We start from the raw sequence: 88,249 nt of genomic DNA, 5'->3' as shown, positions 1-88,249 counted from the left end.
CCATCCAAAAGCTGAATGATGATCTTTTTTAATTAGAGGCAAAACACTAAAAGAAAAGCAGACGCCTGAACGGCATAAGACGAGCGGCATTAAAAGGCCGATTTTGCCTTTTAATGGCGATTGGCTTATGACCGAAGGTGTCAGTCCGGAGCTGGACAATACCCGCTGCTCCCGCAGGAGTCTCGCACCTTACGCTCCAATCGACCTGACTGAACAATAGGGTGCCGTAAAAAACTTAAAAAAACAACAATCTTTTAGATAAGAGCCAAATTAAAAGAATTGAAAACCTTCCATTTAAAATGTAACGTACTTCTCGTTCCTGAGGAACCTGTGTAAAGATAGACTTATTTCTTGCATAAGCTGAGCAGTAGACTTTAGTTTACTGCTTTTTTATTGCTGAGAAAATTCCGTCTCCAATTTATGCCCATAGAAAAAGGAAGTGGAATATGGTATAGTTATATGATGAGGATTTCGAAGTATATATATAGGAAGGAAAGAAATAATGAAAACTTCTGTTAAGGATGAAGTACAATCCAGAAGAACGTTTGCAATTATTTCCCACCCAGATGCCGGTAAAACGACGCTCACTGAAAAGCTTCTGCTTTTTGGAGGAGCCATTCGGGATGCGGGTACCGTCAAGGCGCGTAAAACGGGAAAATATGCTACAAGTGACTGGATGGAAATAGAAAAGCAGCGTGGGATCTCCGTAACCTCCAGTGTTATGCAGTTTGATTACGAAGGATTCCGCGTAAATATATTAGATACTCCTGGTCACCAGGATTTCAGTGAAGACACCTATCGTACACTAACAGCTGTGGATAGTGCAGTGATGATTGTCGATTCTGCTAAAGGTATCGAGGATCAGACCATTAAACTGTTTAAAGTCTGCCGCATGCGCGGTATTCCTATTTTTACGTTTATTAATAAAATGGATAGACAGGGTAAGCCACCTTTGGATCTGCTTGCCGAGCTTGAGGAAGTTCTTGGCATTGAATCATATCCTATGAACTGGCCGATTGGTATGGGTAAAGATTTCATGGGGATCTATGATCGGTACTTCAACCGGGTTGAGCTCTTCAAGGATGAATCTGATAATCCGTACATTCCATTAAATGAGGATGGAGAGCTTGAAGCAGGCCATGAGCTGGCGGATTCTCAATTATATGAGCAGACACTAGAGGAAATCATGCTTCTTTCCGAGGCAGGAAATGAATTTTCTGAGGAACGGATCGCAAATGGAACACTGACTCCAGTTTTCTTTGGCAGTGCTCTAACTGCTTTTGGTGTACAGACATTCCTTGATACGTACCTAAAATTTGCACCGGAGCCTCAGCCTAGGAATTCAACGTCTGGAGAAATCAATCCTGTTAGTGAAGATTTCTCAGGCTTCATCTTTAAAATCCAGGCGAACATGAATCCTAAGCACCGTGACAGAATTGCGTTTCTTCGTATATGTTCCGGCCAGTTTGAGCGGGGAATGACTGTATTCCAGAGCCGGACAGGAAAGCAGATTAATCTGTCACAGTCCACTCAGTTCCTTGCAGATGACCGGAATACGGTAAACGAAGCTGTCAGCGGAGACATCATCGGCCTTTACGACACAGGCAACTATCAAATTGGAGATACCATAACTACAAGTAAAGATATGTTCCAATTTGAAAGACTGCCTCAATTTACTCCTGAAATGTTTGTAAGGGTAACTGCGAAGAACGTGATGAAGCAGAAGCACTTCCACAAAGGTATTCAGCAGCTGGTTCAGGAAGGTGCCATCCAGCTGTTTAAAACCGTCCGTATGGAAGAATATCTGCTTGGCGCCGTAGGCCAGCTTCAATTTGAAGTATTTGAACACCGCATGAAGAATGAATATAATGTGGATGTACTGATGGAGCGTGTTGGGACAAAAGTGGTCCGCTGGGTTGAAGACGATAAAGTTGACGAAAACCTGTCTAATTCCAGAAGCCTGCTCGTAAAAGACCGCTTTGACAAATATGTTTTCTTATTTGAAAATGAATTTGCACTAAGATGGTTTACAGATAAGAACCCGGATATTATATTGTATAATCCTATGGATATGAAGTGATAATTGAAAAGGAGCAGAGACCTGGCCGGTCTCTGCTCTTTTTTGGCTTTACTTATAAGGGTGCTTTAATTAAGCACGGAATCGGGCTTCTTCGAAATAGTAATATCAAATACTGCCAAGCCATTGACTGCGAATGTCAGCGAAAATAAAAATTCATTGACAAAATTCGCAAACTGTATTAATTTATATTTATGCTTTAACGCTTAAAAGCGTTTAAGTGTGTTGGTATAATTCCGTTAGCAGCAAGCTAGTAGTGAAATTGCGGGCAGCAGGCAGAGACCGAATGGATGCTGAAAATTCGGGCAGCAATTTCAATGAAGTACATCTGCAGGGAAAACGGAGACTTTAAAGTGGGTAAACAGTTGTTTATCAAATAGGGTGGTACCGCGGAGCTTCTTCGTCCCTATATGCAGACGATGGGCTTTTTTATTTCGCCTAAAAATTTATGACTGCACGAGAAAGGGAGATTACCATGCTGGCAGAACAGTCTATATTAAAGCTTTCATTCAAGGAAGCGTGTCTCATTTTAATCATTATTTTAGCTGTTATCAGTTTTGGGATAATTGGTTTAAAAATGACTCCTCATTTGCCGATTATTGCAGCTGTAATAGTTTTACTCTTATACGGAAAGCTCAAAGGCATCCGATTTAGTGAATTGGAAAAAGCGATGGCTCAAGGGGCTTTCTCTGCTATCGGCGCCATTTATATTTTCATATTTATCGGTATTCTCATCAGCAGCTGGATGCTGAGTGGAACGATACCCACTATTATGTACTTTGGTTTTAAGTTCTTAAACGGCTCTGCATTTTATGCCATTGCGTTCTTGATTGCCTCCTTGGTGGGGCTTTGCATTGGGAGCTCCTTCACGACCTCGGCAACTATAGGTGTAGCATTCATCGGGATGGCAGGTGCAATGGATCTTTCCATTGCCATCACAGCAGGTGCTATCGTATCAGGGGCCTATCTCGGGGATAAAATGTCGCCTCTTTCTGATACGTGTAACCTTGCATCAGAAACTGTTGGGGTAAATTTGTTTGAACACGTACGGAATATGCTTTGGACTACAGTCCCGGGATTCATCATTTCATTCGGAGTTTACTATTGGCTGTCCCCGAAGATGAATGCTGGCGGGGTAAATGAAATAGAAACCTTTCTAAGCTCCCTGCAAAAGGAGACGAACATCAGCTTTTTCAGCTTGATTCCTTTTTTTGTTGTAGCTTTAATGGCTCTCAAAAAAGAGCCAGCTGTGCCAACTCTTTCAGCGGGTATAGTTTCAAGCTTAATCATCGCTTTCAGTGTTGACTCTTCTGTAACTCTAGGATCAGCAGGACAGGTTTTATATTCGGGCTTCAAGCTGGAAAGTGGAATAAAGGAGCTTGATTCCATCCTGTCACGCGGCGGCATTGAGAGTATGATGTTTTCCATCTCATTGGTCCTCTTGGCGCTTGGAATGGGCGGTTTATTATTTAAGTTAGGGATTATACCTTCCTTATTGGAAAAAGCAGCCGAAAAGCTTATTGGCGCTGGCCGGCTCATAATGGCAACAGTCTTTACAAGCATTGGTGTTAATGTTCTGATTGGGGAGCAATACTTATCCATCCTGCTGCCCGGGAAAACGTTCCAGTCCAGCTATGAGAAGACAGGCTTGACTAAAAAAACATTGGCTCGGGCATTGGAAGACGGCGGCACGGTTGTAAACCCGCTTATTCCATGGGGGGTGTCCGGAGTGTTTTTAACACAGGTGCTGGGTGTGTCCACCATGGACTATGCTCCGTTTGCCTTCTTCTGCCTGCTGTGTCCGCTGCTTTCCATCTTGAGCGGGTTCTCTGGAATAGGAATTTCGTTTAGAAAGCCAGAGCCAGCCATACCAGGTAAGGTGCTGATGAGTAAATAAATAGCGGACAGCGTGCTGCGCGGAGTGCTAGGGTGTTTTTAAGCCTTAGTGCAAAAGGAATGAATAAAACATATCACATAACGGAAGCTGAGCCATATACTGTAACTAGTTTCATTCCATATGACAGCTGCCTGCTTGAATCGGAATCTTAATTATCGGCGGACAATGGCAGCGGTCAAAGCTTTTTTTCCAAAAAACCTCTGTAAAAATTCCAGAGAGTGGAAGGGTTCCAAATCACTTCAACTGGAATGGCCGATTTGGTTACAGCCAGGCACTTGCTGGATTAAAGGATCAGGAGGAAAAACTGATCCTGCTCTGCAGGCTGGAACCGATGTATGGGGGGGTATTCAAAACCTAGGTAAAACAGCAAATATTAAATTTCGGTTCGGTTAAATGTTTGCGAAAATTCTGTTTTATGATATAATGAAAGCAACTAAAAGAATATGTTAACTTCTCAAAGGGGAGTAGCGTTAGGGTAACACCTAAAACAAAGTCGTCATTTCGTGGATTTTTTCCACCGGCTTTGTTGACATGAATGTATGTTTAGCAAGACCTTTGCCACTGGCAGAGGTCTTTTTATATGTTTCCATATTTTGGACCGAAGCTAGTGTCAAGGCAGAGGCAAAATAATACTATTGGAGGTAGGAATATGGAAGCATCTGTATTACTGGAGTATGGCTGGGTATTATTAGTACTAATTGGTTTGGAAGGAATTCTGGCGGCAGATAATGCAGTGGTAATGGCTGTCATGGTAAAACATCTTCCTAAGGAACAGCAGAAAAAGGCGTTGTTTTATGGCCTGTTGGGAGCATTTGTTTTCAGATTTGCAAGTTTATTCTTGATTTCGGTTCTAGCAGACGTATGGCAGGTGCAGGCAATAGGAGCTCTTTATCTATTATTTATAGCGTTTAGTCATTTGTATAAGAAATTTGCGGGCGTAGAACAGGTAGCCCATAAACCAAAAGAAAAGAAAACATCGTTTTGGATGACTGTCTTAAAAGTGGAATTAGCCGATATAGCATTTGCTATAGATTCTATGCTTGCAGCGGTCGCACTTGCGGTGACCCTGCCAAAAACGGGATGGTTCTCAATCGGCGGAGTGGACGGCGGGCAGTTCACCGTTATGTTTTTAGGAGGTGTGATCGGTCTAGTCATTATGAGATTTGCAGCTAATTATTTTGTAAAGCTGCTGCAAACAAGGCCATCACTGGAGACGGCTGCCTTTATCATTGTTGGATGGGTTGGGGTGAAGCTTGCTGTATTTACACTGGCGCATCCGAAAATTGGCATTCTTGATCACCATTTTCCTGAATCAGCTCCATGGAAGTTTACATTCTGGGGAGTGTTGATTGGAATTATAGTCGTAGGTTTCTTGTTTTCCAAAAAAGAGGGTGACCAGGCAAAAGAGGCAGAAAATCATTAGCAGTGAAGGAGAAGGCTCTGAAATGGGGCCTTCTTTTTGTATACACAAATTCTTGAAATGTAAAATATTCTGATAGGGCAGAGCAGATGCCTCAGTGACGACTTAGAAGACGAATTCCTGCCGGTTTTTTTCCTAATACTGCTGTTGATAAATATGGTATGATAACTTGAATTGAAGGTGTTTAACCACAGTTTTTTTACAGCTGCCCTTATGAGTGGGTATCTGTTTCAAGAAGGGGAATTTATGCAAATAGAAGAATTTAAAGAATTGGTCGAAGGAAGTCTGCTTCCCAATATAGACCTTATAGCGGACAGCCCGTTTGATCCCATCATCGTCCGTAATGACAGTACTTCCTGGAAACTTCTCGGAAACGGTAATTATGCCGCAGTATTTGTACATCATTCTAAGCCGGAATGGGTTGTCAAAGTGTATGGAAGAAATCATGAAGAATTGAAGAAGGAAATACAGGTTTACCAAAAGCTTGGCCACCATCCTTCTTATTCATTTTTATATGGATATGGAAAAAACTATCTGATCCTTAAAAGGATAGAAGGAATTACTTTATTTAATGCTCTTATACAAGGAGTCCCAATCCCTGTTACAGTGATCAAGGATATTGACAGGGCTCTTAGGGATGCCAAAGCAAAAGGGCTTAACCCATACGATGTCCATGGGAAAAATGTAGCGATGAGCGGCGGAAGAGGATATATTGTTGATATTTCTGATTTCTATAAAACTGGATATTGCAGCAAGTGGGATGATCTAAAAAAGGCATATTATCGCATTTATAAACCATTAATCTTAAAATTGCACCCCCCTTTTCCGTTTGTTATCGTTGATTCAATCCGGAAAGGCTATAGATTCTACAAAAAAGTGAAACGTAAAAGGTATTGTTAGAGTACAGATTTCATTATAAAAAAAGGCTGTTTTCCCAAACTTTGTTGTTATTGGGTAAGGAAGTGATTTCCACTTCAGGATGCTCGCGGACCTTAGGGGCGGGCGCTGAGCCTCCTCGGCTTCGCCTGTGGGGTCTCACCTGTCCCGCTGCTCCCGCACAGAAAAGCGGAAAGCGGTGCCTGCCCAACATATAAATATTAAAAAATCAGTGTTAATCCCAATAGATATAAAGTTGCAAACAAAGAGGCAGGCAGAGACCCGACAAGCATAAGACGAGCCGGCTGTGGGGGGTGCTTTTCTCCCCATAGACGGATTGGCTTATGACTCGAGGGTCTCAGCTTGCAGCTGGATCAAGGAGTCTCGCACCTTACGTTCCAATCAACCTGTTTAACAATAGGGTTTGTTCACAGAACTTATTAAAAAACAACAATCTTATAGAAAAGAGCATAAAAAAACAAGCTGCCTGCAGATATACAGGCAGCTTGTTTTTATTGGTCCGTTCTGACTTCGGTCAATCTTGATGAGGATTCTTTCCTTTGGTGAAGGCCTTTTCCATAGAAGAAGCATACCAGGAGTATAATCCAGATCGGCCCTACGATCAAAGCAACACGTGTATCTGGGAAGTAAGCCATCAATCCGATTACGACAATCAGAAAAGCAAGCGAAATATATGTACTGAAAGGATATAATGGCATTCTATATTCAATCTTGCTAAGTTCCTCTGGACTTAGTGTTTTTCGGAATTTCATCTGCGAAATGAGAATGGTTCCCCAGGTCCATATAGCACCAAATGTAGCGATGCTGGTGACCCATGTAAATACCTGTTCAGGCACCAAATAGTTTAAGCAGACACCGATCAGCAGCGCTCCCGCGGAAACAAGAACGGCTGTCTTGGGAACACCGTTTTTATTGACGCCCCCATAGCTTTTAGGGGCTTCGCCTTGCTGGGCAAGATTAAACAGCATGCGCCCCGTACTGAATATTCCGCTATTGCACGATGAAAGAGCAGCTGTCAGTACAACAAAGTTGATAATGCCCGCAGCTCCGGGTATCCCGATTTTTTCAAATGTCAGCACAAATGGGCTGCCTTGTTCACCGATTTTATCCCATGGGTAAATCGACATGATCACTGTTAACGATCCAACGTAGAATATCAATATTCTCCAGAATACAGAATCAATGGCACGTGAAAGTGATTTTTTAGGATTCTTTACTTCACCGGCTGTTACACCAATCATTTCTACACCCAAATAGGCGAACATGACCATCTGCAGGGACATCAGCACCCCAGAAACTCCGTTTGGAAAGAATCCGCCATGTGCAGTAAGATTGCTCAATCCTGTCGCCACACCGCCGTTTCCTAATCCGAAGATAATCATGCCGGCCCCGACAATAATCATTAGTACGATGGTTACGATTTTAATGAGTGCAAACCAAAATTCCAATTCTCCATAAGCCTTTACAGCCAGGAAATTTACTGCAGTCATGATTACTAATGCTGCCAATGCCCAGATCCACCGTGGAGTGCCTGGGAACCAGAATTCCATATATATTCCTACTGCTGTAATTTCGGCCATACATGTGACAACCCATAAAAACCAATAATTCCAGCCTGTAATATACCCTGCAAGCGGGCCTATATAATTATTCGCATACCGGCTGAAAGAACCAGCAACCGGATTTTTGATAGCCATTTCTCCAAGCGCTCTCATTATGAAGAAAATGATCAAACCGCCTATAGCATAGGCAAATAAGATCCCGGGACCCGCAAGCTCAATTGCAGAAGCCGAACCCAGGAATAATCCCACCCCTATGGCTGCGCCCAGTGACATTAAGGCAATATGCCTTTCCTCCAGACCCCTCTGTAATCCATTGTTGTTATTGCTCATAACTTTCTCCTCTCGCTGTTTCTTCTTTTTTTCATAAGAAATTATTTTGAAATAAATAAAGTAAACGCTTACAACGAAATATTATCAAACAAATAACTTTCCTGTCTATTAATATTTTATAGTTGAATAATATATATTGATAGTTTTTTTGTAAAGTAATTACTTGTAATGAGATGGACAATCAAGAAAGAAGGTGCAAAAATGGAATTTTTATTTCAGCACCCCCAAAAAGTAATCATTCTGTTCGAATACTATTTTAAAGAAAGATACCAGGAGGTGCGATAAATTGCACATGATTGATATAGATCAGCTGCTGGAAGCAACAAATGCAGATCTTGAGACAAAAGACTTGAATGTATATACGATAGATATAGATACTTTGCTGGAAAAAACTTTAGACTGGTAAGTAGGTTTCTCTTCAAGGATGGAGAGGAACCTATTTTTTTGTACAAATCTAAAAACATCCTAAATAAAAAAGGCTCTTTTCTAAAAGATTGTTGTTTTTTAATGGTTCGGTGAACCAATCCTATTGTTAAACAGGTTGATTGGAACGTAAGGTGCGAGACTCCTGCGGGAGCAGCGGGACAGGTGAGACCCTACAGGCGAAGCCGAGGCTCACCGACCGCCCCGCGGAAAGCAAGCATCCTCACGTTCCAATCAACTCCCCTGGTTCAATAACAAGAAAGTTTACGAAAACAGCCAGAAAAAAAGAGCAGGAATTTTTTTTGCAGTAACCCCCTTAAATAAACAAAAAGCTCCGAATTGATTTTGTGAACGTTCAAAATACATAGAAAAATTATGGGGTGTTTGAGATTGCAGAAAAAATCAGCTAAAAATGTAAGGAATACACAAAAGCTGGCCAAAGCAGCATTAGCGCTTGTCCTAACTAGTTCAATAGGGTTATCAGGAACTCTTGTTCATGCGGATGAGAAGAATGGGCAATCGAGAGAATTCGAAACGGTAGATTTGCAGAAAATCAATGCAAATCATGTGGCTGAAACTGAAAATGTTCAACAAAAGGACGAAGAGACTGGTTTACTTCCAGGAGATTTTTTCTACTTCACAAAAATAGCATTAGAGAAAATCAAGCTGGCATTAACCGTAAATAATGAAAAAGAAGCAGAACTTTTATCACGATATGCGGCTAAAAGACTGGCAGAGGCAGAAGCATTATTTGCAGAAGGAGAGCAGGCAAAAGCAATTAAAACGATAAAAAAAGCTATTGAGGATATGGAAAACTCGGACGAACTTATAGATAAAGAAAAGGATGCAGTTCAAGTTAAACCCGAAGAAAAGACTGAGAATAAAGCAGGCACTGCGGATGCGGAAAAAATGGAAACAAAAGTTGATCAAACAACGGGCTCTTACAAAGAATCCGAAACGCTTCCCCAAAATATTATTGCGTTAAAAGCAGCCTTGGACAAAGTTGAAAATCCAACTGCTAAGGCAGCACTTCAGAAAAATATCGATAAAACATATGACCGCTTGGCGGAAAAATTAAAGAAGCTGGAAGCAGTGAACAAAAAGACTGAAAAGAAGGAAACAGAAGGCCAGCAGGATGTGGCGGCTGCGAAAACGGCAGGAACAGCGATGGAGCCTGTTACACAGTCAGAGAAAACTACACCAGCTGCACCAGTTCCCCAAGTCCAAACAGTAGATAAAGAAAAGTTGGCTATTAAACCTTCTAAACCTGTAAAACCAACAAAAACAGCTAAGCCTGCTGCACCGGTAAAAGCCAAATCAAACGTTAATACGGCTAAGCAGCAAGTAAAAGTTGAAGCCAAAGCAGTAAAAGCAGAGTTCAAAGCAAAACAAAAAGCTGCCAGACAAGAATACAAACAATTGAAACAAGAATTAAAGCAGAAACAGAAGGCAGTCAAACAAACAGCTCCTAAACACATAAAAGAAAACAAGGGCCAGGGAAAACAAAAGTAATAGACTCTTACTGATTGTTTCGAAAAGATAGTCCTAAAAGGACTATCTTTTCATTCTGCCTATCCTTAGAATGTAATATTGTACTCTATGATATAATGTTCGGTGTAGGATGGGGGTGTGAGACTGATGCTAAGTTTATTATTTACAGCATTTAAGAGAAAGCGTTCTTTAGACGAGACTATTTCTAGAATTCAAGAGGGAGACCAGTCCCTGCGCAATGAGTTAATCGAGAGCTTTAAGCCGTTTATTGCTAAAACAGTTTCGTCTGTATGCAAACGGTACATTAACCAATCTGATGATGAATTTAGCATTGGTCTTATAGCATTCAATGAAGCAATTGAAAAATACAGCCCGGAAAAAGGACGTTCCCTGCTTGCATTTGCAGACACATTGATCAAGAGGAGAATCATAGACTATCTAAGGAGTCAGTCTAAAGAGCGGCACCTGGTTGTTGATCTTTCCAGTAACGATGAAAAAGAGGAACGAGAGCATTATCTGGAGACGGAAAAATCTTTGAACGAATATCATCTTAAGCAAGAGGCTGAAAAAAGAAGAGATGAAATTATTCGATTCCGTGAAGAATTAAATGAGTATGATGTCGATTTTGCTGATTTAGCTTCAGTGAGCCCTAAGCACACAGATGCTAGAAAATCCGCCATCGCCATTGCGGAACAAATCGCTTCTGATCCTGAATTAACAGCTCTACTAAAAGAGAAAAAGCGGCTGCCAATCAAGCAGCTTGAAGATATCGTTTCGGTCAGCAGAAAAACACTTGAACGGAACAGGAAATATATCATTTCAATAACGCTCATTTTGTCAGGAGATTATGTGTTTATGAAAGATTATATCAAAGGGGTGCTGGAGGAATGATGAAGGGCATTATTTTAGATGTCGGCAGTGACTTTATAACATTGTTAACCCCTGATGGCCAATATTTAAAAGCCCAAAAGCAGCAGAAGGAATATTTTATCGGGGAAGAGCTTTCCTTTATTCCTGCTGAAAGCATGGACGGATTGAAAAAGCAAAAAGTAATGCCCGGATTTTTTGGCAGGAATTCAGTACTTCTTACTGCTGCAGCTGCCTTTTTGCTTATTCTGAGCATACTGCCAATGTTTTTTTCAGAAAAAGCCTCAGCTTATATGACCATTGATATCAATCCCAGCCTTGAGCTTGGACTAAACGACAAGCTACAAGTTATAGATATTCAGGGTCTGAATGAAGAGGGCAACAGGATATTAAAAAAGATTACGGATTGGAAAAAGGAAAGTGTGGGGCGGGTAACCAATAAAATTATAAATGAAAGCAAAAAAACAGGGTACCTCGCATTACAAAAGGAAATTGTGGTATCAACCGTGATCATGAAAGATAATAAGCGCGAAATGGACAGCAAGCTGGATAAAGCATTGAATGCCGCGCAAATAAGAGAGCATAACCCCGGCACCCAGATCACCATGGTAAAAGCGTCTCCGGCAGACCGGGAAAAGGCTGTTAAAAAGGGCATTTCAACAGGGAAATATGTAAAAGCTCAAGAAAAGAAATACAAAAAATCAGATTCTAAAAAGACCATTAAATCTCATGATCAAAAAGATAAAAACGTGGAATCTAAAAAGCTTATTAAACCAGCACCTGTAAAAAAACAGAATAAACAGCTGCCTGACAAACCGAAACAAAAAAATTCAAATCTGCCTGGCTGGGATACACAAAGCAAAAAACCGGTATCAAAAAGTACGTTAACTCCTTCGAAGGGTAAGAAACCTATACATCCGGCAAGTTCCCAGCGGCCAGCAAAAGGCAAGGTTGTAAAGGATGCCAAGAAGCAGGGACAAGCCAGCCCTAAAAAAAGTCAGAATGATTCCAGCCGAAATGATTCAGCTGAAAAGAAGAGCAAAAAGAAAATACAGCATTCGAACAGAAAGAGGGAAACACCAACCCTCGCTAGTGCTAAAAAAAAACAAATGCAAAAGGAAGTTAAACGAAATAAACAGGCTGGCGGGAACCCCAGTAATTCTGTGGTGAAAAAACAAAAGGAAAGCAAGACTTCTAAAAATAAAAATCATTAATTTAGAAAAACTCCCTATGCCTGCAGCATCAGGGAGTTTTTTAGATATACAGCTAAAATCGCTCAAGTTTAATAAAAACCTGACATTTATATGGAAGTCCATGTATATTCAGTTTTTTTACAGATCACCGCGAAGCTGGGATTGTGCCTGTGCAACAAGACGTTTTGTGATTTCTCCACCAACAGATCCGTTACCACGTGACACGGTTTCAGCACCTAGCTGTACACCAAATTCTTGTGCGATTTCATATTTATACTGGTCTAAAAATTGTTCAACACCAGGTACTAGCAAAGAGTTTCTACTTGGCATGGTTTTACCTCCATTAAAAAGCATCAGAGAAAAGCTCTCTGTACATATAGTATTGACAAGAGTGGACTAATTATTTAGTTTAGCTTGCCATTCTGCTGGCGAAATTACCTTTTATTTGATTGACAGACATGCACCCCAACATACGGAGTATGATTCTTATTTTGATTCAGATACTAGGTTTATAAAGGAAAATGTTTTAGATGCAGACCATTAAAACAATATTTAGGTGATGAATGAAATCAGTGGAAAAAGACTTAGAACTGGAAGTGATTTAAGTCAATTGTCCCACTGTATCGCCTCTAATAACAGGTCGGCAATATGTACAGCTCTGACCCGTTCAGACATTCCTTCTCTTTCGATGCCAAGCTTCATCTGGAGAAGGCATCCGGGATTGGCCGTGACTACTGTATCTGCGGAAGAAGCTTTAGTATGTTTCATTTTAGTGTCCAATATTTTCATGGACATGGCAGGTTCTACGATGTTATAAATGCCTGCCGATCCGCAGCAGCTTCCCGCATCCTTCATTTCACGATAAGTAATTCCACTTATATGGCTTAGTAGAAGTCTTGGTGCCTGAGCTGTATCCATTACATTTTTCAAATGACATGAATCCTGATATGTCACAATCTGTGGAGTGAGCTGGAATTCAGTTCTTTGATGAAAATTCAATTCCACCAAAATCTCTGAGAGATCTTTTATTTTATCAGAGAACTGTCTTGCACGCTCCGCCCACAGGGGTTCGTTGGATAATAAATGATTATAATCTATTAGGTAGGCCCCGCATCCGCCAGCATTTGTGATGATATAATCCACGGCTAAATCTTCAAAAGCCTGAATATTTCTTTTTGCTAGGTCTATTGATCCTTGTTTTTCGCCGCTATGGCCATGTAAAGCGCCGCAGCAGGACTGATTCTTGGGAATAACAATTTCACATCCAGCTAGCTGCAGTAACTTTAGTGTAGAATTATTCGTTTCAAGAAACAAAGTATCCATCAAGCACCCACTGAAGAAGCCGACGCGTGCGGTCTTTTTCCCAATAGGCTGAAGAGACTCAGGCCGGTTGTTCATGTCCCTTTTGGAAGGGACGGGCGGCAGAATCGTTTCCATAGAGGCGAGATGGCCAGGAAACAGTTTCATAAATCCTACTTTACGAACGATTGTCTGCAGACCGGATTTCTGATAAAAACCCAATAGCCCGGCTGCTGACCGCATTCGGTCCTGATGTGGGAATAAGCCTTGAAAGATCGTTCTGCGAACGGCTTGTTCCGGCAATGAAGTGCGTTTGTTCTGCTGGATAATATCGCGGGCATCTTCCAGAAGATGTCCATAGCTTACACCGGCAGGGCATACAGGTTCACACGCTCTACAGCCCAGGCACAAGCTTAGGGACCGGTCAACATCAGCATCCCATTCAATCATTCCGTCTCTGACCGCCTTCATCAAAGCTATCCGGCCCCGGGGAGACTGTGCCTCATCATAGCCGGAGGCAATATATGTGGGGCAGGAGGGAAGGCAGAAGCCGCATCTCATACAGTTTAGCAGTTCATTTTCGTCCAGCCTTTCCCTAAATCCTGCCTGAATGGCCAGTTTCTCATCGATTGCACTCAATTTGATATCACCACACGTTTTCTGGATTCTTTAGCAAATATTTTTCCAGGGTTCATAATGTTATGAGGATCGAAGGAATGCTTGATTGCTTTCATGGCCTCAATCCCAGCGGAGCCAAGCTTTAACTCCAGATATGGTGCCTTCATTTCACCGACTCCATGCTCTCCGGTTATGGTTCCTCCAAGTGCTACGGCTTTTTCAAAAATCTCAGCAAAGGCTTGTTCAACCCGTTCGATCTCCTCTGAATTTCTTGAATCTGTCGGGCATGTGGGGTGGAGGTTGCCATCCCCAGCGTGGCCAAATGTACATATCTTTACCTTGTATTTATCCGCTATCTCATTAATCGCTTTTACCATGTTCGCAATCTCAGACCGGGGAACGGTTGCATCTTCCAGGATGGTTGTTGGTTTCAGCCGCGCGAGAGCGGACAAGGCCGCTCGGCGGGCTGTCATCAGCGCTTCGGCTTCAGAGTCATTACCAGCTGTTTGTACTGAGACAGCCTCGTTCTGTCTGCATATTTCTGCTATCTTTAGCATATGCTTCTCCACCAGCTCCGGGGAGCCGTCCTGCTCAATTAGTAATACAGCCTTTACATTGGTAGGAAGACCGACTCTCGCAAATTCCTCAACTGCTTCCAATGTGGGCTGATCCAGAAATTCAAGGGTGGCAGGAATAATTTTATGTGCAATAATGTTTGATACCGTTTGTGCAGCAGCTTCAAGATTTTGATAAAGAGCAAGCATGGTTTTCTTTGTTTCAGGCATTGGTATTAATTTCAAAGTAGCTTCGGTAATGATTCCAAGGGTGCCTTCAGATCCGACAAAAAGCCTGGTCAGATCATAGCCCGCAACATCCTTAGCCAATTTCCCGCCAGTACGGATGATATCTCCATTTGGAAGAACGATTTCGAGTGCCATTACATAATCCCGGGTGACACCGTATTTCAGTCCTCTTAAACCACCGGAATTTTCATTGATATTTCCGCCGATGGTTGAAATCTTCATGGAACTGGGATCAGGGGGATAAAAGAGGCTTTTTTGTTCTACCGCACGAATTAAGTCCTGAGTTATTACACCCGGCTGTACAGTTGCCGTAAGATTTTCCTCGTCAATTTCCAGGACTTGATTCATATGCTTAAACAATAGGACAATTCCGCCTTGCGTCGGACATGTTCCTGCACATAGATTGGTTCCTGAACCTCTTGGCACAACAGGGATTTTATATTCATAGCAGATTTTTAGAATGCCTGCTATTTCGGCGGTATTCCTCGGACTCACTACGGCATCAGGCAGGGCTTGGAATTGAGGAGTGGCGTCATAGGAATAGACAAGGCAGCCCGCTTTTGAATCATCAAAATTCTCATGCCCTACAACAGAAGTAATTCTTTTTTTGATTTCAGTTGACAGCATAAACATCCTCCGTTAAAGCATTCATTTACTCAATTATACAAAATATTCTTGAGTTTGAAGTGATTTTATACAAAAAAACATATAATTAATGAAATTATATTTCAACCTTACGTCCAGATTTTAGCAAGAATAGCAAAGAGGCATTTCGAGTCATCATAAGATAAGGAGGGATTTGAATGCCAAAACGAAAAGCGGAATACGATGCAGCAGTTAAAACGAGCAAAACCCCAAAGAAAAACCTTGAGGAAACAGAGTTTTCAACCGAATACGCCCATGGAGAGAATCCTATGAAGGGCGCAAACCGAAATTCAAAACAGGGCAGAAAGGGCAGAGCATAGTGGAAAAGCATATCCGTTACCAAAAAAAAACCGACTTATCAGGTATAAGGGAAGAGTTCGGAACGGAACTGACAGGTGACATGAATGCTTCAAAATTATATGAAACACTCCAAGTCGCCCATGATAAGGGTGAAGATAAACGGGAAAACCGGAATGATTAAAGGAATTTGAAACGCATTTTCTAGGATTGCAGCGTAATTTAGCGATATACAGAAAGGCTTTTTGGGCTTGTCCCGGCAGCCTTTTCTGTATAACATTGGTTTAACTTTAGGCTCTTCTCTAAAAGATTGTTGTTTTTTTATAAGTACTGGTGGACCTGCCCAATGTTAAACAGGTTGATTGGAACGTAAGGTGCGAGACTCCATGATCCAGCTACAAGCTGAGACCCTCGAGTCATAAGCCAATCCGTCTATGGGGAGAAAAGCACTCCCCACAGCCGGCTCGTCTTATGCTTGGCTAAAGCACGAAGCACAGGATGTGCGAGCCAGGCGTGGCCACAGGACGTGGCGTTCGAGCGTGGTAAGCTGCGACTAAGCTTCTGTCTTCGCTTTCGCTCGCCAGTCAGCAAGTCTTCTTTATCGGGTCTCGGCCTGCCACTTTGTTTACAAATTTATATCTATTGGGATTAACACTGAGCTTTTAATATTTATATGTTGGGCAGGCACCGCTTTCCGCTTTTCTGTGCGGGAGCAGCAGGACAGGTGAGACCCCACAGGCGAAGCCGAGGAGGCTCAGCGCCCGCCCCGCGGAAAGCGAGCATCCTCACGTTCCAATCAGCCCCCTTGTTCAATAACAACCAAGTTTACTACAACAGCCTAACTTTAAGTATTATGAATCGAGAGCCAGCACAGTGTAAAAAGATTTTACAGCAGAGTAATCCATCCTTATTAAAAGATGGGTACATTTCAAGCAAGGGAGAGCAGCCATTCCGGAAGCCGGCAGTTTGATTGTAATAGTACTGACAGGAGGTAAAAGAAGATGAACCTTTTTATGAATATCCTGTTCCTGATGCAAGTGTCAGCATGTTTTATTATGGTACTCATTTATTCTTTTTTGCCGTCAGATTCCAAGAAGGGTTGACCTAGGTCTAATTTTATACAATGTGGCTTAGCAAAGGTACTCTGATAATATATGTACCGTAATACAGCCTTTCCGGTATGTTTAGGTAATGTCACCTGGAGGGGCGGGGCGCTATAAATAAAATTTGCTTTCTCTTAAAACTTTGATATTTAGGAAGTCAATTACAGATTTCACTTTTTAGGAATAAACTTGGTTGTCAGAATTTTGGAGGCCTATGCTGGATTAAAAGAACCCCCTTGAAAAATCAAGAGGGTTGGCTGTTTCTTATTAACTTGCATTTTCCTCTAAACCTTGTTCGGATAGAGTGAAAAGTCTTGCTCCTTCACCGGATGGCTGGAAATACGTAATTAATATGGTTGTGGATTCTATCCCGGTATGGAGATCCAATGAAACTCTTTCGATCATCGTATGCTTATGAAGGTCTTTCTCGCTTAGTGATAACTGAACAAAGTCATTACCCAGCAGTTTAGGATTGTCAGCAATTGCCTTATAGATGGAAGAGCGGTCTTCTTTTGAGAGGCTGGTTTCCCACCAAGGCTTTCTTGGCTTGTACTTGTGGCTGGCTAAATAGTCATACTTCATAAGGCTTTCGATTACATCATGATTTATATTTTCTTTGGAATGTAGAAATTCAGCAAGTCTCCTGAACAAATCCTCCAGCTGGTGACCGATGCGTGACCAGCCTTTACTTTCCCAGAACTCCCCGAATTCTTGAAAGAAATCGAAAGGCGAAGGAAAAGCGTGTGACACTAGATATTCAACGGTATGATCCATCCGATGATCATTCCAGTATTTTTCAAGCACATCTTCCACTTGTTTTATCCGGACGATATCATCGAAGCTTAGAATATTGTTACCGAGAATCTCGTACGGCGATTGATCCATGAAAATGTAGCCGTGCTTTTCTGCACTTAGCCTTAGTCCTGTTCCTCTCAACATTTTCAAGAAACCAAGCTGCAATTCTTCAGGTCTCAATGCAAAAACATCATTAAAGGTCTTTTTAAACGTGTTATAATCCTCTTCCGGCAGCCCTGCAATTAAGTCAAGGTGCTGATCGATTTTCCTGCCATCTCTCACCATGTTGACCGTGCGGGTCAGCTTTTCCCAATTCTGCTTTCTCATGACCAATTCATTGGTCGGATCATTGGTGGACTGAACACCAATCTCAAACCTGAACAAACCTTTAGGTGCGTTTTGGTTAAGGAACTCAATAACTTCCGGCCGCATAATATCGCCAGTTATTTCAAATTGGAATACCGTTCCAGGCAGATGCTCATCGATTAAAAACTGGAACATTTCAAGCGCATAGCTCCGGCTGATATTAAAGGTCCGGTCAACAAACTTAATGGTCTTTGCTCCGTTTTTCATTAAATATCTGATATCATCCTTGATTTTTTCCCTGTCAAAATACCGTACTCCTACTTCTATGGAAGACAGGCAGAACTGGCAGCTGAACGGACAGCCCCGGCTTGTTTCTACATAGACAACCCTTTTTGCTAAATGGGGCACGTCTTCCTCGAATCGGAAGGGGGATGGCAGTTCCCGAAGATCCAGCTTGGATGCCTGCGGCTGAATCTTGTTTTTTTCAGCAGCACGATAGGCAATACCGGGGACTGTAGAATAATCCTTCTTTCCATGCAGTTCTTGAAGCAGTTTTTTAAACGTAGCTTCCCCTTCTCCTATCACAATAAAATCTGCTTCTGGAATCCTATCCAGCCACTCATTTGTGTCATACGTTACTTCAGGGCCGCCCAAAATGATGATAAGCTCCGGTTTAATTTTCTTTAAAATAGAAATTACCTTTATAGTTTCTTCGATATTCCATATATAACAACTGAAGCCAATAATGTCGGGATCTTTATTATACAAATCAGAAACGATATTAATAGTAGGATCTTTGATTGTATACTCACAAATATCAACCTTGAACTCGGGCGCCGCATAAGCTTTTAAGTAGCGGATGGAAAGACTCGTGTGTATATATTTTGCATTTAAAGTAGTACAAATAATATTCATGTGCGCTGCGCTGTATAAAAACGCATGACACTCCTCTCAAATATAATAGATAAACTAACTTCTAATTATACCATCTTAGGAAAAGGTCTATACCTAATCATTAAAATATTTTTTTATCTTTGACTATGTTAAATAGTTGATTTTATGTTGGTTCGAGCGAATCCTGCGGAAAAAAATAGTGCCCTTACAAAGCAATCCACAGGATAGCCGAAAAAAGGTGAGGCTGCCAACACTTTCAGCTAAACGCCGGAAAACGCATTGATTCCAGTGTTAAGGTTAAACTTTTAAAAAGGAGAACTGTCTTTTTCCGGATGCCCGAGGGAAAAAGGCAGGAAGATGGAGTGGCTACAGAATGATAAAAAAGTATGTAAACATCCCACTTATCATTTAAGCAATGACTCTCATCCTATTACGGTACTTTTCCGGCAGAATGATAGCCTTTATCCCGAAAGATGAACTCAGAGAGATTGGAAAATAGTGGATACAGTCTATGGGGTCAGCGATATTCTGAAGAAGGTATTAAAAAGCTGGGAAGCAAGGGGAATGAGGCTGTAAAGATCGATGAGAGCTTAAGAAAAGTCCTTCATTCAATAATGAAGACCCTTTTTCAGCTTGAGAGCTCAAGAAAAGTCCTTCATTCGGGTAATGAAGACCCTTTTTCAGCTTGAGAGCTCAAGAAAAGTCCTTCATTCAGGTAATGAAGACCCTTTTTCAACTTGAGAGCTCAAGAAAAGTCCTTCATTCAAGTAATGAAGACCTTTTTTTAGCTTGAGAGCTTAATAAAAGTCCTTCATTCAGGAAATGAAGACCCTTTTTCAGCTTGAGAGCTCAAGAAAAGTCCTTCATTCAGGAAATGAAGACCCTTTTTCAGCTTGAGAGCTTAATAAAAGTCCTTCATTCAGGAAATGAAGACCCTTTTTCAGCTTGAGAGCTCAAGAAAAGTCCTTCATTCAGGTAATAAAGCACCCTTATCAACTTAAGGAGCTGCTGGACCTGAGGAAAGAAACCTTTTATAAAGGAACCTTAAGAATTGAAGACTTTCTAACAGATATCATGGAAATCGTTAGGCAAATAAATCATATAGGGAAATTCAGGTGAGCGGTGAAGGACATGATTTCTGGGTTGACCCTGAAAGTGGATTTACAAGGGATGAGCAAGATTCGTTAATTAAATTCCTGCTCTCAATCACCAGGCCTAAGGAATGAGTTAAATTACTGATATGGACATAAGTAAAAAAGCGTCTTAAAGGTATAAGACGCTTTACTCTATTATTGCTGGATTGATTTTCTCAGCTGGTTTTTAAATAACTGAAGGTATATTTTTATCTTGATGGTAAGCTGTTTAAGTCTGGTTGTTTTTAATTCAATTACTGGCTGTGCCATGGAAGCGATGAAATCACTGGAAAGCATGATAGTCAGGATCAGGGAGATTCCGGCAAGCATGATGAAGTTCTCAGTATCGGTAAACAGGCTGTGAACTTCGCTCGCTTTGAAAAACTTGATGAAAAAGCCGTGCAGCAGGTATACATAGAGAGTTTGTTTTCCCCAGTTTGTGAAAAAATACTTTTTATTGGGAACAAACGAGAAGAAGCTGAGCACCATCATCAAGCTGAGACCGTATAATCCGAGTCTCTTAAACATGGAGAAGATGCTGGTTTCTTCGAGCTGGGCATAAGGCTTTGAACCGAGCAGCCATTTATAGTCCATGTCCTTGTTGACATAAAACCAGATAAATACTGCGGTAAAAGTGAGTGCAGATATAATTCTTGCACGATTGGTCATGAGTTTCCTTATATCCTCTTTTCCCAGGTGGTATCCAAGTAAAAATATGGGGAAGAACACCATTGTTCTGGATAAGCTTAAGAAATTAGAAATTTCATTGATATATCCCGCGGCAAGTGCAATCCCTAATGCTGCACCAAGGCCAGTCCAGCGGTTAAGCTTGGCGAATAAGGGAAGCATCAGATTCCAGCAGAATAAACTGATTAAGAACCATAGCGCCCATTGCGGATCCAGGAGATTAAAAGTAATTTCCGCTTTGTTATATAAATAATAGTAATAGACCGTATATATGATCTGGAAAAACAGATAGGGCAGAATTAATTTTTTCGCGAGTTTTCCGGCATAGCCTTTTTCATAGATACCTTTTGCAAAAAATCCGGATACTAAAATAAATCCGGGCATGTGGAACGTATAGATGACTTTATAAATGGTGTAGATGATTTCATTTTGTTCTATATAAGTCCGCAGCAGATGACCAAACACTACAAAGACCATTAAAATGAATTTAGCGTTATCGAAGAAGTAATCGCGCTGTTTCATAGCTTCCTCCAAGTTAGGGTTTTTGGAATTTTTCTTTTTTCTATACCCGCAATAAAATGAAAAAAACGTTAGATTAAAATTTGGCAGGTATTTTCTAAATGCGTCCTAAAACTATATTCTCCTATCTTTTAGCTGTTTTTTAAAGGAGTCTATCGAAATTAGTTACAATTTCCTGTTTTTCAGTAAATCTATAGGATTTTTGTAAAACGATGTAGAACTAGTACATTTAGAGTGTTAAGTATATTTACCAGGGGTCCTGCTACTTCGATTTTTTGGAGGTGTTTTTTTATGTCCGATACTCTTCAGACAGACGCTCTACAAGAATGTCAATCTGAACTAAGTTCGTTAAGACAACAGATTAAAATGTATTATGACTTTTTTGGCGTCATTTCTGATGCTCTTATAATAGTAAATAAAGAAAATAAAATCGTGTATGCGAATAATCTTGCATGCAGTCTGCTTAAGCTGCGGGAGAAAGAACTGTATCATCTTTTTCTTGATAAATTTCTCCAGCTGGTTCCAAAAGAAATACTAGATTATCAGACTAATATGCTTTATAAAGATGGGGTATTTTCAGATGAATGGACGATCAAGCTTGCTGATGGCACAATAAAATATGTAGAATATGTGGCCACACTTGATCAGCTTGAGGAAAAGCGGATTTATCGGATTAAGGATATAACCTCTCTGAAAAGAAAAGAACAAGAACGGAATGTTTCCGTCCAGATGTTTGCGGATCTGCTGAATCTAGCTGTAGATAATATCGTCATCTATAATAAAGAGGGAATAATCGTGGATGTGAATCCTTCTTTTTGCCGTACCGTAGGGGTGTCAAAAGAACATGTAGCCGGTAAGAATATTGATGAGTTTGTGTCTCCCCGTTATATGGAACAATGGCTTGAAGGAAAAGCTAAAGTGGATCAAGAGGGCTCAGTAAAAGGGGAAGTTGTGTTTACTCACAGCAAGGGGTATACACATTATGAATATACAACAAGCACGAATATGCTTAATGGACTGTATATGAGCATTATGAGGGATGTAACCGAAAAACTGATTATAGAAAATCAATTAAAGAAAAGTGAAAGGAATTTCACCGAGCTGTTTGAACAGACACTGGACGCGATTGTGTTTTGGAACAAGGAAGGAGAAATTATCCATGTTAACCAATCGGCGGCTAAAATCTTTGAAACTGACAAAAAGGATTTAATAGGTCTAAGACTAACGGATTTTGTGCTTACGAAGGATGCCCGGTATTATTACCTGGTAAATGAACTGTATGAAAATAAGGCGATCAGGGCCGAGATGTTCTTTCTGATGCCAAATGGACAGCGGAAGCTATTGGAATTTACTTCGAGGATGCATGACGAGGATCATCACATTATCACGATCTTCCGGAATGTCAGCGAAAAGTATCAAATGGAACTGCAGCTGCGCAAAAGCGAGCAGAAGTTCAGAAAGGTATTCGAGGATTCCATCGACGGGCTGATCCTGTGGGACAGTTCCGGTAATATTGCTGATATTAATGAATCAGGCATGAAGATTTTGGGGATACCGCGAAAATTATCCACCCATACTGTGTATGATTTAATTAATCTCGATCCTGAGAATGCCAGGAATTTTGAGGATTATTTGAAAGAGCTAGATCAAAATGAATTCAGCAGTTCGATCATTCCGATACATTTAAAGACGGAACGGTTAAGCATGTAGAATTTTCAACACGAATCAATACGGGGCTCAGCCTAACTTTGTTCAGGGATGTCACGGAGCGGCTTGAAATGCAGGAGCAGCTCAGAAAATCCGATACACTGAATGTTGTAGGGGAGCTTGCTGCTGGCATTGCCCATGAAATCAGGAATCCCATGACTGCGCTGAAGGGCTTTATCCAGCTGCTTGAAGGCAGCATACAGGAGGATTTTTCTACTTACTTCCGGGTGATCACTTCGGAGCTGCAAAGAATAGAAACCATTATTACTGAATTTCTCGTCCTGGCGAAACCGCAGGCAGTGAAGTTTCTACAGAAGGACATTAATGTTATTTTAAAGGATACAATTGAGCTGTTAACAGCTCAGTCTCTCATGCAGAATATCCAATTTGAGACAGATTATAATAGTGGGATCGAAAATATCTATTGTGAAGGCAATCAATTAAAACAGGTTTTTATAAATATTATAAAAAATGCTATAGAAGTGATGCCGGCGGGCGGTACAATCAAGGTCAAAACGGATCGGTATAAGGATAAGTTTGTCGGCATTTCGATCAGCGACCAGGGACAGGGCATTCCGGAAGAGAAAATAAAAAAGCTTGGAGAACCTTTTTACACGACAAAAGAAAGAGGTACCGGTCTTGGACTTATGGTAAGCTATAAAATTATTGAAGAACATAAGGGTTGGATAGATGTTGAAAGCAAGGTGGGGTCAGGTACGACCTTCCACATCTTCCTCCCGCTGGATGGACGCCGGGAAGGGAGCCTATAGAAGTGTATTACTGGAGATCATATCATCACCCGTTAATCGGTGATCTATATTTATTAGGAACAGAGTCGGAGTTATTGGGGATTTTTCTTGGCGAAGAGCTTTTTAATAAAGCGAGCCATAAATTTTCGCCTGAATGTAAAAAGGACTTGAGCCTGTTTGAACAGGTATGTGCTGACCTGGACCGTTTTTTCATAGGCGAGGATATACGGTTTGATGTACCCTTGCAGATTGAAGGTACTGCCTTCCAAAAAGAAGTGTGGGAATTTATGCGGACCATACCTTATGGTGAAACGAGGTCCTACAGCGAGGCGGCCCTGGCCATTGGAAGACCTAAAGCTGTCCGGGCGGTAGGGCAGGCCAGCCGGGTAAATCCGTTCCCAATCATCATCCCGTGCCACCGGATCATCGGGAAGAATGGAACTTTGACCGGTTATGCAGGCAGTAAGACAGATTTAAAGAAAAATCTTTTAGATCTTGAAGGGGAAGCTCCCTTTAAATGAAGGCTAAGAAGCCTGCACCGCTTTCCGCTTTTCTATTTAGGGAGACCCTGCAGTCGTATTATATAGAGGAGACTTGCAGACCGCCCGCTTAAAGCGGTGATTTTGGCGGGAATCATCAGACTAATTATAAGAGCTTACATGGAAAAAACGGTCTACACGAATATCCAAAGGATTCAGTGTAAACCGTTTTTTTTTAATGTGCAATATATTTACCGATATTCTCTTTATAATCAGGATAGATGATTCCCTTTTCTGTAATGATGGCTGTTATTAATTCATTCGGGGTTACATCGAAAGCCGGATTGAAAACGGCAACATCTTCAGGAGCAACTCTGATGCCTCCAACGTGAGTGATTTCTTCTGCATTCCTTTCCTCGATTGGAATATGATCTCCCGAATCCAATGTTAAATCAAAGGTGCTTGATGGAGCGGCCACGTAAAAGGGAATTCCAAAATGCTTGGCCAGAACCGCAAGGCCGAATGTACCGATTTTATTGGCCGTGTCCCCATTAGCAGCAATACGGTCAGCCCCGACAATGATGGCGTTAACCCCTTTTGTTCTTATGGTGTGTGCTGCCATGCTGTCGGTGATTAATGTTACATCCACGCCTGCCTCCATTAATTCCCAAGCTGTCAGTCTTGATCCCTGAAGTACAGGCCGGGTTTCACAGGCAAACACCTTTAGATGAATATTTTTTTCAATGGATAAATGAAAGGGAGCCAAGGCAGTGCCATAACGGGCCGTTGCGATTCCGCCTGCATTGCAGATGGTCATTACCCGGCTGCCGGGCTTGAATAAGGAAAGCCCGTACTCGCCGATCTGGCGGCAGGTCTCTTCATCTTCTAAATAGATTTTTAATGCCTCATGGACAAGATCTGTTTTAGCCTCGTTCACTGTAGTCGACCCAGATAGGGCAGATTCCATCCTATTTAGCGCCCAGAACAGGTTTACAGCGGTGGGTCTTGAAGAAGCGAGATATGTGATCGCCTCTTTTACCTTAGCTGCAAAGGAGGGAAAGAATTCATCTTCTAAGGCATTTGCAGCCAGGGCAACACCAAATGCAGCTGTGATCCCGATAGCAGGAGCACCTCTCACTTTTAGGGTGACGATACTGTCAAACACATCCTCAAGTGTATGGAGTTCCAAAAATTCAGTTTTTAAAGGAAGTTCCTGCTGATTTAAAATCGTAATGTGTGATTCATTCCATTGTATGGAATACGGAATTGTCGTTACTTTTTGCATGATGTCTCTCCTTAAGACAAGCTGGCTGCAAGTAATGAATCTTTAACAATCGTTTCTAATGATTCAATTCTTGCTTCCTGCTGTCTGTTGATGATTAATGCTCTGCCAAGCTGAAGAGCAGTCCTCTTTGCATGGATACGTTCAGCTTCATGCGCAATGCTGTCTAAGTCTTTCACATGGGCAAGTCCGATGGTCCGCCTGATTAATTCACATCCGGCAAAACCAAGAGAATCAGTAAAAGTTTTTTCAAGGATATATTCCAAATACCCTTGCGTCTTACAATAGACCTCTTTGCCCTCTTCCTTCCATAGTCTGGAAAATTCATCTTCGAAGGTTTCCCAAACCTCTTTAAGATGCGCATATATGTTTTCCCTTGAGCTGCCTTTTCTTGATATCACCTGGAATATCAAATTAGCAAGATATTGACCTAAATCAAAACCAGCCGGACCATAAAAAGCGAATTCAGGATCAATAACCTTTGTTTCTTCTGCACTGGCAAATATGCTTCCGGTATGAAGATCTCCGTGCAGAAGGACCTCTTGTTCGGTCATGAAGCTTTTCTTAAGCTTAGCTGCTTCAAGCTTCAGTTTTTCATCAGCCCATAAAGTTTCTGCGTCTTGACGAAGCGCGCTTTCAAAATCATTTGTTTCCGCATCAAAAAAGGGATCTGAAAAAACAAGGTCTTCTGTGATTTTGCACAATTCCGGATTTGTAAACTGCTTCGCAAAATCTTTCTTTTTGCCTGGCTCGAGAAAAAAGTCCGATGTATAGAAAAACGTTTTGGCTAGATATTGGCCGATATGTTTGGACAATAGAGGATATTCTTCTTCTTCAATAAGGCCAGTCCTGGCTATTTTTAAGTGAGAAAGATCCTCCATCACCGTGATAGCCAGCTGTTCATCTGAATAGTAAACCTTTGGTACCAATTCCGGGCAGAAGCTTCCAAAAATCTTTAAGGCATTCGCTTCTATAACAGCACGCTTCAATGTCAATGGCCAGCTTTCGCCTACAACCTTAGCGTATGGCAGGGCCTGCTTGATAATGATCCCTTTCCCAGTCCCAGCATCTACAATGTGGAATACATAATTTAAGTTGCCGTCACCAATTTCACTGCAGGTGAGGGCGCTGTTTTCCGGAAATAATCCTAATCTATTCACAAGGGCAATCGCAGTACTTGAATTTAACGGTTCGTATATTTGCTGAATCTTTTCTCCCATGTTTAACTACCTCCTGGATATAGTGCAGGTCCAGGATGACCTGCCATTCTAATAGGCTTGGACTCTGGAACCTCACAAAATGAAAAACTATAACGCAGAAACATAGAAAAGCCTCTTTCTCACAAGAAAGAGGCTGGAAGATTGGCTTCGCACCTCTTATCTGTCAGAAAATAATTTCTGCAGGAATTAGCACCGTGCCTTAAGAGTAACAGGCGAATAAATCGCCCCATTTCACAATGGTATTACGGTCGGTTGCTGGGCTTCATCGGGCCTAATCCCTCAGCCTGCTCTTGATAAGAGTTATTAAAATTGATTTTTCAGTTATTGCTCGTTGTGAATCATACCAATTTTGAAAATATTTTGTCAACCCGATTTATAAAAAAAGATGATTTATTTGTAAAATTCAGTCCTTCGATCCTGAAACACTGGAATGAGCTTTCGCACTTCCTCCACTTTGTCTAAAAGAATTTCACCCATTAGAATTTCCTCATGTTCTCCGGCTTCTGACCCCACGGGTCAATGATCAGGGAATGGCCGGCAAATTCATTACTGGGATCCGAACCGGACCGGTTGACTCCCACTACATATGCTTGATTCTCAATAGCCCGGCTGACTAACAGGCTTCTCCAATGAGCAAGTCTGGGTTTTGGCCATTCCGCAGTGACAAAAATGACTTTTGCCCCTTTTGAGGTATGAGTGCGGATCCATTCCGGGAACCGGATATCGTAGCAGATAAATCCTGCACAAAGCTCATTGTCTAATGTGAAGAATCCATCTTTATTTCCGGGCTGGAGAAAATGGTGCTCATCCATCAGCTGAAATAAGTGGAGCTTGTCATATTGCTTTACCTCTTCGCCATTTTTATCGATGATTAAAAGAGTGTTAAACACGCCGCTGTCCGTTTTATTCGCTACGGAACCTCCAATGATATGAAACCCATGGGTTTTTGCGCATTTTTTTAAAAAAGCAAGTGTTTCCCCGGCATGCGGATCTGCAATTTCATCAAGCCTGGTTAAATCATAACCAGTTGTCCATAGCTCGGGCAGAATGACAATGTCCGGGGAATCTTGGGCAGTTTTCTCTAACAGTGTCTGCGCTTTCTTATAATTTGCCTCAGGCTTACCAAATGATATATCCATCTGAATACAAGCTATTTTCCATTTCATTTCCTACACCTCTATCTTAATCTGCAAATTTTACAGTTTATCTTTACTTTCTAACTTTAACGATATATCATTTGTGATTAGATTTTCAAGAAATTTCAGAGAAGGTGAATTTTATGATTCAATTTGAAAAGTCCGAATTGTTAAAAGCACTTCCTAAACAATTTTTTGCTTCACTGGTAGAAAAAGTAGGGGCAATTACAGCGGAAGGACATGACGTGATTAATTTAGGCCAGGGAAATCCCGATCAGCCTACGCCAAAACATATCGTACAGAAACTTCAGGAGGCTGCTGAAAACCCTGTAAACCATAAATATTCACCATTCAAAGGCTATTCATACCTGAAAGAAGCAGCCGCAGCCTATTACAAGCGGGAACATGGAGTAGATATCGATCCAAAAACAGAAGTGGCCATTCTTTTTGGGGGGAAGGCCGGGCTTGTAGAATTGCCGCAATGCCTTCTTAACCCAGGCGATTCTATTCTTGTGCCAGATCCCGGCTATCCGGATTATTGGTCTGGAGTTGCAATGGCAGGAGCTAAAATGGATTATATGCCTCTGCTGGAAGAAAACGATTTTCTTCCAGATTACAAGTCGCTTTCGGAGGATGTTTTAGAAAAAGCCAAGTTAATGTTTTTGAATTATCCAAATAATCCTACAGGAGCGGTTGCTACTCAGGAATTTTTTGATGAAACGATCCGCTTGGCCAAGAAGCATTCGATTTGTGTGGTCCATGATTTTGCCTATGGGGCAATTGGATTTGAGGGGAGACCGGTAAGCTTTTTACAGTCTGATGGGGCCAAGGATGTAGGAATCGAGATTTATACTCTTTCAAAAACGTATAACATGGCAGGCTGGAGGGTAGGCTTCGCTGTCGGCAACCCAAGCGTGATTGAGGCGATTGAGCTTATACAGGACCATATGTATGTAAGCCTGTTTCCTGCTGTACAGGAAGCGGCAGCAGCAGCGCTCCTTGAGTCTCAGGATTGTGTAGAACAGCTGGTCGATACCTATGAATCGCGAAGAAGGGTATTAATTGACGGGCTTAATGAAATTGGCTGGGAAGTTACAGCCCCGAAAGGTTCCTTTTTTGCATGGCTGAAGGTTCCCCAAGGGTATACCTCTGAAGCGTTTGCGGATTATCTCCTCGAGCATGCGCATGTCGCTGTAGCACCAGGCATTGGGTTTGGCACATATGGGGAAGGCTATGTGCGGACAGGACTGCTGACTACAGAGGAAAGGCTCCGTGAAGCAGTGGACCGGATTAACCAATTAAATCTTTTTAAATAAGGTTGAGGGAACTATGGATGCATGGTTAACCGAGCCGTCCTCGAGTTTCTCGAAAACTCGAACAATTCTCAGTTTATAAAAATTTCAATTGACATCATCAAGAATAACTGGCATAATCCTAATTAATTTGATTCAAACTTTTAAATTATGTAATTGTTAAAATACAAATATGCATATTCTTATTGTGAGCAGGTGGAGGGGACTAGCCCTATGAAGCCCGGCAACCGACCGTAATTCCATTGTGAAATGGGGCGATAATTTTCGCCGGAATGACATTCCTTAAGGCACGGTGCTAAATCTGGCAGCTAAAAAGCTGAGAGATAAGAAGATGGTGTCTGCCAAGCCTCTTCTTATGAAGAGGCTTATTTGTATGCTGGTATTGTAAAGTCCATGTTGATTTCCTCACGGGGTGAACGGTACGAAATACGCGGGATTGCCTTTTTAGAAAAAGCAGGTCAAGGGAGAACCTACAGGCGCTAACGCCGGAAGCTCCCAAAAACTGCCATTGTAAGGCGAGTGTTGCAGAAAAAAACCAACAGGCAAGTTAACAGAGCTTTTATGCAAGGTTTAAGGAGAGATTTTTGAATGGGTGAAGTAATCGCTGCATATTTGGTGCATGATGCCAAAGGGAATTTTGAAAAGAAAGCAGAAGGCATAGCCTTAGGCTTAACTGTAGGGACCTGGACAGATATGCCAGTTCTTGAGCAGGAGCAGCTAAGAAAGCATAAAGGCAGAGTCGTTTCCATTGAAGCTCTGGAAGATTCAGAGAAAACGAATCTCTATTTCGGTAAAAAAATGGGCCGTGCCCTGATAAAAATAGCATATCCAGCTTTGAATTTTTCGAGTGATTTTCCTGCGGTCCTGACCACGATCTTTGGAAAATTATCGCTCGATGGAGAAATAAAGCTTGTAGATCTTGAGCTGAAGGGGGAGCTGAGAACTGCATTCCCTGGTCCGCGCTTTGGGATAGACGGAATCCGCGGCCAGTTAGATGTGTATAACCGGCCTCTTGTTATGAGCATCTTTAAAGGAGTGCTAGGGAGGAATCTTGAGTTTCTTGAACACCAGCTGAAAGAGCAGGCATTGGGTGGAGTGGATGTCATAAAAGATGATGAAATTCTTTTCGATAATCCATTAACTCCATTTGACGAAAGAATTAAGCTGAGCCGGAAGATATTAAAGGCAGTATATGAGGAGACCGGCCACAGAACGCTTTATGCGGTGAATCTATCAGGAAGAACGTTTGATTTATTAGAAAAAGCAAAACGGGCGGCTGAAGCTGGTGCCGATGCATTGCTATTCAATGTCCATTCCTATGGACTGGATGTTCTCCAGGGTTTAAGAGAACATGTTGACTTGCCGATCATGGCCCATCCCGCTTTCAGCGGGGGATTGACTGCTTCTTCCTTCTATGGGGTGTCAAATGCCCTGCTTCTAGGAAAATTAGTGCGCTATGCTGGTGCAGATTTCTCATTATTCCCTTCACCATATGGGAATGTGGCCATTCCAAGGGAGGAAGCTCTAGCTATTGGTGAAAATTTGACTGGTCACGAGACGGAATGGAAAACAAGTTTTCCTGTACCTTCTGCAGGGATTCACCCTGGCATGGTGCCTGATTTAGTGGCGGACTTTGGTATGGAAAGTATCATCAACGCCGGTGGAGGGGTCCATGGTCATCCAGACGGTGCCAGAGGCGGAGGCAAAGCATTCCGCCAGGCTGTCGATGCTGTGCTTCAAGGCAGGGATCTTGAGAGTTATGCCAGAGAACACAGTGAACTAGAGAAAGCTCTTCAGCTCTGGGGAGGTGCACCTTCGGGATCAAAATGAAGCCAATAATCTTTTGTGACTTTGACGGAACCATAACAGATTCAGATAACATCATAGCACTCATGAAAGCATACGGACCTCAAGGATGGGATCGTCTGAAGGAACAGGTGCTTCAAAAAGAAATCAGTATTTCAGAAGGCGTAGGAAAGATGTTCTCTCTTTTAGAGAGCGGACTGAAACAGGATATCATCGACTTTGTGGTCAGGGAAGCAAAGATACGGCCTGGATTCAAAGAGTTTGTCGACTTCACGAAGGAACAGCAGATACCCTTTTACGTAGTGAGCGGAGGAATCGACTTCTTTGTCGAGCCAATGTTAAAGAAGTATGTCTCCATGGAGTCAGTGTATTGCAATCATGGAAATTTCAACGGTGAATTTATACAGATTGAATGGCCTCATTCTTGTGATGAGCACTGTGAGAACGGATGTGGCTGCTGCAAACCTTCAATAATGAGAAAACTTGCAGATGACTCCAATTTTCAAATTGTAATTGGGGATTCCATTACCGATCTAGAAGCAGCAAAAAAAGCAGATCTTGTTTTAGCAAGGGATTTCCTAATAGAAAAGTGTAAAGAAGAAGGCATTCCTTATCAGCCCTTTACAACATTTTATGATTGCATAAACATTCTTAAAAAAGAGCTGGGGGTTATGGTCTGATGGATTATAAAGAAAAGTGGGAGGAACTGGCTGATATTAAGGATGAACTGGCTGCAAGGGACTGGTTTATGGGTACAAGCGGAAATCTTTCGATACGTGTATCGAAGGACCGCTTCCTCGTAACAGCAAGCGGCAAGGACAAAAGAAAAAGAACCAGTGAAGACTTCCTGCTTGTTGACGAAAATGGCCAGGCTGCAGAAGAAACCGGCTTAAAGCCATCTGCTGAAACTCTTCTTCATACAGCCATATATAACCGTACATCGGCAGGCTGCATTCTGCATGTACATACAGCCGAAAATAACGTTATTTCGGAGCTATACGGAGACAGAGGAGAAATCATTTTTAGAGGACAGGAGCTCATTAAGGCTTTTGGCAAATGGGAAGAAGATGCTGAGTTGAAAATGCCGATCATTTATAACCATGCCCATATCCCCAAGCTGGCTGAGGAATTTTCTCAGCATATTGAAGGGAATGCGGGCGCTGTCTTGATCAGAAACCATGGTATTACAGTCTGGGGAAAGTCCGGTTTTGAAGCGAAAAAACTTCTCGAAGCATCAGAATTTCTGTTCCGCTACGAGCTGCTGCTTCACCAAAGCCGTGCTGCCCATACTTTACATCAAAATATAAAACTCACAAATTAGGAGGAATTAAAATGGCAACAATTACGATTCATGGATCAAACGAGCAAATTGAAAACCGCGAAAGTGTTATTGAATTTCTAGACAACCAGCGTGTCATTTATGAAGAATGGGATATTAATAAACTTCCCGAAAACCTAAGAGAGAAGTTTGCTCTAAGCGATGATGAAAAAAATCAAATCCTTGAAAGCTTTAAAGAAGAAATAGCTGATATTTCAGCGCGCCGCGGCTACCAGGCTCAGGATGTCATTTCTTTGTCTGATTCCACACCAAACCTTGACCAGCTTTTGACTAACTTCAAGCAGGAGCACCATCACTCTGACGACGAAGTACGCTTCATTGTAAGCGGACATGGAATTTTTGCAATCGAAGGCACAGACGGCGTCTGGTTCGACGTGAACTTAAATCCTGGAGACCTAATAAGTGTCCCTGTTAATACCCGCCACTATTTCACCCTGCAGGAGGACCGCAAAGTAGTGGCCGTCAGAATCTTCGTAACAAGCGAAGGCTGGGTACCAATTTACGACAAAGAGCAGCTGCAGGCATAAAAGGTGGAGAACGGTGCCTTTCAATAAAGAAGTTGATATTAAGAACCATGAGCCTCTAAATTCTTAAAAAGAAGAGATAAGGGGAAAGGCAGACACCTGAAAGGCATAAGAAAAGCGGTGATAAAAGGCCGGTTTTGCCTTTTACCAGCGATTGGCTTATGACCGAAGGTGTCAGTTCGGAGCTGGATTACATAAAAAGCGGAGAACGGTGCCTTTTGTGTAAAGGCTCTTATTTCGCACAATGAGGTCTGGTGCGTATTTTCGGTTTTAAATAATAATTCTGCAGACCAAAAAAGGGATGGCCGGACAGGTCATCCCCTTAGTTTGTGAGGAAAATTAGTTTCATACATGATAGGGAAACTGTTTCTTTTCTTATTAAGACAGTTTGATGACCTGAACAAGTTAAATATTGTATTCCTCTTCCTGTTGAACCATAATGCTTCCGCACGACTGAAAAAGGGGAGGTTGTGGCCGTTTTTACAGGAAAACCGCTAGTTTTGGTGGCAAATCTATATATTGGTTACTTTTTTTATAAACTCAGCTCCTCAGCTCCTAGAAATATGACCAATTGGAAGAGGTTTTTACTAAATGTAAAGGAAGCAGCATCTTTCAGCATGGTTTATGCTTAACTATATGGGAAATATGCTTATGTTCGGAAAGTTTATGCTTATGTTTTTGGGTTTTATGCTTATGTTTTCAACATTTATGCTTATCTTTGTTTACCCAATGCTTATGTATCATTCTATATGCTTATTCAGATGGCCTTATGCTTAACGTGATGGCTTTATGCTTAGTCGAGAAGGCCTTATGCTTAACGTGATGGCTTTATGCTTAGTCGAGAAGGCCTTATGCTTAACGTGATGGCTTTATGCTAGTCGAGAAGGCCTTATGCTTAACGTGATGGCTTTATGCTTAGTCGAGAAGGTCTTATGCTTAACGTGATGGCTTTATGCTTATTCAGATGGTCTTATGCTTAACAAGAGGCTTTAAACATGTCAGAAAGACTGATGCTTATCGAGTCCCCCTTATGCTCATCCACCTGCCTTTAAGTTTCGTTCGATGTATACGCTGATGATCTGGAAGTGATACTCACCGAAAAAACGCCGTTTAAAGCGGAACAGTGAATACGGCCGCCTCGTCTTTATATACAGCCTAAAGGTATGGCGAGTACAGTCCATTTCTCTTAAGTGTGAGCAAAAAAAATAGGGTGCAGACCCGCTTGATGTGCCCGTACCCTTAATTTCCGCCGACCTTCTCCTTAATTCCGCTGTGCTACAAACAAATCCGCTGTAGAAGATTTAATTCCGCCGTCACTAACATTTTTTCCGCTATTAATTTTATTTATCCGCCATTTTCCAATCCTGGAATGTATGAATGTCATGGTCGACCTGGCTGAGAATGAATCCGAGTACCGCGGCGTCATCGAGAATGCCAAATCCCAGCAAAAAGTCAGGGACAAAATCAAGTGGGGATACAAAATAGATGACAGCAATTAGAATCATCAATAAAGAGCGATAAGGGATGTTTCGATACCTTCCGCCCGCCCAAGCCTTGATCATTTCAAACAGAAGCTGAAGCCTTGGCCAAATACCTTTTAAGGAATTCTCATTTTTCACCGCTTTTTTAGCGGCTTTGGAGATTAATCCTTTACTGCTCTTTTTATTATGGATATATCGCTCTGCGGCCGTACTGAACAAACGGCTTGCTATGGTGGTGAATAGCCATCTTCTTAGCATCTCTGCACCTCTTTTTTTCGTAGTTTACCACTGTAGAAAAATATCAAACACTGGCGGAAAGAGAGAGGGGCGAAATGTCGAAACTTCGGTGTAAGCATGGCCTTTTTTGCCATTATTTGGCTTGTTTTGTCTAGTATTGCGATACTATTTACATCCTCTTAATAAACTGTAATAATGCTATAGTATTATATTAAAAATTAGGAGGATGCAGGTTAATCATGAACTCTTATACGTTGCAAAAGATGCAGAATGATATCCAGCTGAAGAGAAGTGAGATGATGAAATCTGCAAGAGAGAACGGATTAACTCATGAACTAACAATCGAAAACAGCCAGGAATTAGATGAGCTGATCAATGAATATCTTTCTATGGAGCATATCGAGAAAAAAGAGGTAAGGCTGTCCATTCAGAATATGGTCGTAATCATTCCACAATGTTTTTCTAATATAAGAGTAATTTAAACAAGTGTATAAAAGAAAAACAATGTGGCTGGGAAGAAGTACCCGTCTACAGTCCTATGTTAAAAATAGCAATTCCATATAGATGACCGAACAAAAAAACCTTGCTGGTACAGCAAGGCTTTTTTTAGTAATTCCGTTATATATGAAGCAAAAGGAGCATAAACAAAATTCCTATGATGAACGCATAAGTCGAAGTGGTCTCGTTTCCATCCCCATGGCTCTCCGGAATCAATTCTTTATATATGATGAATAGCATGGCTCCTGATGCAAATGCCAATCCGTACGGTACCAGATTTTCAATAACCGAAGTAAGACTGTAGCCGATGAGCGAGGTAACAATTTCAATAGCACCTGTGAGGGTGGCAATAATAAAGGCTTTAAATCTGCCTATTTTTTGGTTAACGAGGAATAATGCCACCAGCAGGCCTTCCGGAGCATTCTGAAGCCCGATGGCTAGAGCAATCAGATTTCCAGTGCCCTCAATATTAGAAGCATAGCTGACGCCGACTGACAGTCCCTCAGGAATATTATGCAGTGTGATTGCTGAGATGATCAGCAGGGCTTTTTCGTCAAATTCTATTCCGCTTTTGGAGTGCTGAAGATCAATGTGTGGTATATTTTTCTCCAGAAGGGTCAATGTACCTACTCCCAATAACATACCTATTGATAAAGCTAATAGACCCCCGGATTCCATAGACTGCGGAATTAAGCCGAACATACAGGCAGCCATCATGATTCCTGCCGTTAAAGCCAGAATCACATCCCTCCATCTATGTGTAATCGAACCGGGCAGGAACAGAATTAAAAGGGCGCCAAGCCCTGTAGACATTGCTGATAACACACTTCCTAAAAGTACTTGAGTCATAGCCTTCTCCTTAAGTAATCAGTTTCGTGAATATGTAAATGACGTTAATTAGAACCTATTTTTATTAATTACTGTTATGATAATTTGGAATAACATAAAGCTATAAGTATTTTATCCTAATAACGGCTGAAGTGATAGTTTGAATTGATGGTAACACATTACCCTATTCTAAACGAGTTAGACGTGCTGCTGGAAAAATTTTAACAAAAGTACTTTTAATTTTATTGAATTTTCAAACAAGGTCTGATTAAAATAAGGATTACAATGAAAGTAATGTGTGGTGATAGAATGAAAATTGATGAAACGGACCGCAATATTCTCAGCCTGCTGACTAACAATGGGAGAATGTCATATGCGGATATCGGTAAAGAGCTGAACCTTTCCCGGGTGGCTGTACGTGAGCGGGTCCACCGGATGGAAGAGACGGGAGTAATAGAAAAATTCAGCGTAGTTATTAATTCAGAGGCAGTTGGACAAAAGGTCTCCGCCTTCTTTGAGGTCGATTGTGAACCCGCTTTTCTGGTTTCTGTTGCTGAAAGCCTGGCCAATAATCCAAGTGTAGCAAGCTGCTACCAGATGACTGGGCCAAGTACTTTACATATGCATGTTCTTGTTGAGGATTTTGCCTCTCTTGAAAAGTTTATCAATAACGAACTTTATGCTGTGGAAGGCATAAGCCGGGTGGAAAGCCAGATTATGCTGAGAAGATTCAAAAGCCGTACCGGATTAAAATTGTAAACTACATTAAAATTTAGGCATTAGGTTGATCTTATCTGCAGGTGCGGGATTGCTATTCGGGAAAAGCTGGCCAAGGGGAGAATCAGGCATGTAACAAACAAGGAGGCTGCCGGACCGCCAGCGGAATGGGAAATTCCTTCGCTGCATCATCAACATGACAAGTTTAATAGAGCTAAATTGAAAGAAACTCTGGAGTATTTAAATCCAGAGTTTTTTTTGATAGAAACTTTCTTTCTCATTATTGTAACCGGATACATATCTAAAATAGGTGTATTGTCCTATTGGTAATTTGTCAGAATATATATTAAAATCTAAAAATACTAACATTTAATTACGTTTGTAAGAAATTATTACAATTTTGATTTACAAACGGAAGTTAAAAGGAATTATTGAAGTTTTTTTGATACTAATGCCATTGGATTTATTTTTACTAGAAAAGGGGGAATAGAGTTGCTTGGGTTAATAATCAGGAGGATGCTCCAATTGGTACTGCTGCTGCTGGGAATCTCCTTTATCGTCTTTATGAGCATGCATATTGCACCAGGCGATCCAGCAAATATTATCGGAGGACCAACTGCTACAAAAGAAGACATAGCAGGAATAAGAGAAAGCCTTGGGCTGAATAAGCCTATCCTGGTCCAATATTTTGATTACGTAAAAGGAGTTTTCCAGGGAGATTTCGGCTTCTCGTTCCAAACAAAAGAGTCCGTTTCTGAGGCCTTGATGAGCAGGTTTCCAAATACATTAAACCTAGCAATTGCCAGTATCATCGTGGCAGTTATCATCGGTGTCGCAGCCGGAATCATATCCGCTCTCAAACATAATTCGTGGTTTGATGGCGCTGCTACAGTCATCTCCCTGGCTGGTATTTCTATACCAAATTTCTGGCTGGGAGCTATCCTTATCCTGATATTCGCTGTTAATCTGCAGTGGTTTCCAGTAGGGGGGCTGACAGAACCGTTTTGGACGCTGGAAGGCATGAAACAGCTTATATTGCCAGCAATCACTCTTGGGACAGGGTCGGCAGCTATGATTGCAAGAATGAGCCGATCCGCTATGCTCGAGGTCATCCGTGCTGACTATGTAAGAACGGCAAGGGCCAAAGGGGTAAAAGAAAAGTCAGTTATCCTCATTCATTGTCTGCGTAATGCCATGATACCAGTTATCACGGTTATAGGATTGAACTTTGGTTTCTTACTGGGGGGCACCATTATTACCGAACAGGTTTTTGCCATAAATGGTGTAGGCAGATTGATGATTGAGTCAATAGCAGCCAGGGATTTTCCAATGGTGCAGGGGGCTGTACTTCTTGTAGCCACACTGTTTGTTCTTGTCAATTTAGTAGTGGATCTTGTTTATGCCTTTATAGATCCGCGAATCAGCTTTGATTAAAGCAAAAAGGGAGGTTTTTTGTTCTATCTACACCCGAGACAGCACTTAAAGAAACAAATCTATCGAACTTAAGGAAAAAGGAGGAACGATCCATGTCAGCAGAAGCGGCAAGTAATGCTGTTACGGTCCTGCCGAAGAAAAAAAAGGACTTTGCCATCATTAGTACAGCGAAAAGACTGGTTAAGAATAAAGTGGCCGTTATTGGACTTATTATCATTTTTATTCAATTACTGCTTGCGATTTTCGCACCCTTATTTGCAACACATGATCCAGTAAAGCAGGATCTATCGATGGCTGAACTCGCCCCAATGACCGATGGACATTGGCTGGGAACTGATAACTATGGCCGGGACATGTGGAGCCGTCTGGTATATGGAGCAAGAATTTCATTGTTTGTAGGCATAGGGGCGGTTATATTAGGCCTCGCTGGTGGAATAACCTTGGGGCTTCTCTCAGGCTATTACCGCAAACTCGATGGAATTATTATGAGAATAGTAGATTTACTGTTTGCGTTTCCTGGTATCCTGCTTGCCATGCTTATTATCGCCATTTTAGGGACATCCCTCGCTAATGTCATCATTGCCATCAGTATTTGGTCGATCCCTACCTGCGCAAGGATTGTACGAGGAAGTGTTCTTTCCATTAAAAAGCAAGAATACATACTTGCCATGAAATCCCTTGGCGCAAGCGACATGAGAATCATGATTAAACATATACTTCCAAACTGTATGGCGCCGATCATTGTATTTGCAACAATGAGAATGGCCACTGCCATTCTCTCAACTGCATCGCTGAGCTTTTTAGGATTAGGTGCACAGCCGCCTACACCAGAGTGGGGAGCGATGATATCAGCCGGACAGGATTTCATGTGGACATCCCCTCATATGATCATTATTCCGGGTATCGCCATTATGTGTGTGGTATTTGCATTTAATGTCGTTGGGGACGCTCTTCGTGACGCATTGGATCCAGGCATGAATCTCGATAATTAAACCATAGGAGGAATAGAAATGAAGAATCGATCTTTAACTAAATGGCTGACACTTCTTTTAATTTTGACTTTTGCTTTAGCTGGGTGCAGCAGTAATTCTTCATCAGGTGGAAGCACTAAAGGTAATGCGGCTCAGGAAATCACTTATGCGACAACATCAAAGGTAGTTGGTTTATCCCCGATCTTAACAAATGATTCTGTATCTTCATCTGTTATAGAGCAGGTTTACGAAACACTTTTTTACCGCGACTCAAAAACAAATGAAATTAAAAGCCTTTTAGCGGAAAAAGCAGATAATCCTGATCCTAACACTTGGGTGATCACGCTAAAGAAAGGTATTAAATTTCAAGACGGCACAGAATTCAATGCAGATGCAGTAAAATATACATTCGATAAAATTAAAGATCCAAAGACAGCTGCACCGCGTGCATCTCTATTAGAGCCTATTAAATCCATTGAGGTACAGGACCCTCAGACAGTCATCTTAAAGACTGAAAAACCTTATGGTCCGATGCTTGCTGCATTGACTCACTCGAATGCAGCCATTGTAAGCCCGACAGCCGATAAAAAGCAGGATCTTATGAAAGATCCAGTTGGAACGGGACCATTCAAATTTAAAGCAAAAGAAAACGGTGAGGATATTGTACTAGAAGCTAATAAAGATTACTGGCAGGGAGCTCCAAAACTGAAAAAAGTAACATTTAAAGTGGTTCCTGAAATTACAACTGCTGTATCTATGCTTCAAACCGGCAAAGTTAATTTCCTTGATAATGTAACAGCTGAGCTTCTTCCGCGTGTAGAAAAACTAAAAAACGTAAACATCGAAAAGAAAGCAGGAACACCTGTATACTATCTGGCTTTTAATATGGAAAAAGAACCGATGAACAATCCGGAATTCCGTAAAGCAGTGGCGTATGCTCTTGATACAAAAGGATACGTAAATAAACTAAAAGGCCTTGGAGTTGAGTCAAGCTCGTTTATTGGTCCAGAATTATTTGGCTATGATAAGTCTTCAGAAGATAAGGCTGTCAAATATGATCCTGAAAAAGCAAAAGAAATTGTAAAAGCAAACGGTTTTGATAAGCAGCAGATTACACTTTTAGCAGCAAATACAGCAGGCTATATGAATATGGCTGAAGTGTTCCAGGCTCAGCTTTCAGAAGCTGGAATTAAAGTGAAGATCGAGACACTTGAATGGGGTACTTACCTGGAAGCTTCCCAAAATGGAAAATTTGATTTAACAGTTGCGGGCTGGTCTAACGTAACCGGTGATGGCAGTGAACTATTATTCCCAAGACTGCATTCCAAAAATGCCGGTTCAACGAACGTTGGCCGCTATAAGAACCCTGAACTTGATAAGCTGATTGAAGCATCCCGTTCTACAGTAGATCAAAACGAACGGAAAGAATTGTTAAAGCAGGCAAATGAACTTGTTCTTTCTGACCTTCCAGTTATCCCAATTTATCACGGAGTAGCTTCTATGGCTTCAGATAAGTCTGTAACTGGAATCAATCTTGAACCTACTGGCCAGTGGAGCTTATATAAAGCAGAAAGAAAGTAGGGATACATGATGGCCCAGACTATATTAGAGATAGATAATCTAATGACCAAATTTAAGACTGCGAACGGTGAAGTATCTGCCGTTCGCGGCATTTCTTTTTCATTAAAGAAGGGTGAAACACTTTGTGTCGTAGGTGAATCCGGATGCGGCAAAAGCATTACGGCACTTTCCATAATGGGGCTTCTTGCCGGTAATGCCAGATCAGAAGGATCGATAAACTTTGACGGGAAAAATCTCTTGCAGTTAAAAAATGATGAAATGAGAAAAATCCGCGGGAATGACATTTCAATGATTTTTCAGGAGCCTATGACGGCTTTAAACCCAACATTTACAGTTGGTTTTCAGCTGTGTGAACCTCTGATGATCCATCGGAAGCTTTCTAAAAAAGCAGCCATTCAAAAAGGAATTGATCTGTTGAAGCAGGTTGGGATCCCGCTGCCAGAAAAAAGAATGAAACAGTATCCTCACGAGCTTTCAGGCGGAATGCGCCAGCGGGTAATGATTGCCATTGCCCTTGCATGCAATCCACGGCTGCTGATTGCTGATGAACCGACTACAGCCTTAGATGTGACCATTCAGGCACAGATTCTTGACCTGCTGAATGATTTGAAAGACGAGTTCCAAACAAGCCTGATCATGATCACACATGATATGGGAGTAGTTGCCGAAGTGGCAGATCGAGTGATTGTCATGTATGCAGGAGAAATCATTGAAGAAGGAACAGTTGAAGAAATCTTCAACAACCCTCAGCATCCATATACAAAAGGTCTATTGTCATCCGTTCCTAATGTGGATGATCCGCATTTCAAGCTCAACCCTATTCCAGGCACTCTGCCCAACCTTAATGAGCAGATCAGCGGCTGCCGGTTTAATCCCCGCTGTCCGCACGCTATGGAAAAATGTCTGCAGCAATCACCGATCCGTACATCAAGGAACGAAAATCATGCAGTAAGATGCTGGCTCCAGGAGGTGGAACAGAATGAGTACCGTAACTACCAGCCGACAAGTGTTGTATAGCATAGAAAATGTAAAAAAACACTATCCCATCAAAGGCGGTATTTTTCAGACTGTAAAAAGTCATGTGAAAGCTGTTGATGGAATTACGCTCGACATTTTCCAAGGGGAAACTCTTGGAGTAGTCGGAGAATCCGGGTGTGGAAAATCCACTTTAGGAAGAACCATCCTTGGACTTGAAACGGCGACTGATGGGGTCATGAAGTTTAGAGGTGACGATCTTACGGGAAAAACCGCAAAGCAGCTCAAGCCGTACAAGCGGGAAATGCAGATGATTTTTCAGGATCCTTATGCATCCTTAAATCCGAAACAAAGAATCGGGGATGCCCTTGAAGAAGCATTAATCATTCATACGGATCTCGGGGCGGCTGAACGGCGGTCAAAAGTCGTACAGTTATTGAAGGAAGTTGGATTAAAGGAAGAGCATTATGACCGGTATCCGCATGAGTTTTCGGGCGGCCAGCGCCAAAGAATCGGAATTGCAAGGGCTATTTCCATAAATCCATCGTTTATTGTCTGCGATGAACCGGTATCAGCTTTGGATGTATCTGTTCAGGCCCAGGTTATTAAATTGCTGAAAGATCTGCAGCAGAAACATGGGCTTACCTATATGTTTGTTTCCCACGATTTGGGAGTTGTCCGTCACCTGTGTGACCGCGTGCTTGTCATGTACCTTGGGCAGATGGTAGAACTGGCCCCCGTTGAAAAGCTGTACGAAAACCCAACACATCCCTATACTGAGGCCCTGCTGTCTGCCATCCCCCGCCCAGTTGTTGGGAAGAAGCGTGAAAGAATCCGTCTGCAAGGCGATCTTCCAAGCCCGACCGACCCGCCGCCAGGCTGCGCCTTTCACACGAGGTGTCCACTGGCAACAGAACGCTGTAAAATGGAGCGTCCTGCCTGGAGGGAAATTGAAGACGGGCACTACATTGCATGTCACAATAAATGAAGAAATAATAAAGTCCCAGGCAGAAAGGCGGTTTATGAGTCTCTCTGCCGTACACTTTTACCTTGAATGTTTTTACCTCTTATACATAGGATTAACTAAATGACACAAAAGGAGAATATTATGCCGACCTACGAATCATTATCCTATCCTTATTCTTCTCAGCGGATGGAAACCATCGGCCGCCGGGGAATGGTAGCAACGAGCCAGCCCCTCGCTGCACAAGCAGGGCTGGATATCTTAAAAAAGGGTGGTAATGCAATTGACGCTGCGATTGCTACAGCAGCCTGTTTAACGGTTGTTGAGCCGACATCCAATGGAATTGGCGGAGATGCATTCGCCATTGTCTGGACAAAAGGTGAATTATATGGACTCAACGCAAGCGGTTCTGCACCGCAAACTATATCTGCTGAAGCAGTAAAGAATTTAGGACATGAACAGATGCCTAAGTTTGGATTAGTTCCGGTTACAGTTCCCGGAGCACCGGGTGCATGGGCAGCATTGTCCAAGCGGTTTGGAAAGCTTCCATTAAAAGAAGTACTTGAGCCTGCCATACAATACGCAGAAAACGGCTTTCCTATTTCCCCGGTTTTAGGGAAGTACTGGAAAAGGGCGTTCGAAATTTTTAAAGACAGATTTAAAGGAAAAGAGTATGAAAACTGGTTTAAAACTTTTACACCGGAAGGCCGAGCGCCTGAAATCGGAGAAATCTGGAAGTCTCCAGACCATGCCGCTTCGCTTCGTGAAATTGGTGAAACTAACGCGGAATCCTTCTATCGGGGTGATATAGCGGAAAAAATCGATGCCTTTTCAAGAGAGCATGGAGGCTTTATCAGAAAAGAAGATCTTGCAGGTTTTGAGCCTGAATGGGTAAATCCGATCGGCGTGAACTATCGTGGCTATGATGTCTGGGAAATTCCCCCGAACGGCCAAGGTCTCGTTGCCTTGATGGCTCTGAATGTATTAAAAGGATATGAGTTCTCAGAAAAAGACTCCGTGGATACTTATCATAAACAGATTGAAGCCATGAAGCTGGCATTCATCGACGGCAAGAAGTATATCACGCAGCAGGATAAAATGAGTGTTACGGTTGAACGGCTATTAAGTGAAGAATATGCCAAGCAACGGCGTAATCTTATTGGAGAAAAAGCATTGACTCCTGAGCCGGGTACACCTCCAAAAGGCGGGACGGTTTACTTATCAGCTGCAGATGAAGAAGGGAATATGATTTCATTCATTCAATCCAATTATATGGGGTTTGGGTCTGGGATCGTGATTCCCGGAACCGGTATAGCCCTGCAAAACCGCGGAGCAGACTTTTCGCTTGATCCAGAGCATGAAAACAGGATTGAACCAGGTAAAAAGACATATCATACAATTATACCTGGATTCCTGACAAAAGACGGTAAGCCTGTAGGGCCATTTGGGGTAATGGGCGGTTATATGCAGCCTCAGGGACATGTTCAGGTAATCATGAATACGATCGATTTTCAACTGAATCCTCAGGCTGCCCTTGATGCACCAAGATGGCAGTGGATAGAAGGAAAGACCATTGAAGTCGAACGTTCGCTTCCTCAGCACATTGTGGAGGCTCTGATCAGAAAAGGCCACGATATTAAGGTAGCAGCAGATACAGGCGGATTCGGCAGAGGACAGATTATTTGGAGGAATCCGGATAACGGAGTCCTTCACGGCGGGACGGAGCCGAGAACAGACGGATTTATTGCGGTATGGTAGACTCTTGGTATATGAACAACAAAGGATTTGATCAATCATGAAACATTGGCATATATTTTTAGCCTTTTTTAGAGTGGGCATGCTTGGTTACGGAGGCGGCCCCTCCTCCATCCCGCTGGTGCATAAAGAAGTAGTAGATAGATACAAGTGGATGAGTGAGGAAGAGTTCGGCGATGTGCTTGCCCTGGCAAATACTCTGCCTGGACCGATCGCAACCAAGATGGCTGGTTATATTGGATATAAGGTTGCTGGCTATGCAGGTCTGGTAAATGCTTTACTTGCCTCTATCATCCCGACTATATTCCTCATGATTCTGGTTTTGTCGTCCCTATCAGCATATAAAGACCAAGCCTGGGTTCTTGGAATGACAAAGGCAGTTGTGCCGGTAGTCGCGGTAATGCTTGCAGTTCTGGCCTGGCAGTTTTATAAAAATGGACAGAAGGGGCTCGGCTGGAAAGTGAACCTGGTACTTGTGGCGGCGAGCCTTGTGATCATGGAAGTTCTTGGACTTCATCCAGGAATCCTAATTGCCGGGCTCCTCGCATGGGCGCTGCTGTCACCCGTAAAGAAGGTAGAAAAAAATAAAACGGCTGAGGAAGTAGCTGCTGCTTCAGAAAGGAAGATGGTATGATTATACAGTGGAAAATCTTTTTAGCTTTTTTCATACCAGGAATCCTGGGCTATGGCGGCGGCCCCTCTTCTATCCCATTGATTGAAAATGAAGTGGTGGACCGGTATGGCTGGCTCACAACAAAGGAATTCAGTGAAGTACTCGCACTCGCAAACTCACTTCCCGGGCCTATTGCTACAAAAATGGCAGGCTATATCGGCTATCAAGAGGGCGGTTACCTGGGCGTGGCTGTAGGAGAATTCGCAACAGTTGCCCCCTCCTTGATCATGCTGATCGCTTTAATCAGCCTATTATATAAGTTCAAGGATTCACCAAAAGTAAAGAAATTAACATTATTTGTAAGGCCAGCTATCGCAGTAATGCTTGGCGTGATGACTTATCAGTTTCTAGAAGGCTCATATCTGGATATTGGTTTGTGGCAGACCCTGTTTCTTGGAGCCGCAAGCTTTCTATTAATGGAAAAGTTCAAAGTCCATCCAGCGTTTGTTATCATGGGGGCTTTAGGATATGGAGCCGTCTTTTTAGCTTGATCATAAGGAGGATGAAACTTGATGGTTTTGTCCTCTTTATTTGTTGTTTTTAAGCTGTCAAAATAGGTGTCTATAAACGATAATGGGATAGTACGGATAGCTGGTAATCCATAAAAAGCGGCAATCCCATAAAATCTTTAAATCCTCATATATTTTGGTTTCCCCCACATAAAAATCCGATTACCCTCATAAATACCGGTTTACCCCACATAAAAATCCGATTACCCCTCATAAATACCGGTTAACCCCACATAAAAATCCGATTACCCCTCATAAATACCGGTTTACCCCACATAAAAATCCGCTTACCCCTCATAAATTTCAATTTACCATCTTAATAGTCCGCTTACCCCTCATAATCAAACCGGATTCCGGGCCTTCAAAGCTAAATTATGATTGTTTCCGTGTAATGGATTAAATTCTAGGTCCGTTACAAAAAACTCATTTAAAAATGTCCATTTCTGTTTTTACCACAGTCCGGGTTAGTGTAATATTTTTATCCAATATTCCTCTTATACCATGCAAGTATTTGGTTATAGGCTTCAAATGTTCGTAGCCCTCATAAATTCCGTTTTACCCCTCATATAAATCAACTACTCCCTCATAATTTTAAATTCACCCTCTTAATTGTCCAATTACCACTCATAAAGGATGTTATATGATGCAAGTAATATTTAAACGGTAGTCAGCTGCCGGATGTACCTACCTTTGAAGTGTACTAGCCCTCGTACTTGTAGAAGGAATATAACATTTAGGCATGTCATATATAGAGAATAGAACAAGAGAAATAAACATGCTGTTTTTATTTCCATCAGTTAGGAGTGAAACTCATCCATGCATATTGTGGTTTGCGTGAAACAGGTTCCGGATACAAAAATCATAAAAATAAACCCTAAAACCAATACGTTAGACCGCCGCAGCGCCCCGGCGATCCTCAATCCTTATGATGCCCATGCCGTGCAGACAGCCGTATCGATCAAAGAAGCTGCGGGTGGAGAAATCTCTGTTCTTTCCATGGGTCCTCCCCAGGCAGTGGATATTATAAAAAAAAGCGTAGAAATTGGGGCGGATAGAGGCTATTTAATCACCGACCGGGCTTTCGCAGGGGCTGATACCCTCGCGACAAGCTACGCTCTTTCCAAGGCGCTGGACCGGATTTCCAAAGAAAAACCGATCGATTTAATCATTTGCGGGAAACACGCGATAGACGGAGACACAGGACAAGTAGGACCAGGCATTGCAAGGAGGCTGGATATCCCTCCTGTCACGAATGTAATAGAAGTAAGTGATATTAACAAGGATACGAGAAGAGTAAAAATTAAGAGGAAAATTATTAACGGATATGAATTGATCGAAACAGAGATGCCCTGCCTATTGACAGTGGAAAAGGAAATCAATGATATTGCGTATTCTCCTCTTCCAAATATGATAAAAGCAGCCAGGTATACACCGATCATCTGGGCTGTCAGTGACTTGGAAGATGTCGACAGAACACAGTTAGGTCTAAAAGGCTCTCCAACCATCGTTGGTAAAATGTTTACTCCGCCTAAACCTGAAGGGGGTCATATGCTGGATGGGAATGCAGATGATCAAGCCAAACAGATCATTGATATTCTTCTGCAAAATAAAGAGCTATTTTCCGTCAATTGAGTAACGGGAAAAGTCAGGAAGGACGTGGACCTTTAATGCTGGATAACCGGGGAGTATGGGTGTATGTTGAGCAAAATGAAGGTGTGATAGAAGGTGTTTCTTTAGAATTGCTGGGCGCTGGCAGAAAGCTTGCTGATAAGCTTGAAGTACCGCTGGCAGGCATACTCTTGGGGGACAATGTTCGGGAACTGGCAGAGGAAATTATTTTTTATGGTGCTGACGAAGTGTATGTAGTTGAGAGTCCTGTGTTAAAACAATATCGGACTGAATCATATATGAAGGGTGTCATTCTGCTGGCAGAGAAATATAAACCGGAAATCTTCTTATATGGAGCGACTCCGAATGGAAAAGACGTAGCAAGCGCAGTGGCAACCGATTTAAGTACCGGCTTGACCGCCGATACGACCATGCTTGATGTAGAGGTGGAAAAAAGGCTGCTTGAAGCAAGCAGGCCGGCTTTTGGCGGGAATATCATGGCAACCATTCTATGTAAGAAACACCGTCCTCAAATGGCGACGGTCCGTCCAAAAGTAATGAAAGCCCTCGAGCGGGATACAGCCAGAACAGGCAGAGTGATTGAAGAATCGTTAGAAATCCGTGAAGAAGATATGAGAACAAAGGTACTAGAAATTGTGAAAGACGTAACAAAAAAGAGTCTGGCGGATGCTCATATTATCGTCTGCGGCGGCAAAGGAATGGGAGATGAAAGGAACTTTGGGCTGATCCATGAGCTTGCAGGCCTGCTGGGGGCAGGGGTAGGTGGTACGAGGGATGTGGTGGAAGCAGGCTGGCTTAGCCATGATCATCAAATTGGCCAGACTGGAGAAACAGTGACTCCAAAAATTTATTTTGCCATAGGTATTTCCGGCGCAATTCAGCATCTAGTGGGGATGAAGAACTCTGAAATCATAATTGCAATCAATAAAGATCCCAACGCTCCGATTTTTGGTGTCAGCACATACGGTATTGTCGGGGATGCCCTTGAAGTCCTTCCGATTTTAATCAAGCAGTTTAAAGAGGCTTTTCATGAAAAAGGCGGTGAAGTGACTCATGCCTGAAAAATTTGATGTAATTGTGGTTGGTGCAGGCCCGGCAGGCACCTCTTGCGCATATACTTGTGCAAAGAACGGATTAAAAGTCCTGCAAATTGAAAGAGGAGAATATCCCGGCAGCAAGAATGTTATGGGCGGAGTGCTGTACCGAAAACAAATGGAGGAAGTCATCCCGGAATTTTGGAAGGAAGCACCCCTTGAGCGCCCGGTCATCGAACAGCGGATTTGGATGATGGATAAAGAATCGACGGTGACGTTTGGTTACAAAGGGCTGGAATGGGCGCAGGAACCTTATAATAATTTCACCGTATTAAGGGCGAAATTCGACCAATGGTTTGCAGGCAAAGGAGTAGAAGCCGGAGTCCTGCTCATAAATGAAACCGTTGCCAATGAATGTATTGTGGAAGATGGTAAGGTAGTTGGAATAAGAACGGACCGCCCTGACGGAGATGTATATGCAGACGTAACCGTCCTCGCTGATGGTGTAAACTCGCTGCTTGGAAAGCAATTAGGATTTCATAAAGAGTTCCGCCCCGATGAAGTGGCCTTAACGGTCATGGAAGTAATTAATCTTTCCAAAGATAAAATCAATGAGAGGTTCAATCTTTCTGAAAACCAGGGGTGCACAATCGAGATATTTGGCGACTCTACGAAAGGAAATTTAGGAACTGCTTTTATTTATACCAACAAAGAGAGTGTCAATATTGGAGTAGGAACTACTCTGTCGAGCATGATTAAAGCCAGGATGAAACCATATGATCTGCTGGATTATTTGAAGACACATCCAATGGTGAAGCCCTTGATTGAAGGAGGTGAAGCAGCAGAGTATCTGGCGCATTTAATTCCGGAAGGAGGATACCATTCAGTCCCAAAAGTCGCAGGAAATGGGGTGCTTGTGGTCGGCGATGCTGCACAGCTCGTTAATGCCATCCACAGGGAAGGCTCCAATATGGCGATGGCATCCGGTAAAATGGCGGCAGAAACGATTGTAGAAGCAAAGAAAAAGGGCGACTTCAGCCTCGATACGTTAAAGGAATATAAAGATAAGCTATACAATAGTTTTATCATAAAAGATTTGAAGAAATATAAAGATGCCACACATACGTTTGAAAATAATCCACAATTCCTGCGCGATTATGTTCCTATGCTAAATCGTGCTGCAAGCAAATTCTTCACAGTAGACGGAACCTCTAAAAAAGACAAACAAAAACAAATCATTAAAACGATGACCTCTGAACGAGGCACCATCAAACTCATCAAAGATGTATATAAAGCGTGGAAAGCGGTGAAATAACGATGACTGGCAGCATAGAAGAAAAACAGTATCTGGTTCGCTTCAAGGCCGACAAAAAATCACATCTGACCGTACTGGACCATGATGTTTGCTTAACACACTGCCCCGATAAATTATGTACACTCTTTTGCCCTGCAGAAGTATATAAGTGGGAAGAAATAAGGATGCAAGTAGGTTATGAAGGCTGCCACGAATGCGGCAGCTGCCGGATCGGATGCCCTTATCAAAATATCAAATGGGAATATCCTAAGGGTGGACACGGAATTGTCTTCAGGCTGGCATAAAAGCAATGAACCATTTGGTGGATTACCCGAAACGGCTGATTAGTCTTTGACTGATCGGCTTTTTTATATGTAAGTTATATTACGGGGAAGGGGCGCGCTCTGAAAACCTTATTACAAAGGTGATGGTTCAGCAGCTGGGAAGGGTGAGTTTGCGAACAAAATTGCGTTGCGGACAATACTTTCCGGTTTGCGGGCAAAAAGGAGAAATTAGGACAAGATTTTTAGTGCGAGCGAAAAAGGAGAAATGAGGGCAGCTTTTCGTTTATGCGGGCAATAAAGGAGAATGTAGGCAGGCTTTTGGTACATGCTGTAAGTAGGTTGTGCACACTCAATGCCAGTTTATAAAAACAGGCAACATTGCATAATAAAGCTACAGCTCAATCGGCTGATCATCCATCAAATGCAGCCAAAACATAAAAAAGTTCCTTTTCTATTTTTAGAAAGGAGCTGCTTTAAACATTATGTAGTTTTATTCACAAAGACTGGTAAAAAAGAGAAAGGTGAAGCCTGTTGCTTTCTCTGCTTTTTTAGCTGATTCTTTCTGTTAGCTGCCGTGATGTGATCATGTCATTTACTGCACTGTCCGCAAGACTTTTCGAATAGTCATAAGCCTGGTGGAAGGAGGAAAAGGATTCAGAAACGTAGTATGGTTTTTTATAAGTAAAGGAACCGCTTTCATTTGTGGGGAAGACTAATATATTCCAGTGGTAGAAATCAGATGAAGGTTCTTTGGGAAAACCCTGTAAAGCAATCAGCCAATGAGTAGATGTTATATCGTTCAGACTGTGGCAGGATGCTTTGTCTTTTTTACCCATGGGAAGAAGTGGTCTTTGATAAAATTCCCTGTAGCCATACCCAGGAAATAATGTCATGGTATTCACTCCTTTCAGATTAAATTTACTCTCAGTATATGTAGAATGGATAATAAAGAGAATGAATATTTCAAAAAATGTAAAAAAGGACTGGCTGCCCTTAGCAGTCAGTCCTTAGAGATTATACTTCCCTTTGTCCAATCCTCCAGTTCAAGTCAGATGGAAGGAAAAGGCCCAATAACCCAAGCAGGGGAAGCATTCCCACCAATTTGATTGTTAGCGGCATTCCGGCAGCATCTGCAAAGGAGCCGAGTGCGACTGAACCCATTGCCCCCATTCCAAACGCCAGCCCTACGGTCAGCCCTGCCATGGTCCCGACTTTACCAGGCACTAATTCCTGTGCATATACGACCATTACTGAAAAGCTTGCCATAAGGACAAAGCCGGTCAATAAGAGCATGACAAAGGCTAATGGTGCAGGAGCATAAGGAAGAAGAATGGTCAGCGGTGCGCTGCCGAGTATGGATGCCAGGATGACATTCCTTCTGCCGAACCGGTCAGCCAAAGGGCCGCCAAAAAATGTTCCAAGTGCTCCCGCAGCTAAAAAGGCAAAAATATAAATCTGGGATTCTCTTATGCTGAAACTATAATTATCAATCAGATAAAAGGCATAAAAATTGGTCATACAAGAGATATACCATGAACGGGCAAAAATTAAAAAGAGCAGTATTGCAAGTGCCATCCAAATTTTTTTCGTCAATGGTTTAGTTTCTGAAGAACTATGAATTTTCTTCTTGCGATTTAAGGACAGCTGGCTTGTATACCAGTTTGCTATATACGCAAGCATCAATACTGCTGTAAGGGCGACTGGAGCAAACCAGAGACCGCCGATCTGTCCCAGCGGCACCAGCACAAGAGCCGTAATCAGAGGAGCCAGCGCCTGTCCGGTATTGCCGCCTACCTGATAAATGGATTGAGCAAGGCCCCTTTTCGTTCCTGCAGCCATATAGGCTACCCTCGAACCTTCAGGATGGAAAATGGCTGAACCGATACCGATCAACATAACAGACAGGATTACCAGGGTGTAGCTTGGCACCAAGGCAAGAAGAATGATACCAATCAAAGTGCTTGTCAGTCCGATAGGGAGAGCAAATGGCATAGGCTTTTTATCTGTATACCAGCCGACAATGGGCTGCATAATGGAAGAAACCATATTAAGTGCGAAAGCTATGATTCCTAGCTGGGTGTAGCTTAATGACATGGATTTTTGCAGGATAGGGAACATAGCCGGTACAACAGCCTGCAGGGAATCATTTAATAAATGGCAAAGACCCAAGATAATGAGTATTTTATAAAGAGTTTGCGGCTGATTGGCTGGCTGGCGTTTAATATTTGCTGCGATGGTGTTCATAACTGTCTCCTTTTTAGGCGGCTTTGCCAAAGTGCTCAAAAGCCTGATTGTCGGAAGTATTTCTGGATAAACGAAATGAATAGTTCTGTATCAATAATCAATATTATATCGAAATATCCGAATTTTGAATATTTAATAAACCTAACTATTTTTAAAAAGTAATGGCCATTTGACAAACAGAGACAAGTTTTTTATAATAAGTCTTGAATTCGAGATAATCGAAATTTATTATATTTTTTGAAGGCGGTGAAATGCGTGAGTAAAGAAAGCATTCAGCAATCGCTAAAAATGTTTATTGTATTATCAAGGGCACATCGTGCTATAAATGATCATGTTAATAAATTCATTGCACAGCAGGGATTGAATCCGACTGAATTCGCTGTACTTGAGCTTCTATATCATAAAGGAGACCAGCCGCTTCAGCAAATTGGCGGGAAAATTCTGCTTGCAAGTGGAAGCATTACTTATGTGGTAGATAAATTGGAACAAAAAAACTATTTAGTCCGCGTTGCATGTAAGACGGACCGGCGTGTTACATATGCTCAAATCACGGAAGAAGGAAAACGTTTTATTGAATCTGTCTTTCCTGAACACGAGCAGGGGATCGATAAGTTAATGAATATTTTATCGGCTGAAGAGAAACAAACAGCGATCGAATTACTGAAAAAACTTGGAAAACATGCCGACAATCAAAAATAATAGGCTGAGCTGCCTCATGAAAGAATCATGAGGCTTTTTTTTTATGTGAAAATATTCCTAATTTTTATATAATGGAAGCAGGAGGTGTGAAATATGCTGGTTTCTTTACGGAAAAGCAGACAAAAGATCTTCTTGATTTTAATCATGGCTGTACTGGTGGCTAATATCGCCCTTTGGAAGACGGATGTTTATCAGCCGGTCCCAAAGCCCGCTGCGTTAAGCTCATTTTTTGACTTAATGATCACGATTCCACTCTTGATTTACTTCTGCTGGTTAAGGAAAAAGGCAGATATTAAGTACTTATTCGCTTTTGTATTCTTGGGATATTGCTCAGCCCTGCTAGTCATACCTCCAGAATACAGACAGAATCTTGGTTTTATTAAATGGATGGTTATTGGATCAGAAGCCATTTTTTTCAGCATGGAATTCTATCTGCTGGCAAGAATCCTGATAAGATTTCCAGAGTTTGGAAGAGTATGGCGAGCCGTACGATCTGAGGAACCTTCTTTTCTTATCGCTTTAAAGTCCTCTCTGACTAAAGTTTATTCAGACAGCAAGGCTGTTCATTTAATCAGCTTTGATCTTTCCATGTGGCACTATGCTTTCTTTTCGTGGACACAGAAAAAAAATCGGGCAGAAAACACAGGTTTTACCTATCATAAGAAGACGAGTTTCATAGCTTTACATATTATGCTCATCCATGCGATTCTGTTGGAGACAGCGGGCTTTCATTTCCTGCTTCATCAATGGAATGAAATTGCGGCATGGGTCGTTTTGGGTCTTAATGCCCTTTCTGTAGTGTTTCTGATCGCGCACATTCAGGCTGTAAGATCTTCTGCCATCTGGATCCGTGAAGAAAAAGTTGTTTTTCAGGTGGGAATGACTGGCCTTATTGAAATACCGGTGTCAGCCATTTCATCTTTCAGAAAATTTAATCCGGCCGACAAATATTCTAAGAAGGAAAAAAACATGATATTTGAAGCGTTTGTTCAGGATTTCATTCCTGAGCCGCCACAATTTGAATTGGTGTTGGACCGTGAATATACAGCATATACCGTGTTTGGATTAAGAAGAAAAGTCAACTCCATTCATATTAGAGTGGATGAGCCTCATGATTTTTCGCAAAAGATAAGCCAGTCATTCAGTAAACCTCCGGACGATTAATAAAATTAGGCTATTTTTATTAAAGATTGTTGTTTTTTACTAAGTTCTGTGAACCTATTCTATTGTTAAAAAGGTTGATTGGAACGTAAGGTGCGAGACTCCTCGATCCGGCTCCAAGCTGAGACACTCGAGTCATAAGCCAATCCGTCTATGGAAAGAAAGGCACTCCCCACAGCCAGCTCGTCTTATGCTTGGCTAACGTACGATGCACAGGATGTGCGAGCCAGGCGGGGCCACAGGACGTGGCGTTACGAGCGTGGTAAGGGCTACTAAGCTTCTGTCTTCGCTGTCGCTTGCCAATCAGCAAGTCTTCTTTATCAGGTGTCTGCTTTTCTTTTAGCGTTTTGCCTCTAATTAAAAAAGATCATCATTTAGCTTTTGGATGGCTCTTTTCTTGAAAAGCACCGTCCTCCGCCTTTCGATCAGGTAAGACCCCACAGGCGAAGCCGAGGAGGCTCAGCGCCCGCCCCTAAGGTCCGCGAGCATCCTCACGTTCCAATCAACCCCCTTGTTCTTTAACAACAAAGTTTACGAAAACAGCCTAAAATTAAAAGGATTTATTCTGCAAATGATAGAATAAGTTATGGATTAAATTGAAGGAAGTGTTTTTATATGAAGTTTGAGCAATTTGAATACAAGCGCCCTGATATCAAAGATGTGAAAGACAAGCTGTCTGCTGCTATTGACCGGTTTACAAATGCTGGGTCCGCAGACGAACAGAATGAAATTATGGAGCAGATTAATGAAATACGTGGCAATGTCGATACAATGGTAAACATCTGTTATATCAGGCATACGGTGGACACGAATGATGAATTTTACAAAGCAGAGCAGGATTTTCTGGATGAGATCGCTCCTGAACTTGAGGAATATGTCTCAAAGTATTATCAAGCACTGACAGGTTCTAAATTCAGAGATCAGCTGGAAGAAAAGTGGGGCAGTCAGCTGTTTGATCTTGCCGAAGCTCAGCTTAAGACGTTTTCTCCTGAAATCATTACTTTGCAGCAAAGGGAAAATAAGCTTGCCACTGAATATAAACAGCTTATGGCCTCAGCAAAAATTATGTTTGAAGGTGAAGAAAGAACGTTTGTACAGCTCCAGCCGTTTGCTGAATCCGAGGACAGAGATATGCGCAGGAAGGCCAATGAGGCAAGAAACAGCTTCATGTCTGAACATGCGGATAAGCTGGACGAAATTTATGATAATCTTGTAAAAGTACGAACAGAGATTGCCAAAACTCTGGGATATAAAAACTTCGTGGAGCTGGGATATTACCGTATGGCCCGCACGGATTACAATGCCGAAATGGTGGCGGTCTTCCGTCAGCAGGTAAAGGACTATATAGTGCCGATCGCGACTAAATTAAGGGAGCGCCAGGCAAAAAGAATAGGTGTAGACAAGCTGAAGTTCTATGATGAAAGCTTCAAATTCAAATCTGGAAATGCCAACCCTAAGGGAGAGCCTGACTGGATTATTGAAAACGGAAGAAAAATGTACAGCGAACTTTCCAAGGAAACTAAAGAATTCTTCCAGATGATGATTGAAGATGGATTAATGGATTTAGTTGCTAAAAAAGGTAAAGCCGGCGGTGGATATTGTACGTTTATTAAAAACTATAATGCTCCATTTATCTTCTCCAACTTCACAGGTACGTCTGGGGATATCGATGTTCTGACTCACGAAGCGGGACACGCGTTCCAGGTGTATATGAGCAGAGATTTTGAAATACCGGAATATACATGGCCAACGTATGAGGCATGCGAAATCCATTCGATGAGCATGGAATTTTTAACATGGCCATGGATGGACCTGTTCTTTGAAGAAGACACGGAAAAATATAAATATACCCATCTAAGTGAGGCACTATTGTTCTTGCCTTATGGAGTTGCAGTTGATGAATTCCAGCATTTTGTATATGAAAATCCAGAAGCCACTCCTGAAGAAAGAAAAACAGCCTGGAGGAATCTGGAGAAGAAGTATCTGCCGCACCGCGACTATGATGGAATGGACTTCCTTGAAAAAGGCGGCTTCTGGCAGCGTCAGGGCCACATTTATGGCACACCATTTTATTATATCGACTACACTTTAGCACAGATCTGTGCGTTCCAATTCTGGAAGCGGTCCAGAGAAAACCAGGAGAACGCATGGCAGGATTATCTGCATCTCTGTAAGCAAGGCGGAAGCCAGTCGTTCTTAAGGCTTGTAGAGACAGCTAACCTGCAGTCCCCTTTTGAGAAAGGTACAGTAGAATCCGTATCAGGTGAAATCTCAGCATGGCTGGATTCAGTTGATGACACCGCACTTTAAGTGATGAAACAAAGACCATGGACGGGGTGTCTGTGGTCTTTGTTTATGTTTTAGTGTAGAGTGATATGGCAGAAGAGAACATAAAAGTATAGTGCATTACCGCATGAGTTTCAAGGGATGGGGAAGCTTTGTTTTATATTCCTTTTGGTAAGCGTGTGCGGTGCCATGGTATGTTAAGGATGGTCAGCATTAAGCTTAAGTACGGCATGGTAGAATTATAGGGAAGTTTGTTGATGCCGCTTTGTTAAGCAAGAAGCCAATCGCTGCCAGGCTTAATCAAGAGTTTATGAGAATAAGCATAACCTGCAAAAAACAATCATATTTACCGATACAGAAGCATAAACATAAGAAGTTAAGCATACGATTTATGGATTTAAGCATAAAGTATGGAAATATCAGCATAAAGTTTAGTTAAATATTTCCTCGATATGGCACCGGAAGACCCTGTTATTAATCCAAGTTCACTAACGAAATTCCGTAAACTCCGCCTTCAAGACGTGGGTTTATTGGACTTGCTCATACATAAGACAGTCGAAATCACACTGGAGAAAGCGCTTATCCAAAGTAAAACGATTATTGTTGATGCTACTCATACAAAGGCTAGGTATAATCAAAAATCACCTAAAGAAATATTAATGGAGAAATCCAAAAACCTAAGAAAAGCTGTATATCAAGTGAATGAAAAAATGAAAGAAAAGTTCCCGGCCAAAAACACGACGAATGATTTAGAAGCTGAGCTGAACTATTGTCGCGAAGTCATTGAAACCGTCGAAGCAGAGGAAACAATTCGTAAATATCCGAGTATTAAAGAGAAACTCAATTATTTAAAAGAAATGGTCGAAGACCATCATGAGCAACTTTACTTATCAGCAGATCCAGATGCTCGCATAGGTCATAAAACGGCGGATTCTTCTTTCTTTGGTTATAAGACACACATCGCTATAAATGATGAACGCATTATTACAGCTGCACTCGTTACTACAGGAGAAAAGAGTGATGGCAAATATCTTCAAGAATTAATTGAGAAAAGTCTAGAAACAGGAATGAAAATTGACACCGTTATTGGTGATACAGCTTATTCAGAGAAAAACAATATCCAATATGCGAAAAATCATGAATTACAATTGGTTTCAAAATTACATCCTTTAATCACGAATGGTGTACGAAAAAAAGAAGATGAATTTGAGTTTAATAAAGATGCAGGTATGTACGTTTGTAAGGCAGGCCATATGGCGATCCGCAAGGCTCGCACAGGTAAGAGTAAAGGGGCGAACCAGAGTCAGACGTATTACTTTGATATAGAAAAATGTAAGGTATGTCCCTTCAAAGATGGATGTTTTAAGGATGGTTCAAAAAGTAAGACGTATTCTGTGACCATTAAATCCACAGAACATACCGAACAAGAAGCGTTCCAAAATAGCGAAACCTTTAAAGTAAAAGCGAAAGAACGCTATAAAATTGAAGCGAAGAATAGTGAACTAAAACATAGACACGGGTATGATGTGGCATCATCGTCGGGTCTGCTTGGCATGCAAATGCAAGGTGCAATGACGATATTCGCTGTAAATCTGAAGCGAATACTTACGCTAATGAAAGAATCCAACTAAAGAATTACAAGGAAAAAAGGCACCCTACTGTTCATAATTGAACGATAGGATGCCTTTTTAATTTTGTATTATATCCTCAAATTTTCAAAACGTAAGTTTTTCAGCAGCCTCCAGACTTTGCTCTCTCTTTTCATTTGTCGAAGCCAGGAAGAATAATCTGAACCCGGGTGCCTTTGCCCACTTCACTTTCAATCTGAAGGGTTCCCTTATGCATCTCGATAATTCTTTCAGTTATCATAAACCCGAGGCCAGTACCGTCCTCTTTTGTGGTATAAAAAGGCTTGCCTATATTAGAAAGAACGTGTTCAGGGATTCCTGTTCCATTATCTTCTATTATTATTTCTGTGGCATGTTCATCCTTCCCAATCTCAATGTGTATCTTTCCGCCATCGGGCAGCGCTTCAAAGCTGTTTTTCAACAGATTAATAAATACTTGCTTAAGCTGATTGCCCTCGCAGAGAATGGGGAGATATTCGGGGGCAGCTGTTAACTGCACATCTACGTTTTTAAAATTAGATTCAGATTGAAAGAGAAGGACTACCTCCTCCGCCAATTCCTTAATATTTTGAATTTTAAGGGTATATATCTGGGGTTTAGCCAGAATGAGAAATTCACTGATGATGTCATTCATCCTGTTAATCTCGGAATGAATAATGGAATAGTAGTGACGATTAGGACCGTCTTCCTCCCGAAGCATCTGAATAAAGCCGCCGATAACTGTCAGCGGATTTCGAATTTCGTGGGCTACCCCTGCTGCTATTTCTCCAGTCACTTTTAACTTTTCTGAGTTCCTCATATATTCTTCCATAAGTCTCTTTTCCGTTATATCCCTGATGATGACCGCTATGGCAATCAATTCATCATGGCTGCTGTAAATCGGAGAGACCGTTGCTTCTCCTAAAATAGCATTACTATGTTGGGAAGATCCCCTTCTCAATTCAAGACTTCCAATGCTTTCTCCGAATTTTACCTTATCTATAATATCCCACAGCACAATTTCGTCATTAGCAGTAAAAAAATCACTGAAAGCCATCTGTTTTTGCCCCTTGAAGGAATAAGAATACAATTTTTGAAAAGCTTCATTCACTTCCAGGAAGTTACCCTGCCTATCCAATATGCAAATCGCATCCCTTGAATACGTAAACAGTGATTCAAAATAGGATTTGGTAGACTGCAGATCTTTCTTCGTTCTTTGTTCATTTTCCGCTGCTTTATTCCATAAATTGTTGGTAAAGCGAAGAAGCAGAAAGAGAAGGGTAGAAATGAAAATTCCGAATAATATAAAATAGGGGAAATCTTCATACCCTCTATAATCGAATGTATAATTTTTATTAATAAAATAAACGATGGTCATCAGCAGAAAAGAAGCTGCGCTTGAAAATACCAGCAGGCCGGTGCTTAAGTAAAAGGAAGAAACGATAATGCCTGAGTATAGAAACAAGTAATTAATTAAATTTGGATATATCATGTTCAGGTAAAACGTGTACCCAAATATAGAAAATAGCAAAAGGTACATCAAGTATTCTGAGCGCATTTTTGTCAAATAGAGAACGGTAACTGCCAGGCAAAGGATTAATCCAACAGGCGGCCAGAGAATTTTATAGTCCTGCTCATAATAAATATAAAATAAGTAATCTAAAATATTTATGATCCATAAAAATTGAATCAATGATTTATTTCTTTTGTGCCTTAGGGCATTTTTATCCATAAATTAGATACCTTTCTACAATTTCCAGCATTTTTCTTCTTTATTTTACAGAATGACCAGCATTTATACAATTTAAATTCATACACTATATGAATTATCTGGTATTATCTTTTGTTTTTTAAATAAAATGTAAAAAAATACATTTTTTTAAACAAAAAGTTTAGCGGGTAAGACTTGTGTAAGCTTGTCTAAAACTTATCTTCCCTTCATATACATACATTAGAGGGGGAGAATCTATGAAAGTTAGATGGACCGGAGCCTTTCAGATTTCTTCGGTGTATATTGGCACAGTAGTAGGTGCCGGGTTTGCTACAGGAAGAGAGATTGTGGAGTTTTTTACTCGTTTTGGATTTTTAGGCTTCTTAAGCATTCTCGCGGCAGGTGTTCTTTTTGTTTTTACTGGGACCAAGCTCATGCTTTTGGCTTTAAAGACAGGAGCTAAGTCATACGAAGAATTTAATATCTTTATATTTGGCCAAACCTTTGGTCATATATTAAATATACTTTTTTTTATCATGCTGCTCGGGGTCACTTCTGTCATGTTTTCAGGAGCAGGAGCCGTTTTCCAGGAGCAGCTGGGAATCACGAAGACAATTGGAGTAGTGCTGACCATGGTTCTTTCTTTGCTTGTTCTGCTCGGGGGGATCAAGGGCTTATTCGCGGTTAATGTTTTTGTAGTGCCCATTATGATTTTTTTTAGTATCTTAATGTGTGTACTGTCGCTAAAAGGCGGAGGAATCATGGATGTTTTCTTTGCCATTCCTGACATAACCAGCTACTGGGGACCGGTTACTTCTCCGTTCCTGTACACAGCATTTAATCTTGCGCTTTCACAGGCTGTGCTCGTCCCGGTAGCCAGCGATATTGGCGACGAAAAGACCATTAAAGCAGGCGCAATTATGGGAGGGCTATTCCTCACACTGATCTTAATCACCAGTCACATTTCATTGATCAGTCTTCCAGGAGTCCTTCAATATGAAATTCCAACGGCTGAAATCATGAAACATATAGCCAGCAATTTTTACTGGATTTATATTATGGTCGTTTATGGGGAAATTTTTACTTCAGTGATTGGGAACTTATTTGGATTAGAACGGCAATTGAGATCCTATATAAAGATTCCTTCTATTTTTATTCTATTAATCCTTTTTTTAACTTCCTATATCCTAAGTTTAATAGATTACGGAAATTTGCTTTCTTATTTATATCCGCTCTTCGGAAAAATCAGTGTATTATTCCTTATTTTAATTTGGCTTCGCGCAGGGCGAACAAAAAAGAAAACGCCTGTGTAGAAGAAAACAGGCGTTTTAGCTTATATTATAAGTATTCGGCGCAGGCTTTTTGCTGCCGTTTTCTTATACCTTTCGGGAGTCAGCTTTCCCCAAAAAAAGTGCGGCTTTTTATCTAGAGACCGTCCTCCTCTTCTAGTTAGAAGGCTTCTTCAAAATCGTTTTGGCCATTTCAAGCATAGCAGAACGATGATCTTGATCCTTATTTGTAAACATAGTCAGTTTAACTGGATTATTAGTATCCTTAATGATTACAACCGTTACATTTTCCTCATCATTGGAGGCTTCAAATGCTGCTGCATTTTTCACGTCAAAATTGGGAAGGGCGGGAGTGCTAATTTTATCGGATACTGCCATAAGCTGGGCTTTGGCCATTTCCTCTTCTTCCTGCCAGACTGGATTTGAAAGAAGTTCTATCCTCATATACACACTATCCTGATCTTTTAGAAATACGATATCCTTGCCAGGCTCTTCGGCTGACAATTCATAACCAGGAAGGACATACATAGAGAAATGCTGATTATCACTATTTTTTAAGAATGCCGTTTCTTGTTTGTCTGCTCCGTTCATTTTATATTGCAAATTTTGTTCCATCACTCTCATCGTGTTCTGTTTTTCGGAGGAAGCCGGTTCAGTTGCAGGATTTTTCTTAGTATCCTGTGAAGGCTTGCCTGCATTGTGATCTTTGTGTTCTGCCGTTTCTTTTTTTGGTGCAGAAGATTCTTGTTCTGCCGTTCCGCAGCCTGCCAGACTTAAGGCTAGAATTCCTGTTCCGAGTAGTATTTTGCTGAATTTTAGCATGATTTTAACCTCCTAATGTGTAGTCCTAAGATGACCGTTCCCTTCATTTTTGTATTCTTCTACAGGAGTAGACGAGCCTCAGGAACAAAATGTTACAATGTATTAATTTAAAAGCCTGTTTCCTTATTATAAAAAAAATGTAAAATTTTGATAAGGGGTATTTGGTCGTAATTTAATGCTGCCCGCTTTCCAAGGGAAGTAGAATCAATAGGAAAATATCAAATGTCAAATGAGACACGATTACAACTCCTAAACTCCTGGTCCGCTGAAAAAGAATTCCCCATAACAATCCAGCAGTAAGACCTGCCAGCACCATGGCTGCATTTTTTGAATAAAACATAGGCAGGGTATAGAGTAGGGAAGAGAGCAGGATACAAACATGTCCAGGAAAATGGCGAGACAGTCTTCCTTGGATAAAACTCCGCCAGAATAGTTCTTCAGCAGGAATAAGAAGGAGGACTAAAACAAGATACTGCCATAAAACTTCCGGCTTGTAGAATAAGTAAAGCTGATCTGCCGCTTGTGCAAGGTCGATATTAAGGAATGTTAAAAGCGTTAGGCCTGCATAGAAAATACCATAAAGGATCAGTCCAGAAAGGATCCCGATCATGAATTTTCTGAACGGAAACCGTATGGACCGCGGTTCTCCGGCAAATAGGGCAAATACGGCCAGACATGCACTTGCTGCTGTATAAGTTCCCCAAAACCCGCGGACGGAATAATAGCTTGCAAAAATCCCAAGGTGAGCAAGAACCAATCCGGACCAGAAAATTTTATCTTTTATAATGACTGTCATTCAGGCGTTCCCCAATCTTAATAAATGGCTGTTTTCGCAAACTTTGTTGTTATTGAACATCGGGGTTGATGTCCACTACAGGATGCTCGCTTTCCGCGGGGCGGGCGCTGAGCCTCCTCGGCTTCGCCTGTGGGGTCTCACCTGTCCCGCTGCTCCCGCAGGAGTCTCGCACCTTACGTTCCAATCAACCTGTTTAACAATAGGGTAGGTTCACCGAACTATTAAAAAACAACAATCTTTTAGAAAAGAGCCTAATAAATAAAAAGGAGGACCCCATTAGGTCCTCGTCAAAGATCTATGCTTTTTCGGTAACTTTAACAATTTTATAATTTTTGTGATTTACGACTGTCTTTTGCTCCAGTTCTAAATCCCGATAGTTATCCATATAGGTAAGATCAACTATTACAGAGTTTTCATTGACCTTTTCAACCACACCCTGCAATCCGTCGCGGAATTCAATTACATTTCCCACTTCTGCTTTTTTCATAAAATCACAACCTTCTATCGAAAGTAATATGTATATCTGTTTACAATTAATTAACAGTTTGCACTATTTTTCGGGATTCGTAAAGGAGTTTTTGTTATTTTTCGAAAATAGAGTAAGTTGTTAATAGACATATAGTAAGCGCTATCAAGTCAGGAATCAAGTATCTTGTATGTAATCGTATAAAATCCATGTTAAAATAACGGATATTAAACAAAAAGGAGTCATACAAATGGATAAGTCATCGGCCGAAGAAATATTGACGAAGCTTGCAAACAGAGAACTAGATGAAGTGACCGTCAGCAAAGATGCATTCACTGTCTTTCGAGAGTGTGTTGTTAAAAGAGAGGACTTTAAACAATTCCGTGGAATTGCCCAGCACAATGGCGAAGTGATTTATCAATATTTAGATGAGCCAAGGAGTTAAAGATCCTGGCTTCTTTTTTTGTCCAACTTTTTAGAATCACAATGTGAACGGACAATAAGAATAAGGAACCCCATGCCGTAGGATACCAGCAGGGGTTCTTTCTTTTATGCTGTATTCGCAAACTTTGTTGATATGGAACAAGGGGGTGATTGGAACGTGAGGATGCTCGCTTTCCCGCGGGGCGGGCGCCTGAGCCTCCTAGGCTGCGCCTGTGGGGGAGTGCTTTTCTCCCCATATACGGATTGGCTTATGACTAGAGGGTCTAAAGCCTTGCAGGTGGATCAAGGAGCCTCGCATCTTACGTTCCAATCAACCTGTTTAACAATAAGGCAGGTTCACAGAACTATAAAAAATCAATGATCTTTTAGAAAAGAGCCTTCTTTTATCATGCCTTGCCATGCATATCCTTTATTTTTTTCAAAGCGGACTTTCTCCAGGATTTAACTGCGTCCTTTGTTACAGAATGTTCCTTTGCGATGGTGTCCAAATTTTGGTCTTTATAAAAGCCGGACAGCCATCTTTTTTGATTGAGGGTCAAATATTTGCAGGCTTCTTCTAATGATTCCCTTGGGAAATATGTATCTTGGTGCTGTTGAAATTGATTGAGGAAGTCATCCGTTTTTTCCATAAAAACGGCTGCGGTTTCCCACCTTTTTTCCTTAGTAAGCTGATTTAACATCCTGCCTTTTATAATTGAGTAAGCAAAAGGCAGGAAAGGGCCTTTATCCTCACGATACTTCTCTCCCGCTTCCCATAATGCAATTAATCCAATCTGGTAATATTCTTCCGTTTCCTTATATAGGTTCAAGGTTTTTAGTATTTTGTGGATCAGTGGAGTATACTGTTCTGCCATTTGATCAAAGTTTTCCATAGCCATTCCTGACGAAAGCATGCCTTCCTGGATTCCCGGTAACACAAGCTTAATGCAGGACCAAGGATATTAGCGATTAATGAAAACTCTTTTTTTGATGTAAAAGGAATGCTGTGAAAGCTTTAATGTCAGTGGAAAATAACAAATTACAGGGCCGTTTTTATGATAAAAGACGTTATTTGCTAAAAATCAAATTTTCTGACTACTATTGTTTTAATGACACATTCTTTACCAAAAGGCTATGTTAAAGATCATTGTTGATTTTTCCACTGTGTTGGATTGGAACGGAAGGTGCGAGACTCCTGCGGGCAAAGCGGGTCAAGGGAGACCCACAGGCGTAAACGCCGAGGAGGCTCTCGGACCGCCCCGCGGAAAGCGAGTGCCTGCAGTGGAAATCAACAGACAAGTTTAACAGAGCTTACCAAAAAGGAATATTTTTATTAAAATACTGGGTAATGATATAAAGTAGTATATTGCGGAAGGGATTGTTTAGATGAAATTTACTGGTAAGACAGTCATAGTGACAGGGGCAGGCAGCGGTATTGGAAAGGGAGTTGCCATTGCCTTTGCCGAGCTTGGGGCGAGCGTAATCATTGCTGAAAGAAATGCAGCAGGCAAAGAAACTGAAAAGATTATAAAAGAAAAAGGAGGGGCTAGTCTTTTTGTCGAGACAGATGTGAGGAGCGAGGAGCAAATAAAATCAATGCTGAAAACTGCCATGGACACATTTGGAAGCATTGATATCCTAATTAATAATGCTGGAGTTTCCAAGTTCAAATCCATCTTTGAATTATCTGTGGCAGAGTGGGATGATATTCTGAATATAAACCTTAGAAGCATGTTTATCGCGTCCAAAGAGGCAGCGGGTTTGATGAAGGAAGGTGGGAGAATTGTAAATATAGCTTCTACCAGAGCTTTTATGTCCGAGCCTGATTCGGAAGCTTACGCGGCTTCAAAAGGTGGTATTGCGGCCTTAACCCATGCTCTTGCCGCAAGTCTTGGCAAACTTGGAATCAATGTGAATTCAATCAGTCCCGGATGGATTGAAACGGGAGACTACGGACAGCTCCGTGACATCGACCACCGGCAGCACCTGGCAAACCGTGTCGGTAAACCTGCTGACATAGCCAAGGCCTGCATCTATTTATGTGATCCTGAAAACGACTTTGTTACGGCTGAAAATATTGTGATTGATGGCGGAATGACAAGAAAAATGATGTATGAATCCTAATCCGGAACTAAAAAAACGGCTTGCAGGGCAGATACCCTAAAGCCGTTTTTTTAATTTTGATTTCTAATAAATTGTTTAAGTTCCTTGATTATTTCCTTTTTGATTTGTTCCTTAGAGTCGGATGTCCCGGTCACGGAAAAGCCATAGAGCCATTTTCCAAAATACAATCTTCTCCACACAATGGTCCCGGGAAGGGAGAGCGCTGTGTGATTCAATTGAAAAGTAACTAATAGTTCTATATTTTCATTGGCAGGCAATTCTAAACTTGATTTAAATTTAAGTCCATTTGGGCTGATATCAAGGACTTCTATTTCCCCTTTTTTGCTTTTTCCCGATATCCCGTTTAAGGAAGCAATTGTAAAATGTCCGGGAACGGGAGTCTGCAAAGCAAAACGAAAAGGTTCTGCTCTTTTATACTGCATGCACAGTCCTCCGATTCAATTCGTTCTAATTCATTTTTACAAGATAGGCTGGAAAAATTCAACATATATTTTGTAAAAGCTCTTTTCTAAAAGATTGTGTTTTTTAATAAGTTTTGTTACATCACCCTATTGTTAAATTAGGTTGATTGGAGCGTAAGGTGCGAGACTCCTGCGGGAGCAGCGGGACAGGTGAGACCCCGCAGGCGAAGCCGAGGAGGCTCACCGCCCGCCCCGCGGAAAGCGAGCATCCTGGAGCGGAAATCAACTTCTTGTTTTTGCGAAAACAGCCTTTGTAAAAGAAACGGTGTGACGTTCTTGCCGGCCGCTGCGTTTCCAAGTCGCGTCATAAATTCGTCACGCGGCTGATAATTGCCGGTGCTTTTGGTTTAATAAGCATGCCGAAAGGGTTTTAAAAGATAAGAATGTATTCACCAGAGGGTTTATGATCCGTATCAACCTTAATGCCTAGCTATAATCGTCCAAGAACAAGCAGGACTATATTAAATGGATAAAAGGAGGTTTTGCTGAAGTCTGAAGCAGGGTAATTTTTCTACTGGACGGCTTCAGACAGTAGAAAGCGCTGACATTTTCAAGGACGAATAGTTTATGCAATTTTTGCAAGATTTTAAAACTTAAAAATTAGTTCATTAAGATTGTCACTATTTCTCCAAAGTGCTATTCTTTAAAAAAAGGGTGAAATTTTCACCCTTTAAAATACTAAAAGTAGATTTTCGTGCCGCCTGATATGGTTTAATATTCCTATTCATAACTTGAACATAGATTCTTCTATTATGGGAAACATTAGAAGAAAAGCTTTGGCCGATTGGCGGAATAAGTAAGCGGTTGTCAATCTATTCAATAATTCAAAAGGAGTCGAATAAAATGGCAGAAAAATCATTTACAGTAACAGCAGATACGGGGATACATGCACGTCCAGCTACACTATTAGTACAAGCAGCAGGTAAATTTGATTCAGAAATCAACCTTGAGTACAAAGGTAGAAAAGTAAACCTTAAATCCATCATGGGTGTTATGTCTTTAGGTATTGGACAAGGCGCTGAAATCAAAATCACGGCTGAAGGCAGCGACGAACAGGATGCACTAAACACTCTTGAAGAAACTCTAAAAAGAGAAGGCTTAGCTGAGTAATGGCAAGCATGCTGAAAGGGATTGCAGCATCAAATGGTATCGCAATCGCTAAAGCTTATCGTTTAATTGAACCGGATTTAACGGTCCAAAAACAAACGATAACTGCTCCTGCTGAGGAAACTGCCCGTTTCCAGGAAGCAGTCAATGTTTCTAAGAGTGAGCTGCAAGCCATCCGTGATAATGCTGAAAAACAATTGGGCCCGGACAAAGCTGCAATCTTCGATGCCCATCTGCTTGTATTAAGCGATCCTGAATTACTAGGACCAATTGAAGATAAGATTCAAAATGAACAGGTTAATGCTGAATTTGCTTTGAAAGAAACAGCCGATATGTTCGTTATGATGTTCGAACAAATGGATAATGAGTATATGAAAGAGCGTGCGGCAGATATCCGCGATGTTACAAAGCGCGTGCTTGCACATCTTCTCGGAGTTCAAATTCCAAATCCAAGCATGATTTCCGAAGAAGTCATCATCATCGCTGAAGACTTAACTCCTTCTGATACAGCCCAGTTAAACCGTACATACGTAAAAGGGTTTACAACGAATATCGGGGGACGCACGTCTCACTCAGCCATCATGGCCCGCTCCATGGAAATTCCTGCTGTCGTTGGGACAAAGGAAGCTACAGAATCGATTCAAAATGGCGATCTTGTCATTGTCGACGGCATTAACGGAGAGGTTCACATTAATCCTACTCCAGAGCTTGTTCAAAAATATGAACAAGAACATGCTGCCTATGAAGAACAAAAAGCTGAATGGGCGAAGCTTGTTAACGAAAAAACTGTATCCGCTGACGGACGCCATGTAGAATTGGCTGCCAATATCGGTACCCCTAAGGATCTTGAAGGCGTTAAAAATAATGGCGGCGAAGCTGTAGGGCTTTACCGTACAGAGTTCTTATATATGGGCCGTGACCAGCTTCCAACAGAAGATGAGCAGTTTGATGCATATAAAGCTGTACTCGAAGGTATGGAAGGAAAACCGGTTGTTGTTCGTACTCTTGATATAGGCGGAGATAAGGAACTGCCATATCTGGATCTTCCGAAAGAAATGAATCCTTTCCTTGGATTCCGCGCAATCCGCTTATGCCTGGAAGAACAGGATATTTTCCGGACTCAGCTTCGTGCTTTATTGCGTGCTAGCAAATACGGGAATTTAAAAATCATGTTCCCTATGATTGCGACTCTTGATGAATTCAGACAAGCCAAAGCTATTTTGGAAGAAGAAAAACAAGCACTTCTAAATTCAGGTGTTGAAGTAGCAGAACGCATCGAAACTGGTATTATGGTTGAGATTCCTTCTACAGCTGTTATGGCAGACACCTTTGCAAAAGAAGTGGATTTCTTCAGTATTGGAACTAATGATTTAATTCAATATACAATGGCTGCGGACCGTATGAATGAACGAGTTTCTTACTTGTATCAGCCATACAATCCGGCCATTTTACGCCTTGTGAAAATGGTTATTGATGCAGCACACAAAGAAGGCAAATGGGCTGGAATGTGTGGAGAGATGGCAGGAGATGAAACGGCTATACCATTGCTGCTAGGTTTGGGATTAGACGAATTCTCCATGAGTGCAACCTCTATCCTAAGAGCACGCTCTCTAATCAAACGCCTGTCACAGCCTGAAATGGAACAGCTTGCAAATGAAGTTCTTACCATGAGAACAGCTGAAGAAGTTGTCCAAGCTGTTCAGTCTGCAGTGACAAAATAAAAAGAAGGGGAGTTCCCCTCTTCAGGCTGTCGAGGAAGTCTCGGCAGCCTTTTTTATTGTCCTTATATTGGCGGCTCGATCCAGCCTGGGCGATCTTCTGGCTTCCTTCATGTTATAGCCGGGCCCTGCCTGGTCTTTATGCCGGAAAATGTTCCTCTGCCGAAAAACCGAAGGCTTCCATTAAAGATAGGTTCCCGCTCGGTAATCAGCATATTCCTCAAAGGAAAAGCATAAAGGCCGCTGTATAAGCATAAAGCACCAAACATGAGCATAGGAAGAAGAGAGATAATCATAAACATGGTACATATAAGCATAAAACCAAGAAACATAAGCATAAGGGTTCAAAACATAAGCATATATCCATAGAAGTTAAGCATAAACCTTACCCTCTTGTTTCTATATCCTGTATTTTTATAAAAAACTCTTCAGAAAAGCCTGTTTTTCCTAAGCTTGGGAGTCAAGTTGCAAAAAAATTACCAAGATGAGGGATATTCCCTAAAAAATTGACGGTTTTCGGTAAAAAATGAACCCTGAACTCCCTCCTCCCGCTGTTTTACAGTGTTGGGTACTATAAGTGCATCGGCAGGGGATGCTGTACAGCTCCAAAGCTGAAACCCTCAAGTCATAAGCCGATCAGTCAGTCCATGAGAAGAGTATCATTTCCCACGGACTGATGGCCTTTCGGGGAGATATCAGATCAACAGGCAAGTTTCAAACAGAGCTTTTATTAAAAGAATTAAATTTTTTGGTTAAAGATGTTTAGTAAGAAAGATCCTGGGTAAATAACAAGTAGCAACAATTGAATGTGACCTAGTTAATGCAGCTAACATTCTCATTTCCCCCCTTGAACAACCAGTGAAAGCTGGTTGTTTTTTTATGCCAATTTCGTACTCCCGCAAAAAATAAATGCAAGGTGGCATCCTTTTTTACAGAAGGAAATTCAGCATTTCCTTCAAACAAGAAGCTAAATTGCTGCCCATCATTCGACCATTTGTTTAACGATATTCCGAAACAATGTTTACCCCTTTTCAGAATGGGTATGTATAAATATTATACTAGTATTGTAATTGGTGAAGGAGTATATGCTATGTAAAAAAGGATGATTATTTGTAAACAAGTTTTACAGTCACTAGGCAGCGGAAAATACATACATGTAAGAGCAGCGGCATTGAAAAAAAGAAATTAAATGGTTTATTTCACCCTCTGCAGGGCTATTCCACTTCGGTTTTCTTCTCCCTATAGATCTAATCCAAGTAATTCAGAAAGCGAAAAACGAATTAACCTTCTGAAACATTCAAAAGGATGATTCGTATAAAAATTAAACATATTCCTTTTCACTGTTTCCAAGTGAATAATTATAGAAATGAGGAGATTGTTCATTGATCACGTTTAAACACGTTGAAAAAAAGTATCCGGATGGGTTTATCGCCTTAAAGGATATTGATTTTGAAATTAAAGAAGGAGAGCTCGTTGCGTTAATCGGTCCAAGCGGCTGCGGGAAAACGACTACTATGAGAATGATTAACCGGCTTACAGAACCGACGAGCGGACAAATTTTTATTAACGAGGAAGATATATCAAACATAGACCCTGTCCAGCTTCGCAGGAACATCGGGTATGTGATCCAGCAAATTGGGCTTCTTCCCCATATGACCATTGAGGATAACATTACCCTGGTTCCAAGGCTGAAGGGCTGGGATAAGGATCGTTATGCCGCGAAAGTGGATGAGTTGCTTAATTTGGTTGGTCTGGATCCTGAGACCTATAAATCGCGGTTTCCTTCTGATTTAAGCGGCGGGCAGCAGCAGCGTGTAGGCGTAATACGGGCACTGGCAGCCGAACCTCCAATCATCCTGATGGATGAGCCGTTCAGTGCGCTGGATCCTATCAGCAGGGAACAGCTGCAGGATGAACTGGTCCAGCTTCAGGAAAATATTAAGAAAACCATTGTATTTGTCACTCATGATATGGACGAGGCGATAAAAATTGCGGACCGGATCGCAATTATGAAGGACGGAGAAATTATTCAGTTCGATACACCTGAAAGAATCCTGCGCCATCCGATAAACGACTTCGTAAGAGGATTCATTGGCGAAGAGCGCTTAGATGGAGCAGTAAACTCTGTGCCATCAGCAGAAGATTTAATGATAAAGAAGATTATAACATCAAGGCCATCAAGGGGATTAGCCCAGGCTTTGAAAATGATGAGAACCTATAAGGTTGACAGCCTGCTTGTTACGGATAACATTAACCGCTTATTGGGCATCGCGACGATAGATGACGTGGAACGTGATTATCATAATGAGGAGAAAACGCTGGAAGACATTATGAGGACGGATTTCCATACGGTTAATGCCGACACGCCTTATACAGATGTAGCAGCCCTTTTTGCCGGTGGTGCCGCCTCTATCCCTGTTGTCTCAAATGGAAAGCTTTCAGGCCTAATAACGAGATCAACTATGATGAGAGGGCTCGCTGGTATGAAAACTGGCCCGGGGGAAGGAGGAAGCGTCCATGAAGGAGAGTAACTTTTTTATGTCGCTCATGGATACGTTTCGTACACGCTGGCCGGATATCTTAGAAGGCCTGCAGCAGCATTTATTTTTATCCATCGTGTCAATCATCATTGGTACGATTATCGCAATTCCGCTTGGCATTTATATTTCAAGGAGAAAGAGATTGGCTGAACCGATCATCGGAGTGATTTCTGTATTTCAAACCATCCCAAGTCTTGCGCTTTTTGGATTCCTCCTTCCTTTATTTGGGATTGGGAGTACAACTGCCATTATCGCACTGACTATATATGCACTTCTACCGCTTCTCAGAAATACATACACAGGTCTGACCGGTGTAGATCAGTCGGCTGTTGAAGCGGGAAAAGGTATGGGGATGACTCAGAAACAGATATTGCGGATGATTGAACTGCCGTTAGCTCTGCCTATCATTATGGCCGGCCTAAGGACAGCCACTGTGCTGACCATCGGGGTAGCCACTTTGGCAGCCTTTATTGGTGCAGGAGGTTTGGGAGATCTCATTTATAGAGGGTTGTCAACGGCTCGGAACGAACTCGTTTTAGCTGGTGCGATTCCCGCTGCCATCCTTGCCATTATCATTGACCTGATTCTCAAGCGGATTGAAATCGCTACAGATCCAAGAAGTAAAAAAAGGAAAAAGTTCTCATGGAAGAAAGCGTCCTTTATTCTGATTCCTATTGCTGCTGTCATTCTATTCTTTGGGCTTCGCGGGGGGTCCTCGGAAGATACGGTTGTAATAGCAGGGAAAAAATGGACCGAACAATACATACTTCCATATATTATTTCTGAATACGTGAAGAGCCAAACCGATTATAACGTTACAGTTCAGGAAGGGCTTGGAGAAACTCCCATTTTGACGCAGGCAATCAATAGCGGTGATATTGATATGTATGTGGAATATACAGGTACTGGATTGCTGACCATATTAAAAGAAACATATAACCCTAAAGACAGCGCGGATGAAATTTATAAAAAAGTAAGGGAAGGCTACAAGGAAAAGTATCATTTAGAATGGATGAAGCCTCTTGGATTTGAGAATACCTATGCACTCGCTTTTAACCCTAAGGCATACCAGCGATTAGGGGTAACATCCATTTCTGAATTGGCTCCTAAATCTCGGAATATACTATTTGGAGGTCCTACTGAATTCTTTGAAAGAGAAGATGGATACACTGCATTTGCTGACACGTATAATCTTCAATTTAAAGATAAACGAAGTCTGGATGCCAATTTGATGTACACGGCGGTCAGAGAAGGCAAAGTAGACGCTATTCCTGCGTTCACTACTGATGGAAGAATTGTCCGCTTTAACCTTAAGACACTGAAAGACGACAAGAAATTCTTCCCGCCTTATTATGCGGTACCTATTATTCGGGAGGATACCTTGAAGAAGTTTCCTAAGCTGAAAGACGCAGTTAATGGGCTGGAAGGAAAGATATCTGATAAGGAAATGGCCGAAATGAATGCCCAGGTTGACTTGGATAAAAAGGATCCGCGGGATGTAGCCGTTGCCTTTTTAAAGAAAAAAGGATTAATGAAATAAGTATGAAGGAAGGCAGCCTGTGACAGGCTGTCTTTTTTCATACTCCAAACTGTCCGCATCCAAAAAAATAAGTCATCACATTTTATATCAGACTGATTTTCAAGTAAAATAAAGAATATTAAGACAAATACTTTCTTGATGAAAAGGAGCATGATTCATGGATTTTCAGTTAAAAGGAAAAACAGCCCTTGTCGCTGCTTCAAGCCAGGGCCTTGGAAAGGCAATTGCTGAAGCGCTTGTAAAAGAAGGGGCTAATGTCATGATTACAAGCAGGAATGAGGCAAAGCTCCAAGAAGTCCGTTCGGAACTGAGCGGCCTGCAGAAAGGAAGGGTAAGCTCGATAACTGGGGATATAACCAATCCGTCTGATATTGAAAAAATGGTTAAGCAGACCGTTCAGGAATTCGGAGGAATTGATATCCTGATCAACAATGCAGGAGGGCCGCCTGCAGGAGCTTTTGAAGAAATAACCGATGATGAGTGGCAAAATTCCTTCGAGTTGAATCTATTCAGCTACATAAGATTGATTCGTCAGGCACTTCCTTATCTAAAAAAGAATGGAGGCAAGATTATCAACATTGCTTCGTCATCCATAAAGGAGCCGATTCCAGGTCTCATTTTATCAAATACCTTTAGGACTGCCATTGTTGGGATGTCTAAAACCCTTGCGAGCGAGCTTGCACCATATAACATCTTAATCAATACAGTTGCTCCTGGAAGGATTGCAACGGACCGTGTCCGGCATCTGGATGAAGTCAATGCGAATAAAGCTGGCGTTTCGATAGAACAGATGGAAGAAAAAGTGAAGGGCCAGATTCCTCTTGGGAGATATGGTGCACCTGAAGAGTTCGCGAATGTAGTTGCCTTCCTTGTTTCGGATGCTAATACATATATGACAGGAAGTTCTTTCTTGGTAGACGGCGGGATGGTTAAATCGATTTAAACATGAAATATAACAAAGAGGATGAAGCGTATGGCAGAGAATAAGCAGACAATCGGATTTATTGGAATTGGAGTAATGGGCAATAGCATGGCCGGGCATCTGCTTCAGAGCGGCCATGAGGTCTTTGTCTACACACGGACAAAAGAAAAAGCACAGAACCTGCTGGATCAAGGTGCTCTGTGGGCTGATAGTCCGAAAGAAATGGCGGGGAAAGCAGATGTAATCATTTCTATTGTCGGCTATCCAAGCGATGTGGAAGAAATCTATTTAGGGGAACAGGGTATCATTGAGCATGCTTCAAAAGGAACCTTCCTGATTGATATGACCACCTCAACTCCATCTCTTGCGATAAGAATATATGAAGAGGCTGAGAAAAAAGGGTTATATTCCTTGGATGCGCCTGTTTCAGGCGGAGATGTCGGGGCTAAAAACGCGACATTAACCATCATGGCTGGCGGAGATGAAGACGCATTCAATAAAGTAAAGCCCATTCTCGCGAAAATGGGTACGAATATTCAATACCAAGGGAAAGCCGGCTCTGGACAGCATACAAAAATGTCCAATCAAATTGCGATAGCGTCCAATATGATTGGCGTTTGTGAAGCCATTGTTTATGCCGAGAAAGCAGGACTGGATGCTGAAACTGTGTTAAAAAGCATATCTGCTGGATCAGCAGGCAGCTGGTCGCTCTCCAATCTTGCACCAAGAATGATAAACGGAAATTTCGAACCTGGATTCTACATCAAGCATTTTATCAAAGATATGAAAATTGCCATTGATGAAGCGGAAAAAATGGAACTCCACCTACCAGGACTATCCCTGGCTAAGTCTCTGTACGAAAAACTGGCAGAGAGTGGAGAAGAAAACAGCGGAACGCACGCTTTGTATAAATATTGGAGTAAATAAATTTCATATAACAAGTCACGCTGACTAAGTGAATCGCTCAAAAAACTGCCTGTAATAGGGCAGTTTTTTTATTTTTAAATGGTGGCATACATGACCAGTTTCTCATATAATTAAAGAAAAGTTGCGTCAGGGAAAAATAATTATAAAGGAGAAAAAATTATGGCATATCCTAAAACAGTTAAGCTCTATGATGGCAAGAAAGGAAATGTATTCAAGATAACAGCTTTGAATCTTGAAGGTGTTATGAGAAGAAGGCTGCTGGATCTGGGATTTGTAATCGGTGCGAAAGTAGAAGTTGTACGCAAAAGTCCTTTAGGAGATCCAATAGCTTTCCGAGTTTCCCAAACCGTCGTCGCTCTTAGAAAAGAAGAAAGTACAAGAATTGAGGGGGAGCTGGTGGAATATGCGTAATTCATATCGAATAGCTTTAGCCGGCAACCCGAACACGGGGAAAAGCACCTTATTTAACGCTTTAACGGGACTAAGACAGCATACAGGCAATTGGGCTGGAAAGACCATCGCCTTAGCTGAAGGAACAGTTGAGCATAAAGGAAAAACATTTCAATTAATTGACCTTCCGGGAACCTACTCTCTATTTTCAAATTCAATTGATGAAGAAGTTGCCCGTAATTACATTGTTTTTGAAAAACCTGATGTGACTCTTGTCGTGTTAGATGCAACATCCCTCGAACGAAACTTCAACCTTGCACTGCAGGTTTTGGAAATGACTACAAATGTGATTGTCTGCATTAATTTAATTGATATAGCTGAAAAACAGGGCATTAAGATTAACGAACGGATCTTGACCAAGCGCTTAGGTGTTCCGGTTATTAAATTATCCGCGAGAAATAAAATTGGATTTCCGCTGCTCCTGGATACTATTGACCGGCTGGTGACAGGTGCTATTGAATGCCAGCCAATACCGACTGTATACCAGGACCATATAGAGGAGGAAATAAAAAAGATGGAGCCGCGGGTCAGCGCTATAATCGGAGACCGACTCTCAGCCAGATGGGTTTCTTTAAGATTATTAGATGGGGATGAGAAGCTGTTACAAGAAATAACGAAACGGTTGGGAGAGGGCAGGGAATGAGTATAAAACAACTTTACACCGAAGCTCAAAAGCATTCATCTATTAAGCTCCGAGATGATATCGTACAGGATCTTTACAATAGAAGCTTTCAATTATGTGCAGCAGGAGTTACGTATAACAAATCCAAAAGAGATACACGCACAGAAAAACTAGATTCAATTCTTACCTCACCCTTCTTAGGCTTTCCTATCATGATCATTTTATTAGGCACCGTTTTCTATCTGACTATTGCAGGAGCTAATGTTCCCTCCTCCATGCTGGCGGAATTCTTTGGGTCAGCTGAACCTTATTTAAAAACGCTGTTTACATTATTGCATGCTCCTGATTGGCTGTATGGAGTTTTAGTACTAGGGCTTTATCGGGGCACCACCTGGGTGATCAGTGTAATGCTTCCGCCAATGGCCATCTTCTTCCCGACGTTCGCACTATTAGAAAATTACGGATATCTCCCAAGGGTTGCTTTTAATCTTGACCGGCTATTTAAACAGGTAGGTGCTCATGGGAAGCAGTCATTGACCATGGCGATGGGATTTGGCTGTAACGCAGCAGCTGTCATTTCAACCCGCATCATTGAATCTCCGAGAGAGCGGATGCTTGCTATATTAACAAATAATTTTGTTCCATGTAATGGACGATGGGGAACATTAATTATTTTAGCATCGCTATTTATGGCTGCTAATTTTACCGGGGGGCTAAAATCGCTTGTCACAACCGGAATTATAGTAGGTATTGTTTTATTCGGGATTATCGTGACGTTTTTTGTATCATGGGTTCTATCTAAGACTGCACTTAAAGGAGTACCGACTCACTATACGCTTGAATTGCCGCCTTATCGCAAACCAAAGTTTTTTGATACTGTGATCCGGTCGTCCCTGACCAAATCATGGTCCGTTTTAGTCCGTGCTGTAAAAGTGGCAGCGCCAGCAGCCATACTAACCTGGATCATTGCAAATATTTTTATAGGTGACACAAGCATCCTTATGTATATCGTTCATTTTCTGGATCCTTTTGCACAGCTCATCGGTTTAGACGGATATATTTTAATGGCGTTTATTCTTGGGCTGCCGGCTAATGAAATTGTACTGCCTATTCTCCTTATGGGGTATTTATCAACAGGATCTCTTACGGAAGTTGACAGCTTAACAGATTTGAAGAATATCTTAGTGGACCATGGGTGGACCTGGCTTACTGCATTGAACATGATGCTATTTTCTCTGCTTCATTATCCGTGCGGAACCACCTTGATTAATATATATAAAGAAACAAAGAGTGGAAAGTGGACGTTTGCCGCGTTTTTGATTCCTACTGTAATAGCGGTCCTAATCCCGCTTATCATTACACAAACGGCGAAATTGCTTGGCTGGGTTTAGTTACATTCTTTAATAATAAGTATTTTTTGTGACATGTCTTGAAGAACTTCAGTTACTATCAGTAAGATGGATATAAAGAGAAGAATTCTTCAAGAGGTGAACACATTGAATGTAAAGTTATTAGGGATTACATTAGGATTATGCTCTTCATTACTTCTATCGGCTTGCGGCAGTGATAAAGGGGTTCAACAGAATAGCGGGCAGAAGGAAGAGGCAGAACATGAAAGCCATGCGGAACACGCCGTATCAGGTGATCTCAGACAAGAAACGAAAAAGGGTGAAGCACCAGACTTTCTAGCAGATAAGCCTGAAGATATGAAGACCATTTATTTAGCTGTTTCCCGGAATAGAGAATTATTAGAGAAAATTCCTTGCTATTGCGGCTGTGGGGATGAGGCGGGACATAAAAATAATTACGACTGCTTTGTCTATGAAAATAAGGAAAATGGAAATATCGTGTGGGATGACCATGGAACAAAGTGCGGAGTCTGTTTAGAAATAGCAGCGCAATCCATCGTTGATCTACAGAAGGGAAAAACTATCAAAGAAATAAGAAAGCAAATTGATGAAACATATAAGAATGGGTACGGAGAGCCTACTCCTACTCCAGCTGTTTGAGTTGAAATATTAAGAGAGGGATAGCCGCTATTCCTCTTTTTGTTTTGGAAAAAGAAATATATATCTGGTTTTGAATTGTGACCGCTGACTATATATTAATTGGTTAATCGTATTCATTCTAAGGAGAATTTGAGGTTGAGATCGCAGAAGCACAAATATGGAGAAAAGCAAATTCATCAGTCCAAGCATTTTAGCCTGCAAGGATGTGCAAAAGCTTACTCTCTTAAGCCAGGAAATTTAAAACGCATTAATAGCTAGTAGAGTACACCCATTAGCAATAGGATAAGATTCGCCGCATAAAATAGAGTTCCAGCCACATAAACTGTGGATTTAGCCACATAAAATTTGGGTCCAGCCAAATAAATGGATTTATCCGCTTAATACTCGTTCTCCACTGGTATATAGATTAACCACTAGCTCTTAAATCAGGAGTAATCCACAACAAATCAATTTTTAATCATTTCGCTCTCTACTTCCGATTAATGTGGTTTTTTCAAATAACATTCCTCTAATCGGATCTCCAAACAGAATTGAGTAGTTGTAAGGATAGCAATGCGTTTATATTAGTCTGGCCGGAAATTTAGTTATGTTACCCCCTTACATGCAGCATTCCCCATGTGAATCTTTAGCCACTTTCACAAAGTTGACCCTAATTTCAAACCAATCCCGAATTAATTCATTTACCATGTTTCGGCAAGATTGAAACCTTTTTGACAATGTTTTTAATGTTATTGAAATATAACTGTAACTTTACTGCTGGAATGGTTTGTTATAATTGAAACTGTCAAAAAAACAAATAAATTAAATAGTTTTGTCGAGAAATTTAAATAAAACCATATTCTTATAGAAAAAATAAATAGAGTTAGAGGGGAAAAGCTTGAGAAAAAATCGTTTATTACATATGTCCTTAGCTGCGGGAGTCGGACTATTAAGTATTGCACAGCCTGCTAACGCATCCATAAATGATATGGAAAATAAAAAGCATCAAATCCAACAAAAACGCAGCAATGTTCAATCTGGGATTAATAAAGCAGAGGCAGCTATTAAAAATCTCCAGGGGCAACAGCAGTCTGTGGCCGGAAAGATTAAGAATTTAACGAACTTGATCAATGAAACGACAAAAGAGATCAACGAAAAGACAGATAAAATCAGCGAGACTAAAGTAGAAATTGCTGAATTAAGAAAAGAAATTGAAATTGTGAAAGAAAGAATGGCGCAGCGTGAAGCCCTACTAAAAGAACGTGCCCGGGCCATGCAGGCAAGCGGCGGAAATGCGGACTACCTGGAAGTTCTTCTGGGTTCAAAGAGCTTTGGGGATTTCCTGGAGCGGGTGAATGCAGTGGCAACCATCATGGATGCCGATCAAGAGATACTTCGCCAGCAAGAAGAGGATAAGAAGAAATTAGAAAGTGACCAAAAGCAGCTCGAAACTAAATTGTCTGATTTGGAAAAAATGCTTTCTGATTTGCAGGCGATGAAAGCACAGCAAAAGAAGCAAGTCAGCCAATTGAGTGCATTAATGACACAGTTAAAACATAAGGAAGATGAAACGCATTCTCACAAGATGGATCTTAAAGAGCAGGAAGAACTTCTATCCGCTCAGGAATCCTCTATACAACAAGCTATTAATCTAGAAAAAACACGTCAGGCTGAACTAGCAGCAGCCAGAAAACGTGCGGCAGAGGAAGCAAGACAGCAGGCGGCTCTTGCAGCCAGACAAGCGGCACAGCAAAAAGCCAGCCAGAAAACTGAATCAAAGGCAGTTCAGAGCGCTCCTGCACAGTCTTCCTCAGCTCCCGCACCAGCGGTTTCCAGCGGAAGCTTTACAAGACCTGCGGCCGGAACTCTATCATCTAATTTTGGAGCAAGATGGGGCACAAAACATATGGGTGTTGATATAGCAGGCCCTGGATATATACCAATCGTGGCAGCAGCGGATGGAGTTGTGAGCAGGGCTTACACATCCAGCAGCTATGGTAACGTGGTATTCATTTCCCATTCTATTAATGGACAAGTTTATACAACTGTTTATGCTCATATGCAAAGCTTCTCTGTAAGTACAGGCCAAGTTGTTGCTAAAGGGCAGCAAATCGGAGTTATGGGAAGTACTGGTCAATCTACCGGGCAGCATTTACACTTCGAATTGCATAAAGGTTCTTGGAATGCAGCTAAATCTAACGCGGTCAACCCTGTTGGAATTGTTCCATTTTAATATGTTGTTTTTTTGTAACTTTTACTTTTTCTCCCTTTCTTTACAGGAGATGAAATGTTTACTTATAGAAAAGACGCTTGAACTCAATTGGTTCAAGCGTCTTTTTATTTTCTTTGGCAATGTTAACTTCCATGGTTGATTTTGGAACTATGTTGATGGAACGGATTTGCGAGACTCCTTTAGGGGAAAGAGGTGCCTGCCAGCTGCAATCCCCAGGATAGTTTAACAGAGCTATTTCTTTAAAAATAACTGAAGTCTGTCGAGTGCCCTTTTCAGGGTGTCCATGGAATAGGCATAAGACAATCTGACATAGCCTTCACCCAGCGGAGAGAATGCATCTCCCGGCACCAAGGCAACTTTTTGTTTCTTTAACAGCTCAAGAGCAAAGTCCTGGGAGGAAGAATAGGCTTCTGGCAGCTTAACAAAAAAGTAAAAGGCGCCATCAGGCTTTACCACTTCCAAATCCATCTCAACTAATCGGCTATACACATAATCACGTCTTCTTTTGTATTCGTCACGCATGGCGGCAGTGTCGTCAAATCCTGCTGTAACGGCAGCATATGCGGCTTTTTGAGAAATGGATGAAGCACAGCTTACATTATATTGATGGACCTTTAGAATATGTTGAACGATTTCCTTAGGAGCAAATAAGAATCCGATTCTCCAGCCAGTCATGGAGTGAGACTTTGAAAGTCCGTTGATAAGGATGGTCTGCCCCTTTAAGAATTCAGCGATGGATGTATGCTGCTGGTCAAAAACCAGCTCGCTGTAGATCTCATCGGCTAGAATAAAGATGCCCTTCCCTCTGACAAGCTCTGCAATTTCCATGAGCTCCTCACGAGTGAGGGTAACTCCTGTAGGGTTAGAAGGGTAAGGGATGATAATGCATTTAGTTTTGTCTGTGATATACCCAGATATGACTTCAGCATTCATTTTGAAAGAGCTTTTGGTGATATCAGCCAATACCGGTACTGCTCCGCAAAGCCTGACGATAGGTTCATACCCTGGATAAATGGGACCAGGCAGGATCACTTCATCGCCTTCTTTTAGGATGGTCCTGAGCGAGATATCGATGGCCTCGCTTGCACCTGTGGTAACAATTACTTCAGACTCCGCCTCATAGGAGACATTGTATTTCTTGAGCATATACTTGGCTGCCGCGTCTCTAAGTCCCAAGAAACCGGCGTTATGTGTATAAACCGTAAAGTCCTCATCAACCGCTTGTTTGGCGGCTTCTTTAATATGTAAGGGTGTAGGGAAATCAGGCTGGCCGATTGTCAGAGAAACCACATCATCAAACTCCGCCACCATATTAAAAAACTTCCTAATTCCCGATAATTCTAAATGAGTTACGCGAGCATTTAAATATTCTTCCATAATTCCTCCTAAACAGCTTAAGCAAATAGCGGTTACCACTATTTTAACACGAAGCTGCATTCCGGGAAATAATTTGGGAAATGGGGGACAGTCCCCCAAATGGATTTTTAGTGTAAAAGGGTATATGATGGTAGTAATTATCCTGGTAGAGAGTAGGAATATGTTTGTGATTAGGACGCTTGCGATTACGAATGATGGTGAAATTCTGCATCAGTTGCGTTTGGAGGAGATGGATAGGGAGGATATTAAGTGGTTCTGGGTGGACTTTGATCGTGCGAGCAGGGAAGAAACTTTGCTGCTGGGTTCAATTTTTCATTTTCATCCGCTTTCTGTTGAAGATTGTTTGGATGATTTCTTGCAGCGCCCCAAGCTGGATTTTTATGATGACTATCAATTTATTGTGGTTCATGCTCTGGATCATACGACGCTTGAGGCAGAAGAGGTTGACATGTTTATCAGCAGCAAGCACATTGTTACCTACCATAAAAAGCCCCTTCCCGAATTAGATAAGATCTGGGAGTCATTTAATCCATCTTCACATAATATCCGCGGCCCCTTTTTTGTGATTCATTCGGTCATCGACAAGATCGTAGATAATTTTTTCCCGCTGATGTTTAAAATTGAAGATTTCCTGAACGAACTGGACGATCATCCGAGCCGCAGTACAAGAACGAACTTAATGGAAGAACTGTTTGATGTTAGAGGTGATCTGAATAAGATCAGAAAAACACTGATTCCCATGAGGGACTTATTATATAGGATCATAAATTCTGAAAGGCTGAGCCATGTAAAGGACCAAAAACTGTACTTCAATGATATTTATGATCATTTGCTTAAGCTTGTTGAAATGATGGAAACATCCAGGGAGTTTTCTTCCGATATTCGCGACAGTTACATATCGATGAATTCTCACATCATGAATACTGTCATCATGACTTTGACTGTGATTACTACTATTTTCATGCCGTTGACGTTCATTGTCGGCATATACGGCATGAATTTCGAACATATGCCGGAGCTTGAGTGGAAATATGGCTATTTTCTTGTTCTAATGGTTATGTTTATACTCGGATTTGGTATGTTTTTATACTTTAACAAAAAAGGGTGGATTGGCAAGCCAGGCAAGATACGGGTTAGACAATACACCAGTAAACAGACAAGAAGATAACTTCGTAGAGTCGCTTTGGCTTAAAGTGCCGGAGGTCTGCAGCTTATCATCGAGTGATAAGAGGTTTGGCAGCAAGCATAACTCTCAAAAGAAAAGCATAAGAACTGGGTCATCAGCATAAATACAGGAAGATAAGCAAAGCTTTGCCTAATACAGGCATATACTCCTGAAACATAAGCATAAGCTTCAAAAAGGTAAGCATAAACTTCGGAAACATAAGCGTAAGATCTAAAATTAAATGCATAAACGAAATGGACTTTCAAATAAGAAAGATTTTGTAAGCAAACTCCTAGAAAGTACCAGAGACCGCCATATTCAAAGGCTCTTTGAATACATCCCGAAAAAAGGATGACTTAGCTTCCCGAAGCAGTAAAAAGTCATCCTTTTTTTATGTGAATTGGCCAAGGTGATCAGTTCTCAAAAAATCTCACATTCTTCCGATATAAATGGTATAAAAGAATACTTCTAGGAGTTTGATACATTTGCATACACAAAAGGGAATTTTGCTAGAGAGCGGTACTAACGAACTTGAAATTGTGCAGTTCAGTATTGGATCAAATAAATTTGGGATTAATGTTATTAAAGTGAAAGAAATTATTAAACCCGTTCCGGTTACTGTGATTCCCCATTCACATCCTCATATAGAGGGGATCATTGAATTGAGGGGAGAGATCCTGCCGGTTGTGGATATGGCTGGTGCATTAGGCTTTCCCGCTTCGCTTGAGCCTGATCAGGATAAATTCATTGTGGCTGAATTCAATATGCAGAAAGTGGTTTTCCATGTTCATACAGTAACACAAATACACCGGATATCCTGGGAGGCCATTGAAAAGCCTTCTGGACTGAATAAAGGTCTGATGGATCAAATTATCGGAGTCATCAGTTTAGAAGAAGGCATGATTCTCCTTGTGGATTTTGAAAAAATAGTCGTTGACCTTAATCCTGATGCGGGACTTCATTCAGGCCGGTTTACGGATGCCGGAAAAAGGGAGACCTCCACTAAGCGAATTTTGGCGGCAGAAGATTCACCACTTTTAAGGCAGCTTCTGGGTGACACGTTAAAGTCAGCTGGTTATGTTAATGTTACATTTTTTGACAATGGCCGTGATATACTGGATTATCTGGAGAGCTTGTGCAATAACGGTAATCGGATAACGGAAGAAGTCAAACTGATTATCACGGATATAGAGATGCCTCAAATGGATGGTCTTTACCTGACCAAGCATCTGAAGGCGGATGCCCGTTTTGGGGAATTGCCGGTCATTATCTTTTCTTCTCTTATTACAGAAGACCTTCGTCATAAAGGCACAATGGTAGGAGCTGACGCGCAAGTAAGCAAGCCCGATATTGGCGGGCTGATAGACTATATCGACCAGCTGATTCTATAATTTAGGAGTTGTTGTATGAAGGAATCAAGTCTAATTGAAAGAGCTCTGGAATTTGCCACAGAAGCTCATCAGGGACAGTTTAGGAAACTGAGAAAAACACCGTATATCCAGCACCCTATGAATGTAGCAGCTATTCTACGGCAAGGAAGATTTTCAGATGAAGTGATTGCGGCTGGGCTGCTGCATGACGTAGCAGAGGATACGTCATTTACCATAGGTGACATCAGAGAGCGTTTTGGTGAGGCAGTTGCACGGCTCGTATCCTCAAATACGGAGGATAAGCACCTTTCCTGGGAAGATAGGAAGTCGCATACAATCCATAGTGTCAAAACGGCAGCCCTTGAAGTGAAGGCTTTGGTTGGAGCGGACAAGCTAGATAATCTAAGAAGCATACTTAAAGATTATGAACTCCAGGGGAACTCTATCTGGTCTCACTTTAAAAGAGGGAAGGAAAAGCAGCATTGGTATTATTCTTCAGTTGCCGAGGCACTTTTTGATAATCTTGAATCAAAAAATGTTCCTCCTTTCTTTCATGAGCTTAGAGAGTTGTCGCAGCGTTTGAAGTAAAAAATGGAGCCGGTTTGCCGGCTCCATTTTATCTTTTATAGAAGTTTAGATCGCTTCCCAAAAAAGAAGAAGAAAAGCAATCTGGAGTTTTGTTCTTTTGAACCCGCTTTTTTGCAGTACGATGCGGCTGCCTGCTGGTGTCTGATTCTGCTGTTTTTAAACCGGTATAATCCTGGAGAATCGTTCTAGCTTTTGAAAGGGATAGATGAGCCTTCGGATTGCGTTTATCAGATAGACGGTTTCCTAAATGGGGAAGGGATGTTTTATCCTCCTTGGTTGGCGGCAGGTGAAAAACGTAATCACCGCATTCCACAATGACATCCGACTGCTGCCTGGAGTATTTAGGGTTATCGGAAAAGTGGAGCCCAACCTTTTTAGCTTTTCCTTCTTGCATTAATTGGACTAGTGCTCTTTGTTTTAGATGATAGAGGCTCTGAGGCTTTAGTGCTGTTTTTGCATGCTTATTGACTACAAATACAGCCTGTGCCAAAGTTTGAATGGGTAGCGAGCCTTTCCTATTGCCCCCATTGGGTTGAACCATAAAAATCTCCTTTCGGTATATTACTTTTTTGCCTTATTATATCATTATTAATTAGCAAAAAGAGAGAGTTTTCTTTCACATATAATAAGGCTCATTGCATTAGGTGCTGTTTCAAGCTTGCTGCCACACTGCTCAACACAGAATTAGTGTTCCAAGAAACAGCCTGATTGTTAGCAAACAGCATCATGTAAACAAAACAGTTTTTATTAGCATTTCCTTTTCGTTTTGCCCTTTATGTATGGTACTTAAACTTATTTTATAAAATAAATTTGGGGCCAAAGTTTCTGAACTGGCCCCGGTGTTTTTGATCCATTTAATAATAAGGGAATGGTACAGGCGGCGGATATCCGGGATAAACAGGATAGGGAGGATAATAGTATGGTCTGCTAAACAAGAGCGGTCCGACAGCAAGACCAGCAACAAAAGGAAGCAGTGGGAAAAAGCGCTCGTCCCCGCCATTTCTATAGTTATGAACATAGGCAGGCTGATGATAATGTGCAGGTTGAGAGTACATAAGCAGCTCCTTTCTTTTATTGTAATGATGACACTAACAGCATGCGGCTTATTAAGCTACACTATCGTATGATATTCCGATTCAATATGAGCCTGTTCTATGTTTGCAGGGGTGAAACAAAAAACTTGAAGTGTTCTTTTGTGGAACAAGATTCTGCGGCTGGGTTTTTAGCCGTTTGCCTTTGTTAATGCAAACGCGTTTTTCCAGGGGAATAGAGTATCCCGCTGATTCTATTGGCAGCACCTGCCATACATTACATAGGCTATTTCCGAGCCCCGTCAATTGGAAGCTTAGTTAACCTTATTGTTTTTACCCAGGTGGTCCTGAAGCCTCCCCAGCGTTTCACGAAGATATCCCGTTTAAGCGCTCTTCCCGCAGGAATCTGGCATAAGTTACAAAGATCAATAAGTGCCCATAAAACACTAGGTGCAAAAAACTATATTGAAGAAATAGGTAAAAAGTAGTGTTATTTTTAAAAACAGTACTTTTTTTCTTTTTTTAGTTTTATTATCCACATTTCATTGTAAAATGACCTTATACAAAAACTAACAAATTACGGAATTATCTTCCATGTTTATACTGATAACAACCCTTACATCTACCGATGGACGAGACAGTAAAAAGAGGAATTCCCCTTAAGGTGCTGAGTTAAATGAAGATATTAAGTTCTTATTTGAAGAATGAGCTGGATAATGCTAAAAGCAGTGAACGTATAGAAAACATCATATTTGAAATTATCTTCCGCCATGTTAACGATATGTTATTTATCATGAAGGTGGAGGGGGATAATCAGTTCCGATACTTATTCGCTAATGCTGTAGCGCTGGAAAAAGCAGCCATACAGGAAGAAAGTATCGGCAAAATGATTCATGAAGTCTTGTCCCCTGAAAAATCCCAGGAGTTAATACATTATTATAATAAATCCTTGACCAGTAAATATGCGATCAGCTTCAAAGATTCAGGGATTTCTGCGGATGGCAGAACCTACTTCGGTGAATCTATATTAACGCCTGTAGATGATGAAGACGGGAAAGTTAAGTATGTGGTGAGCGTTACAAGGGATATTACAAAAACAGTCCAGGAAAATAAATACCTACTCGAAAGCCAAGAGCGGTACAGATCCATCATAGATCATAATATGGATTCAATTTTTTCTCTCGATCATAAAGGGAAAATACTAAGCTCAAATTATTCGGCTTTTTTAACAACCGGTTATACAGAGAAAGAGCTGATAAAACAACAGATATTTCATTACTTTCCAGAAAGTGATCGAAAATGCTTTAAAAGACTTTTTAACAAATCCATTAAAGGCGAAGCCCTTGAATCTCAAGACTTGCACTTCACCCTGAAAAAAGGCAGTTTCATTCATGTCCACATAAGAACGGTACCCATTATTATTTCCTCAGAAATTAAAGGGATTTATGTGATAATGAAGAACATTTCTCCCCAAATTGATAATATGGAAACCATTCATTATATGGCTCATCACGACCAATTAACCGGTTTATTAAACCGGGCTGCCTTATTGCGGGACCTGAATCAGGTAATTTCTGAGGATAAAAACAGGGTGGTCGAACTGGCTTTGTATAATATCGATCTGGATCGCTTTAAGCTATTGAATGATTCACTCGGACATAAAAATGGAGATTTGCTTCTGAAAGATGTCGCAATGAGGTTAAGCAGGATCACTGGTTTTGAATATAAGCTGTACCGCCAGGGCGGGGATGAGTTTACGGTTCTGCTTCACCATATAAATAAACAGGATGCCGAACAATTCGCGGGAGTGCTTTTTAACCAATTTAAGGTGCCTTTCAATCTTGGCAGTCAGGATTACTTTATTTCGCCAAGCATTGGGATTAGTATGTATCCTAATGATGGGTTAGACAGTGAGACGCTGATTCAGAAGGCAGACGCAGCGCTGCACAAAGTGAAAGAAAGAGGCAAGGCCCATTTTCAGTTTTACAGCAAGGAGATTCTTCTCCATCAGCCTAATATAGTTGTGATGGAATCATATCTTCGCAGATCCATTGAAAAAAATGAACTGAGTCTCTATTATCAGCCCCAGATCAATTTGCAAACAGGCCGGATTGAAAGTCTTGAAGCTTTGCTCAGGTGGCATAATCCGACATTGGGCTATGTATCGCCAGCTGAATTTATTCCGCTCGCAGAAGATACAGCTTTGATTGTTCCGATTGGGGAATGGGTATTTGAAGAAGTCTGCAGGCAGATCGTACAATGGGATGCAAAGGGGCTGCAAAAGATAAAAGTAGCTGTCAATCTCTCGCCAAAGCAATTCCTTCAGCCTGAGCTGGCAGACAAAATAAATGCATTAATTCATAAGTATGGGATCCCGCCCTGCCGCCTGGAAATAGAAATCACTGAAGGCGCTATGCAGAATACCACAGAGAGTCTGGCAATTGTCAGGAAACTTAAGGATATAGGTTTGTCAATTTCTGTTGATGACTTTGGAACAGGTTATTCCTCTCTAAGCTATTTAAAACAGTTTCCTCTTGATACATTAAAGATCGACCAATCGTTTGTAAGAGAAATTCTATCGGATAAAAAAGATGCAGCCATTACAACCACGATCATCCACCTTGCACAAAGTCTTGGTCTTGAAGTGATTGCTGAAGGAGTTGAGCTTGAAGAACAAGCAGGATTTCTAAAAGCCGCCAATTGTCAGAAAGTACAAGGCTTCTTATACTCAAAACCCCTGCCGCCATGGGAAATTGAGCAGGCGTTTTTATATAAAGAAAAATCATTAGTATAAAAGGCTGTTTTCGCAAACTTTGTTGTTATTGAACATGGGGGTTGATTTCAACTACAGGATGCTCGCTTTCCGCGGGGCGGGCGCTGAGCCTCCTCGGCTTCGCCTGTGGGGTC

Annotated in this window: 73 protein-coding genes, 2 pseudogenes and 3 riboswitches; of the genes and pseudogenes, 53 read left to right on the top strand and 22 right to left on the bottom strand. The window is 41.5% G+C overall.

What is annotated here, in order from left to right; all coding sequences use genetic code 11:
* Positions 1–502 precede the first annotated feature (502 nt).
* The 4 genes from CUU66_RS15980 to CUU66_RS15960 all read left to right on the top strand — a co-directional run bounded on the left by CUU66_RS15980 (position 503) and on the right by CUU66_RS15960 (position 6,294).
* Entirely contained in the window at positions 503–2,080 is a 1,578-nt protein-coding gene (locus CUU66_RS15980; protein ID WP_101643930.1) for a peptide chain release factor 3, read from the top strand.
* Positions 2,081–2,552: 472 nt separating this feature from the next.
* Positions 2,553–3,974 carry a Na+/H+ antiporter NhaC gene (nhaC, locus tag CUU66_RS15975; protein ID WP_101643928.1) on the top strand — a complete coding sequence of 474 codons (1,422 nt, stop codon included), beginning with the start codon at positions 2,553–2,555 and terminating at the stop codon, positions 3,972–3,974.
* A 447-nt stretch (positions 3,975–4,421) separates the two neighbouring features.
* Positions 4,422–4,519, top strand: a riboswitch (yybP-ykoY riboswitch).
* 104 nt (positions 4,520–4,623) lie between these two features.
* Complete coding sequence (locus CUU66_RS15965) at positions 4,624–5,397, top strand: TerC family protein (protein ID WP_101643923.1); 774 nt, start codon at positions 4,624–4,626, stop codon at positions 5,395–5,397.
* 243 nt (positions 5,398–5,640) lie between these two features.
* Entirely contained in the window at positions 5,641–6,294 is a 654-nt protein-coding gene (locus CUU66_RS15960) for a serine/threonine protein kinase (RefSeq protein ID WP_101643922.1), read from the top strand.
* 488 nt (positions 6,295–6,782) lie between these two features.
* Here CUU66_RS15960 and CUU66_RS15955 read toward each other — a convergent pair whose 3' ends face one another.
* Complete coding sequence (locus CUU66_RS15955) at positions 6,783–8,183, bottom strand: amino acid permease (RefSeq protein WP_101643920.1); 1,401 nt, start codon at positions 8,181–8,183, stop codon at positions 6,783–6,785.
* 813 nt (positions 8,184–8,996) lie between these two features.
* Between CUU66_RS15955 and CUU66_RS15945 the strand changes: the two genes are divergently transcribed.
* The 3 genes from CUU66_RS15945 to CUU66_RS15935 all read left to right on the top strand — a co-directional run bounded on the left by CUU66_RS15945 (position 8,997) and on the right by CUU66_RS15935 (position 12,178).
* Entirely contained in the window at positions 8,997–10,118 is a 1,122-nt protein-coding gene (locus tag CUU66_RS15945; protein WP_101643916.1) for a DUF5667 domain-containing protein, read from the top strand.
* A 117-nt stretch (positions 10,119–10,235) separates the two neighbouring features.
* A complete protein-coding gene (sigI, locus tag CUU66_RS15940; RefSeq protein WP_257968019.1) occupies positions 10,236–10,988 on the top strand; it encodes an RNA polymerase sigma factor SigI in 753 nt (250 codons plus the stop codon).
* Positions 10,985–12,178 (top strand): anti-sigma-I factor RsgI family protein, encoded by a 1,194-nt coding sequence (locus CUU66_RS15935; protein WP_101643912.1) that lies wholly within the window; start codon positions 10,985–10,987, stop codon positions 12,176–12,178. Before sigI ends, CUU66_RS15935 begins: the two co-directional genes overlap by 4 nt.
* A gap of 117 nt (positions 12,179–12,295) precedes the next feature.
* On the opposite strand, the gene CUU66_RS15930 is transcribed toward CUU66_RS15935, so the two are convergent.
* From CUU66_RS15930 to glcD, 3 genes are all read right to left on the bottom strand, one after another.
* On the bottom strand, positions 12,296–12,487 hold the full coding sequence (locus CUU66_RS15930) for an alpha/beta-type small acid-soluble spore protein (protein ID WP_101643910.1): 192 nt from the start codon (positions 12,485–12,487) through the stop codon (positions 12,296–12,298).
* Between the two features lie 276 nt (positions 12,488–12,763).
* On the bottom strand, positions 12,764–14,086 hold the full coding sequence (locus tag CUU66_RS15925; RefSeq protein ID WP_374703006.1) for a (Fe-S)-binding protein: 1,323 nt from the start codon (positions 14,084–14,086) through the stop codon (positions 12,764–12,766).
* Between the two features lie 5 nt (positions 14,087–14,091).
* A complete protein-coding gene (gene glcD, locus CUU66_RS15920) occupies positions 14,092–15,504 on the bottom strand; it encodes a glycolate oxidase subunit GlcD (RefSeq protein WP_101643906.1) in 1,413 nt (470 codons plus the stop codon).
* 176 nt (positions 15,505–15,680) lie between these two features.
* On the opposite strand from glcD, the gene CUU66_RS24280 reads away from it, so the two are divergent.
* Both CUU66_RS24280 and CUU66_RS24275 read left to right on the top strand, forming a co-directional pair.
* The gene (locus tag CUU66_RS24280) at positions 15,681–15,842 is read left to right on the top strand and encodes a hypothetical protein (RefSeq protein WP_180955310.1); all 162 of its coding nucleotides are present in this window, start codon (positions 15,681–15,683) and stop codon (positions 15,840–15,842) included.
* A complete protein-coding gene (locus CUU66_RS24275; protein ID WP_180955309.1) occupies positions 15,842–16,003 on the top strand; it encodes a hypothetical protein in 162 nt (53 codons plus the stop codon). The genes CUU66_RS24280 and CUU66_RS24275 overlap by 1 nt, the downstream gene beginning before the upstream one ends.
* A 1,186-nt stretch (positions 16,004–17,189) precedes the next feature.
* Here the strand turns inward: CUU66_RS24275 and CUU66_RS15915 are convergent.
* Positions 17,190–18,938, bottom strand: a complete 1,749-nt coding sequence (locus CUU66_RS15915; RefSeq protein WP_101643904.1) for a B12-binding domain-containing radical SAM protein — start codon at positions 18,936–18,938, stop codon at positions 17,190–17,192.
* Between the two features lie 1,268 nt (positions 18,939–20,206).
* Positions 20,207–21,259 carry an acyltransferase family protein gene (locus CUU66_RS15905; protein ID WP_101643900.1) on the bottom strand — a complete coding sequence of 351 codons (1,053 nt, stop codon included), beginning with the start codon at positions 21,257–21,259 and terminating at the stop codon, positions 20,207–20,209.
* A gap of 288 nt (positions 21,260–21,547) precedes the next feature.
* Here CUU66_RS15905 and CUU66_RS15900 point away from each other — a divergent pair, with 288 nt between their 5' ends.
* The 3 genes from CUU66_RS15900 (at position 21,548) to CUU66_RS15890 (ending at position 24,233) form a co-directional block, all read left to right on the top strand.
* Positions 21,548–22,966 (top strand): PAS domain-containing protein, encoded by a 1,419-nt coding sequence (locus CUU66_RS15900; RefSeq protein WP_101643898.1) that lies wholly within the window; start codon positions 21,548–21,550, stop codon positions 22,964–22,966.
* 68 nt (positions 22,967–23,034) lie between these two features.
* The gene (locus CUU66_RS15895) at positions 23,035–23,733 is read left to right on the top strand and encodes an ATP-binding protein (protein ID WP_101643895.1); all 699 of its coding nucleotides are present in this window, start codon (positions 23,035–23,037) and stop codon (positions 23,731–23,733) included.
* A gap of 2 nt (positions 23,734–23,735) precedes the next feature.
* The gene (locus CUU66_RS15890) at positions 23,736–24,233 is read left to right on the top strand and encodes a methylated-DNA--[protein]-cysteine S-methyltransferase (RefSeq protein ID WP_101643892.1); all 498 of its coding nucleotides are present in this window, start codon (positions 23,736–23,738) and stop codon (positions 24,231–24,233) included.
* 193 nt (positions 24,234–24,426) lie between these two features.
* Here the strand turns inward: CUU66_RS15890 and mtnA are convergent, their stop codons facing one another.
* The 3 genes and pseudogenes from mtnA to CUU66_RS15875 form a co-directional block, all read right to left on the bottom strand.
* Positions 24,427–25,476, bottom strand: a complete 1,050-nt coding sequence (gene mtnA / locus CUU66_RS15885) for an S-methyl-5-thioribose-1-phosphate isomerase (protein ID WP_101643890.1) — start codon at positions 25,474–25,476, stop codon at positions 24,427–24,429.
* 11 nt (positions 25,477–25,487) lie between these two features.
* Positions 25,488–26,693 (bottom strand): S-methyl-5-thioribose kinase, encoded by a 1,206-nt coding sequence (gene mtnK, locus CUU66_RS15880; protein WP_101643887.1) that lies wholly within the window; start codon positions 26,691–26,693, stop codon positions 25,488–25,490.
* 153 nt (positions 26,694–26,846) lie between these two features.
* A riboswitch (SAM riboswitch) is annotated at positions 26,847–26,993 on the bottom strand.
* Between the two features lie 90 nt (positions 26,994–27,083).
* A pseudogene (locus tag CUU66_RS15875) lies at positions 27,084–27,859 on the bottom strand (carbon-nitrogen family hydrolase).
* Positions 27,860–27,972: 113 nt separating this feature from the next.
* On the opposite strand from CUU66_RS15875, the gene CUU66_RS15870 reads away from it, so the two are divergent.
* The 5 genes from CUU66_RS15870 to CUU66_RS15850 all read left to right on the top strand — a co-directional run bounded on the left by CUU66_RS15870 (position 27,973) and on the right by CUU66_RS15850 (position 32,814).
* Positions 27,973–29,145 (top strand): pyridoxal phosphate-dependent aminotransferase, encoded by a 1,173-nt coding sequence (locus CUU66_RS15870; protein ID WP_101643885.1) that lies wholly within the window; start codon positions 27,973–27,975, stop codon positions 29,143–29,145.
* A 176-nt stretch (positions 29,146–29,321) separates the two neighbouring features.
* Positions 29,322–29,472: riboswitch (SAM riboswitch) on the top strand.
* 258 nt (positions 29,473–29,730) lie between these two features.
* A complete protein-coding gene (gene mtnW, locus CUU66_RS15865; RefSeq protein ID WP_101643883.1) occupies positions 29,731–30,972 on the top strand; it encodes a 2,3-diketo-5-methylthiopentyl-1-phosphate enolase in 1,242 nt (413 codons plus the stop codon).
* Positions 30,969–31,628, top strand: coding sequence for a 2-hydroxy-3-keto-5-methylthiopentenyl-1-phosphate phosphatase (locus CUU66_RS15860; RefSeq protein WP_101643881.1), 660 nt, complete (start codon positions 30,969–30,971; stop codon positions 31,626–31,628). The genes mtnW and CUU66_RS15860 overlap by 4 nt, the downstream gene beginning before the upstream one ends.
* On the top strand, positions 31,628–32,269 hold the full coding sequence (locus CUU66_RS15855) for a methylthioribulose 1-phosphate dehydratase (protein WP_101643879.1): 642 nt from the start codon (positions 31,628–31,630) through the stop codon (positions 32,267–32,269). Before CUU66_RS15860 ends, CUU66_RS15855 begins: the two co-directional genes overlap by 1 nt.
* A gap of 11 nt (positions 32,270–32,280) precedes the next feature.
* Positions 32,281–32,814 (top strand): cupin domain-containing protein, encoded by a 534-nt coding sequence (locus tag CUU66_RS15850; RefSeq protein ID WP_101643877.1) that lies wholly within the window; start codon positions 32,281–32,283, stop codon positions 32,812–32,814.
* A 1,337-nt stretch (positions 32,815–34,151) separates the two neighbouring features.
* On the opposite strand, the gene CUU66_RS15845 is transcribed toward CUU66_RS15850, so the two are convergent.
* Positions 34,152–34,550 carry a YkvA family protein gene (locus CUU66_RS15845; protein WP_101643875.1) on the bottom strand — a complete coding sequence of 133 codons (399 nt, stop codon included), beginning with the start codon at positions 34,548–34,550 and terminating at the stop codon, positions 34,152–34,154.
* A gap of 218 nt (positions 34,551–34,768) precedes the next feature.
* Between CUU66_RS15845 and CUU66_RS15840 the strand changes: the two genes are divergently transcribed.
* Entirely contained in the window at positions 34,769–35,011 is a 243-nt protein-coding gene (locus CUU66_RS15840) for an aspartyl-phosphate phosphatase Spo0E family protein (RefSeq protein WP_101643871.1), read from the top strand.
* A gap of 136 nt (positions 35,012–35,147) precedes the next feature.
* On the opposite strand, the gene CUU66_RS15835 is transcribed toward CUU66_RS15840, so the two are convergent.
* Positions 35,148–35,876, bottom strand: coding sequence for a ZIP family metal transporter (locus CUU66_RS15835; RefSeq protein ID WP_101643869.1), 729 nt, complete (start codon positions 35,874–35,876; stop codon positions 35,148–35,150).
* A 288-nt stretch (positions 35,877–36,164) separates the two neighbouring features.
* On the opposite strand from CUU66_RS15835, the gene CUU66_RS15830 reads away from it, so the two are divergent.
* The 13 genes from CUU66_RS15830 (at position 36,165) to CUU66_RS15770 (ending at position 49,696) form a co-directional block, all read left to right on the top strand.
* The gene (locus CUU66_RS15830; protein WP_101643866.1) at positions 36,165–36,614 is read left to right on the top strand and encodes an Lrp/AsnC family transcriptional regulator; all 450 of its coding nucleotides are present in this window, start codon (positions 36,165–36,167) and stop codon (positions 36,612–36,614) included.
* A gap of 450 nt (positions 36,615–37,064) precedes the next feature.
* Positions 37,065–38,006 (top strand): nickel ABC transporter permease, encoded by a 942-nt coding sequence (gene nikB, locus CUU66_RS15825; protein ID WP_101643864.1) that lies wholly within the window; start codon positions 37,065–37,067, stop codon positions 38,004–38,006.
* Between the two features lie 92 nt (positions 38,007–38,098).
* Positions 38,099–38,998: an ABC transporter permease gene (locus tag CUU66_RS15820; RefSeq protein ID WP_101643862.1), complete on the top strand. Its 900-nt coding sequence runs from the start codon at positions 38,099–38,101 to the stop codon at positions 38,996–38,998.
* Between the two features lie 18 nt (positions 38,999–39,016).
* A complete protein-coding gene (locus CUU66_RS15815; RefSeq protein WP_101643860.1) occupies positions 39,017–40,558 on the top strand; it encodes an ABC transporter substrate-binding protein in 1,542 nt (513 codons plus the stop codon).
* 9 nt (positions 40,559–40,567) lie between these two features.
* Positions 40,568–41,575 carry an ABC transporter ATP-binding protein gene (locus tag CUU66_RS15810; protein WP_101643939.1) on the top strand — a complete coding sequence of 336 codons (1,008 nt, stop codon included), beginning with the start codon at positions 40,568–40,570 and terminating at the stop codon, positions 41,573–41,575.
* The gene (locus tag CUU66_RS15805) at positions 41,538–42,521 is read left to right on the top strand and encodes an ABC transporter ATP-binding protein (protein ID WP_101643859.1); all 984 of its coding nucleotides are present in this window, start codon (positions 41,538–41,540) and stop codon (positions 42,519–42,521) included. Before CUU66_RS15810 ends, CUU66_RS15805 begins: the two co-directional genes overlap by 38 nt.
* Before the next feature lie 99 nt (positions 42,522–42,620).
* Entirely contained in the window at positions 42,621–44,255 is a 1,635-nt protein-coding gene (gene ggt / locus CUU66_RS15800; protein WP_374703005.1) for a gamma-glutamyltransferase, read from the top strand.
* 37 nt (positions 44,256–44,292) lie between these two features.
* Complete coding sequence (locus CUU66_RS15795; protein WP_180955308.1) at positions 44,293–44,886, top strand: chromate transporter; 594 nt, start codon at positions 44,293–44,295, stop codon at positions 44,884–44,886.
* A complete protein-coding gene (locus tag CUU66_RS15790) occupies positions 44,886–45,416 on the top strand; it encodes a chromate transporter (RefSeq protein WP_101643937.1) in 531 nt (176 codons plus the stop codon). The genes CUU66_RS15795 and CUU66_RS15790 overlap by 1 nt, the downstream gene beginning before the upstream one ends.
* Positions 45,417–46,250: 834 nt before the next feature.
* Complete coding sequence (locus CUU66_RS15785) at positions 46,251–47,066, top strand: electron transfer flavoprotein subunit beta/FixA family protein (protein ID WP_101643853.1); 816 nt, start codon at positions 46,251–46,253, stop codon at positions 47,064–47,066.
* A 35-nt stretch (positions 47,067–47,101) separates the two neighbouring features.
* Positions 47,102–48,124 (top strand): electron transfer flavoprotein subunit alpha/FixB family protein, encoded by a 1,023-nt coding sequence (locus CUU66_RS15780; protein ID WP_101643851.1) that lies wholly within the window; start codon positions 47,102–47,104, stop codon positions 48,122–48,124.
* Complete coding sequence (locus tag CUU66_RS15775; RefSeq protein ID WP_101643850.1) at positions 48,117–49,412, top strand: FAD-dependent oxidoreductase; 1,296 nt, start codon at positions 48,117–48,119, stop codon at positions 49,410–49,412. The genes CUU66_RS15780 and CUU66_RS15775 overlap by 8 nt, the downstream gene beginning before the upstream one ends.
* Positions 49,413–49,414: 2 nt before the next feature.
* The gene (locus CUU66_RS15770) at positions 49,415–49,696 is read left to right on the top strand and encodes a ferredoxin family protein (protein ID WP_101643848.1); all 282 of its coding nucleotides are present in this window, start codon (positions 49,415–49,417) and stop codon (positions 49,694–49,696) included.
* Between the two features lie 527 nt (positions 49,697–50,223).
* On the opposite strand, the gene CUU66_RS15765 is transcribed toward CUU66_RS15770, so the two are convergent.
* Both CUU66_RS15765 and CUU66_RS15760 read right to left on the bottom strand, forming a co-directional pair.
* Complete coding sequence (locus CUU66_RS15765; protein WP_101643846.1) at positions 50,224–50,568, bottom strand: hypothetical protein; 345 nt, start codon at positions 50,566–50,568, stop codon at positions 50,224–50,226.
* Between the two features lie 121 nt (positions 50,569–50,689).
* Positions 50,690–51,919, bottom strand: a complete 1,230-nt coding sequence (locus CUU66_RS15760) for an MFS transporter (protein ID WP_101643843.1) — start codon at positions 51,917–51,919, stop codon at positions 50,690–50,692.
* 288 nt (positions 51,920–52,207) lie between these two features.
* On the opposite strand from CUU66_RS15760, the gene CUU66_RS15755 reads away from it, so the two are divergent.
* The 4 genes and pseudogenes from CUU66_RS15755 to CUU66_RS15740 form a co-directional block, all read left to right on the top strand.
* Positions 52,208–52,618, top strand: coding sequence for a MarR family winged helix-turn-helix transcriptional regulator (locus tag CUU66_RS15755; RefSeq protein WP_180955312.1), 411 nt, complete (start codon positions 52,208–52,210; stop codon positions 52,616–52,618).
* Positions 52,619–52,711: 93 nt separating this feature from the next.
* Positions 52,712–53,782, top strand: coding sequence for a hypothetical protein (locus tag CUU66_RS15750; protein WP_101643839.1), 1,071 nt, complete (start codon positions 52,712–52,714; stop codon positions 53,780–53,782).
* A gap of 612 nt (positions 53,783–54,394) precedes the next feature.
* Entirely contained in the window at positions 54,395–56,089 is a 1,695-nt protein-coding gene (locus CUU66_RS15745; protein WP_101643838.1) for a M3 family oligoendopeptidase, read from the top strand.
* A gap of 413 nt (positions 56,090–56,502) precedes the next feature.
* A pseudogene (locus CUU66_RS15740) lies at positions 56,503–57,696 on the top strand (IS1182 family transposase); the annotation flags it as partial.
* A gap of 130 nt (positions 57,697–57,826) precedes the next feature.
* Here CUU66_RS15740 and CUU66_RS15735 read toward each other — a convergent pair.
* Positions 57,827–59,404 (bottom strand): ATP-binding protein, encoded by a 1,578-nt coding sequence (locus CUU66_RS15735; RefSeq protein ID WP_101643836.1) that lies wholly within the window; start codon positions 59,402–59,404, stop codon positions 57,827–57,829.
* A 236-nt stretch (positions 59,405–59,640) separates the two neighbouring features.
* Here CUU66_RS15735 and CUU66_RS15730 point away from each other — a divergent pair, with 236 nt between their 5' ends.
* Positions 59,641–60,696 carry a YkvI family membrane protein gene (locus CUU66_RS15730; protein ID WP_101643834.1) on the top strand — a complete coding sequence of 352 codons (1,056 nt, stop codon included), beginning with the start codon at positions 59,641–59,643 and terminating at the stop codon, positions 60,694–60,696.
* Between the two features lie 132 nt (positions 60,697–60,828).
* Here CUU66_RS15730 and CUU66_RS15725 read toward each other — a convergent pair whose 3' ends face one another.
* The 3 genes from CUU66_RS15725 to CUU66_RS15715 all read right to left on the bottom strand — a co-directional run bounded on the left by CUU66_RS15725 (position 60,829) and on the right by CUU66_RS15715 (position 62,777).
* Positions 60,829–61,494 carry a hypothetical protein gene (locus tag CUU66_RS15725; RefSeq protein WP_101643832.1) on the bottom strand — a complete coding sequence of 222 codons (666 nt, stop codon included), beginning with the start codon at positions 61,492–61,494 and terminating at the stop codon, positions 60,829–60,831.
* 172 nt (positions 61,495–61,666) lie between these two features.
* On the bottom strand, positions 61,667–62,290 hold the full coding sequence (locus CUU66_RS15720) for a CPBP family intramembrane glutamic endopeptidase (protein ID WP_101643830.1): 624 nt from the start codon (positions 62,288–62,290) through the stop codon (positions 61,667–61,669).
* 295 nt (positions 62,291–62,585) lie between these two features.
* Entirely contained in the window at positions 62,586–62,777 is a 192-nt protein-coding gene (locus tag CUU66_RS15715; protein ID WP_101643828.1) for a YkvS family protein, read from the bottom strand.
* Positions 62,778–63,006: 229 nt separating this feature from the next.
* Between CUU66_RS15715 and CUU66_RS15710 the strand changes: the two genes are divergently transcribed.
* Positions 63,007–63,201: a hypothetical protein gene (locus tag CUU66_RS15710; protein WP_101643826.1), complete on the top strand. Its 195-nt coding sequence runs from the start codon at positions 63,007–63,009 to the stop codon at positions 63,199–63,201.
* A 385-nt stretch (positions 63,202–63,586) separates the two neighbouring features.
* On the opposite strand, the gene CUU66_RS15705 is transcribed toward CUU66_RS15710, so the two are convergent.
* Positions 63,587–64,072 (bottom strand): sigma-70 family RNA polymerase sigma factor, encoded by a 486-nt coding sequence (locus tag CUU66_RS15705; protein ID WP_180955307.1) that lies wholly within the window; start codon positions 64,070–64,072, stop codon positions 63,587–63,589.
* Positions 64,073–64,565: 493 nt separating this feature from the next.
* Here CUU66_RS15705 and CUU66_RS15700 point away from each other — a divergent pair, with 493 nt between their 5' ends.
* A complete protein-coding gene (locus tag CUU66_RS15700) occupies positions 64,566–65,303 on the top strand; it encodes an SDR family NAD(P)-dependent oxidoreductase (protein WP_101643822.1) in 738 nt (245 codons plus the stop codon).
* A 50-nt stretch (positions 65,304–65,353) separates the two neighbouring features.
* On the opposite strand, the gene CUU66_RS15695 is transcribed toward CUU66_RS15700, so the two are convergent.
* Positions 65,354–65,725, bottom strand: a complete 372-nt coding sequence (locus CUU66_RS15695) for a PilZ domain-containing protein (RefSeq protein ID WP_101643820.1) — start codon at positions 65,723–65,725, stop codon at positions 65,354–65,356.
* Positions 65,726–66,607: 882 nt separating this feature from the next.
* Between CUU66_RS15695 and CUU66_RS15690 the strand changes: the two genes are divergently transcribed.
* From CUU66_RS15690 to CUU66_RS15635, 11 genes are all read left to right on the top strand, one after another.
* A complete protein-coding gene (locus CUU66_RS15690) occupies positions 66,608–66,874 on the top strand; it encodes a phosphocarrier protein HPr (protein ID WP_101643819.1) in 267 nt (88 codons plus the stop codon).
* Complete coding sequence (gene ptsP, locus CUU66_RS15685) at positions 66,874–68,592, top strand: phosphoenolpyruvate--protein phosphotransferase (protein WP_101643816.1); 1,719 nt, start codon at positions 66,874–66,876, stop codon at positions 68,590–68,592. The genes CUU66_RS15690 and ptsP overlap by 1 nt, the downstream gene beginning before the upstream one ends.
* Before the next feature lie 1,379 nt (positions 68,593–69,971).
* Positions 69,972–71,120, top strand: a complete 1,149-nt coding sequence (locus CUU66_RS15675) for an ABC transporter ATP-binding protein (protein ID WP_101643813.1) — start codon at positions 69,972–69,974, stop codon at positions 71,118–71,120.
* The gene (locus tag CUU66_RS15670) at positions 71,107–72,669 is read left to right on the top strand and encodes a glycine betaine ABC transporter substrate-binding protein (RefSeq protein WP_101643810.1); all 1,563 of its coding nucleotides are present in this window, start codon (positions 71,107–71,109) and stop codon (positions 72,667–72,669) included. The genes CUU66_RS15675 and CUU66_RS15670 overlap by 14 nt, the downstream gene beginning before the upstream one ends.
* A gap of 157 nt (positions 72,670–72,826) precedes the next feature.
* A complete protein-coding gene (locus CUU66_RS15665) occupies positions 72,827–73,612 on the top strand; it encodes an SDR family oxidoreductase (protein WP_101643807.1) in 786 nt (261 codons plus the stop codon).
* 30 nt (positions 73,613–73,642) lie between these two features.
* Positions 73,643–74,518, top strand: a complete 876-nt coding sequence (locus CUU66_RS15660) for an NAD(P)-dependent oxidoreductase (RefSeq protein WP_101643805.1) — start codon at positions 73,643–73,645, stop codon at positions 74,516–74,518.
* 159 nt (positions 74,519–74,677) lie between these two features.
* Positions 74,678–74,929, top strand: coding sequence for a FeoA family protein (locus tag CUU66_RS15655; RefSeq protein ID WP_101643803.1), 252 nt, complete (start codon positions 74,678–74,680; stop codon positions 74,927–74,929).
* A complete protein-coding gene (locus tag CUU66_RS15650; RefSeq protein WP_101643801.1) occupies positions 74,922–75,611 on the top strand; it encodes a FeoB small GTPase domain-containing protein in 690 nt (229 codons plus the stop codon). Before CUU66_RS15655 ends, CUU66_RS15650 begins: the two co-directional genes overlap by 8 nt.
* Positions 75,608–76,981, top strand: coding sequence for a nucleoside recognition domain-containing protein (locus CUU66_RS15645; RefSeq protein WP_101643799.1), 1,374 nt, complete (start codon positions 75,608–75,610; stop codon positions 76,979–76,981). Before CUU66_RS15650 ends, CUU66_RS15645 begins: the two co-directional genes overlap by 4 nt.
* A gap of 105 nt (positions 76,982–77,086) precedes the next feature.
* A complete protein-coding gene (locus CUU66_RS15640; protein ID WP_308302510.1) occupies positions 77,087–77,599 on the top strand; it encodes a PCYCGC motif-containing (lipo)protein in 513 nt (170 codons plus the stop codon).
* A gap of 877 nt (positions 77,600–78,476) precedes the next feature.
* Complete coding sequence (locus CUU66_RS15635) at positions 78,477–79,811, top strand: murein hydrolase activator EnvC family protein (RefSeq protein ID WP_257968018.1); 1,335 nt, start codon at positions 78,477–78,479, stop codon at positions 79,809–79,811.
* Between the two features lie 231 nt (positions 79,812–80,042).
* Here CUU66_RS15635 and CUU66_RS15630 read toward each other — a convergent pair whose 3' ends face one another.
* A complete protein-coding gene (locus CUU66_RS15630; RefSeq protein WP_101643796.1) occupies positions 80,043–81,188 on the bottom strand; it encodes an aminotransferase A in 1,146 nt (381 codons plus the stop codon).
* A 127-nt stretch (positions 81,189–81,315) separates the two neighbouring features.
* On the opposite strand from CUU66_RS15630, the gene corA reads away from it, so the two are divergent.
* From corA to CUU66_RS15615, 3 genes are all read left to right on the top strand, one after another.
* Entirely contained in the window at positions 81,316–82,356 is a 1,041-nt protein-coding gene (corA, locus tag CUU66_RS15625) for a magnesium/cobalt transporter CorA (protein ID WP_257968017.1), read from the top strand.
* A gap of 482 nt (positions 82,357–82,838) precedes the next feature.
* Positions 82,839–83,744, top strand: a complete 906-nt coding sequence (locus CUU66_RS15620; protein WP_101643793.1) for a chemotaxis protein — start codon at positions 82,839–82,841, stop codon at positions 83,742–83,744.
* Positions 83,745–83,759: 15 nt separating this feature from the next.
* Entirely contained in the window at positions 83,760–84,311 is a 552-nt protein-coding gene (locus CUU66_RS15615) for an HD domain-containing protein (protein WP_101643791.1), read from the top strand.
* A 28-nt stretch (positions 84,312–84,339) separates the two neighbouring features.
* Here the strand turns inward: CUU66_RS15615 and CUU66_RS15610 are convergent, their stop codons facing one another.
* A complete protein-coding gene (locus tag CUU66_RS15610; protein WP_101643789.1) occupies positions 84,340–84,852 on the bottom strand; it encodes a YkyB family protein in 513 nt (170 codons plus the stop codon).
* A gap of 313 nt (positions 84,853–85,165) precedes the next feature.
* Positions 85,166–85,366: a hypothetical protein gene (locus tag CUU66_RS15605; protein WP_101643788.1), complete on the bottom strand. Its 201-nt coding sequence runs from the start codon at positions 85,364–85,366 to the stop codon at positions 85,166–85,168.
* Between the two features lie 652 nt (positions 85,367–86,018).
* Between CUU66_RS15605 and CUU66_RS15595 the strand changes: the two genes are divergently transcribed.
* On the top strand, positions 86,019–88,136 hold the full coding sequence (locus CUU66_RS15595; protein WP_101643785.1) for a sensor domain-containing protein: 2,118 nt from the start codon (positions 86,019–86,021) through the stop codon (positions 88,134–88,136).
* The last annotated feature ends 113 nt before the right edge of the window (positions 88,137–88,249 follow it).

Origin of the sequence: Peribacillus deserti (genome assembly GCF_002863585.1) — a bacterium.
Lineage (GTDB): Bacteria > Bacillota > Bacilli > Bacillales > DSM-1321 > Paraperibacillus > Paraperibacillus deserti_A.
This window is presented reverse-complemented; position numbering and strand designations above follow the sequence as displayed.

Excerpts from the sequence above, each read along its gene's own strand:
- nhaC (WP_101643928.1), top strand. The coding sequence starts at position 2,553 with ATGCTGGCAGAACAGTCTATATTAAAGCTTTCATTCAAGGAAGCGTGT.
- CUU66_RS15765 (WP_101643846.1), bottom strand. The coding sequence starts at position 50,568 with ATGACATTATTTCCTGGGTATGGCTACAGGGAATTTTATCAAAGACCA.
- CUU66_RS15905 (WP_101643900.1), bottom strand. The coding sequence starts at position 21,259 with ATGAAACAGCGCGATTACTTCTTCGATAACGCTAAATTCATTTTAATG.
- CUU66_RS15720 (WP_101643830.1), bottom strand. The coding sequence starts at position 62,290 with ATGACAGTCATTATAAAAGATAAAATTTTCTGGTCCGGATTGGTTCTT.
- CUU66_RS15705 (WP_180955307.1), bottom strand. The coding sequence starts at position 64,072 with ATGGAAAACTTTGATCAAATGGCAGAACAGTATACTCCACTGATCCAC.
- CUU66_RS15785 (WP_101643853.1), top strand. The coding sequence starts at position 46,251 with ATGCATATTGTGGTTTGCGTGAAACAGGTTCCGGATACAAAAATCATA.
- mtnW (WP_101643883.1), top strand. The coding sequence starts at position 29,731 with ATGGGTGAAGTAATCGCTGCATATTTGGTGCATGATGCCAAAGGGAAT.
- CUU66_RS15815 (WP_101643860.1), top strand. The coding sequence starts at position 39,017 with ATGAAGAATCGATCTTTAACTAAATGGCTGACACTTCTTTTAATTTTG.
- CUU66_RS15935 (WP_101643912.1), top strand. The coding sequence starts at position 10,985 with ATGATGAAGGGCATTATTTTAGATGTCGGCAGTGACTTTATAACATTG.
- CUU66_RS15710 (WP_101643826.1), top strand. The coding sequence starts at position 63,007 with ATGGATAAGTCATCGGCCGAAGAAATATTGACGAAGCTTGCAAACAGA.
- glcD (WP_101643906.1), bottom strand. The coding sequence starts at position 15,504 with ATGCTGTCAACTGAAATCAAAAAAAGAATTACTTCTGTTGTAGGGCAT.
- corA (WP_257968017.1), top strand. The coding sequence starts at position 81,316 with ATGGTAGTAATTATCCTGGTAGAGAGTAGGAATATGTTTGTGATTAGG.
- CUU66_RS15965 (WP_101643923.1), top strand. The coding sequence starts at position 4,624 with ATGGAAGCATCTGTATTACTGGAGTATGGCTGGGTATTATTAGTACTA.
- CUU66_RS15855 (WP_101643879.1), top strand. The coding sequence starts at position 31,628 with ATGGATTATAAAGAAAAGTGGGAGGAACTGGCTGATATTAAGGATGAA.
- CUU66_RS15735 (WP_101643836.1), bottom strand. The coding sequence starts at position 59,404 with ATGGATAAAAATGCCCTAAGGCACAAAAGAAATAAATCATTGATTCAA.
- CUU66_RS15725 (WP_101643832.1), bottom strand. The coding sequence starts at position 61,494 with ATGCTAAAATTCAGCAAAATACTACTCGGAACAGGAATTCTAGCCTTA.
- CUU66_RS15745 (WP_101643838.1), top strand. The coding sequence starts at position 54,395 with ATGAAGTTTGAGCAATTTGAATACAAGCGCCCTGATATCAAAGATGTG.
- CUU66_RS15750 (WP_101643839.1), top strand. The coding sequence starts at position 52,712 with ATGCTGGTTTCTTTACGGAAAAGCAGACAAAAGATCTTCTTGATTTTA.
- CUU66_RS15730 (WP_101643834.1), top strand. The coding sequence starts at position 59,641 with ATGAAAGTTAGATGGACCGGAGCCTTTCAGATTTCTTCGGTGTATATT.
- CUU66_RS15655 (WP_101643803.1), top strand. The coding sequence starts at position 74,678 with ATGGCATATCCTAAAACAGTTAAGCTCTATGATGGCAAGAAAGGAAAT.
- CUU66_RS15805 (WP_101643859.1), top strand. The coding sequence starts at position 41,538 with ATGAGTACCGTAACTACCAGCCGACAAGTGTTGTATAGCATAGAAAAT.
- CUU66_RS15810 (WP_101643939.1), top strand. The coding sequence starts at position 40,568 with ATGGCCCAGACTATATTAGAGATAGATAATCTAATGACCAAATTTAAG.
- CUU66_RS15955 (WP_101643920.1), bottom strand. The coding sequence starts at position 8,183 with ATGAGCAATAACAACAATGGATTACAGAGGGGTCTGGAGGAAAGGCAT.
- CUU66_RS15700 (WP_101643822.1), top strand. The coding sequence starts at position 64,566 with ATGAAATTTACTGGTAAGACAGTCATAGTGACAGGGGCAGGCAGCGGT.
- CUU66_RS15660 (WP_101643805.1), top strand. The coding sequence starts at position 73,643 with ATGGCAGAGAATAAGCAGACAATCGGATTTATTGGAATTGGAGTAATG.
- ptsP (WP_101643816.1), top strand. The coding sequence starts at position 66,874 with ATGGCAAGCATGCTGAAAGGGATTGCAGCATCAAATGGTATCGCAATC.
- CUU66_RS15780 (WP_101643851.1), top strand. The coding sequence starts at position 47,102 with ATGCTGGATAACCGGGGAGTATGGGTGTATGTTGAGCAAAATGAAGGT.
- CUU66_RS15845 (WP_101643875.1), bottom strand. The coding sequence starts at position 34,550 with ATGCTAAGAAGATGGCTATTCACCACCATAGCAAGCCGTTTGTTCAGT.
- CUU66_RS15690 (WP_101643819.1), top strand. The coding sequence starts at position 66,608 with ATGGCAGAAAAATCATTTACAGTAACAGCAGATACGGGGATACATGCA.
- CUU66_RS15830 (WP_101643866.1), top strand. The coding sequence starts at position 36,165 with ATGAAAATTGATGAAACGGACCGCAATATTCTCAGCCTGCTGACTAAC.
- CUU66_RS15850 (WP_101643877.1), top strand. The coding sequence starts at position 32,281 with ATGGCAACAATTACGATTCATGGATCAAACGAGCAAATTGAAAACCGC.
- CUU66_RS15760 (WP_101643843.1), bottom strand. The coding sequence starts at position 51,919 with ATGAACACCATCGCAGCAAATATTAAACGCCAGCCAGCCAATCAGCCG.
- CUU66_RS15770 (WP_101643848.1), top strand. The coding sequence starts at position 49,415 with ATGACTGGCAGCATAGAAGAAAAACAGTATCTGGTTCGCTTCAAGGCC.
- CUU66_RS15615 (WP_101643791.1), top strand. The coding sequence starts at position 83,760 with ATGAAGGAATCAAGTCTAATTGAAAGAGCTCTGGAATTTGCCACAGAA.
- CUU66_RS15900 (WP_101643898.1), top strand. The coding sequence starts at position 21,548 with ATGTCCGATACTCTTCAGACAGACGCTCTACAAGAATGTCAATCTGAA.
- CUU66_RS15595 (WP_101643785.1), top strand. The coding sequence starts at position 86,019 with ATGAAGATATTAAGTTCTTATTTGAAGAATGAGCTGGATAATGCTAAA.
- CUU66_RS15695 (WP_101643820.1), bottom strand. The coding sequence starts at position 65,725 with ATGCAGTATAAAAGAGCAGAACCTTTTCGTTTTGCTTTGCAGACTCCC.
- CUU66_RS15960 (WP_101643922.1), top strand. The coding sequence starts at position 5,641 with ATGCAAATAGAAGAATTTAAAGAATTGGTCGAAGGAAGTCTGCTTCCC.
- CUU66_RS15715 (WP_101643828.1), bottom strand. The coding sequence starts at position 62,777 with ATGAAAAAAGCAGAAGTGGGAAATGTAATTGAATTCCGCGACGGATTG.
- CUU66_RS15915 (WP_101643904.1), bottom strand. The coding sequence starts at position 18,938 with ATGAATATTATTTGTACTACTTTAAATGCAAAATATATACACACGAGT.
- CUU66_RS15650 (WP_101643801.1), top strand. The coding sequence starts at position 74,922 with ATGCGTAATTCATATCGAATAGCTTTAGCCGGCAACCCGAACACGGGG.
- ggt (WP_374703005.1), top strand. The coding sequence starts at position 42,621 with ATGACACAAAAGGAGAATATTATGCCGACCTACGAATCATTATCCTAT.
- CUU66_RS15795 (WP_180955308.1), top strand. The coding sequence starts at position 44,293 with ATGAAACATTGGCATATATTTTTAGCCTTTTTTAGAGTGGGCATGCTT.
- CUU66_RS15870 (WP_101643885.1), top strand. The coding sequence starts at position 27,973 with ATGATTCAATTTGAAAAGTCCGAATTGTTAAAAGCACTTCCTAAACAA.
- CUU66_RS15895 (WP_101643895.1), top strand. The coding sequence starts at position 23,035 with ATGCAGGAGCAGCTCAGAAAATCCGATACACTGAATGTTGTAGGGGAG.
- mtnK (WP_101643887.1), bottom strand. The coding sequence starts at position 26,693 with ATGGGAGAAAAGATTCAGCAAATATACGAACCGTTAAATTCAAGTACT.
- CUU66_RS15605 (WP_101643788.1), bottom strand. The coding sequence starts at position 85,366 with ATGTACTCTCAACCTGCACATTATCATCAGCCTGCCTATGTTCATAAC.
- CUU66_RS15645 (WP_101643799.1), top strand. The coding sequence starts at position 75,608 with ATGAGTATAAAACAACTTTACACCGAAGCTCAAAAGCATTCATCTATT.
- CUU66_RS24280 (WP_180955310.1), top strand. The coding sequence starts at position 15,681 with ATGCCAAAACGAAAAGCGGAATACGATGCAGCAGTTAAAACGAGCAAA.
- CUU66_RS15665 (WP_101643807.1), top strand. The coding sequence starts at position 72,827 with ATGGATTTTCAGTTAAAAGGAAAAACAGCCCTTGTCGCTGCTTCAAGC.
- CUU66_RS15820 (WP_101643862.1), top strand. The coding sequence starts at position 38,099 with ATGTCAGCAGAAGCGGCAAGTAATGCTGTTACGGTCCTGCCGAAGAAA.
- CUU66_RS15775 (WP_101643850.1), top strand. The coding sequence starts at position 48,117 with ATGCCTGAAAAATTTGATGTAATTGTGGTTGGTGCAGGCCCGGCAGGC.
- CUU66_RS15860 (WP_101643881.1), top strand. The coding sequence starts at position 30,969 with ATGAAGCCAATAATCTTTTGTGACTTTGACGGAACCATAACAGATTCA.
- CUU66_RS15835 (WP_101643869.1), bottom strand. The coding sequence starts at position 35,876 with ATGACTCAAGTACTTTTAGGAAGTGTGTTATCAGCAATGTCTACAGGG.
- CUU66_RS15980 (WP_101643930.1), top strand. The coding sequence starts at position 503 with ATGAAAACTTCTGTTAAGGATGAAGTACAATCCAGAAGAACGTTTGCA.
- CUU66_RS15840 (WP_101643871.1), top strand. The coding sequence starts at position 34,769 with ATGAACTCTTATACGTTGCAAAAGATGCAGAATGATATCCAGCTGAAG.
- mtnA (WP_101643890.1), bottom strand. The coding sequence starts at position 25,476 with ATGCAAAAAGTAACGACAATTCCGTATTCCATACAATGGAATGAATCA.
- CUU66_RS15930 (WP_101643910.1), bottom strand. The coding sequence starts at position 12,487 with ATGCCAAGTAGAAACTCTTTGCTAGTACCTGGTGTTGAACAATTTTTA.
- CUU66_RS15670 (WP_101643810.1), top strand. The coding sequence starts at position 71,107 with ATGAAGGAGAGTAACTTTTTTATGTCGCTCATGGATACGTTTCGTACA.
- CUU66_RS15630 (WP_101643796.1), bottom strand. The coding sequence starts at position 81,188 with ATGGAAGAATATTTAAATGCTCGCGTAACTCATTTAGAATTATCGGGA.
- CUU66_RS15755 (WP_180955312.1), top strand. The coding sequence starts at position 52,208 with ATGTTTATTGTATTATCAAGGGCACATCGTGCTATAAATGATCATGTT.
- CUU66_RS15610 (WP_101643789.1), bottom strand. The coding sequence starts at position 84,852 with ATGGTTCAACCCAATGGGGGCAATAGGAAAGGCTCGCTACCCATTCAA.